The organism is Clostridium sp. JNZ J1-5, from assembly GCF_053901425.1.
The window spans coordinates 2,206,372-2,321,714 of record NZ_CM132773.1 but is presented as its reverse complement, the minus strand read 5'-3'; the positions used below and the strand labels follow the sequence as shown (position 1 = coordinate 2,321,714).

Genomic DNA, 115,343 nt, shown 5'->3' with positions numbered 1-115,343 from the left:
TTGAAATGTGGGGAGGTGCAACATTCGATGTATCTTATAGATTCCTGAAAGAATCTCCATGGGTTCGTCTTCAAGAATTAAGAAAGAGAATACCTAACGTTCTCTTCCAAATGCTTATAAGAGGAGCAAATGGTGTTGGATATAAAAATTATCCTGATAATGTAATAAGAGAATTCATAAATGAATCAGCTGACTCTGGTATTGACGTATTTAGAATATTTGATTCATTAAATTGGTTAAAAGGTATGGAAGTTGCAATAGATGAAGTTCTTAAAAAAGATAAGATTGCCGAAGCTTGCGTATGTTATACAGGAGATATATTAAACTCTACAAAAGATAAATATTCATTGGAATACTATGTTAAAAAAGCTAAAGAAATAGAAAAGATGGGTGCTCATATCTTAGGTATTAAAGATATGTCTGCACTATTAAAACCTTATGCCGCATATAAACTCATTAAAGCACTTAAACAAGAAATTTCAATACCAATACACCTTCACACTCACGATACTACTGGTAATGGTGTAGCTACTGTCATTATGGCAGCTGAAGCTGGAGTTGATATAGTTGATACAGCTCTTAATAGTATGTCTGGACTTACAAGCCAGCCAGCTCTAAACTCAGTAGTAGCAGCTCTTGAAAATACAAAGAGAGCAACTGGTATAGAGGTTGATGGAATTCAACAACTTTCAGATTACTGGGGTGCAGTAAGACCTGTCTATGCGAAATTTGAATCCGGACTAAAATCTGGATCTACAGAAATATATAGATATGAAATACCTGGAGGTCAATACTCTAACTTAAAACCTCAAGTTGAAAGTTTTGGACTTGGCCATAGATTTGATGAAGTAAAAGAAATGTACAAAAAAGTTAATACTATGCTTGGAGATATAGTAAAAGTTACCCCTTCTTCTAAAATGGTTGGAGATCTTGCAATTTTTATGGTTCAAAATAGTTTAAGTCCAGAAAGCATTTTAGAAAAAGGAAAAGACATGGCATTCCCAGATTCTGTAGTAGCATATTTCAAAGGAATGATGGGCCAGCCTGAAGGCGGATTCCCTGAAGATCTTCAAAAGATTGTATTAAAGGGCGAAGAACCTATAACTTGCAGACCAGGAGAACTTCTTCCTCCAGAAGACTTTGATTATATTGCCACTGGATTAAAGAAATACTTTGGAATTGATCCAACTAAGAAAGATTTATTAAGTTACGCACTATATCCAGATGTATTTGAAGACTACTTAAAATACATTAAGGAAAACGGAGACCTTAGTAGAATGGGCAGTGACATATACTTCCACGGCTTACGTGAAGGAGAAACTTGCGAAATTGAAATTGAAGAAGGAAAAACTATGATAATAAAACTTCTTGAAATAAGCAAGATAGACAGTGAAGGAAATAGAACCCTTGATTTTGAAGTTAATGGAAACAGACGTGAAATAAAAGTTAAAGATAAAACTAGTTTAGTAGCAGCTACTCAATCAGCTGCAATACAAATGGCTGATGCTGAAAACCCTCTTGAAGTTGGTTCAAGTATACCTGGTACAGTATTGAAAATACTTGTAAACGAGGGAGATACAGTTAAAGAAAATGATAGCTTAATTGTAATTGAAGCTATGAAGATGGAGACAAATATTACATCTTCAGCTAGTGGAACAGTTGATTCTATAATAGTTAAAGAAGGTCAACAGGTTAAATCTGGGGAACTTTTAATAAAACTTAAGCAGTAAACCAAAATTTCAATTTTCAGTGAATCACTTACTCCTCTGAAGAAATGAAGAGGAGTTTCAAAAGGAAGATCATACAAAATAAAAATACTACAATAACTTTTAAGAGTAACCTTATAGTTATTGTAGTATTTTTTATATAGGCTCTGTTTTAAAGATTGTTGAGTTCATTATAAATCTCTTAACTCATTTATTCAAAGTTTTTGCATTCATTATCCATAGTACTATCTATGTTCTTAAATTTTTCTTTTGAACTATACAAAAATTTCAAGCTTATTATTGCCACTATAAACATTATACCTTCTGTTATAAATATACTAGGGTTAAAAGCAGCAATATAATCTACAAGAGTATGTATTAGTATTGCATTTATTAGATATTTATTATTTTTTTTAATTACTCCTTCTAATACTATAATAGATAAAGCTATTTGAAATACTATAACAAACAACCTTTCAATTCCACCTAGTAAAAACATATATGAAGGTGTATCTATAAGCGTACTTTTCAAAGTAAGTGCTTGAGCCTCTGGCATCTTTTTAAGAACTAGGTCATAACTGCCTAAGTTTATTACCAAACTAAACAATATATTATTCACCATAGCTGTTCCCACTAGAAGAATTGCCTCTATTCCACCGTGACCAATACCAAGTGCAATACCATTTTTCCATTGCAATTTATTCTTTAGAGCATATTTAAATCCTATATATTTTCCTACCTCTTCAAAAACTCCAGCTGTTATGGCTAAAAATGATACATAAGCTATCCTATTAGACTTAATTAAATCTACAAATAACGGATTAGTATTTAAATAATTTATTAGTGGAATTCTACTAGACATTTGGAAAATCATAAACACTAAAACTCCTACAGCTACTGCTGTTAGAGATATTTTTTCTTTTCTTCGAAAATAGATAATTGTGAACAATGGAATAAGAAAACATATACCAGCACTTATACCCATAAATATCATAGACTGCCTACTAACCATAATTTTTCTCCTTACATCTGCTTTTAATTATAAGTATAAATTAATTTACTCTTTTTATAAAGAGTATTCTTGACTTCAAATATAATTTCCTCTTCATTTAAAGGTTATCAATAAAATTCTTATAGTTTTATTTTCATAGTAACATTCGTTACCGTCTTTATATGTTTTTTAATGTAGACTAATATATATAAAGTATTAAACAATCTATAACCTAGTATTAATACACAGTAGCATGATAATACTATAACCGTACATGCTAATCTGCATTTAAAAATTTTTATATGAGGTGATTTAAAATGAGTAAATTTTTAGCTCCAATACATACATGGTTATTCAATAAAATAAAGCTTTATGAAAGTCTTGAAACAGATATAATTAATAACTTTAACAGTTCTGATGCTAATATTAAAGATATATTAGATGATATAGGCAAAAATTTTCAATCTCCGCTAGATGATAGGCCTATAGAAGATATAATTGATGTAACCAACATACATGGATGGCTACAAAATAGAATAAGAGTAGCTGAAACTAGGCAGGCTTATCTTATAACTAAAATAATAGATAGATTTGATAATAAAGGCTTCAGTATTATAGAAGAATGTTATATGAATCAAGGAAAGATTGCCGGCAAGGATGCCTCTGAAAAATATCCCGTGTCTACACCACAGGATTTATTTACAGCTTTAAATAATTATATATTAGAAGGTATGCCTTGCGATAATGCAAATAGCATATCGAGAAATGAAGCAGATATTGTGGAATGGAGAACAGTTGCAGATTTACACAAGGACTACTGGGAGGCTGTAGATGGGAATCCTGAAGTTTTTTATGAACTACGTAAGGGTTGGATATCCTCATTTATAGAAGCTGCTAATCCTAAATATAAATACTCTTTTGAAGTTAAATATCTAAATGAAGTTAAAGAATATTTAAGTAATATAACTAAAAAATAACTCTAAAAAATAGCGGTTTTTGAAAAGCCGCTATTTTTTATAAGTCTTTTTATTTATTTTATAGATTTTAAAACTTCAAGTAAGTAATTGTACATTCTATCAGTTGAAGAAATGCTAAGTTTTTCATCTGGAGTATGGACATCAAACATATTTGGTCCAAAAGAGATCATATCCAATTCTCCAAGTATATCTGTTAATATTCCACATTCAAGTCCAGCATGAATAGCTGTTATTTTCGGGTCTTTTCCGTACATATTCTTATAAACATTTCTAAAAACATCTCTAATATATGAATCTTCCTTGTATTCCCAAGCCGGATAATCTGCTTCTAATTCCATTATAGCACCAACTAGCTTTGATATAGTTTCAATTTCTTCTACAATGCTATACTTTAAAGTTTTAACAGAACTTCTTACAGCACTTTCAAAAGTAACCTCATCTTCTGTAGTAGTGACAACACCAAGATTTGTAGAACTTTGAACTAACCCCTGAATATCCATACTCATGGTTTGAATTCCTTGAGGGATTAACACTAATAGGTTAATTATTTTATCAGTTAAAGCTCTTGAAAATATTCCATGCCCTTTTTTATCTACCTCTTCTGCTTCTAATGTTACTCCTGAGTCTGAAGCTCTTAATTCATTTTTAAAAGTTCTATCCCATTCTCCAACTATATCCAATAGTGTATTTTTATTTTCTTCCTTTACAAAAATTACAGCTTCCGCTTCTCTTGGAATAGCGTTTGACTTTGCTCCTCCATTTATCTCTGAAATAAACATTTCAAGTTTGGAATTTATGTCATTCAGTACACGTCCTATAAGTTTGTTTGAGTTTCCTCTCCCCTTATCTATATCCATCCCTGAATGTCCACCCTTTAATCCTCTAATACTAAGTTTATAAGCACTAAATCCTTCTTTTTTACCTTCTAACTCTATTGTAAGCCTAATTTTATTCCTAATACCTCCAGCACAAGAAGCTAAAAGTTCTCCTTCTTCTTCTGAATCTATATTTATTAAAATTTTTCCCGAAAGATTTTCTGGCTTTACGCTAGAAGCTCCTCCCATGCCTGTTTCTTCCTCAGTAGTAATTAATATCTCCAAAGCAGGGTGTTCAATATCATTACTAGCTAAAATCGCTAAGCAATATGCTACTGCTATTCCATTATCGGCACCTAAAGTAGTTCCTGTAGCTTTTACAAAATCATCTTCTACTCTTAATTTAATAGGATCTTTTTGAAAATCATGCTCTGTCCCTTTATTTTTTTCGCAAACCATATCCATATGCCCTTGTAAAATTACAGTTGGGGCATTCTCATAACCCTTGGTAGCCGCCTTTTTAATTATTATATTTAAAGCATCATCTTGTATAACCTCTAAATTATTCCCTTTTGCAAAATTTAATAAATAATCACTTATTCTTTTTTCATGTCCTGAACATCTTGGAATTCCGCTAATTTCCTCAAAATACTTAAAAACTAAATTTGGAGATAATCCACTTAATATATTATCCAAGCTTATCATCCTTTCTCTTTTAACTCATATATTATATACTTAGTCAAATTTATACTTCTAATTCTAGCATACACATATATTTTAATATATCAATTAAAAATTTGCCTTTAAAAATAGTTTTTTATTATTATCTACTAAACCTAATCATATTTATTCTATATTTTATGCTTCTAACTACAAATTGTACAAAATTTATAACATGAAATAAGTTATATACTCCAAATTAATTAAGGTGGAGTTTTCACTCCACCTTAATATTATCACGTTCTATATTCTCCATTAATTTCTACATATTTATAAGTAAGATCGCAGCCCCAAGCTTTAGCACTATATTTTCCGTCATTTAAATTAATGAAAAGCTCTATATTCTCATCCTTTAAAATATTACTAGCTTTAACTTCATCAAAATCTACATTAATTCCATTTTTAAATACCTGTATCTCTCCCAAAGAGCTCTTAAACGATAAATCTACTTTATTAGGATCAAAATCTCCTCCTGAATATCCAATAGCACATATTATTCTTCCCCAATTTGGATCACTTCCGAATAAAGCAGCCTTAACTAAATTAGATGAAACTACAGCCATAGCACACAACTTTGCACACTCTTCACTTACTGCATTTATAACTTGAGTCTCTATAAGCTTAGTAGCTCCCTCTCCATCTCTAGCTATTTTTTTAGAAAGCTCTGTATTAACAAAATCCATGGCATCTTTAAATATCTTATAGTCCTCATCTTCTTTATCTATAAGTTTATTCTCTGCTGCCCCATTAGCCATAGCTAGAACCATATCATTTGTACTTACATCTCCATCCACAGAAATCATGTTATAAGAGTCTTTTATACTATCCTTTATTGCTTTATTTAACATGTCCTTGCTTATATTGGCATCCGTTACCACAAAACTTAGCATAGTTGCCATTTTAGGGTTTATCATTCCTGAGCCCTTAGCAGCACCACTTATTAAAACTTTTTTACCATCAAGCACAACTTCTACAGTAATATATTTTGGTTTAGTGTCAGTAGTCATTATAGCATTTGCAGCATCATTTCCTCCTTCATAGGAGAGCTCTTTTGTAATTTTGTTTATCCCCTCTTCCATAATATCCATAGGAATTGGTACCCCTATTACGCCTGTAGAAGCCTGTAATACCTCTTCCGCTTTTAATTCCAGCTGATTTGCAGTAATCTCCGCTATTTTTTTTGCATCCTGAAGTCCCTTTTCTCCAGTACAAGCATTAGCATGACCACTATTTACTATAATAACTTGGGTATTGCTATTTTTTATATTTTCCATATTTAAAAGCACACAGGCAGCCTTAACTTTATTTGTAGTAAAAACCCCAGCAGAAACAGCCTTTTTTTCACTATATATAATAGCTAGATCTTTTTTACAACTCTTTTTAAGTCCTGCTGCAATTCCTGCCGCTTTAAAACCTTTAACTCCTTGTAAAAAATCACCTTCTAATATTTTCATCTTATTTCCTCCTTATTTTATATAATGACTACCATCCGTAATATTCCAACTTATAAGATGAGAGAGAAGGAATACTAAGTCCCAATACTCCAATATACTTTAGTCTAGCTATTAAATTTGCATAGGCAGGATATCAATTCCCATCTCTTCTCTAAATCCAAACATTACATTCATATTTTGAACTGCCTGCCCTGCTGCACCTTTTATCAAATTGTCTATAGCTGAAATTACAATCACTCTGTTAGTTCTCTTATCCACCCTCAACCCTATATCGCATAAGTTACTTCCTCTAACATTCCTAGTCTCGGGAATATCATTAACAACTCTTATAAAATATTCATCTCTATAAAACTCTTTATATATATTTTTTAATGATTCTTCGGCTATATTATCCTTAAGCTTTCCATAACAAGTAGAGAGAATCCCCCTATTCATAGGAACTAGATGCGGTGTAAATACTAAGGTTATATCTTCATCTGCCGCCTTTGATAATTCTTGCTCGATTTCTGGTGTATGCCTATGATTTGACACTCCATAGGCTTTAATTGATTCATTGCATTCTGTATATAATGATTGTATTTTTAGAGATCTTCCAGCTCCAGAAACTCCTGATTTTGCATCTATTATTATTGAATCTGTATGGATTAATTTTTCCTTTACTAGTGGATATAAGGCTAATATGCTGGCTGTAGTATAACATCCTGGATTAGCAATAAGATTTGACTTTTTTATTTCATTCCTATTGATTTCCACAAGTCCATACACTGAATCTTTTAATAAACTATCCGCTTCATGCTTTACACCATACCACTCTTCATAAACTTCTGATGAATCTAGTCTGAAATCCCCGCCTAAATCTATAACCTTCACTCCTTTAGATAGCGCCTTTTTAGTTATATCAAAAGATTTTCCATGAGGAAGTGCTATAAATAGCACATCTATATCTGATAGCTTTTCTTCAGCCTTTTGCATGTTTATACAGCGTTGTCGTATAAATTTATTATAACTTGGATAAACTTCCGAAAATTCAACATCTGCATAATTATGAGAAGATATAAATTCCACACTTACTTCTGAATGATTATGCAAAAACCATATAAGTTGTTGTCCAGCATAGCCTGTAGCACCAACTATTCCCCCTTTAATCATATTATCACCCCTTAAAATTATATAGAAATTATACATAACATTTCATAATTATTCAATACTTTTATTTATTCTATCACATTTTTTTAATTTATCTATTGAGAACTTATAATTATTTTTCTAAAAATTTCTAAAAATTGTTGAATATTTATAAAGCCAGTGGTATAATTATTCAAAGATTACTTTAATACTTAAAAGGCTGGTGCATTTAATATGGAAACTATAAAATATTTAAAAAATTTTAAAGGAAAAACTTTTGTAATTAAATATGGCGGAAGTACCATGGAAAATAAATCTGCTCAAAAGGCATTTTTTGAAGATATATTGAAGTTAAAACTTGCTGGTATAAATATAGTTATAGTTCATGGCGGCGGTCCTGAAATATCTAAATGGCTAAAAAGAATAGGTATTAAAAGCAGCTTCATCAACGGCCTTAGAGTAACTGATAAGGACACTATAGAAATAGTTGAAATGGTTCTTTCAGGAAAAATAAATAAAAGTATTGCAGCCTCTCTTACTAACGAAGGTCTAAAGGCAGTTGGAATTAGTGGAAGTGATAGTAATCTTATAATTGCAAAAAAGAAATACCTAAACATTGATAATAAAAAAGTAGATATTGGCTTTGTTGGTCAAGTTGATTTTATAAATGTGGATTTACTTTTAAATTTACTAAACAAAGATTATGTTCCTGTTATATCACCTGTTGGTTGCGATAAAGATGGCAACAAATATAACATAAATGCCGATTATGCTGCCTCTTTTATTAGCTCAGCCTTAAAAGCAGAAAAACTTATAATTCTTACTGATGTAGAAGGAGTGTATAGAGATATCAATGATCCTTCTTCTATAATAAACTCTATTACAGTTAGTAAAGTTAAAGATTATATAAAATCTGGAATTATAAATGGGGGAATGATTCCCAAAATGGAATGCTGTATTGAAGCCTTAGAAAATGGTAGTAAAAGCGTTCACTTAATTGATGGAAGAAAAGAGCATTGCTTAATTAACGATATTTTTTCTAATTGTGGAACTACAATTAGTTTGAAAGGTGAGATTGAAAAATGTCAAAAAGCTATATAATGAATACCTATGGAAGATTTGATGTAAGTTTTGAAAGTGGAATTGGAACAAAGCTATATGATACAGATGGAAATGAATATTTAGATTTTGTTTCAGGTATTGCTACTAATTGTCTTGGTCACTCAAATCCTGCTATAGTTAAGGCTATAACTGAACAGAGCTCTAAATTAATGCATATTTCAAATTATTATTGGAATCCTATGTCTTTAAAACTCGCAGAAAAGTTATGTGAAAATAGTGATCACACACAGGTTTTTTTCTGCAATAGCGGTACTGAGGCTATTGAAGCAGCCCTTAAACTAGCAAGAAAATACGGAAGAATGAATGGTTCTGCATATAAAAATAAAATAATTTACATGAGTAATTCTTTTCACGGAAGAACTATGGGAGCTCTATCAGTTACAGGTCAGAATAAATATCAAGAAATGTTTAAACCATTAATCGGTAATGTTGAAGCTGTAGACTTTAATAATGTAGAATCTATAAAAAATGCTTTTGATGAAAATGTATGCGGTGTAATCTTAGAACCTATACAGGGTGAAGGTGGAATTATACCTGCAAATAGCGAATTTTTGAAAGAAGTTAGAAATCTTTGTGATGAATTTAATGCTCTTTTAATATTTGATGAGGTACAATGCGGCATAGGCAGAACCGGAAGCCTTTTTGCATATAAAAAATTTGATATAGTTCCAGATATAATATGCATGGCTAAAGCCTTAGGTGGAGGATTCCCTATAGGAGCTACTATGGCAAATAATAAGTGCAGCTCTGCTTTTGTTCCTGGCGACCACGGTACTACTTTTGGTGGAAATCCACTGGCATGCGCTGTATCATATGCTGTACTTACTGAACTTGTAGATGGCGGAATAGTATCATCTGTAGATAATAAAAGTAAGTATCTGATGGAAAAATTAAATATATTAAAAAATAATTATTCAATAATAGATGATATAAGGGGAATGGGGCTTTTGATTGGTATAGCAGTAGCCATTGACCCTAAAGACTTAGTAACTGAATGCTTTAAAGAAGGTCTTCTAGTTGTTAGTGCCGGAAAAAATGTAATAAGATTACTCCCTCCACTAAACGTTTCTTTAGAAGAAATTGATTCAGCTCTAAGTATTTTTGAAAAAGTTTTATCTAAATTATGCTAGCTTCTTTTTAATTTGATATTCCCCTGTAAGAGGCCTCCGACTTCGGAGGCCTCTTCTCTTAATTTTTTATTAATTATTTATAAATTTATCTTAAAATTTATAAAATCTTCATCCTTTAATGATATAATACTTCTTGTATGTAAATTGTTTACAATACTTTTTTATGCAATTATATCTTTTGTACTTTACCGTACTAAGGGGTACATTTAAAGATAAAATTCAACTTTTTTCTAAATATTTAACAGTTTTAGTCGAAAGATTATGTTTGTATATTTTTATATAAACTATATAATATATATTGGTGCTAAAATATATATTCAAACAATCTTTAGTGATTATTATTACATACTGTTAATTTAGTATATTTTTGCATGAGCATTTATAAATTTCGAATAGATTATGTTATTCTATCTGTATAAATGTTTAATTTCAAGCAAAAATAAATGAAGGTGGTATATATGTTTAAGAAGGAATCCTTAAATGGAAAATTTCCCAAAAAACTTTTTATATTATTTGAAATTCTCTTTACGGCAATAACAGCTCCTTTTATGCTTTATTATGGCCCTTTTGAGAATGTTAAAGCTACTGTAGTTGGTTCTGCTATGACAACCTCAACTCACCAATGGATAGCTACAACATTTTTGTCTAGAAAGAGTATAGATGAAATATTAAGTAGAAATAAAATTAATAATATAGTGCAATCTGATATAAATCAATTAAGAAAAGAAATTAAAACTGGTGCACAAGATAATAATGAAATTGAAAAATACGTTATCGATGGAGATAAATTTAAAGGACATCTTTTAGTAATTAAAAATCCTAAAAAAATACGAGTTGGATATAGTGAAAAACTAGATGGAAGTGGCGAAACTACTAGTACTATTGCTAAAAGATATAATGCTAGTGCAGCAATAAATGCTGGTGGATTTATTGCTAATGCTGGCAAATCAGGATCCAGCAAAGATCTAGGCACTCCAGGTGGAATAATTATATCTAACGGTAAAGTAATACATAATAGTTTAAAAAATGATGAAAAAATATGTATTGCTGGTATAACTAAAGATGGTGTTTTACTTATAGGTAATTATAGCCTAGAAGAAATGGAAAAATTACAAGTTAGTGAAGCTGTTTCCTTTGGACCTTCTCTAATAGTAAATGGAGAAAAGACAATAACTTCTGGTGACGGTGGTTGGGGAACTGCTCCTAGAACTGCCATAGGTCAAAGAAAAGACGGAAGTATTTTATTTCTAGTTGTAGATGGTAAATATATAGGTAGACTCGCAGTAACATTAAGAGAATTACAAGACATCTTATACGAATATGGAGCATATAATGCTATAAACTTAGACGGTGGCTCTTCCTCTACCATGTATTACAATGGTGAAGTTATAAGTAATCCATACAAGTCTTCTGGGGAAAGACCAATTCATTCTATATTTTATGTAGAACCTTAGAATTTGGATATATTTTTAAAAATTGTTCATGACCTATAATTTCAAACATAGCTTAAAATTTAAAGAACTAGTCATAGCTAATAGCTAAGGCTAGTTCTTTAAATTTTTTATTTTCATTTTTATGTTAGCATTTCTATTTATTGCATAGTAAAATAATACTAAAAATATATTGATTTATTAGGGGGTTATCTTTATGAACGGACCTGGCTTTGGGGGCTTCTTCGGAGGCATGCCACCATTTTTTATGGTGTTTTTCTTTATTATATTATGTTTTATAGTATTTACTATAGTTTCTATGATTAAAAGTTATCATAGAAATGCTACATCTCCTATTCTAACTGAGCATGCAAAAGTTATTGCTAAACGCACAGAAGTAAGTCACCATCACTATAATACTGCGGATAATCATTCTCATAGCAGTTCTCATACTCGCTATTATGTTACCTTTGAAACTGATGCAGGTCAAAGGATGGAACTTACTCTGAGTGGTAAAGAATTTGGCCTTATAGCTGAAGGTGATATAGGTAATGTAACTTACCAAGGAGAATGGTATAAGACTTTTAAAAGAGATGTTTTATAAAAATAAATAACCTTATACCTAAATGACTTTATTATAAATTTTGTGATAAATATCCTCTTGAAATAATATTATAATAGCGGTATATATTTCAGAGGAGAGATATTATGTTATCTAATAAGGAGTTTGTAAAACAATCACTTGAATTAAATTTATTCTTTATGAGAATAGCGAAGGAACATTCAATATTCATGGAAGCAGCTTTTATGAAGCCTAATAGCGATCTCATCTACCAGGCAGAAATGCTAAAAAACATATTTACCAGCCTTTTAAGAGAAACTCTGCACCTATCCTATGGTAATATAAGTCATGAGGTTGCAACATCAGGAGAGCTTGTTACTGACTTAACTTTTAATGCTGAAAGAGAAACAGAATATTACACTGGTATAGATATTGATAGCAGCATTACTAATGCTGAATTGCACTTAGCCTGCAGTGACATGTCAAACATTACCCCTGCTTTAGTACGTCAAGTAGAGCTTTTAAATTATAAAGCAGTAGCTGCTACTAATCAGATTATATGCTTTAAAACAAAAGTCCTACAAGATGTTCTTAAATGTAAAATTTTCACTACTAATTATCCATTACTACTTGATCATATTTTAAGAGAAGCTCATTTTTACCTAAGAATGCTTCATAAACTTCAAAATCGACAAGAACCAAATATGGTAGAAGAAATTGTTTATCAAGAAACCTTTTGGAATAGAATAATGGCAGAACACGCAAAATTCATAAGAGGCTTATTAGATCCAACTGAAGTAAAATTGTTTGACACTGCAAATAATTTTGGACATGAATTTGATAAACTTACACTAGAAGCACAAAGACTAGCAAAAAATTTAAAACTTATACCAGAAGTAACTGAGGAAACTTTGAAGACTACTGTGGGAATAAGAGATTTTAAAAAGCAAGGTACCGAAGGCTTAATAAACTGCAGTATTAAATCAATAGCATTTCCTTTGCTAGGCGACCACGTTGTAAGAGAGGCTAATCATTATATAAGATTATTAAAAAATTTCAAATCTTAATTCTATAAATATAATTTTTCATATTAAATAAAAAATAGCGGTCCTCTTTTACCCTATTTACATAGGAATAAAGGCCGCTATTTTATCACACTATATTTTTATCTGATAACTACCGTCCGTAATACTCCCACTTCTAAAGTGGGAGATAACGGCTGCTACATCCTTAGAAGCCTCTTTATCTGTATTTAGCAAGCATTTCACTGATATTTGCAGAGTTATCTCCTTCTCCTATAGCTGCAAACTTCCATTCTGAGCCATGTCTATAGATCTCAGCTACAAATAGAGCTGTCTTGTTTGAGTAATCATCTGTTAAATTAAAGCGAACCATTTCTTGATTGTTACCCATATTTACAATTCTTATAAAGGCATTTCTTATCATGCCAAAATGTTGCCTACGTTTTATACAATCATAGATATTTACAACAAACACTAGCTTAGATATATCTTGAGGTACACTTGAAAGGTTAACCATTACTTGTTCGTCGTCTCCGTCTCCATCTCCAGTAAGATTATCTCCCATGTGTTGGACACTTCCACTTCTGTGTTTTAGATTTCCGAAGTAAATAACATCTTCTTTTCCTCTTACTTTTCCATTTCCATCTAACATAAAAACTGAAGAATCACAATCTATATTAGGAGCACTACTTCCAAATAAGCTTCCTAATAGACCTTTTCCACTATTTTGAGCTACTGGATCCCAACCTAGTCCAACCATTATCTTAGAAAGTCCCGCATTATCTTTTGTTAAACTTATTCTCTGACCCTTTTGTAAATTTACAGCCATGTTTTTATCCTCCTAAATATGTAATCGCTCTACAGCAATTGATTTTCAAAATGAAAATGTTTATAACTTATACATCTAATCCGTAATTTTTACATAGTGCAGCAAGCCCACCTTGGAATCCACTTCCTATAGCGCTGAACTTCCATTCTCCGTTATGACGATATAATTCGCAGAATACTAATGCAGTTTCTATTGAAAAGTCTTCTGATAAATCATAACGCAGAACTTCTTCTCCAGTTTCTTTATTAGTTATTCTTACAAATGCATTTGATACTTGTCCGAAATTTTGTCCTCTTTGTGGTGCATCATAGATTGTTACTGTAATAGCTACTTTAGAAATATTTTCTGGAACTTTAGAAAAGTCAATAATGATTTGTTCATCATCACCTTCCCCTTCTCCTGTTCTATTATCTCCAGTATGGGTAACTGATCCACTTGGATCAGTTAAATTATTATAAAATACAAAATCTAAGTCATTATTTACTTTGCCATTATCTCCAACTAAAAATGCAGAAGCATCTAAGTCAAAATCATATCCGCCATCATATTGCTTTGTATCCCAGCCAAGGCCTATTATTGCTTCTTTTAAGCCTGGTGCTTCTTTTGTTAAACTAATTTTTTGTCCTTTGGATAAATTTATTGCCATTTTAACTCCCTCCAGTAGTTATTAATTTTTCTATCCTATGTTTATTCCAAAGTTATTGCAAAGTGCTCCAAGTCCGCCTTGGAAACCGCTTCCTATAGCATTAAACTTCCATTCTCCGCTGTGGCGATATAATTCTGCAACAACTACTGCTGTCTCTATACTATAGTCTTCACTTAAATCATATCTTATTAATTCTTCATTAGTATCTTCATTTACTATTCTTATGAAGGCATTTGAAACCTGTCCAAAGTTTTGTCCTCTAGCTTGTGCTTCATGTATAGTTACTGTAAAGTCAATTTTTTCAACATTGCTAGGAACTTTATTTAACTCTATTCTGATTTGCTCATCATCGCCTTCACCTTCACCTGTACGATTATCTCCAAGGTGGCTAACTGATCCTGAAGGATCATTTAAATTGTTATAGAAAACAAAGTCACTATCAGATGTTACTTTGCCATTTCCACCAAGCAAAAAAGCAGCAGTATCTAAATCAAAGTCATTTCCTCCATCATACTTATTAGTATCCCATCCAAGTCCAACTATTATTTTTGTTAAGCCTGGGTTTGTTTTTGTTAAATCCACTTTTTGACCTTTTGTTAAGCTAACTGCCATTCAAATTACCTTCCTTCTTTTAAATTTTTATAGTTTTAAGCTTTCCTCTAATATTTTTTTACTAGTAAGAAAGTAATGCTCTGCAATTTCTTGATTAATTAATTTTTAACAATATATAACATAGTACTTCTATTATATATTTTGTTATTTTAAAAATCAAATATTGTAATTATGCTAACTTTTCCACCATCTCTAATATTTCCTCAGAGGCAGCTATTCCAATTTTATTAGTCATTGTGATGTGCCTTTTTTCTAATCCTTTATCCTCAATTAGAATTTTTAATTCACCATGAGATGGGCATATAGCATGGTCTGCATTGATTAGTATAGGATAATCTAGATAAGAGTCTCCTGCTGAAACAACCCTAGATTTTTTTTCTCTGTTTTTTATATATAATACTGCATCCCACTTATTTACTGGTTGTGGTACGATATACAATTTTGTGCTTTGTAATGATATCCTCCATCCATTTTCTTCTGCCCATTTCTTAAATTCTTCCAAATGCTCTAGTTTTAATAAGCTTTTATCTTCAAAATGAACACTATAAAATAAATTATCCCTTAAAATCATTTTTTTAATCCATGATTTATCAACAAAGTACTCTAAAAATTTTTGTTTTACAATTTCATGATTTGTTACTTTGTCTATTGCACTCTTTATAATGTTTTGCCAAGTCGTATCTACTTCTCCGTTTATAAGTATATTTCCTCCATTACTTACTACAGCATATAGAGGCTTTATTTCATTTTGCATTATGAATATTCTTTTATATTGATCTATGGTTCTAGTAGTTACAGGTATAAATAGTGCTTTATTTTTTATATTTTTTAAGCTTTCTATAGCTTTTTTTCTCATAAAGCTGAGTTCTTTATCATTATATCTCTCTACTAACAATATATCCTTGTCCTGATCATCTATTAATTTTCTTGTATAGATCAATGTACGATCTAAATCAGAGGCAAAAATCATTATACACTCTCCTTCAATTTTGATTTTATAAGTCCACAGCAGGAATAGCTCATATTTTTGTATACTTCTATAGGAACATTTTTGTCTTTAGCCAAAACTAGAATATGCTTTAGATTTGAATTTTCTACATCGTTTACTAGTATCTTCCACGGAACACGCCTTAGTAAAACCCTAGTTGTTTCCCCTATTCCTGGCTTAATAAGATTTATGTTACTTATATTGTACTTTTCCTTTATTTCGTTAACTTCTTTAATTCCCTTGTCATATATGTGCTTGTCTAATTTATCTATGTCTTCTTTATCTATTTCAATATTCTTGAAACATTTCGTTATTGTATCTATGAATATGTTAGATAAATCTTTATCCATCCATTCTCTATAGTACTTCGCCCCGTGAAAATCGTATTTTCCTATAATATCATCTCTTAAAACGGTTCTACTTACTAGTCCAGACACAGTTGAATTTAAACAGGCCGATGGAATTAAAAAATCCTCCCGTGTGCCATACATCTCCACACAATGAGCTGGATCAGCTAATACAGCAAGTTTGCTGCTTATTTTTATACAATTTTTATTATAAAAGTCCATAGTTGACTCATTTAGCACCTTATTTATTGCGCCTTTGCCTGTCCACCCATCTACAAATTGAATTCCTTCAGCTTTATGATGATTCAAAATATATTTTAACGCATTTTCATCTATTCCCTTCCCTCTTATTATAGATATACTATAATGAGGAAAATTCTTATCATACTTAAATTTAAGGTATCTTTTTATTAAAACTCCCATAGGTGTACCTGCTCTTGCCAAAGAGACTATAACAGTATCATTTCCTTTTTCTCTGTATATTTGTTCCGCCACTACCGCTACTGCTCTAGCCACCTTTTTTTTCGTGTCTTCTAAAGTATTATAAAATATATTCATATATTCATCTGTTGGGAAATATTCTATAGGAAGCATTTCTGAATAATGCCCTCCATTTTGCATAACTTCTTCTCTCTCTTCATTTCCCTGTTCTTGTATCATTTCAGATATGTCTTTTAAAAGAAATTTTACGTCGTCTTTAGAGTAGCTGCCTATGTTATCTGGTTCTTTTATGTTTTTAAATTTCATTAGAACACCTCTTCATCAGTTTCTTAGGAAACAAACAAAATTTATCTTACCAATATTCAATGCTGTAAACAGTCTAATTAATTCGTCTTTACTCTCTTTATCAACTTCCCTTTCTGTAATAAACAGCACTTCTTTGTAAGTTCCTTTTTTTATATTATAAACATAATTAGTTACCCCTTTATCAAAAGGATTTCTAAAAATAGCTGCGCATTGAACACCATATTCATCTCCATGGCTAGTATAAATTGGGCTTCTTGTAGTTGATTGGTACATAGCTCCTGGTATCTTAGATGCAATTAACATAGGTATATACATGAACTCCTCTGTACCAAGTACAAGAGTTTCACTATGGAAGGTTCCTAAAATATCTATTGTATTATCCACATATCTTTCAATGCAATTCATTTCCTCTGGTGTTAATCCAAATCTTCCACTAAAATTCAAATAATTATAATTCTTTAATTTACCATCAGATAAATTTCTAGTAAAATTTCTATACTGCTGCCAATGAATTAGATGGTTTTTTACTAAAACCTGATTATCACTTTTCTCCTGTCCTTTATATTTACAGTCTGCTTTGTATAAATTTCCGTTTTCATAATATTCTTCATATACATTTTTATTATATAAAGCACCCTCATTGTTTTGATACTGTATTTCTATATCTTTTATAGAAGGACTATTGCATGTAGCCTCTCCATCTAATAGACATACTTCATGGATTTTAACCTCTAATTCTTTCTCCAAGCTCTTATACTCTTCAATATGCTTATTTCTTCTCCAGTCTAGTATAGAAACTACTATATATTCTTTTCCAGGATATTTATTATTTATTGCTTTTATAAGATTCAAAGCGGTTTTTCCTGTAGTAATTTCATCATCTACCAGTACAATTCTTTTATAATTTTTTAATAACTCTCCTTTAAGAGGATAGCAAAAATGGCTGGTTGCATGGGAATGTTCTTCTTCAAAATTAAATACAGAAGTACACTCTATTAAATCATCTCTTGTAGTGTGTATATAAAATATATCCTCTCCATAAAACTGTGAAAAAACACTATTCCCTAAAGCTGTAGCTGTTTCAGCAAAACCTATAAATAATGTAGGTTCATGAAGAGTAATCAAATTTTCTTTAGCATAATCTAAAGCACTATCAATATATTTGCCATACTTTAAAGCTTGTGCAAGTAAACTAATGTTGTAGACCCGTCCCCCAAGTTTAATCTTTTCATTTATTAGAAATCCAAGCAATCTACCTGTTAAAATAGCCTTCTTAGGATTTACAGGTATATGTTTGCCAAGAAGCTTACTTACAAATAAAAAAGCTCTTTTGGTATTATTTCTAGCTGCCACTAGAAATAAATCTTGTAATTCAAAATTAAATGGATTTTCTGAAACTTCAACATCTACAGCAACTTGCTCTAAAACTGTTAATGTCTTTTTCATATTGCCCTCCTTCTAGAACAAATCAATACAGTTTAAATCCTCATTAAATACACCATATACATGAGCTCTTTTCAAAATTTTATTAGCCCAATTAAAATGCGGGTTTGCTTCATTCATCTTATTGTTATACCTGCTCTTATAAGCCCCTCTCTTATCAGGTTCTATAATAGCTAATGCATCTTCATATTCTTCCTTTGTAACCACATATAAAGCATTTACTACAGAAATATGTGTTGGATGGATTATAGTCTTTCCAATAAGCCCATTAGCCTTGTCCAAAACTACTTCTTTAATAAGACCATCAATACATTTTTCTAGGTAATACTCTCTCTTTTTAAGCCCACCCTTGCCTAGGTGTTCAACAAAAGGACTCTGCCTTAATTGAGGTTTTAATATTCTGTTTCCTGGATTACTATTAAAGTACTCCCAAACAGGTCCAGATATTATATATTCACTTTCAGCTCTACTAAACATATTTATAATATCTGAAATGCAGTCTTTTATTACTCCTATATCATATATGCTATTATCCATCTGCCGTCTTATAGAATAAAGCCCTAAAAGATCAGTACCACCTATACGTACATTTAAAATCATATCCTTATGCGAATCAAGAATTTGTTTAATTCTTATCAATTCTTCCATTCTTGTTTCTTTATAAACAATTCCTTCACTTTCTAATATAGGCATTCCATATAATATAGAAGGAGCATCTTTATTAAACTTACTTAAAATGTTTAAATACTCTTGTCCATTATCTGAATTGAATTTAGGAAAACAAAATCCAGCTACAGGATTAAAAAGTTCTCTTTTACTAAGAAAATTCTTAAACTGATTTTCATCTCTAACTCTAACAAAAATTAATGGGAACTCTTCCTCATTACATTTTTTTTCTTCTATACAGGTATTAATTTCGCCTAAAACTTTAAATAGATTTTTTTCTGCTTCTTCCACTTTGTCTTCGGGTATTGAATCTTCAAGACAGATCACTAGAGAAGTTAATTGTTTATACTTATTGTTCAATATTATATCTTTTATATCATCCTTTAATGCGGGCATATAAAGTGTAGCTCCTAATGCAAAAGATAAATAATCTCTAGAAGTACTTTTAGTTATATCTGATGGTTCTTTATAAAAAATTCTTTTTTTATCTTTTACTGATAAATTGTTAAAAAATCTCATTTTCCCCTCCATACTGTCATCCTTAGGAAATGACTATATTTAATCTTAATAACCAATAATATATCTATAATTATATAATATCAGATAGACTACCGATTATTAACTAATTTTAAATTTTATGCATAACTTTGTTATGATTTTGTTGACAACATAGCAGTATAGTAGTATATTAAAAGTTAACCAAATAGGTATACTTTATATTTATAGGAGAATAAAAATGAGAATTACCCAAGAAGCTGATTACGCTCTAAGAGTTGTTCTGTACTTATGTAAGCTGGGATATGGTGAGAAAATAGAAGCTAAGCATATAGCTGAACATGAACACGTTCCAATTAGATTTCTATTAAAATTACTTAGAAAGCTAAAACAAGCTGGTATAGTAGATTCTTATAGAGGAGTTAACGGTGGATATACACTTAATAAATATCCAGAAGATATTACTTTTAAAGACGTAATAGTTGCAGTAGATGGACCTATATATATGAATAGGTGTATTTATGACCCTAAACACTGCAACGCAAAACGCACTAATCGATGCGAAGTGCATAATGCTCTAGTTTCTACACAAAATAAATTAGTTTCACAACTAGAATCTATTAACTTTAAAGATTTAATTAAGTAATATGCTTACAAATATATCGGGGAAACCCGATATATTTCGGAGCTAAAGTATACTAATTTAGTATACCTTAGCTCCGAAATATACCAAGTTAGTATACTTTAAGGAGGTATAATAATGTCAAACCGTTTAAATTGTACAACTTGTCAATCAGCGGATAAAGTACTTCAAGACTTTATCTCAGGATTAGAATTTGAAACCTCTCATCACAGAGTAAATTCACAAGCCATAAAATGCGGCTTTGGTCTTCAAGGAGTTTGCTGTAGACTTTGCGCTAACGGCCCATGCAGAATAACTCCAAAATCCCCAAGAGGAATATGTGGTGCAGATGCAGATACAATGGTTGCAAGGAACTTTCTTCGCGCAGTTGCTGCTGGATCTGGATGCTATATACATGTAGCAGAAAGTGCTGCTTGGAATTTAAAATCCACTGGAGAAAATAAAGGAGAAATTAAAGGAGAAGCAGCATTAAATAGACTTGGTGAAATTTTTGAAATAACTGAAGATAATCTACATAAAAAAGCAGTTCTTGTTGCCAATAAAATACTTGATGACTTATATAAGCCAAGATTTAAAAAAATGAAATTAGTAGAAAAACTGGCTTATCCCCCACGTTATGAAAACTGGAAATCTTTAAATATACTTCCCGGCGGAGCTAAATCAGAAGTTTTTGACGGAACAGTTAAAAGCTCCACTAACTTAAATAGTGACCCTGTTAATATGCTTCTAAATTGTTTAACTCTCGGAATTTCAACCGGTCTTTATGGACTTACTTTAACTAATCTTTTAAATGATGTAATACTTGGAGAACCAAAAATAAGAACTGCAAAGGTTGGATTTAAAGTAGTTGATCCTGACTATATAAATATAATAATAACTGGACATCAACATTCTATGATAGGCCATCTTCAAGATAGCCTTATAGATGAAAATATAATAAAAAAAGCTAATAGCGTTGGAGCTAAAGGCTTTAGGATTGTAGGTTCTACTTGTGTAGGTCAGGATTTGCAATTAAGGGGTGAACATTACCAGGAAGTGTTCTCAGGACACTCTGGAAATAATTTCACAAGTGAAGCCTTAATTGCTACAGGAGCTGTTGATTTAATAGTTTCTGAATTTAATTGCACTCTTCCTGGAATAGAACCTATCGCTAAGGAATTAAATGTAAAAATGATATGCATAGATGACGTAGCTAAAAAATCAAATGCAGAATATATTGAGTATTCTTATGATAAAAGAGAAAGTATTACAAGTTACATAATAGATGAAGCTATAAAAAGCTACTTTAATAGAAGAAATAATGTAAAAATTAATATTCCTAAAAATCATGGTAATGACGACTCTATTACAGGAGTTAGTGAAATATCTTTAAAAGAACTCTTAGGTGGAAGCTGGAAACCTCTCATAGATCTCATAGTTTCTGGGAAAATTAAAGGTGTAGCCGAAGTAGTTGGTTGCTCCAGCCTTGTTTCTGGTGGACATGATGTATTTACTGTTGGGCTTACAAAAGAACTTATAAAAAGAGATATTATAGTTCTAACAGCAGGATGTTCTAGCGGCGGGCTTGAAAATGTAGGACTTATGTCACCTAGTGCAGCTTCTCTTGCCGGAAACAGTTTAAGATCAGTGTGTGAGACTTTAGGAATTCCACCTGTATTAAACTTCGGACCATGTCTTGCTATTGGAAGACTTGAGACAGTATCCACTGAACTTGCTAAGTACTTGGGGGTAGACCTGCCACAATTACCTCTAGTATTATCCTCTCCTCAATGGCTTGAAGAACAAGCTTTAGCTGATAGTGCTTTTGAACTTGCTTTAGGACTATCCCTTCACCTTGCAAAGCCACCATATATTACAGGAAGCAAGATTGTAACTAAAATATTAACTGAAGACCTTGTTAATTTAACAGGAGGACAGCTTATTTTAGAGGATGATGTAATAAAAGCTGCTGATAGACTTGAACAAATTATTATAAACAAAAGAAAAGCCCTAGGTTTAAATTAAGTTATGGGGGATGCTTTATTATGATAAGAGTAATGATAGATAAAGATTTATGCATAGGTTGTCTTAATTGCACTCTAGCCTGTATGTGTACACATAACTCTAAAGGTAACTCTATATATGATTTAGATCTTGAAGATATATCAAATGAAAGCAGAAATCATATAGAACTAGATTCAAACAATCATCCAAGCCCTATCTTATGCCGTCATTGTACAGAACCAGAATGCGTTCTAACCTGTATGAGCGGGGCTATGACAAAAGATCCTAAAACAGGCATTGTAAATTATGATGAAAAAAAATGTGTTTCTTGTTTTATGTGTGTTATGTCCTGCCCTTACGGAGTATTAAAACCTGATGAGGTAAATAAAAAGATAGTTATAAAATGTGATATGTGTGCTGAGCAGACAACCCCAAGCTGTGTTAAAAATTGCCCAACGGAAGCAATTTATATAATGGAGGTGGATGAATAATGCGTTACGTTATATTGGGTGCCAGTGCTGCTGGAATAAATGCTGCTATAACAATAAGAACTCTTGATAAAGACGCCAAAATATTAATAGTCTCTAAAGATGACAAAGTATACTCAAGATGTATGCTTCATCATATAATAGGCAAAAAGAAAAGAGTCGAAGAAACATCATTTATTGAAGAAGCTTTCTTTGAAAAACATCATATTGAATGGTTAAAAGGTAAAACTGTCATAAATATAAATACAAATAAGAAACAAGTGGTTTTTGGAGATGGCTGCCCAATTAATTATGATAAATTATTAATTGCAACTGGTGCTTCAGCTTCAATACCTCCTATTAAGAATCTAAAGGAATCTAGAGGAGTATTTACTTTAAGAAATATAGAAGATGCCATTGGAATAGATAAGAGAGTGGAAAATACTGAATCAGTTGTAATTATTGGTGCTGGTCTTGTAGGAATTGATGCTGCTGTAGGTCTTTTAGAAAGAGGCTTAAAGGTTAGCATAGTAGAAATGTCCGATAGAATACTTCAACTTCAACTTGATAAGAGAGCATCTTCTCGCTATGAAAAACTTTTAAAAGAACATGGAGTTACTATATACACTAAAACCTCTGTCAGTGAAGCTGTAATTGGAGATGACGGGTTCATTAAAGCTTTAAAATTAAACAACGGCTTAGAAATTCCTTGTAGTATGACCATAGTAGCCACTGGCGTTAAGCCAAACATTAGTTTTTTAACCAATACAGGTATACAATTCGAAACAGGAATAATTATAAATGATAAATGTGAGACTTCAATTAAAGACATATACGCTGCTGGGGATGTATGTGGAAGAATTGGAATTTGGCCACTTGCTGTTAAACAAGGTATTACTGCTGCTTACAATATGACAGGAAATAAAAGAATACTAGATGATAATTTCGGATTTAAAAATACAATGAATTTTTTTGGGCTTGAAACTGTATCTCTTGGTGTAACTTATGCTCCAGATAGTTCATATCAAGTTCGTATAATAGAAAGTGACAAAGTATACAAGAAAATAATTCATAAAAATGGAATTATATATGGAGCTGTACTTCAAGGAGATATATCTTACTGTGGAGTTTTAGCTCAACTAATAAAAACTAAGATAGATGTATCCTCAATAAATAAAGATATATTCCATATAAGCTATGCTGACTTTTTTGTTGTAGCTGAAAATGGAGAATATAAATATAATGCCTAATCATTATTCAGAAAAGTGTAGGACTGTCCCTACACTTTTCTGCTAAACTCTTATATAAAAAATTTCAATATAAATAATGCTCCTATTATATAAGTAGGTATTGTAACCTCTTTAGCTTTTCCAGTTAATGCTTTCAAGAATACATAAGAAACTATTCCAAACACTATCCCTTCAGATATGCTATAAGAAAGAGGCATCATTATTATTGTAAAGAAAGCTGGTATAGCTTCTGTAAAATCAACTAATTCTATTTCTTTAATTGGTTCCATCATAAATAGTCCTACTAAAACTAATGCTGGAGCAGTGGCAGCTGATGGTATTATTGCAAATATAGGTGAAAAGAATAAAGCTATAGCAAACATTGCCGCTGAAGATATAGCTGAAAGTCCTGTTCTTCCCCCTTCTGCAACACCAGATGCACTCTCAACAAATGTAATTACTGTACTAGTTCCAAGACACGCACCTGCTGTAGTACCTACTGCATCTGCAAGTAATGCTTTTTTTATATTTGGAACTTTTCCATTTTCATCTAACATTTTTGCTTTTGTAGCAACTCCAACAAGAGTTCCTACCGTATCAAATATATTCATAAAAAGTAATGTAAATAGTGCAATAGCCATATCTACAGTAAATATATTATTCCATTGGAATTTAAAGAATACAGGACTTAATGATGGTGGTGCACTTACTATGGCTTTTGGAAGATCAGTTATTCCCATTGGAATTCCTATGATTGTAGTAGCTACAATACCTATCAATAGTGCTCCTCTTACATTTTTAGCAAGTAAAAATCCAGTAATTAATATTCCTATAATCGCAAGTAGTGCTGTACCTGAGGTAACATTTCCTAGAGCTACAATTGTACTGTTATTTTCAGGATGAATTATAATCCCTGCATTATTTAGCCCTATAAAAGCTATAAAAAGACCTATTCCAACTGATATAGATTTTTTTATGTTATTTGGTATAGAATCAACTATGGCTTCCCGTACATTAAAAATTGTAAGAAATATAAATATAATTCCTTCTAATAAAACTGCTGTTAAAGCAAATTCAAAACTATATCCCATCTGCTTAACAATAGTAAAAGCAAAGAATGCATTTAATCCCATACCTGGTGCTAAGGCGAATGGAAGTTTTGCATATAATCCCATTACCACTGTTGCAATTATAGCTGATAAAGCAGTTGCAGTAAATACTGCACCTTGGTCCATGCCAGCTGCTGATAATATAGATGGATTTACAATAAGTATATATGCCATTGTCATAAATGTAGTTATTCCAGCTAGCACTTCTGTCTTTACATCTGTGTTATTTTCTTTTAAAGCAAAAAATTTCTCCATGAAACTTCTCCTTCTTCTTTCGTTATAAAGATATTATGTTCATTTTTTGACACTTGTACATAGTAACAGAAGGATATATCAAAGTCAATAATTTTGACGAACATTTAATTATTTTTTTCTTATATATTTTGCCACGTGTTGTAAGCCTAACACTTTTATACCTATTTTAAAATCTTAATGTTCGTATTTTTATCTCATTAATATAAACCTAAATGGTAACTATGTTTATTTATCTGATGACTACCAGCCGTAATACTCCCACTTCTAAAGTGGGAGATAACGGCTGCTACGTCCCTAGATAAGGGCTTACCCTAAAGGATAACGACTTCTAAGGAGTAAAACTCCTAAGAATTCTGTTAATAACCTTCAGTTGGAGAAAAAAACTCCATCTGAAGCAAAGAATCCTCTTTATATTATTTTCACTCTTTCAAAATTGTTGTTTAAAATAAATTCTGATTAACACTGTACTAAAATTTGTAATTAAGCCTTAAAAAAATTAGCACATTCTTTTCCAAAAATTAGCACACCTTTTTAATAAATATTCTAAAAAACTATTAAAAAATCACTATTTAAATAATGGAATGGTACTTGCTTATATATAAATCTAAGACAAATATGAAAATACTTTTCATATCTGTCACATAAAAAACAAATTATTAATTTGAAAGGAGATTTTATAATGGAATACCTTGTAGAAAGAAGGTTTAAAAATCCTCTAGTTAGTGGATTAGTTGCATCTATTCTTGTCCTTATCTTTGCTAGCATAACTTGGCCAATATGGGCTCTTATCGCAAAAGCTATTATCAGTAATTTAGCTAGTGTAGGATTATCACAAGCTGACCCTGCTGCAGGAAGCCAATATATTAAGGATGTTACGGAAGGTACTTTCTTCTGGATGTCTATCAACTCATGGGTTTGGTTTACTCTAGTATTTGGAAATTACGGTAAGTATTCGAAAACAAAAAAACAACCTATTGCTGGATTTCGGTACGCAGTTTTAGCTTTTCTCTCAGGAGTAGTGGGAATGATTATCCTTGTTGGCCTTATTGGAGTTTGGTGGAAGCCATTTAACTTAGCAGTTATGTTAATGCCTAAAACCGCTGAAGAAATAAAGCTTGCCACAGAAGGATGGGCTGCAGCAAACTTCTATGCAGTGCCTGTACTTATTTGCCAAATTTCTTATGTAGCACTATTCGGCAAATGGCCATTTGCAGGAAGAATAGATCCTCCTTGGGATGGTTTTGGCGCTATGATGACAAGTACTGTTTTTGCAATAATTGTATGGGTAGCAATGTTTGTACCTAGCTTTTTAAAATTTCAATTAGGTGGAGTGGCAGCAGTTTCTCAACCTATGGGATCTTTCCCATCAGTATTAGCTTGGTGCCAGTGCTTTATATTCCTTTTCCTTTTCCAGGCCATTGGCGGAGAGGGTTATCCTTATAAATTATTTGCTAAATCACAACCTGCTAGAGGATTTGTTGGTCTTATTATATCTTTAGTAATGGCATTTGTAATAAGAGGCGCTTTGAGAATAATTCTTGAACCTATGGATCTTCTTAAAGGAGCACCTGTAGATTTAGTAATTACTTCATTAGTTTTATCTATTATTACTACAGCTCTATTATGGCATCATCAATTTTTCGATTATCCTGGAGAAGATAGGGTTAAGAGTCCAGGAACAAGAGTACTGATAAGACTTGCAATTGTAATAATACTTGGAACTATATTAGGATTAATATGGATGAAAACATATAAAATGCTACCATTTGGAGATAATAACATGGGCCTTGGATATCCTACTTTAGGATTAATTGGCGGACAATTCTTATTCATGATGCCATTCTTGTACTTAAATACTTTCTTTGATAAATGGCCTTTAATGAAACAAACTGCAAATAAATCTGTTAGCACAAATCAACATAAAGCATAAATTGAAATCAAAAACCTCCTTGTGGATGGAAGCCTTCGGGCAGCCATTCACAAGGAGGTTTTATATTGTAGGTTTTATATTTTGGTAAAGTAAAATTCTATATTTCCATAACCTTAACATCATTATGAACTATTAAATCAGCTTCAGTACACTTTACAACTTCATCAACAGATAATCCTGGAGCTACTTCTTTTAATACAAGTCCCTCATCAGTAACTTCCATGACAGCCTTATCAGTTATAATAATATCTACAACTTTTGCAGCTGAAAGTGGTAAAGTACATTTTTTCAATACCTTTGAATTGCCCTTCTTGTCTGTATGTGCTAAAGATGCTACAACCTTTTTCGCTCCTACTAAAAGATCCATAGCTCCACCCATTCCAGGTACAAAAGCTCCAGGTATCTTCCAGTTAGCAATATTTCCTTCTTGGTCAACTTCAAGAGCACCTAGCACAGTCATATCCACATGTCCACCTCTTATAATTGCAAAAGATGTAGCTAAGTCAAAAGTAGATGAACCTGGTAACATTGTAATTGGCTCTGCTCCTGCATTTCCTAAATCCGGATCTGATTCTCCCCTCTTAGGACTAGGACCAAAACTCAAAGCTCCGTTTTCCGATTGCAAAATTACTTCCATACCTTTTGGAAGATAATTTGCTGATTGTGTAGGCATACCAAAACCAAGGTTTACCACCATTCCTGATTTAAATTCTTTAGCAATTCTACGTGCTATTATTTCTCTACTATCCATTTTCCGTCCCTCCTATAATAATTTTTCTATACTATTTTTTTAGCTTTTATCCACAATTCTTCAAAATACTGTTGTCTTTCTTCAAGTGTATTACCTTGAACAACTATATCTACAAAGATGCCAGGTGTTCCAACATTGTCGTATGGTATTTCACCAATCTCAACTATTTCATCTACTTCTGCTATAACTATATTTGCAGCAGTTGCCATGATAGGATTTATTCCCTTTGATGTACCTCTATACTCAATGTTTCCAGCTTTATCAGCTCTAAATCCTTTTATTAAAGCTACATCAGCTTTTAATGGTGGATAAAGTAAATATTCTTTTCCGTCTATTACTATTTTTTCTCTTCCCTCTTCAATTTCAGTACCTAATCCAGTAGGAGTAACAATAGCTCCAAGTCCAGCTCCGCCCGCTCTAATTCTTTCAGCTAAAGTTCCCATAGGATTAAATTCAACTTCTAGTGTTCCTTCATTATATTGCTTTCCAATTTCAGGATCAGTTCCTATGTGTGCTCCTATAAACTTTTTAACTTGTCTATTTGCTGTAAGCTTTCCTACATCATGATTTCCACCTGGATATGATGCTACAGGTTGTATAAGTGTTAAGTTTTCAACTCCCGAACTTGCTAGTTCCTCCAACATATTAAGAGGAGAACCAACTCCTAAAAATCCTCCCACCATTATAGACATTCCATCTTTAATATTCTTTATTGCTTCTTGTGCTGTTTGAATAGAAACCATTATTACATACACCTCCAAAAATATTTGTATATTTATGCTTAATGTAAATCCTTTTTAAATCAGCTAGACTCCCCCCCTTTAAAATCCACTAACTTTTGATAAACTAGTTTTTGTGTAATTATTTTCATTGGTTTTCATTCTGATTAACTAATATGCACTTTACGTGCCAACTTTCTAATAAATCTTAGAATTTAGTATTATCAGTAATTTAAATAAAATTTCCCTTTTAGGTAATTAATAAAAACTGTTCTAATTTTTGAAAGAGTGTGTTAATTTTTGGATTTCAAAATTAAATTTTATATAAAAAATATCTAGAATTATTGATTATTTAAATAATCAATAATTCTAGATACTTTAATTTAAATATTATATTTTTTCATTTTATAATATAGATTACTCCTAGATATCCCTAACGATTTAGCTACTTTTATTTTATTGCCTCCCAAGCTTTCCATAGCCTTTATTATTTTATTTTTTTCAACTTCATCTGTTAATGACTTCAAGTCGTTATCTGCGTTGCTATCCTCAATGTCAACACCATTCATAGATAAATACTCCTTCATTACCTTATCTGTTAAAATTCCATCTGAAAAGCTTACCGCCATTTGTAGTACATTCAATAGTTCTCTAATGTTTCCAGACCATTCATAGGCCATAAGAGATTTTATGAATGATATATCCACTATAGGCTTTTCAATTCCCATTTCATCTGAAATTTTATTAATAAAATAGTCTACCAGAAGATGTATATCTTCTTTATGATGGCGAAGAGGCGGCACATTTATCGGAATAACATTTAATCTATAGAATAAATCTTTTCTAAACTTATTTTCTTTTACAAGCTCTATTAAATTAGCATGAGTTGCTGCAACTATTCTAACATCTATAGGTATGGGATAAGAGGCTCCAATCCTTTCAATTTCCCTTTCTTGAAGAACTCTTAGGATTTTAGCTTGAAGGAAAAGTGGCATATCACCTATCTCATCAAGAAAAATTGTCCCCCTATTAGCTTGAAGAAACTTACCTTTACTTCCTCCTTTTAATGCACCAGTGAATGCACCTTCTTCATAACCAAATAATTCTGATTCAAGTAGGTTTTCTGGAATTGCAGCACAGTTTATCCTTATAAATGGCTGATGACGCCTACTGCTTAAACTAGTTATTGCGTGAGCTACAAGCTCCTTACCAGTTCCTGTCTCACCCATAATTAAAACTGTAGCAGTTGTTTTTGCAGCCGCTAATATTCTTTTCTTCAGAAGAAGAATCGGTTTGCTTTCCCCTATATAATTATCAATAGTATACTTTGTAATATACTTAAGACTTGTTTTGCTATTTTGCATATATGGTATCTTTTCTAAATTCTCACTATCTATATTGCTTATTATGCTTTTTAAATTTATATATCCTACTGCATTATTATTTCTATCAATTACAGGCACTATACTTAGATTGATTTTAGCGTTTTTTAGATGATATATATCTTCATTTTCTAGAACGGCTTTTATAGGTATTATTAATTTATCTAAGCTTACTTTTTTATTAGCGAGTAAATTCTGCAATACAGTTGATGCTTTTATAATACCTTTATATTTTCCGTTACTGTCAGTAGCTATTACAAAAGACCTATTATTTAAACTTATCTTTTCAGCAACTATATCAAATGTGTCTTCAGGGGGGCATACTTCAAAAGAAGTATTCATAATTTCTTTTAGCTTCAATATAAACACCACCTTGATAAATCATAATTGACATAGTTTTACTGTGACTTCTTCACATCATCAATTTTAAATATGTTAACCTGATTGTCCAATTCTAAAGCAATATCATCAAGAATATCTCCAGAAGATGATATATTATTTAGCAATAACTTTAACTTTTCAACTTCAACTTTTAAGTTATCAATCCTATCTTCATATGAAATTGACTGATTTACTAACTCTTCTTCAGAATCAGTGTCATCTTCTTGTCCACAGTTTAACACAACATTTTCAACTTCACTAAGCTGAAGTTTTAGGTTTTCAAGCTCTTCATATTGTTGATTTATTATAATGTTCTCAATTTCAAGCCTTAATTCATTAATCCATTGAAGCATACATTCAATATAATATTCTCTTATATTTATGCTGCTCACCTTATTAGAATCTTCAACCAAAGTTAACTGCTTATAATTACTTAAACTTTCAACTCCATTTTCAATTCCTTTTAATGCATCTGCAGACTGAGTAATATCTAACTTAAGTCTTTTAGATGCTTCCTTTAAATTATCTGAGTTAAAAAGTATTCTCCCAACTAGAATAGAAATATTACTCAACATATTATTGAAAGTATTATTAAGGACTCCAAATTCATCATTATACACATAATTTAGTTTTCCAGATAAATCTCCATCCTGTGTTTCTTTCATGACCCCCATAAGTTCCATTATCGGTTTAGAAAAAGATCTCGATAATACATAGGCTATGAAAAGAGCTACTCCTATAACAGTTAATAAAGCAAAGAGAATAATTTTATAAAGCTTATCTCTAGTACTAAACAGTTCATGCTCATTGCCACCAGTTATTATATACCAGTCCCACGGTTCATAATATGTATAATAAGCTATCTTTTTCTGCCCATTAAAATCATATCTTATCTTTCCTTCTTTATTTTTAATAATTTCTTTTACCCAGGGATAATCCATAATATTCTGACCATTCATATAAGGGTGAATAATAGCATTTCCATTAGAATCTGTAATAAAAACATAACCGCTTTCACCAATAGAAATTTTCTTTATAGCATCAATCATCTCGTATTCTTTTTCTCTTCTTCCAAGAACAAAGGCTCCAATTAGCTTGCCTTCCTTGTCCAATATAGGCTTATATATAGTTGCCTGCCATATTCCTTCAACGTTTGCTCTACCGTGGAACTGCTGTCCATTTATTATCTTATTGTAAACTGGTCCTGAATTAATCAAGGTACCTACTATTCTTGAACCATCGTTTTTTCTTACATTTGTACTTACTCTTACAAATTCATTTTTATGAAGCATGAATATGGTTGCTTGAAGATTTTCCTCACCTATCAATTCATCAACTAAAGTATGATCATTTGTTATTACTTGCTTACCTATGTACCATGTAGGCATACGATGCCCTGCTAAGTCAACCATCTTTCCGTAATCAAAGTTACTTTCTCCAAGAGATGAAAGCTTGTAAGAAAAAGATGCAGCTGCACTATCCAACCATAGGGATAAAACCTTTTGCTGAGTATCTACCATATTTTTAATCCCGTTATTAACACTTGTAACTTTTTCTTCTGTTTGTCTTGATATTTCACTTGAAATAAAGTAGTAACTTATGCCCCCAATTAAAAGCAGAGGTATTACTGAAACCACTAAAAACCAAGTAAACAGACGAGTTTTAATAGTCAATCTCATACATTTTCCTCCTTCGTCTTATTTTATTTTATTGTATTTTATTAGTAAATATGTGATATATAATATTATATATCAGTTCTCATAAATTAAAAACAGCGGCTACTTCCTTATTTAACCAAAAATGGATTAAAATCAAGTTGAAATTTTAATCCATACAAGCTTTTTAAGTTTAAAAAATTTATTCAGCTTCAATACCATAGTTATCGCATAAGGCTTTAAGGCCACCTATAAATCCATTTCCTATGGGATTTATCTTCCATTCATCTTTATATCTATAAATCTCCGCAACTACTATGGCAGTTTCAAATTTTAAACCTTCATTAAAATTATATTTAAAAAGTTCGATTCTGCTTTGGGCATCCAAAACTCTAAAGTATGCATTAGTAACTTGCCCAAAATTTTGTCTCCTTTTATCTCCTTCATACACTGTAACAGTTACAGCTAATTTTTCTATACTAGATGGAATTAAATTTAAATCTAGTTGTATAACCTGATCATATGCCCTCTTTAAACCTGAGTTATGGTCTTTATCAATTATAACTCCTCCATCTTTACTTCTAGGGTTTCCATAAAACACAAAGTTTTCTTCTGAAGTATTCTCATTTTTATCTACTAAAAACAATGATGTATCCAGTTCAAACTCTGTATTTACTATATTTTTTATATCCCAGTCTAAAGCTATTAAAAGTTTTGATAGATTTTGTGTTTTTGAATTTACACTTACCTTCTGTCCCCTCATAAGCTTAGTCGTAAGGTTTGTATTTATACTATTTTTTATACTAGCATCCTTACTCGGCTTAATTACAGCATTCGATTGGGATACTGCTTGAGAACTACCAGGAATACTTGGGGACGGTTCTACAGTTTTATCTGTTCTTGTAGCTTTTGATACTCCATTTGCCGGGGACAGTCCTTGATTATTTTGTATTTTATTTATAGGCATAGTTAAGTCTATAATTCCCTTAGCCTCTCTTACAGTAGTGTCTATTAATAAGCTTCCGTATTTTCTTTGCTGGGTTCTTCGAATATTTGTACTTTCATTATTAATGTTTAAACTCATACTAAAATCTCCCCTCCTTTATCCCATAGCTATGCTAGTCTATTCCTATATGTACTCCACCGCCTCTTTCCGCTGGTTGAACTATAACAATATCTCCATAACTATTAAATTCAAGGAAGTAAGATTCTCCTGAGGTTTGTCCTATAAATGTCTTCCAACTTACATCTGTTCTAAAACTTGGATCAGGGCCTGTCCAACATATAACTGCATCTGGGTCAACTACACAAGGTGTTTCAAGTATTATTGGGTTTCCATTAGTAGTTATTGCAACTTGAGCATTAGGTCCCATTCCAGTAAGGTTAGATGTAAACATACCCTTCTGAGATATTACACCACTGCCTATAAACCTAACTCCATACTTACAATCTTCGGTGAAAGCAAGAAGGTTTTCTCCCTCAACTCCTATGCTTTGTCCCTGCTGAAGCTTTATTACGCTAATATGTTCAGCTCCGTGAGCCATATAATATGTACCTTTTCCATTAACCTTCATTATAGGTATATTTTCACCAGTTAATTTTCTTGCTGCTAAATTCATAACTGAATTTAAAATACTTCTATTTTGATTAGGATCTAATAGTACTTTCTCTGCAGTAAAATTGCCCTGATATGCTACCATTGCGCCTACTCTAGCAAAAAAATGTCCCTCTCCTTCTGCTGCGCATGTCAGCTCTTGATGAACTCTAAAATTAAACATCAACTCATCCCCTTTGTAAAAATTCATTAAGCTAATTAATGCTAGTATATCACAGAAAAAGTTTTGCTCAAGCAAAATATCCCTTAATCTAGAAAAAGTTTCATATTCTTTACAGAGGATTTGCTGGATAGTATAATTATGTAAATAGATAAAGTATAATACCTTACTAAAATGTTATATTAAAAATTTGTATATAAATATAAAAAATCTACTAAATCAATATTTAAAGGAGTTGCAACTATGTTAAATGCTCTAAGCTTTATAATTATTGGACTTATAGCAGGAACTTTAAGCGGATTATTTGGAATAGGAGGCGCAATTATTATAATACCTGCTCTAGTATTCTTTAAGCACTTTCCCCAATTAAGAGCTCAAGGAACATCTATTGTAGCTATGCTTCCTCCCGTTGGAATTTTAGCATTTCTTCAGTATTATAAAAAAGGTAATGTAGATATAAAAGCTGGAATAATCATTTGTCTTGCCATGCTTATTGGAGCAAAATTTGGAGCTCAAATAGCAAATATACTATCAATAGAGATAATGAAAAAAGCTTTTGGATTATTTATAATTATTGTTGGAGTCAAAATGCTTTTAGGGAAATAGATTTAACTATCTCCCTAAAACTTCTTTATTATAAATTCTCAACAATTTTATTTTAATTGCATTAATCTTCTCTTCTAATATTCCTTTTTCTTTATTCAATCTGTTAACTATATCTTCAACATTACTCATCAAATTTTCAGCATTATTTAAAGCTTTCTTTATGCTTGATTGAACATACCAATCAATAAGAAATCCATCAAAGAAAAAATCTGCAAAATTTCTTTTATTTTCTTGTTTAAATTGTCAAAGATACCATTTCTCATTCACTAATCATTTAGATATCTTACTCTTTAACTAAAACATTTAGTCGATAACATTTTTTAACATAACTGTTTAACTTATCTTTAGAATAGTCGATATTATTTAATAGTATTTATATTTATTATAATAATATCAAATACTGTATTAAATTAACACATAATAAGGAGATATAAGATGTTTAAATCAAAATCCAACAAAAAAAATGAACAAGAAAAACTGAAACAATTTAAAGAGTTAATCCCTCTTATATATAAGGACTTATATAAATTTATATTCTTGATTGTCAAAAACAAAAACTTATCTGAAGATATACTGCAAGAAACTTTAATACAAGCCTATGAGAACTTTCATTCTCTAAAGGATATAGACAAATTTAAACCTTGGATATTTACAATTGCAAGGAGAAAAGCTCTAGAGGTAATAAAAAAATACAAGAGAGAAATTCCATCTGAAGCTCCTATATTAGAATTGTTAGATGATGATGAATATACTCTCCCAGAAGATACAATAATCACCAAGGAACTTACAGATGTTATGGTTAATGGAATTAACTCATTAAAATCAGATCAACGGGACATTATTCACTTAAGATACTATCTAGGAATGTCATTTGATGAAATAGCTTGCACCTTAAATATTAACCATAATACTGTAAGAGTTAAACATATGAGAGCCAAAAAATACTTATTTAAATATCTTATGAATTCTTATTTTAAAAATACTGAGCTTCACAGTAATTTGGAAAGGAAGATGAAATAATGCGAAAAGATAAATTAGATGAACTTATAGAATATGCCTATGAAACTAATAAAGAAAATATAAGTGACATTGATAATATTGAAATACCCAAGCTTGATAAAATACTTAATAGATTTGAGGTTTCTGTAAATGAAAAATCTACAGAAAAAACTAGAAATAAAACTTTCATTTTAAGAAAAACTTTAGGGTTTACAGCTGTATTGTTAGTGGTTTTATTCTCTGCTACATTGCTTTCTGAGGTTCCACAAGTGAGAGCTTTTAAATTTAATCTAGTAAAATCCTATATAGAATTTAAAAATGATACAAAAAGCGTAAGTTTTTCTAATAGTGATATCCAAAAAAATTCTTCTAATACTCCTAATAAAAATTATTCTGGCAAAACAGGTGATTTAATTGAAATGAATCTATCCTTAGATGAAGCTCAAAAAAAAGTAAATTTCAATATATTAAAACCTATTTATGTTCCAAAGGGCTACAATATTAAAAGTGTAAAGTTATATATTGATCCAGCTGATCATAAAAAAATAGAACAGATATATTCTAAAAGTGAAACCGAAATACTAATTATAACTCAAAGCGAAATTGCACCTAAGTTAAGTGAAAAGATGTATGTTAATGATAATGCAATAATTAAAGATATTACTTTAAACAATGAACATATAAAACTTGTAACAGACAATAGCAGTTTTACCTTAGCTGTTTGGTTTAATGATCGATTTAAGTTTAACATTGATTCTATAGGTAGCCTTAATGAAGAAGAAATAATAAATATAATTAAACAATTAAAATAAGCCCTGTATGTAGGGCTTATTTTATTATTTTATTCTACAAATATATATTCAGATTCACTAACTTTTGTAGTTTTTACCCCATTTTCTATAACATAGTGTGTCCCTCTAACTCTATAGTAAGCATTTTTCTCAACATACTTGCTATAGCTTGTAGTTACTCTAAGATTATCTTTTGAATAGTTTGAATAAGAACTAACACTTACCCAATCATATCCATACCATCTTTCTAATACAAGACTATATCCTATTTCATCCACTAAACTGTTAGCTTGTGTTAGTCCAGTAACAAGTACCTGTCCACTGGATATCTCTGCAATAGCACAATACCAATTAATAATGCTTCCTGCTCCTACTACTGACTCTATTTCAAAGTCTACATCATTCATATCTTTTGATTTTTCAGAAGCATTTACTGATTTTGCTGGAGTGCCGCTAGTAGGAACTTTAGAGTATTCCTTTTTATCTTTAGCAAAAGCAGTTACTGTAAAAATACTTAATAACAAGGTTAAAGTAAATAAAAGCGAAACAATTTTCTTCATTAATTATACCTCCTAAATATTTTATATAATATTAGAGGTAAAAAAACAGTAAAATGTTTCATTATAAATTAAACTATAATATTTAAAGAAGTTTATTCTGTTGATAGTTATCATCTTTATTCTGTATAATATTGTTATGGTCAGTGAAAATTCAGACTGTGCTTTTATAAATATAGATTAATTTTAATCTATCTATATTAAAGTTCACTTTATTTGAAAGTAGGCATGATTATAAATGATTAATATAAGGAAATTTATAAATTCTTCTCTTAAAAATTCAAATGACATATTTAGTGATATAAAAACACCACTAAATAAAAGAATTGGATTTATAAATGGAACTAGCCCTATTGTACCAGTTTATATTTATAGACTTATAGGTATAGAAAACGATATCCCTAGTTACTATAAAAAGCTAAATAGTTTAGATAAAGAGCTATCTGATTTTAAGGATCTTTATTTAAAATTTATATCTGAAATTCCATTTAAAAATAATCCTATGCTAGTAGATAAAATCCAGTTTGTATGGAATAGAAGTAATCTAGAACCATTTAATAATACCAAGGTAGAAGCTTTAATTACTCTATTTAAGGGTAATGGATCTTTACCTGAAGTCAATCATTCCTTACTTAACTCCTCTATTGAGGAAAGTTTTAGCTATACGTTAAATTTATATTTAAAAAAAGAACCAAATGTAAATCTAACTAAAATTAAAAACTTTACCCTAAAGCTGCTCTATTGGATAAATGAATTTGTTCCAAACTTAGTAAAAAACTTTAATATTAAAGATAGCAGCAATGAAACTATTATAAATCCAAAAGTAATTTATTTCGGAGATATAAAAAAGCATGAAGTATATTTTTTAATTTTCTTATCCAGAATTGGTTGTGATGTTTTATACATAAATTCACCTGATGATGGTGAATTCAGCTTAATAGATAAGGAAGCTCATCACTCTAAAATACTTGTTATGCCTAAAAAATCAAGTTTAGATTTTAATAGTTTACCACGCAATCTAAAAGCAGCACCTGATTCGGGTATTAGTAATACAACAAATGGTATTAGCCATGCAACAAACAATCCACCAATAACGCCTTTTAATATAGATAAATATAAAAATTCTATAAGTGCTATATGTAAGACTTCTACAGATATTTTTAAAGATTTTGTAGCTCCTTTAAATAAACGAAGCGGCTTTATTGGGAAACCTATGCCTTTAGTTCCTATTTACTTTTATAGATATATAGGTATTAAAAATTCTCATGATGAATACTATAACGATCTCTATAAACTTAATCAGCAGTTACAAAGATATGGTTCATCATATTTAAAATTTACAAGTGATCTTCCAGTAGAAACTAATACAGAACTTGTGAGTAAAACTTCTAACATTTGGAGGACTGTCCCCTCAAATAGAGACCTTCTAATGCAGATGTTAGTGGAATGTAAAGCCTTCCATGATTTAAGAGAAGAAATAATAAACTCCTCTATAATAAAGAACTTTAGCACAGTTTTAAATCTGTACTTAACTAAAGAACCAGGAATAAATAATGCTAAGATTAAAAACTTTGTCTTAAAGCTACTTATATGGATATATAAATATATGCCAAATTTATTTAAAAAGTTTGATTATCTAAAAAACTCCACTGGCGAGATATTTAATCCAAAAGTTCTCTATTACGGAGATATAAAAAAGCATGAAGCATATTTTTTAATTTTCCTTTCTTTAATGGGATGTGACATTCTATATGTAAACTCTAAAGAGGATACTCTATTTACAGAAATTGATAGTGAAGAAAATTTCTCAAGGGTTATTATATTATCTGAAACAAGTGATTTAAAAGACTTCCCTGAGGAAGAGATTATAATAAGACAGGAAACTGCTGCTTTTAAAGCTTCCATGGAAATAGGCAATGTGCTTTACAATGAAGATGATGGACTATATAGATCTTGGCAATTTGAAGGCTACAAAACTCATCCAGTTACCCTTAAAACAACTTACGATGAGTTAAAGATATTATGGAAAGAAGAAGCCAGAATGCGCCCTGGCTTCAAAATAGAAGCTGGCACTGTCTATATTCCTAATATTTTTGCTAAAATAAGTGGAGTTCACAGTGACTTGAATACTTACTGGAATGAATTTAAAGAACTTAAAGAGCTAGATAATCTGTTATTTATATCAAAAGTACCTTATATTAATGATAATTACTCAAGATATGATTTGTATAGCCTAGAGTACTGTTTTAAAGATGGTATAGTTGATAAAGAAAATGTACTTAATCATAGACTTTATAAGTTTTCTTATTTAAAAACGCCTCTTCAAAATGGTATAATAGATAAGATAAATCAATTGCTAAGATTTCCTATATTTAAAAATTCTATGAATACTGAATTTAGACTTAAAATACTTATGACTATATTATCTTTAGATGCAAACGTATTAGAGCTAATTCAAAAATTTGATTACCCATTTAAAATACCTAAGCTTCTAATCTATGATAGTACTAAGGATATATTCAGCGAAGAAGATTCTATCATTTTAGCCTTTTTAAACCTAATGGGATTCGACATAGCTATATTTACACCAACAAGCTATAACAATATTGAGCAAAGAATTCAAGAAAACTACTATGATACACACAAATTAGAAGATGTTAAGTTTGATCTTCAAATACCAAATTTAAATTCTATTCGTAAAAACAAAGAAAAGCCCGGTTCATTCTGGTCTAATCTTTTTAAATAAGAGGAGGAACTTTTATGTTAAACAATACAAACTCAATGAATGAGTTGCAGTACGAGGGTGTTAATTTAGAAAAAGAAACTAATGAAATAGCACTAAAAATTAAAAACTCCCCAGAAGTTGTTGCACTTGCAAAACAACTTGACGTATCTAATGTTGATTCAGTTATGACTTTTGGTCAGGATACAGCAACAGAAATATCAAGCTTTGCAGATCAAATACTACACACAATAGAAACAACCTTCGTTGAAGATTCAGGAGTATTATTAACACAACTTAATAAAATAATGGACAAATTTGACGTAAAGGATTTTGAAGAAAAGAAACAGGGATTCTTTTCTAAATTTATGAAGAAAGCTAAAGATTCTATAGAAGCTCTATTCCAAAAGTATCACACTATGGGTGGTGAAATAGATAAGGTTTACGTTCAACTAAAAAAATATGAATCAGAAATAAATGTTTCAAATAATAATCTAGAAGAAATGTTCCATAAAAATATGGATTATTATGAATTACTAGAAAAACATATCTGTGCTGGTAACATGGTAATTGAAAACTTTAAAACTAATATACTTCCACAGCTTCAAAATAAAGCTGCAACTTCTACAGAACAGATAGATCAAATAAATCTATCTAACGCTATGCAAGTGCTAGAAATGCTTGAACAAAGAGTTTATGATCTAGAATTAGCTAAGAATGTAGCTCTTCAAACAATGCCTCAAATAAAATTAATACAAAAGGGAAACTACAATTTAGTTAGAAAAATAAACTCAGCATTTATTGTAACTATTCCTATATTTAAACAATGTTTAACTCAAGCTATAACATTAAAAAGGCAGGCAGTTCAAGCTAAGGCTATGGCAGCTTTAGATGAAAAAACAAATGAGTTATTACTTAGAAATGCACAAAATACTGCTCTTCAATCTAAATTAACAGCTCAGCTTGCATCAGGAAGTTCAATACAAATTGAAACTCTAGAAAAAACTTGGCAAACCATTGTTCAAGGTATTGAAGAAACAAAACAAATAGAAAATGAAGCAAGACAAAAACGTGAAGATGGTACAAGAAGATTACATGCAATACAAAAGGATTTTGAAAGCAGAATAAGAAAGTAATTGCATTCATAAGTAATATGAATTTAAAATAAATTAAAGTAACTTATAAAAATAGTAGAAAACTAATTATTTTTATAAGTTACTTTTTTTCATAACAAAATTCATTCATTGAATTTTTATAGTGAATCCGGAATTGAATCTTCTGAATGCTTAAATTCTAATATTTTTATTCCTTTGTTTGTATTTATAAGAGTTACTGTTTCTATTCCGTAAGGTGGCTTATGATTACTTTCAAAAGTCTTTATTTGCACTGTAATTTTGAAATAAAAAGACTCCTCTTCTGCTCTTTCTAAGCTTAAAATTTTAGCATTATAAAGATCAAATTGTTTTGGCGCTCCATAATATTGCTTTACAGCTTGCATAACATATGGTGATACTAATGCAATTACAAAATCTTTATATAATTTATCATTTTCACCTTCTGTACTGGCAAAGACTGTAGGTGAGCAAGTAGTTAATATTATAAAAATACTTATACATATAGCGGATACTTTTTTCATTTGTTACACCACCTAACTAACCCTATAAACTTATCCTATATAATTTTAGTATCATAAAATTTCAGCTCTATACAACAAAAGCAAATTATTAAGTTACTAATTCCGGGTTAAAATTAGTATGTGGATAAACTCTTATAAATATATTATTATATTTTAAATTATATTAGCTTTTATTACTTGCTCAAATTTATTTAAATCCTCTTCTATCTTAGATAAGTTTGTATGTCTGGATACTAAGATAATATAATAACACTTTTTAAATGGAGTATTTACCTCTTCTCTTCCTATAGAAAACACTAAATCCTTTACCTTAATATTTTTTGATTTAAAATATCTAACTATTTCCTCATTTAAATCCATTTTATTGTAATATTCGATTTCTATAGTTACAGTATTTATCTTCTCAAAAAAGTCTGCTTCAAATCTCTTCATACAAACCACCACTATTAGAACTCCTATAGCTGAAGCAAAGCTTAAAAAATAATATCCCATACCAATGGCAAGTCCAATACATGCCGTTATCCAGATGCTTGCCGCTGTAGTCAATCCTTTTACAGATCCTTTATCATGAATAATAGTTCCTACTCCTAAAAATCCTATACCCGATATTACCTGGGCTCCAAGTCTTCCCATATCTCCTTTTAATGCATCAGCTAATTCTGGATTACTTATTATCATCTTTGATGTGTCATCAATAATTTTTACCTGTATCATAGATACAACTGCTGCTCCAACGCAAACTAAAATGTGAGTTCTAAAGCCTGCTGGCCTATTTTTAAATTCTCTTTCATAACCTAAAATCCCGCCTATTAAAATAGCAACTCCAATCCTTAATAATATTTCATAGTTGCTCATAAAAAATCAACAACCCCTCTTCATTTACTATTTTAAAATGATTGTCTTTTATAATATTCCCTATAGATTAAGATGTTAATTCTATATTTAATATTTTTGCAGTATTTAATTTATTTTCTATACGAATAATAGAGCTAAAATTACCAAGACTATATAGTAAATAAATTAAGAAAGGGAAAATGTGTATATGTTAGGAAAAATTTTAGAAATGAATAAAATAGAAGCTTTAGTAGCATTTAAGGGAGGGTCTATCACAAATGTAAACTTATCCCAAATTCCTCCTTATGCAAATATAGGAGATACTGTAGATATTAATTTAAATTCTCCTACAGGATCAATGACCAACAATAGAATGAATGATTTTTTTATTTAGAGATTTTACATCTAATTATATAATAATGTTAGCAGCATTATTTTAATAGATTAAAATAATAGGTAGTTTACTCTCTTTAAGAGTAAACTACCTATTTATTTCTACTTATTACCTAACTTTTTCATAAAATTATTGAAAAATTCATCGTATTCTTCTGAATTCTTTATGAAATCTTCCATCTGTCCTTTTTCTAAACTTTCAACCATATCAAGATTTATTGGCATCTCTGCAAGAAGTGGTGCTCCTAGGTATTCAGCATGTTCTTCAGCAGGCTTTTTACTAAATACTCTAATCTTTTCTCCACAGCTTCCACATTTAATGTAGGACATATTTTCTACTACTCCTAGTAATTCTATATCCATTTTTTCTATCATAACTACAACTTTTTTAACTATCATAGATACCATGTCTTGAGGAGTTGATACTACAACCATTCCCGTTAAAGGCATAGTTTGCATAATTGTTAAAGCTATATCTCCTGTTCCTGGAGGCATATCTATAAGCAAATAATCAAGCTCTCCCCATATTGTATCACCATACATTTGGTTTAGAACTCCTGTAACTAACGGTCCTCTCCATATAACTGGCTGATCCTCATTCTCTATTAATAAGTTCAGTGAAATAACCTTAATGCCGCTGGCAGTTTCTACAGGTACAAACCTTGGCTCATTTTCACTGCCTTCAATTTGAATCATTTGAGCTCTTTTTTCGCTTATTCCTAAAATTCTTGGCATAGATGGCCCAGTTATATCTGCATCTAATACTCCAACTTTAAATCCCTTTTTTGAAAGTTCAGCTGCAAGTATTCCTGTAACTGTTGATTTTCCAACTCCACCTTTACCACTTATAACTCCAATTATATTCTTAATGTTGCCATACTTAGGAATCATCTTTGAACATCCTTCTTCAGAATTGCATGTTCCTTTACTTGGACAACTATCACAATTACTCATGTACATTCCTCCTATGCAAAAATCATTTTATAGTTAATATTAACATTATAGCACTAAATTATTTTAATAAATAGAATCTGTAGAAAGTTCTACAGATTTAAAAATTTTCTGGTTCCTTATCCTTTGTGAAGCTAAATTTCCATGAATTAATTTGATACTTATTTACAAAATAATATTTTGTTTCTTTTTTAGCGGCTTTGTCATAGAATGTAATAATACATTTGTAAATATCAGTTTTATAACCTTGAGTTTCTATATCCATAGTCACATCATATTTATTTCTATCATAGTTTTTAACCAATTCCGTATTACTACTTAAATTTTCTTTGAAATCTTCTAAGTCCATTGTAAGAATAAATTTTGCCACTTCTTCATCATCAATGTCTATACCAATTTTTTTCTCACTACCTATGCTTTTTCTATAGTCTTCTACAGCCTTAAGCATTGAACCATAATATACATTTTTAAATTCTTTAGGTGTTCTTATATTCCAAAAGTTTTTAATAATATCGTCGTCTAATCTTTTAGATACTATATATATTTTGTCATCACTGTATAAATTACCAGCATCTTTTTTGTCTAGTCCTGCTACATAGTTGAACTTATGTACATTATTTATACCTTCATGAAACTCTAGTGTATAATCAGGTTCTAAGGTTATTTTATTTTTAACTTCCTTTGCACCGGACATTATATCATAAAGATCTTTTATTGCATTTTTATCCGTAACTATAAAAGTAAATCCTTTATCTCTTCTATTTTGTATTACTACTTTATTTATTCTACCTTCATTTATGTATTCAAAATCTTTATTTTTCATTCCAAACCTTAATTTAGCATCATCTAAAGTTGTACATCCTGTAAGAGTGCTGCTTAAAGTAATTATAAAAATAATGAATATCAGCTGTATCCTTTTAAACACAAGTTTACCTCCTAGGTTTTATTACTTTAAATTATAACATACATAAAAAATAATATCTCACCTTTTCTTCCTCTGTACATCATACCATAATAAAAAGTTATTTTATGAAAAACTAACCAATAGATAATATAAAATAACAAAAGAAGCACTAGGCTTCTTTTCACTTTTATATTAAAAATTATAATACTTTCATATATGTAAATCAATTATATAAATTTTAATATTTATTCTAAAGATACTGTTTTTAAGATACTATCATATAATGTTGCAATATCTTCTTTAAAGTCCTTATTCTTCATAAAAAATGAAAATCTTATAAACCCTTTGTTATATTTTATAAAATATTCATATGCTACAAAATCAACATCTTTTGATTTCATTATATATTTTACTAAATAGCCTTTCTTGTCCCCAATTTTAAAATCACTAATTTTGTAATTCTTAATTTTATTTTGTTTTTTAGAAGCTTCTTTGCTGATATCTAAAAAATTTTTTAAGTCATCTTCTTCATTCCATACTTGAACAAATCCGCTTATGCTTAAATCTTTAGAAATAAATTCATTATGATATATTATCTGATTCCCAGGGAAGTCCTTTATACTAGTAGTCCATTCAGATGGTAACTTATAGCTGAACTTTCCATCTAATACTTCATAAGTTTTTAAGGATTTTATATTGTTCTGCATGAAACTCACTGCTTTTAAGTGTCCTTTTACCATTTCACCTGCTGCAAATAGAATTCCCATCAATATAATTAACGTTATGAATACTTCTAGCTTCCTTTTGTTCATTATTATTATTTTCATATTACTCCCCCATATTTTAAATTTAGCCTAGTATAATATATGAAGATTGTTCAAAAAATATCTCAACTAACTGCTTTTACTAAAGCAGTTAGTTGAGTTGTTATCTTTTTACTGGAACAACAATTCTTGAATTTTTAAAGTCGTAGAACATCAACCAATATCCAACACTGTCTTCTCTATTTTCTCCATAATCTCTGCATACCCATGTTACAAAACCAGTGGAACCACCAAACGGCTGGTCATGTACTGCCTTTGTACCTGGTATTGCATATACTAGATATTTCACATCTCCAGTTGAATTGCATTTATATCCCATTAAATAATGTCCATATTTTTGTATATAAGGATAATAACTGATCATTGGATAATATACTATTGTGTATTTATTAAAATCCATATTAGGTGTTATATTTTTTAAATCTTTATATTTAACTTTATGCCATTTGCATTTTCCAACCTCTGGGCATACACCTTTTACTTCCTCTAATCCATATGCTAATGCATTAAAGAAATCTGATAAAATTCCTGTTGAATAATCAGCTTTTTCTTCACATTTATACTGTTCTTTGTGTTCTTTATGTTCCTTACAATATTCTTCCTCTTCCTTATCTTTTTTGTGATCATGTCTTCTCTCTGATTTTACGTCTTCCGATTTTTCAAGTTCTTTTGTATTTTCTTTAATACTTTCTGCTTCTTTTTCATAATCTCTATTTTCTTCTAAATTATCTTCCTCTAAACTATCTTTATGCTCTTCTTCCACATTTCTGCTCTCTTTTGAATCATTTAAATTACTATTTGCTTCTACTTCTTGTTTAAATTCTATATTTTCATTCTCGTCTTTATTTTCTTCAACGGAAGTTACTTTACTTTCTTCAATGATTTTTGCTTTATCATCATTTTTATTTTCTTCAAGCACTTCTTCATTATTACTATTTCTATTCTCTTTAATGTTTATGTTCTTGGAATTTTCTATGTTCTTTTCATATTCGTCAAATATATTATTTTCCTCTTTCTTTTCACTCTCTTCTCTTTTAACTATAATTTCTTCCTGATTAACTTTTTCTTTCTTATTTTCTTCTGCTTTCTCTTCTTGTACAGGGGCTGATTGTTCATTTTCTATAGTCTGATCTTCCTTACTATCTTCAATCCTTTCTTTATTCTCAATTACTGCATAGCTTTTCCAATCATTTAGCTTAGTTCCACTTACAAATCCAGTTAATATTCCATATACAGTGGAACCATCTAATCTTACTATAGATGCACCCTTTATATTTTCCATTGGTATACTGCTATTTGCCACATTTTCAACACTATATTCATAAGAAACTTCTGCTCTTCCATAATCGTCTATGTTAATAGGACCTAATTTTACTAATCTTTTATCGGTTTTTCTATCACAGATAAGCATCATGTAATAAGGATCTTTGCTTTTCTTTAGATTTTGAACATAATATGATATCTTACACTTGTCATTTTTTCTTTCAACTTTTGCATATCCAGTAGGAAACTTATTATTATCTGTTGAATAGCCTTTTTCATCTTCCTGTAATATAATGAAGTATCTACTATAATTTCTTTTAGATGCCACCGATTTTCCCCCCATACAACTTATTCAATTTATTTGTTGAATTTATTCATTATTATAATATATATGTTATATTTTCAAAAAATGAACAAAAACTTTAAAACAAATAAAAAGAAGTTTAGCAGGTTAATAAAAATAACCTGCTAAACTTCTTTTATTTTATATATACTATCAGCTAAAGTTGCAAATTCTTCAATGGATAGCGTCTCTCCTCTTCTCTGAGGATCTATATTGGCTAATTGAAAAGCTTCTTCTATTTTATCGGAATCAATTATACCCAAACTCTTTACTGCATTTCTAAGTGTCTTTCTTCTCATATTAAAAGACTGTCTTGCTACTTTAAAAAATAATTCCTCATCTTTAACATCTACTCTTGGTTTATTTAGTCTATCTAATCTTATAACTATGGAATCAACCTTAGGCTGAGGTATAAAAGATTTAGGAGAAACCTTTCTTATAATCTTTGTATCGCAATAATATTGAACTAAAACAGATAGTGAGCCGTAATCTTTTCCACCTGGTTCTGCATCAATTCTCTCAGCAACTTCCTTTTGAATCATTATTGTAAGTGAATGAAACTTATAATTTTCTTTTAAAAGCCTTGCTATAATAGGAGTTGTTACATAATATGGTAGGTTTGCTACTACTTTAACGCTTTTTTCTTCTCCGATTATTTCATCGAAGTTAATTTTTAATGCGTCCTTATGTATAAGCTGAAAATTATCAAATTCTTTAAGCTCTTCCTCTAAAATAGGAATCAAGTCTGAATCTAATTCTATAGAGCACACTTTTTTAGACTTCTTTAATAACTCCCTAGTTAATGTTCCTACCCCTGGCCCTATTTCTATTATGAAATCATCTTTAGATACTTCTGCACCTTCTACTATATCTTCTAGCACAGTATCATCTATCAAAAAGTTTTGTCCTAAGTTTTTATTAAACTTAAAATTATATTTTTTTACAACATCTTTAGTTGTGACTCTCTCCATTACCTATCTCCTTATTAACCTTATTTAGTGCTCTAATAAATTCATCCTTTTTAATGCCGTAATTATTTAGCCTAGTTATAAATTGTGCAGAATTGCAATATCCTATTCCAAGCTCTTTTCCTAGAGCTTCTCTTCTTTGTTTTGCTTCACTGCTTCCTGTAAGTTTAAAGAAAAATAAATCTTCTGAGCTAAATTCATTTCTTTTTTCCTTTACTTCGCATTTAGCATGTTCTAGTGCTTTTATTATGGTTTCAGGAGATGCATTTTCTACTCCAATATCATCATCCTTAAGGCCCTCTTGCTTTGTTATATAAGCATGCTTTATTCCTTTTACTCTTTTAGATATAATTCTTCTTATCTTCTCTCCTGCAAAATCTGGATCAGTGAATACAATTACTCCCTGCCTTTTTTGTGCTTCTTTTATTCTCTCTATAACTTCTGCATTAATTCCAAAACCACCTACTGCTATTATCTCAGCATCTACTGCCCTTTTAACAGCTGTTACATCATCTCTACCTTCAACAACAATAACTTCTTTTATCATCATAACAATAAAAAGCCTCCACTTTAATTAAGTTATATTATACTAATAGCTAGTTTCCAGGCTTTTAATTCACACTATGTTCTAAAAGAATATATCTTTCTGTAAACATAGCTAAACCTAACAATTGAAATAACTACCATACATAATATTTTTAACTATATATATTATTATGTCAAGTGTGAAAAATAAACTAAAGGCTAAGTTTTAAGAGATTGTTGATTTCGTATAATATCGAAAATAAAAAAATAGAGCGCAAGCGCTCTAATCAACAATATAAACATCTACATACTTTACTCCCCACCTGTAAACATGGTTATCACTATTAAAGTATAAGTCTATCTTATTTCCCTTAATAGCTCCACCAGTATCCTCGGCAATAGCATAGCCGTATCCAGGTATATACAACTTTGTACCAAGTGGGATTATTCTTGGGTCCACAGCAACTGTGCTGTATCCTTCTGTGTTTCTTCTAACTCTTGTCCCAGATGCAGTAATTCCAAAGCCTTTATCCCCAGGCCTCTTGCCTGTATCCTTATAACTTTCTGTATAGGCAGTAGCTCTCATTCTATATTTCTTAGAATAATTGATTTCTCCTCCACGGGAAAGCTTCATAGTTTTTAAAGTTCCCATGGCAACTACTTTATTTGTAGGCTTTTTAATTACTTTTTCTTCTACTACTTCTCTTGATATTTCTTTTCCGTTTTTATAGACAACTTTTATGTTTACTTCTTTTTGTCCAGTTGTTCCTTCTTGTACAACTTTCTTATGTCCTTCTTTTAGATCATGGTCTTTCTTTACTTCTGTGGCAAATTCGATTGATTCAACCTTCTTTTCAATCTTAGTATTCATTCTAGTAACTACTATTTTTAGACCATTTTTAATCTTCTCACCTTTAGCAGGTAAAATCTTATCTTCTTCTCCTAATTGTATTCTTTCTTCAGCTAACATTTGATCAACACTATCTGCATTTGTTAATACAGTCTTAGTTTGGCCATCAATTTCTAATTGAACATTAACAGCTTTCTCTATTTTTATAGTGTCTCCCGATTTTATCTTGCTTTTTAGGTCTGGTTCTACTATATCCTTAGGACCTAGTGCTATATTATTCTTTTTTAATATGTCTTCTACGCTGCTTCTATATGTCATTACACTCATTTCTTGTCCGTCTACCATGATGTTTACGCTTTTCTCCATGTTCAGTAAGCCTACTGCGCCACACACAAATACTAACACAGTTATGAAAAACGCCACCTTAGGTCCACTAGAGAAGTAGGTTCTTATGTTGCCTTTTAATTTTTGTAACATACATAAACCTCCTTGACAAAAGTGCCTTAACCATTATAACCTCTAGAGTTCTTTTCGTCAAATTCAGTATCTTTTGTCCACTTAATAAGTAAATAAAATGCACCATTTGCATAGTTTTCCTCTATCAGTTAGTATCCGTACATTGATATTTTATGAAAATAAAAATGCACTTATGTTAAATGATTTCCACATTTTAACTTTTTATTCATGTTACTTAACCATTCAATGGTAATTTTATTTCCCTATTTTAGAAAAAGTTTTAAGTATATTTTACACTAGTAATTTATTTTTAGCAAGTTTTTAGTATTTTTTATGGTTTTATTTTCCATTTGTTCTATGGATAAGCCCTTTATTTCAGCCACTTTTTCTATTATAAATTTTATATATTCAGATCTATTTCTTTTGCCTCTATATGGTGTTGGCGCCATATAAGGACAATCTGTTTCAACTAAAAGTCTATCTAGCGGAACTTCTTTTGCTACCTCTAACACTTTTTTTGCATTCTTGAAAGTTACAACCCCAGTGAAACCTATGTAATAGCCAAGCTTTAAACATTCACGGGCAAACTCTACACTACCTGAAAAACAATGAAGTACTCCTTTAACCTCTGGAAACTCCTTCATTATTTCTAAAGTATCACCATGAGCTTCTCTATCATGAATTATGACAGGTAGATTTAATTCTTTAGCGAGCTGCATCTGTTTTCTAAAAACTTCTTTTTGAACGTCTTTTGGAGGATTCTCATCCCAATAATAATCTAATCCTATTTCCCCAATGGCCCTTACCTTTGAATTCTTAGTCATTTGTTTTATCTCTCCAAATGCTTCATCTGTAAGTTCATATGCATTTTCAGGATGAATACCCACTGCAGCATAAAAAAAATCATACTTCTCCGCAAGCTTTAATGAATCTCTTGCACCTTTAAGTGATGCTCCACAGTTTAAAACCCCTATTATTTCGTTCTCTTTTAACTCTTTTATGACCTGTTCTCTATCTGCATCAAAACTCTCATCATCATAATGTGCATGTGAATCAAATATCATTTTAACTCCTCCAGCATATTTTTATTATTTATCAAATTTACTTTCGTATTTATACCAGCTATATAGCCTGTAAAGTGCTGGTATGATGCATATTAGTATAACAATTACTCTAGCCTTATTATCTTGAGCTCCTCCAAATAATGAAAATAAAACTCCCATAACAAAAATTATTCCAGATAGTATTGTCCATCTAGGCGTATTTATAGGTTTTCCTAAAGTTATAGATTTAGCTGTTTTATTCTTTCTTAACAGATTAACATAGCATTTTCCATGATAAGCATTAACACTAGTTGATTTTGTAGCTACAAGTAGCTCATCTTTACTTTCTATTTCTTTTCCACATTCCTTACAGATTACCTTCATTAATTTACCCCTCTCATATCTTTTATAACAATTTACTACAACATATTATTCCTTATATAGGTTAAATAAATTAAAAATAGATTACTATAAACATTATACTACATGATGTGATTCTCATATAGAAGGTTTTAAAGCCGCCCTTATTATTTTGTTCTATAATATTATTTTGATTAATATTTAAAATAATAAAACTCCAGCTAATTTTTATTTAGGCGGAGTTTTCTATTAATTAATAACTTATATAAATTTTACTAGGACTGTCCCCGTAAATTCTCTATAAATCCATATATAAATTTTCTAAAACTTGCAAAATTTGCAGGGACTGTCCCTATGATATTCATAATATTAATGAACTGTCCCTCCAATTATTACATATCCTTCTAGTGTAGTTATACTGGCAACTTGTCCATTTTTATGATACCATAATACTTCTGTTCCATTATCTAAGTAAGTAAGATTGTAATATTCCCATCCATATTTTGATAAAATATAATCATAGTCTTCCATAAAGCTTTCTGGAAGATCTTCAATTAAATAATAATACAATACAGAATATCCTTGATCATCTATGGTATAGTCTTCATATTCACCATAAAGTTCAGGCAAAGTGTTCATTAACGGAAAGTAAGTTACATAGGTTTTGGCACTGACAACACTGCTAGGTGTTGACTCAATTTCATTCTTTACTGATGTAACTTTATAATAGATAGTTGTCTCAGGATATAAATACTGAGTATGCAATGAATATTCCGTATTCCATTGGAATAAGCTTTCCGATGTGTAATCATCTACAACCTTTTCCCACTTAACACCATCATAGCTTATATAAACATAGTATCCATCTATATTGCTCACTTGACTCCATTGAAGCCTTATTTCATTATTTGAAGCTGTCCATGCTTTTACTCCTGTTGGAGCTTGAGGCTTAGTTGATGACGATGATATGCCATTTACATCACTTAGGCTCTTAGGATTAAAGTTAGATAAAAATAGCTTTACTTCGTTTATAGGTATTACAAATCCTAAATCTCCTGAGCTTTCGAACCCTGCATAGGTTATTCCAACCACCTGTCCTAACTTATTAAACAGTGCTCCTCCACTAGAACCATGGGTTATACTTGCTGTAGTTTGTATATCTTTATACCCTCTACTTCCAGTTCTATTCAATCCACTAATTATCCCAGGTGAAATAGTATTACTATATCCTTCTGGACTTCCAATGGCTATTACATCATCTGCAAGTTCTACTTTATCTGAATCTCCTAATATAACCACTGGTAGATTACTTGTATTCTTTAACTTCAAAATAGCTATATCTTGCTTCTCATTGTAATTTAATACACTCTCCATCTCATATTTAGTTCCATCCTGCATAGTTACTTTTCCATATGCTGCTCCCTTAATTACATGAAAATTAGTTACAACTGTCCCGTTAGAATTTACTATAAATCCACTTCCAGTTCCTATTGGAATATGATTTTTATCTTCTATTTCTACATAAACAACTGCTTTACCATATTTGCTTACTATTTCCTTTGTAGTAAGTTCTTTATTAGCATCTTCTTTTATACTGTAATTAAATATAATTTCTTCTTTTAAACTTTTATTGTCTTTTGATTGCATCTTATTGCCAATCTTCAAAGTATATTTTTTCCCCGCTTCATATCCATTAGCTGGAGGGTTAACTATAACGCTCTTATTATCCCCTCCTAATTTAAGTTCCACATTTATCTTGTTATTACTAGTATCTGTTACTAAAATATTTTCCTTGGTTAAACTATCTAATTGTACTTCCTTGTTAAACTTTATAGTCCAAGTTTTATTTTTGTCTACAATTTGATTGTCTTTGATATCAATAGCTTGTGCCAAATAACTAGGCATAAATATAATAATAGATAAAAAAATAAAAATTGCTAACGAATGTCTAGTCCTTATAACCACTTAATATACCCCCTTTTAATATAAGCTAATATACACATCTTAGTACAAAAATGCATAGCAAGAAAGTTTTTACTATATTTCTATATTATCGTATGAATTAAAAAAAACGTAAGGCTTTAAAAGTCTTACGTTTTATAACGCTGCAATAACCGAAGATACAAGGCCCATAATGAATCCAAGTAGAGCTCCAAGCCATGTTATAGCACTTAATTCTTTACTTGAAATTTCAAGAATAATTTGCTCAGCAAAGGATACTTCAAAAGAGTTTATCCTATCTTCAACTATTTTACTTATATCAAAAGCTTTAATGAATTCTCCTGCTCTGTTTGTTAGGAATCTCTCGAATATCTCTTCTGCTAATTTAGACGTTACTTTTGATATTTTATCCTCATTATCCTTTGAAACATTACATAAGTTTATCTTCATTATATCATCAACAAATGTGTCCACATACTCCCCTATTTTACATTCAATTTCCTTGTTTTCAGTAATATAGTTAAGCTTATCAGTGATAAAATTCTTTAAAATCACTTCTGCATCAATATTATTATTTTTAAGTAACTCTTCTATAGTTCCGCTGTTTTTTAATTTATTTTCTGTAGCTGTAAATATTTCATTAATTAATTTAGTGTCTATTACTTTATCTACTATTATATTGCCTAATGCTCTAGCATTTTTCTCTTTTCCTTCATCTGAAAGACTTAACAGTATATCTGATAACTTATTTTGTAAAAGCTTATCAATTAAGTCATTTATAAAAAGGGCAATCTCCTTTTGGTTATCTTCCTTGTTTAAATAACCTTCTATAGCCGGTGATAATTTATTAAAAATAGTATCTGGATTTAGAAACATAGCTACTAGAGAATTTACATTACTGCTTATCATCTCTGATAGTGCCTTTTTAATCTTTTCTTGTACGCTATCATCTTTCATTATATTTTTAATAGCCATGGCAATGTCATGATTCCTGCTATATACATACACTTTAATTGTGCTTACAAACCCAATTGGAATAACTTCCTCCAATGTTTTATCCAAATTTTCTAATTCTGATATTTTTCCATCTATAATATTTTGCAATATTTGTTTAAACTCATTTGAATTTTTATACTCTTCAGCCTTTTTCAATAAGTTATTTCTTATATCTTTATAATAGACATTTTCTAATATAATCTCCGGATTTTTAGAAAGTTCTTTTTTTATTTCTTTTAAAATTAAATTTTCAACTTCTTCTTTAAATTTATCTTTTCTTATAGTTCTCAATATAAAACTTGCTATTTTAAGCTTTATATAACCCATAGAAGAATTAAATTTCTCCCCTAATACTTCTTTTAGTTGTTCTCCTATGGAGATATTACTTCTTATTATATTTAATACTTTATTTTCTACCCAGATTTTAAACTTTTCATCCATTCCATTATTTCTTAAAGCTTCTACCATAGTTTCACTAGTCAAAAGATGCTTTCCTACAGCTTCCCCTGTACTTTTGGCAATCCTATCTTGTTCCTTTGGAATAAGTCCTGGTGTAAAAGGTACTTTTATACCAAAAATTCTCTTTTCTGTATGCGGACGAAATAACATCTTTATTGCTAACCAGTTGGTTATATAACCTATAATTGCACCTATTATGGCTGAAAATAAAAATTTTGTATAGGGCATAACTTGCACACTCCCCTTTTATTCTGATATTTGGCTAAATTTTAAATTAGCATTTATATTAGGAAACTAGTTTAAAACTTTTACCATCTATGAACTAGTATTACCAACTAATTTAATCATACCTGTCATTTCAATATATTACAATCTTAGTGGAATTTCAACAATAGTAATTTTACTACACCTGGGTTTAAATTTAAATATGCAAATTAAATTTTCATACAAATATTACATAATATATAGGTAATATTTCATAACCGTCCCCTTTTTGTAACTTTTCTGTAGCTAAAACTTAATTATTTTCAAATAAGAATAAAGTAAACTTATTAGCAAGAGAATAAACTATATATGTATAAGGAGGAACTTATAATGAAACAAATAGCATACCTGAGCATAGCAGCAGCTATAGCAGCTTCTACATCACCTTTTGTAACAACTTCAAACCAAAACTTTGATTCAATTCCTTCCAAAGGCTATGTTAATACACAATCCATTGCTTCTAAAAATTCTTCTATAAACATTACATCAAAGGTCGTAAACACAAAAGATGAATTAACTGAAATAGATTTAAAAATCCCTGTAGTTAGCGGCTTAAAAGATTTAAAGCTTCAGAAAAAAATTAATTCTATGTTTGAAAAAGACGCCATAAGTTTTAAAAATGAAATTGAAGAAATGGCAAAAGAATACTTTGAAGAATGTAAAAAATACGATATTTCAATGCCTAACTATTCCGCTGTTGTTAACTATAAAATTTTATCAAAGGATAATAATTTGTTAAGTATGTACATTGATTATTACCAATATACTGGTGGAGCTCACGGAAGTACTACAAGAAAGTCTTATAATATAGATCTTAATACAGGAAAAGTATTAGATTTAAAAGATATATTTAAAGGCAAATTAGACTATAAGGGCATAATTGATAAAACAATAAAAAATGAGATAATCAGGAATCCTAATCTTTATTTCTCAGAAGATTTTAAAGGTATGTCAGACAATCCATGCTTTGTAATTGAAAATAGCAATTTAATTATATATTTTCAACAATATGAAATAGCTCCTTATTCATCAGGTATTCCTCAATTCAATATTCCACTATCTAAATTTAAAACTAATTGATATTTATACAATTAAGGGCTGCCTACATTTATCTTTGTAAGCAGCCTAATTTATAAGAAATATAATCTTATCTAACTACGCTTCCTGTTGGAAGTTCACCTGGATCTACTGCAAATAATTTATCTTTATCATCTGAAGCTGCAAGTATCATACCTTGTGATAATTCCCCTCTTAATTTAACTGGTTTTAGATTAGCAACTAACACAACATACTTTCCTATTAATTCTTCTGGTTTATAATATTTTGCAATTCCAGATATAACCTGTCTTTCTTCTCCGCCTAAATCAACCTTTAACTTAAGAAGTTTATCTGCTTTTTTAACTGGTTCACAGGCTATTACTTTAACTACTCTTAAATCAATTTTTTCAAAGTCTTCTATTGTAATTTCTGGTTTCATAGGTGCTATTTCTGGAGCTTTTGCTGCTTCTGATGCATTTTTTTGTTCTTCTTGTAATTTTGCAAGCTCTTCTAATTTCTTTTCCACATCTATTCTTGGGAATATAACTTCTCCCTCTCCTACCTTTGCTCCTGCTTTTGTGCCGTCAAAGGAAGCTAAACTATCCCAAGTTGTAAGATCTACATTTAATTGTTTATTAATCTTTTCACTTGTTTCTGGTAAGAAAGGCGAAACCATTACGGAGACCATTCTTAAACTTTCAACTAAGTTATATAGCACTGTCCCTAATCTTTCCTTTTTATCTTCATCTTTAGCAAGTACCCAAGGCATAGTTTCATCTATATATTTATTACTTCTTCTTACAACTGTCCAAATTTCGTCTAATGCTTCTGGAAGCTTTAATGCATCCATTCTTCCTTCTACCTTAGATGGTGCTTCAAGAGCAATTCTAATTAATTCTTCATCTATTGCTTCTTTAGCAGTAGGTGCTGGAATTACTCCCTCAAAATATTTGTTTATCATTGCAATTGTTCTGTTTACAAGATTTCCTAGATCATTAGCAAGATCTGAATTTGTCTTTTTTATAAAGATTTCACTTGTATACAATCCATCTTGACCAAAAGGTATTTCATGAAGAAGATAGTATCTTACAGCGTCAGTTCCAAAATGTTTAACTAATGTTACTGGATCTACTACATTTCCTTTTGATTTTGACATTTTGCCACCGTCAACTAATAACCATCCATGACCAAATACTTGTTTTGGAAGTGGTTGACCTAAAGCCATTAGCATAATTGGCCAATAAATTGTATGAAATCTTAAAATATCTTTTCCAACTAGATGAACATTTGCAGGCCAATATTTTTGATATAATTCATCATTTTGTTGGTCATATCCAAGGGCAGTTATATAATTTGCAAGTGCATCTATCCATACATATATAACGTGTTTATCATCAAATGTTACTGGTATTCCCCAGTTAAAGGAAGTTCTTGATACACATAAGTCTTGAAGACCTGGTCTTAAAAAGTTATTTAACATTTCATTTTTTCTTGATTCAGGTTGTATAAACTCTGGATGAGTTTCTATATACTCAATAAGCTTATCTGCATACTTTGACATTTTGAAGAAATAAGCTTCTTCTTTTGTCTTTTCAACTGGTCTTCCACAATCTGGGCAATTACCATCTACAAGCTGTGTTTCTGTCCAGAAAGACTCACATGGAGTACAGTATAGTCCTTCATATTCACTCTTATATATGTCACCTTGGTCATATAATTGCTTAAATATTTTCTGAACTGTTTCTATATGATAGTCTTCTGTAGTTCTTATAAACTTGTCATAACTTACATTCATTATTTTCCATAATTCTTTTATACCTGCTACTATTTCATCTACATATTCAATAGGTGTAATTCCTTTTCCCTCTGCAAGCCTTTGAATTTTTTGTCCGTGTTCATCTGTCCCAGTTAAAAAGAATGTATCATATCCTGTAAGTCTTTTAAATCTAGCTATAGCATCTGCTGCAACAGTTGTATAAGTATTTCCTATGTGTAGATTTGCTGATGGGTAGTAAATAGGGGTAGTAATGTAATAAGTCTTTTTATTCATGTTAATTCCTCCTTTTTCTTAAGTTGAGAAGATTCCATGTATACTCAACTATATATGCTAATAAAAAAAACCTCTAAGCAAGTATACTTGCTTAGAGGCATAATTTACGCGTTACCACTCTATTTCGTTTTTGCCTCACGACAAAAACCTCTATAAGTGACTCCTCAATCTAGCTAGACCGATTTTATCACCTTGCATTATAACGGTTGCACCCGTACTATCCTAAAATTTTCAGATAGAATGCTCCAAGGCCATCTTCGCAAACTTCCATGCCACCAGTTTTCACCTTTCCTGGCTCTCTTTTAAGCACTTTCATTTACTACTCTTCTCTTCAACGCATTTGTTTTATAAAGAGGATTCTTGGCTTTAGGTGGAGTTTTTTTCTCCAACTGAAGGTTATTAACAGAATTCTTAGGAGTTTTACTCCTTAGAAGTCGTTATCCTTTAGGTAAGCCCTTATCTAGGGACGTAACAGCCGTTATCTCCCACTTTAGAAGTTGGAGTATTACGGATGGTAGTCATCAGATAAATCCTTATTTAAAATATTATGATAGATTACTCAATATGTCAATATTATTATCATCTATCAAAGTAATTATTCCATTTTTCTCTTTCTCTCTGTGTTTTGTATTTTTCATGTATTAAAATTGTTCCTAGAGAAATAGCTATTGAACCTGCCACACCCATAGCAGCTATAACTCTTGAAGTTACATGTCTAGATTTTTGAAGCTGACTTTCTCTATGTATGTTATTTAGTTGACTGAGCACTCTGTATATATCTTTTCTTTCTTCCTGAGAAATATCTTCTCTTTTTAGAACTCCACCTAAAATTTCAGTTACTTTATCTAAAGATTCGTTATTTCTTATGTGTATCTCTTTTTCATTGTCTAAAGCTGTCATTAAATGCTTAACTTCTTCATGGACACAAAATCCACCTAATGCAGCTTCTTCATGAGTTACAAATGCATCTATAAACCTATTTAAGACCTGAGTTAGAGATTCCCCTGCATTAGTAGGTATGTTTCTTTTAAAATTTCTCAATACACTCAATCTTTTCTCAGCCATTTTTACACCTCTTTATTAAAATCTTTTAATAAAATTACCTATATTTCAATTATTGACTCTTACTGGTATTTTAATCTATTATATTATCTTATCATTAATATTACAATATAATTAAAGATATTTTGCTTTAAAGTTATAACAATAAAATTAACCCTTATGTTACTTTTTATAACATTTGATGCGGTATAATATATTATATGACTTAAATTTTATTAGTTTATTTGTATTACGGGGGTACATTAATGAATAACAAAGTACTAGTTGTTGAAGATCAAGAATCTATAAGAAAATTTATAAAGTTAGCTTTAGAAAAGCAAAACTTTGAAGTTATACAAGCCTCTTCCGGAGAAGAAGGAATAGAAAAAGTAATACTTGAAAATCCAATAGTAGTAGTTTTAGATATTATGCTTCCTGGAATCAATGGATTTAAAGTATGTGAGATATTAAGAAAAGACCATCCTAACATAGGGATAATAATGCTGACTGCTTTAGGACAAGATATAGACAAAATAAAAGGTCTAGAATTCGGTGCAGATGATTACATGGTTAAACCCTTTAACCCACTAGAATTATCCGCAAGAATTAATTCTATAGTTAGACGTATGACTTTCTCTAAGGATGAACCTTCAAACATTTTAGTTTCTGGTCCATTTAAAGTTGATCTTAGTTCTAAAATTGCCTATAAAAATGATACAAAACTTAATTTGACTCCAAAAGAATTTTTACTTTTAAAGGTTTTTATAGAAAATACAAATAAAGCCTTAAGTAGGGATAAGCTTTTAGATTTAGTATGGGGATATAATTTTGTTGGAGACCCTAAAATAGTAGATGTAAATGTACGTAGACTTCGTAATAAGTTAGAGGATTCCCCTTCCTCTCCTAACTATTTAGAAACTGTATGGGGCATGGGATATAGGTGGAAGGAGGATTAATTTGAAATCCATAAAAACAAGATTAACAGCCAGTTACTTTTTAATAATAATCTTAACTGTAATTATATGTGAGATAGTATTAATAACTTCTATTAAAAACTATTTTTACAATAATGCTAAAGACCTGTTGTCAAATCAGATAAGGTTATCAACTGAATTTTACAATACTTATTTATCTTCTACAGGACTTAAAGAAAACGTATCTGACGATATAGATGTGTTTTGGAAAAATACTTCTGCTGAAGTTCAAATTTTGGATACTTCAGGTAATATACTTATGGATTCAATAGGCTATTTCAGCTTTGAACCTATCACATCTAATGACTTCACTAAAGCTGTAGCTGGAGAATTAGGCACCACTGTCTACCATCTCCCAAATACAAATGAAACTATGATGTCAGTAGCACTTCCATTAAAAAAGGGAGATCATATTGAAGGAGTCCTTAGGTTTATTACTTCATTAAAAAATGTGGATGAAAGCATACATTTAATTTCTTTTTTTCTAATATTAATAGGTATTACAGTAATTATACTTTCTAGTATAATTAGTATATTTGTTGCTGGTAAAATTATGAAACCTATAAAAGAGATTACCTTAGGCGCTGAGAAAATGGCTTCTGGTAATTTCAATGAAAAAATCGAAAAAACTTCTGACGATGAGTTAGGTAAACTAACAGATACTTTAAACTACATGTCAGAAGAAATACTTAAAAATGAAAATTTAAAAAATGAATTTATTGCTTCAGTGTCTCATGAATTAAGAACCCCATTAACCTCCATAAAAGGCTGGGCTATAGCATTGAATTTATGCGGTCCTGAAGATAAAGAAGAGTTTAAAGACGGTTTAAACATAATTGAAGAGGAGTCAGATAGATTGAGTCTATTAGTGGACGAGCTTCTTGATTTTTCTAAACTTATATCCGGAAAAATTGTAGTAAAAAAAGATTGTATTGATTTAAAAGATCTATTAAATCATACTGAAAAGCAACTGTCCCCTAGAGCTGAACGTGATAATATCAAGCTATTAGTTATTTACAAAGATTCTATTCCAAATATATCTGCAGATAAGAATAGGCTCAAACAACTATTTATGAATATATTAGATAATTCTTTTAAATTTACTTCTTCTGGAGGTTCAATAACCATAAATGTATCTCTCAAAGAAAATAATATATTAATTAGCATTAAAGATACTGGTTGTGGTATATCAAAGGAAGATTTACCTAAAGTTACGGAAAAATTTTATAAAGGTAAAAACAGTAAATCTAAAAATGGTATAGGCCTTTCAATTTGCAAAGAAATAGTTTCACTGCATAATGGTACTTTAGAAATTCTAAGTGAGGAAAATAAGGGTACAGAAGTTTTAGTAACATTGCCTATAGATAATTAAATAAACTTGTATCATAATTTTAATTATTTTGTTACCTTTTGTAACTTTTAAACTTGTAATATGTTATAGGAGGATTTAATTAATGCATTATATTAAAAGGCCTTTACTTTTTATTGTAATTTTTACACTGTTTTTATCTCTATTTGGTTGTAGCAGAAAAGAAATTCCAAATACCGCTAAAATAGTACCACCAACTGATTATAAAATGGCCATTAGTGGGAAATGGCTTGTTGAAAAATACTATAATGTCAATAACGACTCCTTAGGAGATAATACGGCAAAAAGTCAGATAGGTAAAACTGTCTATATTAATAAAAATAAATTAGTTTTATTAGATAAGGTATGTGATTCTCCAGAATTTAAAATAAAAACTGTTGATAGCAGAAGCTTTTTAGTAAGTAAATATGAAATAAACCCTGAATCTCTAGAAATTAATCAACCAGAAGTTCAGGTTATAACAGCAACTTACAATGATAACTATTTTGCATCCTTTATAATGACTGATAATAACACTATATTAACTTCAATTGATGGTATTTTCTACGTCTTAACTAGAAAAGAAAAAGAGAGTGCAAAGCCTAATAAAGCAGATATGCCTTTCAACCCTGAAGTTCATGATAAAGTTATAAACAGCAAAAAAGTTTTACACGCTTCTGAAGTTATGAAACAATTTAATTCTGGATTATTACTTGGTTTAAAATCTTATAGACCAGTGGAAATTAAAGATTCCTCTAATCAAAAAAACAGCAATATAAAGATACCTACTTATAGAACTCTTTGGATTAATTTTGATAATCGTTCAGTGAAACCTACCATATCTGAGCTGCCATATTTACTTGTTCCTAGGAAAAGCGGTTTTTGGTTTATTGATTCAAAACATCTGGTAAGCAACAATAGCATAAACAGCCAAATAATGGTTCATCCTCTTAATAAAAATATTGCACAAAAATCTAAAGAAAGTGATATAATTATTGATGGTCAAACCTATACTAATGGTGTAGATATTCTTTTTGTAGGAGATGACTATATCTCATTGGAATTAGATGGTGATTCATATTACAATAAGGATACAGGCCATAAACATAAATTACTAAGGCTTTATGCTTTAGATACAATAAATAATAAAAATAGTCACCCCATTTTAATATCAAATTTGGTAGGTGAACAAGGTATAAAATCGCTGAAACAAGGAGCTGCAGCTTATCTAAATTCATTAGACTTTAATGATAGGCAAAAATTTGAACAAGCTCCTGGGTATGCTGACTTTGGAATTGTTCGTAAAACCGGTAAATGGATACTTAGAGGTCGCTTAGATTCAGTTACTCAAACTTCTAAAGAGTCTTTTGGAGACTTTGATATACCTCTAATTCCTTCAAGAGATATTGTTGGTTATGATTCACTATTTCCTAGTTGGAGTATAATAAAGCAACGAGTTCCAGAAGCATTGGATGCCTATTCCTCTCCCAATAAAAACTTTGTTGTAGTTATAACAAAAGACAAGCTTCTCATATATACTATTATTAATAATAATTTGGGAGCTAATCCATTAGAAGTAATAAATTTAAATGATAGTGAAACAGCTGTAATGTCTCAATGGGCTACCGGAAATTATGTTAAAGCATGGGATGAACAAATGAAAAAACTACAAAAATAATATGTCAAGGGATGGGATAGCGTTGAGAAGTTTACGAAAAAAAAGGAATACAAGAAGAATTCTTGTTATAGTTCTAAGCTTTATGTTTTTATTTTCTATAGGCTTTGCTGTAGGAAATAAATTTTTAAATAAATCTGACAAAGCTGCATCTGATAAGAAATTAGAAGATAATAAAACTCTTCAAGGTAATAAAGATAAAGTAGAGGATACAAATAAAAATACAACTAATGTGGACTCTAAAACAAATGAGCCTAATGCAACAAATAAAGATAATAATACAAGCAATGACCCAAATAAATCTACTACAGATGCTACTAATAAGCCTGCTGATAAACCTGCAGATAATACTAAAACAAATCCAACAAAAAAAGAAGTTTTTTTAACTTTTGATGATGGTCCAACAAAAAATATAACTCCTAGAGTTTTAAAGGTTTTAGATGATTACAATGTAAAAGCTACATTCTTTGTAATTGGAAAAAATGCAGAAAGATATCCCGATTTAATTAAAGAAGAAGCTGCTAAAGGCCATATGATTGCTAATCATACTTATTCTCATGAATATAATCAAATATATAGTTCATCAGCTAACTTTTTAAAGGAATTTGAAAAAACTAACCAAGTTCTAACTTCTATATTAGGAAACTTTGACAGCAAGGTAATTCGTTTTCCTGGAGGATCTTATGGTAAAAAAAGAGCTCCTTTTAAAGCAGTAGCAAAAAATGCTGGTTACATCTATGTAGACTGGAATGCTTTAAACGGAGATGCTGAAAGACTCAATGTGCCAGCTGCTACACTTATAGAAAACGTAAAAAAATCTGTTGGAAAACAGCATCAAGTTGTTATATTAATGCATGATGCTGCAACTAAAGCTACTACTGCAGATTCTCTGCCTAAAGTAATAGAATATTTGAAAAGCCAAGGTTATGAATTTAAAACTCTAAAAGATTACAAACCTGCAAAATAAAAATACTTTAATATATTTTAATTAAAAGCCTTAGTGTTGAAGCATTCAACGCTAAGGCTTTTAAAATACACCCTTATCCTTATTTATATCTTCCCTTATATTTTCTACTACATTCTCAAACTTTTCCATAGACTTATTATTAAATTCTACTTCAATGTTTCTCTCACAATTCTCTTTTTCTTGAAACTTCACTATTAAATCATCTATAAATTTTTCATATTGTATTAATGTTTCTTTTAATTTTTTAACTGAACTAGCTGCTATCTTATTGTTTTCAATACTCTTGTCTATTAATTCTATTAAAATTCCATTAAGTCCTTTTAATATTTCTTCATGATAATCTTTTTCTATTAAATATTCTATTTTCCCTTGCAAACTTACTAATTTTTCATTTATTTCTGGATCTAATAGGCTGCCATTATTATATATTACTTCTCTGAATTTATCTCTTGTCTCAATTAAGTCTTTTTCTAATATAGTTTTTTTCTTTTTTGTTATAAATCTAACTATTTTTTCTATCAAATATATCATCCTCTTAAAAATAATTATAAATTTTTATATTTATTGTATCTATTGGCATTACTTATTTTAAGATTTTGTATTAAATACTAAATTATTATAGTGGTCAGATGAATATAAAATTTCTTATTTAAACAAATAATTCCCTAATTTCATCTTCAGTCATGTGAGAAATTAAGCTATTGTTTTCCTCTTTATTTATAACATTATCAATCATCATTTTCTTCTTTTGTTGTAAGTTATATATTTTTTCCTCTATACTTCCTCTAGTAATAAGTTTTATAACTTCAACGGTATTCTTTTGGCCTATTCTATGGGCTCTATCTGTTGCCTGTTCTTCTACAGCTGGATTCCACCATGGGTCGAAATGAATTACAGTATCTGCACCTGTAAGATTTAGCCCTGTCCCTCCAGCTTTTAAGGATATTAAAAATATCTGTCCTTTTCCGCCATTAAAGCTATTAACTAAACCTACTCTATCTTCCATTTGTGTATTTCCATCTAGATACATATATTCAATTTTATTTTTAATTAGTCTTTTTTCAATATTTTTTAGTACAGATGTAAATTGTGAAAACAGGAGTATTCTATGTCCTGAACTTAAACTATCCTCTAGCAAATCATCTAATGCTTCCATTTTTCCATTATCTCCTTTATAATTTTCTATAAAAATAGAAGGATCATCACAAATTTGCCTTAGTCTTGTTAACATAGATAAAATTTTAAGTTTGCTCTTCTTAAATCCTTTTTCTTTTATTTCTTTAGCCATATCTTCCTTAAATTGAGTTAAATAGGCTGCATATAGTTTTTTTTGCTCTTTAGTCATTTCTATTAGAATTTTATGTTCTATTTTAGGTGGAAGTTCTTGTATAACATCTTTTTTCATTCTTCTCAATATGAAAGGTTTTATATGTCTATTTAGCTCTTCTAATACATTTTGATTGCCACTTTTGATTATAGGTATTTCATACTTTTGCAAGAATTTACTATGACTCATAAGATATCCAGGCATAATGAAATCAAATATAGACCAAAGCTCTGTAAGTGAATTTTCTACTGGAGTTCCTGTAAGAGCAAAATAAGCTTTAGCTTTTAATTCCTTTACTGATCTTGCATTTATAGAATTGGGATTCTTAATATACTGTGCTTCATCCAAAAAACAATATTTGAACACTATATCACTATATTCTTCTACATCTCTCCTTATAAGTGGGTAAGATGTGATTATAACTTGGTACTCTTCTACTCTTTTTAATTTTTGTCTTCTTTCTCTTTTGTCTCCTGATATTATTAATGTTTTAATATTAGGTGCAAATTTTTCTATTTCATCTTTCCAGTTATAAACAAGTGAGGTTGGTGCTATAACTAGACTAGGCTCATTCTCTTTTTCTACTTCTGATTCTATAAATGCTATAGCTTGAAGTGTTTTACCAAGTCCCATTTCATCTGCTAATATTCCTCCGAACCCACAGCTAGCTAAAGTTTTAAGCCACTTAAATCCAAACTTTTGGTATTGCCTCATTATTCCATTTAACTTTTCGCTTGGTTCATATGCTAAATCCTTCACTTCTTTAATATTATTTATTAAATTTTCAAAAGCTTTGTCTTTATTTATATTTAATCCGTCTTCTCCTGATACCTCATCTATATATAGTGCATTATATGGGGATAAAAGCATCTTTTCCTTTTGAAAATCCGAATCTTTTATATTTAAGTATTCAATCATATTAGAAAAGTTTTCAAGCTCTTTTGATTCTATAGGGATAAATCCTCCCTTTTTAAGCTTATAATATTTCTTTTTTTCCTTTATGGAATTAAATATATCTCTAAGTTCCTCTCTATCCAATCCTTCAGTGTCAAACTGAAATTCTAGTAAGTTATTATTATCAATTCTTATGCTAGAATTTATCTTAGGAGTGCTGTATACTTTTATATCTTTAAACTCTTCAGAATAATATACTTCACCCAGATTACAAAGCTCTTCTATCTGGTTACTTATAAAATTTATTACTTTGTCTTCTTCTCTTAATATAAATTTTCCTCTGTGTTTTTCAAAGCCCAGTTTTAATAGTCCTTTAATTATTCTAGTTTCTTCAATTATGTCTCTAATCAAGAAACCTTCTCCAGATTTTATTTGTTTACTAGTTAGAGGATTTATGTCTAAATTGCCATAACTAAACTTAACTTCTGTACTAATACCTTCCCTATATTTATCTAAATAAAATCTAACATTTAAAGGTTTCTCATAAAAATCCTTTGATATCATAGGATCTACGTTAATATCAGAACTAATTTTTTTTATTGTAGGTAATATGTATGAAGCTAAAGCCTCTTTATCCTCCAAATTAAACTTTATCATACTATCTTCATTACTGTTATACAGATTATAAATAGCCTCAAATATCATCATCTGTTCCTTTGAGGGATTATAAATCTTTTTATTATAATAAACATATTCCATATCTTTAGTCAAAAAAATCGGGGACGGTCCTTTCTGTTTTAAAAAAATATGTTCATTATCCATATACATGCTGAATTCTAATGGGATATCTTTTTCTAGTACTAATGTATTAATTGATTCATATTGATTTGATTTAAATGTTATATTTCTTCCTTTTAAGTTATTTAAAATTCTCTTTGTATGGCTATCAGTAATATAAGCTTTTTTTCCCTTAAAAAAAGTGTTCATCTGTGAGATTTTTCCCATGGCTTTTAGACTTTTATCTATTTCATAAATTTCTTTAAGAGTTTCTATTATCTCCCTATCCTCTTCTTTAAACTCATGAATTTTAGGATTAAAAGTAAAATTTATTCCAAAGGAAATAACTCTATCTTTATTTATGATAGCTTCTATAAACTCTTTTATATCTTTAACAATGTATAAATTGTTTTCTCCTACTTTAAGCTCCAAGGATGATAATCCAGAGTTAAAGCTTTTATGTTCATATATAAAATTCAAATCAAGTTCCTTCTTTGCATCATTACTAGATATTACACCAATGCCTAATCTATTAATGAGTCTTTGTATATCCTTTGAACCCTTTGCAGTAATAATCTTATCTTTTTCTTTTACATACTTTAAAAGTATAGCTACTACGTGCTTGCACATGCCTACTGACGGAAAATAGTTCATAAATGCTTGACAATCACAATTTACATTTGTAATTCCACCATACATTGTTATAGAAACACTAGAATCGTATATTTTATTGCTATTATCCGATTTAACTTTACCTTTAATGGAAAGCACCTCAAAACCACTATCATTATCTTTAACCGTTTTAACATCTATCTTTAAAACGTTCCCTTGTAAATAATAGTCTTCTCCTCTTTCATAAATACCTTTACTGGTTAGGTTCCTTATGGATCTTTCATTGATTGAAATCAAAGTAGTCACCTCTATTTAAAGTTTACATATTAAATATTTAATATTAATTACCATGGTTATATATTAACTATTTTAGTGCAAAACATTGGAAAAAGAAACATTAATTAAAATAAAAATGCACTAGGTACAATCCTAATTTATCTTACAGTTTTGCTATTCGTTTATTATATTAATTAAAGAATCTTAAGGGAAAGAATCTTAAGGGACTGTCCCTTAAGATTCCTTAAGATTTCTTCTCTTTTTAATTTATTTTTTAATCATAATTATGTATGCATACTAATTACTATTATTTAATTTCCTCATATTTCTTCTTTATTTCTTTTAAATCCTCCCAAAATAAAGGCTTTTTACTCTCATCTCTAAGTAATGCTGCAGGATGAAATATAGGCATTATGTATACTCCTTTTCGCTCTATCCACTTACCCCTGTCCCTTGTAACTTTGAATTCTTGGCCAATTATATATTTAGTTGGTATTGCTCCAAGGCAAACTATAATCTTAGGCTTAATAAGAGCTACTTGGTTTCTAAGGTATTGCAGACATGCTTCTGCTTCATCATCATGTGGATTTCTATTATTTGCCGGTCTGCATTTACATATATTTGCTATATAATAATCTCTTTCTCTTTGCAAATCTAAATTTCTAAGTGCCTTTTCTAATAGCTGTCCTGCTTTTCCAACAAAGGGTCTTCCCGTTCTATCTTCGTCTGCTCCTGGTGCTTCTCCAACAAACATCAGCTTAGCTCTAGGATTTCCTTCACCAAAAACCATATTAGTTCTACTAGTGCCTAATCTACACATATTACACTTACTGCATTCTTCATATAATTCTTTCCACTGAAGCATACAAACCACCCTCTAGCATATCTTAATTCATACATTTCCTCTTATATGATATCATAAAATCTCGGGGACAGTCCCTTAATTTTTTAAATTTTACAAGATAAAATTCAGGAAAAATTTAAGGACAGTCCTTTACAATTTCGAGGACTGTCCCTGAGATTTCTGAAATTTTTATATTTTAAATATATTTATTGCTTCAGATAATTCTTGTACCATTGAATTTAATTTTCCTATAGATCCAGCTAACTCCTGCATTGCAGCTGCCTGTTCTTCAGTAGCTGCTGAAACCTCTTCAGATGAAGCTGCTGTTTCTTCTGAAACTGCAGAAACATTTTGAATGTCTTGAATAACTGTTTCTTTATCATTATTCATATTACCTAGAGATTTACTTACATTTTCTATCATACTAGCGATACTCTCAATATTTTTTGATATATTTTCAAAAGTTTCCCCTGTCTCATTAACAGAATCATTTTGCTCTTTAACAGTTTTTCTAACATTTGAAACAATATCTACAGCATTATTTGTTTTATCTTGAATATTAATTACTATTCCTTCTATCTGTTTTGCTGAATCTGCCGATTGCTCTGCTAGTTTTCTTACTTCTTCAGCCACCACTGCAAAGCCTTTCCCTGCTTCTCCAGCTCTTGCTGCTTCTATAGCTGCATTTAACGCAAGAAGATTTGTTTGCTCTGCTATACTGCTTATGGCTTCTATTATAGATCCTATATTTGATGAGCTAACCTTAAGCTCATCTATAATTAATGATACTTTTTCAACAGCTTTATCATTTTCATTTGTTTTATCAAATAGAGTTTTTACTATGTTTTGAGAATTTAAATTTATGTTTACTATATCCTCAGCACTAGATTTCATTTTTTCTGAGTACTCATTTAGCTTCTCTATTTCACTTCCTACCTTAGACATTTTGTCTACTACACCCTCAACGTCCTCAGACTGATGTGATGAACCTTGTGCTATTTGTTGCACTGTTTTTGCGACTTCATCAATTGATAATGATGTATTTTCAGAAGTATCTACTAATGTATCTGCCGTAGATGAGACAGTATTAATTGATGAGTCTATCTTTTGAACAAGTTCTCTTATCTTCTCTGTCATAGAATTAAAGCTAGTTGACAAAAGTCCTAGTTCATCTTTTGATTTTACATTGCTCCTTACAGTTAAATCACCTTCTGCAGCTTGTCCCATAAGTCCAACTAACTTATTAATAGGCAAGGTTATACTTCTAGAAATCAAAATTCCTATCATTACAGAAGCAATTATAGCTAGTATAGTTACTATTAACACAACTTTTAGCATATTTGTTACTGCTTCCTTCATATCACTAATATTACGCGTTGCAGATAATACCCAATTTACCTCAGGTACAACAATATAAGATTGTATTTTTTGTTCTCCCTTATATAAGTATTCTTTCACATCACTTTCAACTTTTTCGCCTTTTTTGATGCTTGCTACTATACCTTGGATAACTTGACTTTCGGCAGGCTTTGTTATAAGTTCCTTATTTGGATGAGATAACATCATACCAGCTGAATCAACTAAATAGATATATCCTGTCTTACCTACTTTAATTTTACTAAGATGCTTACTGAAGTAATCTACGTATACTGAATTTACCATTACACTTATTACCTTACCAGTTTCATCTTTTACAGGAGCTGCAAATATTACTATGGCTCTACCATCTACCTTTGATACTATAGTATCACTAATATTTACCTGTCCCTGCATTGCTTTTTTAAAATATTCTCTTTCTTTTATACTTATTTTTAATGTTTTAGGATTGCTATCCGCAAATATAATTCCATTGGAGTCTGCCACAAATAGGTGTTCATGTAATTCTATTTTATCATACCTTTGTTTTAATAAATTATTTGCTCCAATACTTTGAGGATATCCCTTTGTAAAAAATCCTTCTCCTGGATCCGTTTGCCTTAATTTAGATGCTTCAATTACCTGATTACTAGAAGCCAATAGTTCTGCTTGTGTTTTCTCAGCAGAAATTAATGAATATATAGTTTCAGATTCTTGTGAAACTATAGTTAATAGACTCTGCCTGCTCTGGTCAGTAATCGTTTTCGAAGCAAAAAAATAGGCCAACCCACTTGTAACTGCAAGAGATATTATTACTAATATTGCAATCATAGTAGGTAATTTTCTCTTAATAGTCATATGTTATACCCCCCGACATAAATACTTTTAACTAAATGTAAGCCATTAAGTTTTTTTCAAAGTTTTAACATTTGCATGTTTTTTATTATTACTTTATCGTATTATTTTCAATAAACTTTAGCAATCCTTAAACTATAATATTCACTTTTGTGAAACATTTGTATTAAAATCTAAGTAATTACATAAATCTTCGTTAAATTTCTACATTTTTAGCAAATCATTACCAAAATTAACATTTTTTAAAAATTTAGTCGAATTTCCATCTAATTTTGAATTTCATTTTTAAAACTTACATAGTAGCTAATCCTTGTCTAATATTTACTATTCTATTAATATAGATAATGAATATTTTTGTTATAAGCTAATATTTAAAGGAGTATGGGTTATGTTCAATAAAAGAATAGTTACTAATGTTTTGAAGCTAGCACTACCTGCCGTTGGTGAAATGACCTTATATATGGCTATATGGGTTTTTGATACTATGATGGTTGGTAAATATGGCGGTCAAACTGCTGTAAGCGCCGTTGGCTTAGGTTCAGAGGTTGTATATACGTTTATAAATATACTTATCTCTGCGGGTATATCTGTTGGTATTACATCGCTTGTGGCTAGGAGATTTGGCTCTAAGCAATATACCTCTGCTGAAGAATATGCTTCTGTAGGATTTTTTATAGGTTCCATAATAGCTTTAATTTTATCTATTATAATGTTTACATTTTCTAGGCAAATCCTTATTTTAGGTGGTGCACAATCCAATGTAGTTAGCTTAGGCATGATGTATATGCGCATAGTTTCTCTTGGACTATTTTTTAACATGATAACAAGTATGTTAAACGGAGTCTTGCGTGGATATGGAAATACAAAAACACCTTTGTTTATTTCATTTCTTGTAAATATAATAAACATTAGTCTTGACTGGATCTTGATTTTTGGAAAATTGGGATTTCCAGAACTAGGGATAAAAGGAGCCGCTATTGCTACATCTATAGCTCATATATCTGGCTTTGTATTTGCTGTAATATATATGGTTAATAAATCAAGATTGAAAATAAGATTAGATTATATAAAGTCTTTAAACTTAAACAAGCTAAAAAGCCTTTTACTTTTAGCACTTCCATCTTCTATGCAAGAAGGAGCTTTCAGTATGAGTAGACTTTTAAGCACATTTATAATAATGCGTATCGGTGAAACCGCATTTGCAGCAAATCAGATCACTACAACAATTGAATCTATATCTTTCATGCCTGGGTGGGGGTTTGGCGTTGCTGCAACTACATTGGTAGGACATAAAATTGGCGAGAAAAATTTTAAAGAAGCAAAAGAATATGCCTATACTTGTGCAGCATTAGGTGCTATTTTTATGGGTATATGTTCAATTACATTCCTAAGTTTTCCAAGTACACTTATAAAATTGTTTATTAAAGAAACGGAGCAAGAAGTTATTAGATTAGGTAGTCTTTGCCTTATGGTAGCAGCAGTTGAGCAAATTCCTATGGCTATATCTTTAATATTAGGTGGTTCATTAAAAGGTGCTGGTGATACTAAAACTCCTTTTGTAATCTCACTTATTTCTAGCTGGTTCATAAGGATACCACTTATGCTCCTATTTGTTTATATACTTAAAGTTTCTGTTGTGTATGTTTGGTGGATTACCGCTATCCAATGGATTTTTGAAGGCATAGCTATGTCAATTTTATTTAGGCATAAGTTCAAAAAGATAAAACTAAGTATGGCTAATAAATAAAAGAATATGGGACTGTCCCTTATTCTTTTATTTTTTCTATCTAAATATTTGAGTACCCTTAAAATCAGGTTTTAATAAATGAACTTCCCACTTATCTTGAAGTTCGTTTAAAAAACTTTTCATATTATCATAAAATTCCTCATTCTTGCAATCAACTAAAGCTATAAGTGTAGACCCTGACCCGCTTATAAACTCAGCTAAAGAACCGTACTTTTGAGCTGCTACAAATATATCATCTACGTTTCTTATTAAACTTTTTCTATAATCTTGATGAATTTTATCCTGAGTACTTATCCTCAATTTGCTAAGCTCTCCGTTATTCATAGCATTTACAAGCATTGCTGCCCTTGAAATATTAAATACGCATTCTTCTCTTGTGTAGTTTTTAGGAAGTACTTGTCTAGCCGCTTCTGTGCTTAATTTAAAATCAGGTATCATTATAAACATCCTTAAATTATTTGGCACGTTTACTTTAGAATATATAACTTTTTCTTCACTCACTAAGGATACAACCATTCCTCCGACTACTGCAGGGACAATATTATCGGGGTGTCCCTCTATTTTTACTGCTTCGTTTATTATATCTTCTTCACTTAAAATTCCGCCCATAACAGCATTTGCAGCAAAAATACCTGCAACTATACATGTTGCGCTGCTTCCAAGTCCTCTTGAAATAGGTACATTACATTGAATTAAATTTATTCTAAATCCATCAAGATTGTATCCATACTTTTTTAGAGTGTTAATAAAACTTATATATATCAAATTTTCATTTAAAGGTATTTGTGATGGTTGTCCACCTTGCAAAAACTCTATTCCACTATCAATTTTTTCTAAACATATTTCATTATAAAGATTTAATGCCATACCAAAGCTGTCAAATCCAGGTCCAATATTAGCAGTAGTTGCTGGCACCTTAATTTTTATCATATTTCCTACACTCCCCTTTTAGCAATATATTAGTCCACCTTAATTTTTATTTATACTAATGCTTTTTATTTTATGTATAGCTTAACATTTTTTTCACTTTGTGTATTCATATAGCGTACATTTGTTTTTATTCTTAGGATTTTCATAATAATAACATACTATTTCTCTATTTTCAACAAAATTTATAGCAGAATTTCTTATAGCATTTATCTAAAAGTTGAGTATTAAAATAAGATAGGAGCTTAAGATAAATCAACTTATCTTTCAGCTCCTTCTTTCATTAATTATGAAGTAATTTCAATTTATATTGTACTTCTAATACAAGGGATAATATAAGGGACAGTCCTTTAATCTACTTTAATCTAGTCCTTTAATTTTCTTACTTGCTCTGATTAATTGTTAAACATAATTTTAGCTATTGTTACTGCAGCTACAACTGCTGTTAGGTCTGCCATTATAGCTGCCCATAATGTATGCCTTATCTTTTTTATATTAATAGCTCCAAAATAAACTGTAAGCGTATAAAAAATAGTCTCTGTAGATCCTATTATAATTGATGCTACAAGTCCTATATATGTATCTGCTCCATAACGATTTAAGATGTCCATAAAAATTCCTTGTGCACCACTTCCTGATAATGGCTTAACCATCACAAGAGGTACAACTTCTGGAGGAAGTCCAATAAATCTAACTACTGGTTTCACAATGTTTATAAAATATCCTAATGCTCCTGATTCTCTAAACACCCCTACCGCTATAAGCATAGCTAATAAATAAGGATATATGTTGAAACATACTTTAAGGCCATCTTTAGCTCCTTCAATGAAACACTCATAAACTTTCACTTTTTTAACCATACCATAAACCACTATTGAACCTATCAATATGGGAATTATGGATTCAATAAAATACTTCAAGCTAGTCCCTCCTAATTACATTTTAAAGGTTAAATTTTAAAATTGTCATAGCAGTAACACCTAGAAAAATCTCTGGAAAATCTTGCAGTATATTACTCCCATTATAGCTGCAAATCCGGTAGTTAGTATGGCTGGTATAATCACAACTCCAGGATTATTTGATCCACAAGCCGCCCTCATGGAAATTATAGATGTAGGAATAAGTTGGATACATGCCGCATTAAGCACTAGAAAAAGCGCCATATCATCACTTGCAGTATCTTTATCTGGATTTATTTTTTGGAGTTCTTCCATAGCTTTTATTCCAAATGGTGTAGCAGCATTAGATAAACCAAACATATTAGATGTTAAATTTAATATTATACTTCCCATAGCCTCTTTATTCTTTTGTGCATCCTTAAACAGCAACTTTAATATTGGGCTTAACATTCTAGAAAACTTGTCCGTTATACCACTCCTCTGAGCAATTTTCATAACTCCACTCCAAAGACACATCATCCCTATAAGTCCTATTATTAGTTTCATTGAAGCTTCTGTTGACCCAATTATAGACTTTGAAATTACTTCCCCCTTACCAGTAATAAGACCAAATACTATTCCAAAAGCTAATAATAGAAACCAAATAATATTTATCAAATATATCACCTCGCCACAAAAGTAAACTTCAATAATCTATGTATATGTGGACTATCCCCTATGTATGTGTGAACCGTCCCCTATGTATCCCCAGCGTATTATGCATGTCAATAAAAATGAAGGCATATTTTCATTTACCAAACTTTAAGAAAATTCCAGGGACAGAGACACACCCTTCCAACTCAAATGATTAAATTTTAATTTTTGGTCAATAATTAATAAAAAATTTAAAGGCGGTGTATTTTATGCCGAGAATGGCTAGAATTAAATCAAATTCTTGTATTTATCACGTTATGATGAGAAGTATTAGTGACGTTAAACTTTTTAAAAATTATAAAGATAAAGATAAATTTCTAGAAATATTGAAAAAATATAAAGCAGCTTTTCTATTTCAAATATATGGGTACTGTCTTATGGATACTCATATTCATCTTATTATAAATCCTAATGGAGCTGATATTAGTAAGTTTATGCACAATATTAATCAGTGCTATGCTCAATACTACAACAAAACATACAATAGAACTGGTCATGTATTCGGCGATAGATTTAAAAGCACTATAGCTACAAATGATATTTCAGTTATGTGTATGTCTGCCTATGTACATAACAACCCAAAAGATATTAATGGATATAAAAATTGTGTTGAAAACTATGAATATTCAAGTTTTGGTATTTTCATCGGGAAAAAACTAGATAAATATAACTTAGTAGATGAAAGCTTTATTCTTAGTTACTTTCATAAGGATCCTATATTAGCTAGAAAACGTTACTATGAATTTGTTAAATCTAGAATGAACTTGGAAATTACTGAGATAGATATTAATCACGCTCTAATTATTTCTAAATTAAGTATTTCTAAAGATGTTTATAATAAACCTGTTATTAGAAATGCTAAACCTGAACAAGTTATAAATTATCTAATTGAAAATGCAGGTTATAAAAATTCAGATATATATTCAAAATTTAAGCGTAGTGCTTCTGAATTTAGGTCTATCTGTGCATTTCTTATGCGCATTTTTTGTAATTATAATTATAAACAGATACAATCTATCTTTAGCAACATATCCTTGTCATCAGTCTCAATCTTATGCAACAAAGGATATCTAATTATTCAGCACAACCCTAAATATACAAATATAGTTTCAGATTTCATGAACTATCATTATAGTATGATAATTTAAATCTTCCTATTTAAGCTATAAAAAATAACCCCTTATCTAAACAAGATAAAGAGTTATTTTGCTATGGACAACCTTTAGAATTGTCTTAATAAATTAGCCATTTCAATAGCTGTAACACCTGCTTCGTAGCCTTTATTACCAGCTTTTGTTCCTGCTCTTTCAATGGCTTGTTCTATAGTGTCTGTTGTAAGCACTCCAAATATAATAGGCACTTCTGTATCAAGGGACATATTTGCAATTCCTTTTGAAACTTCACTAGATACATAATCAAAGTGAGCTGTAGCACCTTTTATAACAGCACCTAAGCATATAACTGCATCATATTTATTAGTTTTAGCCATCTTTTTAGCTACTAGAGGGATTTCAAAAGCACCTGGTGCCCAAGAAATTTCTATTTCATCTTCTTTAACACCATGACGTGTTAAAGCATCTAAAGAACCTGATAATAACTTAGATCCTATAAATTCATTAAATCTTCCAACTACTATTCCAAATTTTAACCCTTGTGCAACTAAATTTCCTTCGTATACTTTCATATTATTCTACCTCCGTTAATTCCTTATTAGAATTTTTTACTTTATTAAAATTTAAAATATGTCCCATTCTTTCTTTCTTAGTTTTTAGATAAAATTCATTTTTTGTATTGCATTCTATTTCAATAGGCACTCTTTCAACTATTTCTATACCATATCCTGAAATTCCAGATATTTTTTTAGGATTGTTTGTCATTAGTCTTACCTTTTTAACACCTAAGTCTTTTAATATTTGAGCCCCTATCCCATAATCTCTTAAATCTTCTGGGAAACCTAGCGCTAAATTAGCTTCAACTGTATCCATTCCTTTATCTTGAAGGTGATATGCTTTAATCTTATTAATAAGGCCTATTCCACGGCCTTCCTGTCTCATATAAAGAAGTATTCCTCTTCCTTCTTTATTTATTGCCTTTAATGCTGCCGCTAATTGATCTCCGCAATCACATCTTAATGAACCTAATACATCTCCAGTTAAGCACTCAGAATGGACCCTAATAAGTACAGGTTCTCCATCTGATACATCTCCTTTAACTAGTGCAATATGTTCCTTACCTGTTAATTTATCTGTATATCCTATAATTTCAAATTCGCCATACTTTGTAGGCATCTTTGCACTTCCACTTTTCTCAACCAAAGATTCATTTTGTCTTCTGTATGCAATTAAATCTGCTATAGTTATTATTTTTAAATTATGTGCTTTAACATATTCCATTAATTGAGGAACTCTAGCCATAGTTCCATCTTCATTCATTATTTCACATATAACACCTGCTGGGGACAGACCCGCAAGCTTTGCCAAATCCACTGCCGCTTCTGTATGTCCGGCTCTTTTTAAAACCCCTCCTTCACGTGCTTGGAGTGGGAATATATGACCAGGTCTTTGGAAATCTTCAGGTTTAGATTTTGAATCTACTGCTTTTAAGACAGTCATTGCTCTTTCATATGCTGAAATACCTGTTGTAGTTTCAACTGAATCTATTGATACTGTAAAAGCTGTCCCTTTAGAGTCGGTGTTTTTAGATACCATTTGACCAAGATCCAACTGCATAAGTCTCTCTTCAGTCATAGGCATACATATAAGTCCTCTTGCATATTTTGCCATAAAATTTATTGATTCCGGTGTTACTTTCTCTGCAGCCATTAATAAGTCGCCTTCATTCTCTCTTTCTTCATCATCAACAACTACAACCATCTTGCCATCTCTAATATCTTTTATTGCCTCTTCAATTGTATTAAATTTAAAATTTTCCATGTTTATTTACCCCTTTCTATAAGAAACCATTCTCTTTTAGAAATTCTATATCAACTGATTTTTTATCTTTATTATTTGCCTGAGCTTCTTTTTCATATATAAATTTTTCTATATATTTTCCAATCATGTCACACTCTAAATTTACTTTCTCTCCTGTAGATTTTTTTGTAAGAGTAGTTTCATCTTGAGTATGAGGTATAATAGAAACCTTGAATACTTTATTATCAACATAAGCTACTGTAAGACTAACTCCATCAATAGCTATAGATCCTTTTAGAACTATATACCTTAATACATCTGGAGATGTCTCTATGGTTATCCATATGGCATTATCTTCTTGTTGTAAGTTCTTGATTGTTCCTGTTCCATCTATATGTCCACTAACTAAATGTCCCCCTAATCTATCCCCTACAGCTAAAGCTCTTTCTAAATTTACTTTGTCACCTTTCTTTAAACTTCCAAGGCCACTTCTTCTCATCGTTTCAGCCATAACATCTACTGTAAAACTTTTACTGCTGAATTCTGTTACCGTTAAACAAACTCCATTAGTGCTTATACTGTCTCCAAGCTTTACATCTTGTAATACTTTTTTCGCATTAATTTTTATTCTTGCAGAATCACTTCCCAAAAGAATAGATTCAATAACTCCTATTTCTTCTACTATTCCTGTAAACATTTAGACCACCTTTCCCTTTATGTAGCCTTCTATAACTATGTCTTCTTCAAATCTTGATACTTTAATATTTTCAAGCATTATCGCATTTTTTATACTATGCTTCCCCTCTCCTCCAACTGGTGTTTTAGCATCTGTCCCCCCAATTATCTTAGGTGATATAAAAGAAATTACTTTATCCACAATCCCCTCTTCTAGAGCTGAATAGTTTAGAGTAGATCCTCCCTCTAACAAAACACTATCTATATTCATTTTTCCTAGCTCTCTCATAAGATAACTTAAATCTACTCCTTTATTTTTAATGGGAGTTATTATTATTTCTGCTCCTTTTTCTTTTAAAGCCTGAATTTTATTTTTACTTGCTAATTCTGTTGTAGCAATTATTGTCTTAGCGTCTGAATCTAAATTCAAAACTTTAGCTTCTAATGGTATTCTTGCTCTAGTATCTACGATTATTCTAGAACTGTCCCTTCCTTTTTTATCTTTCAATCTAGTAGTTAAACTTGGATCGTCTTGTATAACTGTCCCTATACCAACCATTATTCCAGCTACTCTATGTCTTATTTCATGCACATATTGTCTTGAGATCTCATTGCTGATCCATTGAGAGTCCCCAGTAACAGTTGATATCTTTCCATCTAGAGTCATGGCCGTTTTAAGGATACAGAATGGCAGCTTTGAAGTTATATATTTTATAAATATTTCATTTAAATTTCTTATTTCTTCTTCACATACACCTAAAGTTACTTTTATACCATTTTGTTTTAATATCTCTATACCTCTTCCTGATACTAATTCATTAGGATCTTTCATGCCAATAACTACTTCCTTAATGCCATTTCTAACTATAGCTTCAGCACATGGTGGAGTCTTTCCATAATGTGAACAAGGTTCTAGCGTTACGTACATTGTTGCACCTTTAACATCTTCTATAGCATTTTTAAATGCATTAATTTCAGCATGAGGTCCTCCATAAAAAGCATGATATCCCTCTCCTATGATTTTGCCATTCTTAATAATAACAGCTCCTACTAAAGGGTTTGGATATGTGTATCCTATTCCAAGCTTTGATAACTCTATGGCTCTTTTCATATACTTATAATCCACACAATCACCTCCAATTAAGCAAGGCTTAATTTTAGACATGCTAAATAAGTCTTGTGAAGTTAATTAAATTTTAATTTTCTACCTAAAGGGATTCTTTTAACAGAGAGAATAATTAAAGATTACTTAAAGATGGGCATCTATTAATATAGGATTAAGTTTAATAGCAATTTTTATGCTAAATATTTAACTTATGTTTATTATTTAATAAAATATGGCCCTGAAAATTAAATACATAATTTTCAGGGCCAGTTTATTCTTTATCTTTAATAATGCATATAAAACATATGCAAACAAAATAGTTCACAATGTTATCACTCTATGCAATCAATCCTATTCTCTCATCCAGACTTTACTGTCGGTTCCGGAGTTTCACCAGATCTGCAATAATAAGCTAAAATATTTTAACTTAATTATCGCTCGCGGACTATACCGCCGGTCGGGAATTTCACCCTGCCCTGAAGGATTAAACTTTGTCTTTATTAAGTTATCACATGTAAAGGTTAACACTATTTTATTGACATGTCAATATATATTTTTAATGATTATAATGTAATATTTTCTATATTGTTCCTCATGTTAAATACACTTTTCATAGTATCTATTTTAATAAAACTATGTAAATTGCTATGACAAATTTATAGGACTGTCCCCTATTATTTCATTGAAATTATATTTTTAAAGTGATACCATTAAATATGTTCGTTTATTTTATAAAATCGGAGGAAAGAGATGGTACTACGCGATATAATGAAGTATATTGAAAGTGAATATGACATTATTAATTCCACTCCTTGTGACGTTTGCGGTGGTTCATATATAGCTGAAGACTTAGAAATTCATATTATAGATGATATTCCATATGATGTATGTACATGCACTTGTTCAGAATGTGGTCACGAAAAAGCATTTTCATTTTGTGCACCATTTATAGATGATGAATTGCTAAAAGTAGCTAAAAGATCCATGCAATAACAAACTTAATTATATAACCAAATAATATATTACTATAATCTTTAAATCTTATAGGAAGATTTGGTTATATAGAAATGAGTTCAAAGTAATGTGGCACATATTTTTAAGTATGTGCCACATTATTTTTGTTGTAATTTATAATTATATTAATAAACTTTAATTCATAAATTATAATATTTACTCTCTATATAACGGATATTATGATGGACTATTATACGAAATCTCCCCATGTTATCCTGAATAAATTTATAAGAAAGATTTTTAAGAGACATTAAGGGACAGTCCCTTTATTCTCTTCCATTAAAATTTCTTATCCTCTAGAATAAATATCTACAATTTTAAGTATTACTTCAACTGCTTTTTCCATGGCAAAAGTAGGTACGTATTCATATCTTCCGTGGAAATTATGTCCTCCAGCAAATAAGTTTGGTGTTGGGAGTCCCATAAATGAAAGCCTTGCACCATCAGTACCACCTCTGATTGGTACTACCTTTGGTACTACTCCAACCTCTTCCATTGCCTTAAAAGCATTGTCTACAATGTGCTTTACTGGTTCAACTTTCTCTTTCATATTATAGTATTGATCCTTAATTTCAAGTAGAACCGTCCCCTCACCGTACTTATTGTTTAGGGTGTTTACTATGCCTTGCATCACATTTTTTCTTTCTTCAAATTTAGCTCTATCAAAATCTCTTATTATATATTGGAGTTTAGTCTCTTCAACCTCTCCATTAAAACTTGTAAGATGGTAAAATCCTTCATATCCTTGAGTTCTTTCTGGAGTTTCATTCATTGGAAGCATTCCAATAAGGTCATTTGCAATAAATATTGAATTAATCATTTTACCAGTAGCATATCCTGGGTGCACATTTCTTCCTTTTACTGTTATCTTAGCACCAGCTGCATTAAAGTTTTCGTATTCAAGTTCTCCTATAGGGCCTCCATCTACAGTATATGCGAAGTCAGCTCCAAACTTTTTCACATCAAAATAATCTGCTCCTTGGCCAACTTCTTCATCTGGTGTAAACCCTACTTTAATAGTTCCATGCTTTATTTCTGGATGGTTTACTAAGTATTCTACAGCTGTCATTATCTCTGCAACTCCAGCCTTATCATCTGCTCCTAAAAGAGTTGTTCCATCTGTTGTTATCAAAGTTTTTCCTACATACTGCTTTATTTCTGGAAAATCCGCAACTTTTAATACTATATTTTCCTTCTCATTAAGTACAATATCATTGCCATCGTAGTTTTCTATTATTTGTGGATTTACTCCGCTTCCACTCATATCTGGAGATGTGTCCATATGAGCTATAAACCCAATTGTAGGCACATTACTGCCTATATTTGATGGAAGTGTAGCCATTACATATGCCTTCTCATCTACTGATACATCTTTCATTCCCATTTCTTCTAACTCTCGTGCCAATTCCTTTGCCAATACCATTTGTCCATCTGAACTTGGATTAGTACCTGATTGCTCATCTGACTTAGTATCATATTTAACATATTTTAAGAACCTTTCTACTGCAGTTTTCATTTATCTATCTCCTCCTTTTGTTTACTAATTATTTAAATTAAATTATTAAGCTCTGCTTTAAAAATTGTTGAGTTCATAGCCAATTATTTAAAATATTCCCCCAATTATTATAGTTAATTTCTATACAAAGTCTAAACTAAACCTAATTTCTCTGATGATTACCCAATTTAATACATCTGTACTAGTCTATATGACCCTCTACTAAATGAACTTACATCAATTCTTAGTTTGAAGTTTTTTACCTTCCTAAATTTTAATTAAATTTATCCACGTAATGGTTAATATATAAACAAGCTCTAATATATATTATAATTAACATTTCTATATTTACAACTTTCTAGTTATTGTCTTAATACATTTACTACTGTTTTTTCCTTTACACTAATAGGGAAAATTTGCGCCCCCACATTAGGATCCTCAGAATATAGCCTCATCTTTCCAGAATAATCGCTTTCAAGTTCAGAACGCTTTATCAAACCTGTTTTCTCATTTAAAGTTATGGTACCCTTTTGAGTGCCGTCTATATCCTCATAATTAACTTTGATATTTTCTACTACTACAGGTTCAGCATTTTCTTTTGTTTTAATCTTAGATTCTACTAAAACTTCCGATGTACCTTGATCACTTTCTTTTAAATTATATTGATTTTCTGCTTCTACAGGTAATTTATCTGATACTGGAACTTTAGTCTTCCATACTTCTCCTACTTTTACTGCCTTATTTGGATACACTGAAGTTATCCTCTCTATTCTTTTAGTAATAGCCTCTTCTCCGAATTCCTCTTTCATAATCTTTTTAATACCTTCTTTTTCACTTTCATCTTTTATATTTAATTCTGTAAATATGCTGTTTACTACATCATCCATGCCTATTACTTGTTTTACTTTTCCATACTCTCCTATTTTCACTCTAAAACTTTTACCAATAAGTGAACTATATATTTTAGAAGCTTTATCTATTCCTTGAGACATAGCCTTTTGGTCATTACTATTAGCCGTTTGTCCAGTATCTGTTTTGTTCTTCATATCTATGGAATCAAAAGTAACTTTTATGTCCGCATTTTTATTATCATCTATGTTTGATACATGGCATAAATAACTTATTCTCGACTTAGATTCTACATCAGTTTTTTGTCCTTTTATATTTTGAGTAACCTTTTCATTTCTATCTATTTCTAATTTATATGCATCTCCTTTTTTTAACTTTAGAGAAACATTTACAGACTTTTTCATACATCCACTAAATATAATAGTAAAACATATTAAAAATAGTGAAAATGTTACTTTTTTCTTCACAAAATTACCTCCTAACATATTGGCTTATAATATATTATTCCATAAATTTAAACTTTTTATTGATGCACATCTAATTATTAAATAAATTGTTGAAATACCACGAGTCCAATGTTAGAATTATTTTAACCTTATGTACGTTACATTTTAATCTACCATCTAAAAAATACGGAGATAACTATTACTATGACTAAAACTTATAATCAAATGAAATATATATTTATCCTTTTATTGTTCTGTCTTCTTATTTCTCTTTATAAAACTAATTCTTTTGCAACAGAATCCCATGAGAAACACGTTCTCATTCTTAACTCATATCATAAAGATGTACAATGGTCTGATGATATTGTAGAAGGTATAACTTCAGTGATAAAAAATGGAGAAAAAAATATTAATATTCATATAGAATATATGGATACGAAAAACTTTCATGATAACGGATATATTGATAGTTTGTATAACTTTTATAAAACTAAATATAAGAACAAAAAATTTGACGTCATTATTTCCACTGATAATAGTGCCTTTGATTTTTTATCTAAATATAGTGATGCTTTATTTCAAGATACTCCTATCGTGTTTTGCGGCGTAAATTATTTTCAAGATTCAATGATAAAAAACCGTTCAAATATTACCGGTGTTGTAGAAGATATTTCACTTAAAGAAACCTTAGATATTGCACTTAAACTTAATAGCAATATACAAAATGTAATTGTAATTAGCTCTAATTCTTCCACTGGTACTGCTGTAAAAAAATCACTAGATCAGATTATTCCTAATTATAAAAAACAAAATTTAAACTTTATTTTTATGGATGATACAAATTTTTTTAATAGTAAAGCAAAAATTGATGAACTATCTAAGAACAGTATAGCTTTAATGCTTTCGGGCTATACATCATATTATAAAGATCATATTCATATAGAAGATGGTGCTGGCTTAGTATTAACTGATTACTCCATCCCAGTGTATGCATCTTGGGATTGCTTTCTAAATTATGGGGTTGTTGGTGGAAAAGTTATCTCTGGTAAAAATACGGGTGAAATTGCCGGAAAACTAGCATACCGAGTATTACATGGTGAAAAACCTTCAAATATTGAAATTATTAAAAAAAATGATTCAAAATATATTTTTGACTATAAGCAGCTAAAAAGGTTTAATATTTCTCCAACTGCCTTACCTTATGATAGTACAATCATTAATCTTCCAATAGCTTCCTATGTGATTCCAAAAAAATTTATATTTGTATTTATCATTTTTGTAATGGTGTTATTTTATTTCTTAGCATTAAGCATACGTAAAAGACATGAAGCTAAAGCTGCTCTCAGCGAAAGTGAACAAAGACTTCGTACCTTAATAAACTCTTCTCCTGCATTAATCTGCTTAAAGGATCAACATGGTAGATGGCTGGAAACTAATAAATCCACTCTGGAATTTTTTAATATAGACCCGAATGAATGGAGAGGAAAGACTGATGCAGAGCTTTTAGCTATGGATAACGTTTATAAAGAAGGATTACTAAAATGTAAAAATTTTGATAATTTAGCCTTTAAAAAAGGCGAAATAGTAAGTTATACAGAGCGCTTTGATAAAGAAAATGAAGAATTCCGTGTTTATGATTTTATAAAAGTGCCAATAGTAAATCCTAATAGTAATATTAAAAGTTTAGTAACTATTGGTCAAAATATAACAAGTCATATAAAAGCTCAGGAAGACAAAAAACTATTAAATGAATTAGTAGAGTATGATAACTTAAGAACAGAATTTTTTGCAAATTTATCTCACGAGCTTAGAACTCCTCTTAATGTAATCCTAAGTGCATTACAGTATATTGAAGTAATGCACGAAAAGGACATGCTTAAATATGAAAGTATAAACAGCTTTGATAAATATTCTTCTATAATGAAACAAAATTGTTATAGGCTACTTAGAATTGTAAATAACTTAATAGATATGACCAAGATAGACGCTGGTTACTTTGAATTAAACCTAGAAAATTATAATATAATAGACGTAGTTGAAGAAATATCCATGTCTGTAGCTTCCTATGCAGAAGATAATGGGTTAAGCTTAACTTTTGATACAGAATTAGAAGAGAAAATAATAGCCTGTGATGCTAACATAATTGAAAGGATTCTACTAAACCTTATATCTAACGCTATTAAGTTTACAAATCCAGGGGGACAGATCTTTATCAATATATATGATAAGGGGGAGTCTGTTCAAATCTCTGTTAAAGATACTGGTATTGGCATTTCGAAAAGTAAGCAAAAGTTAATTTTTGAAAGATTTGTACAAGTAGACAAGTCATTATCTAGAAATCATGAAGGAAGTGGTATAGGACTGTCCCTAGTAAAATCTCTTGTAGAAATGCATGGAGGATCTATTGATATTATCAGTGAACCTAAAAAAGGAAGTGAATTTATTATAACTTTGCCAGTATATACTATACCAGATAAAGAAATTAAACTCTATTCCGATTCATTTAGCTATTTATCCAATGATGAAAGAGTAAATGTAGAGTTCTCTGATATATACCTATAAGCGAACATAAAAATAAACACCATATACTCTTTGCAAATAAAAAATGCACTGGTAATTGGTGTTTTAATTTTTAGTATTCGCTTTTTGTTAAAAATATGCTTTCTATTTTGTATATATCCTGTCCAAGAACGGAAGCAAGTATTTTGATGTAAGTCCTATAAAGAACCCTGTCCCTAAGGCTGCAACAATAAGCACCGGCAAATAAGCAACAATCATTGCATTTTCGATAACTAAAGCTGCAACTGCTATTTGTCCAATATTATGGAAAACTGCTCCTATAATACTTATTCCTATAATGCTTATATTGTCTTTTCCTACCTTTTTTATAAAATACATTGCAAAAAAACTTAAAAGTCCTCCTGCTATACTATATAAAAATGATGAGAGTGTACCTCCAAATAATGTAGATAGTATTATCCTCAATATAATTATTAATAATACATCCTTAAAGCTAAACATATATAACGCAATTACGGTTATAATATTGCTAAGTCCAAGTTTTGCCCCTGGTGTTATAAAAGGTACCGGAAGCATTCTCTCAACCATATATAAAATTAGTCCTTGAGCTACAAACAAAGCTATAAAAGTTAACTTTTGAGTTTTTTTCATCTATTTACACCTCATTGAGATACTTCATCTACCACATTTTCTCCCTTTTCACCTTTTATTTGAATAACGACTTTATGTGGTAAACATACAATTACACTTCCTGGTTTATCTTTAAATCCATCTTTAACACAGACCTTATCTGGACAATCCGCATCTATAATTCTAACTCCACCATTCTCTATTTCAATAACGTTATCTCCTAAATCTGTTTTTATATTTAAAACTTCTTTTGAATTTTTTTTATCAAGTTCAACCTTTTTATAGAACTCTCCCTTTACATAAATTTCAGCATATTTTTTATTATAATTCCTATTGGAATTTATTTTCATTCCAACACCTAAAGCTATTGCTAACACAACAAAAAAAACTATAATAATTTTATCTAGTTTCTTCATTCATCCCTCTCCTTTCTAAAGAGAAGTTAATTTAAATATACTATAATATTAACATCTATAAAGAACATATTCAAATGGTAGTTTTGTACACAGTAAAATTGACTTTTAGATAATCAAATAGTAAAATGAGGAATACAAATTATTATATTAAAAAAACTATTTATATGCGGAGGAGTATAATGTTTAAGCTTAAAAAAAATATTATTCCATTAATGTTAATTCTTATTTTAACCTTTACATATGCAGGCTGTTCTAAAAAGCAATCAAGCCAAACTTCGGTGGAACCTATCTCTAAAGAAGGCCTTCTTCTTGGAACCTTCTGCAAAATAACTATATACGATAATAGTTCTAGAGATGTTCTGGAAAAAGCTTTTAATAGAATAAGTGATATAGAAGATAAAATGACTATAAATAAAGAAACCAGTGAAGTTATAAATATAAACTCCAAAGCTGGAATAGACTTTGTAAAAGTATCCGATGATACCTTTGATGTTATTAAGAAGAGTTTATATTACTCTCAATTATCTAATGGTAAATTTGATATTTCAATAGGGCCTATTGTAAAGCTCTGGAATATTGGTACTGATAAAGCAAGAGTCCCATCACAGCAAGAAATAAACTCAAAATTACCTTTAGTAGATTATAAGAATATAATATTAGATGAAAAGAATAAAAGAATAATGCTTAAGAAGAAAGGTATGGTAATTGACCTTGGAGCAATTGCAAAAGGATATGCCGCAGACCAAGTAGAAAAAGTTTTATTAGAAAATGGAGTAAAGCATGCCATCATAAATCTTGGTGGAAACATAATGGCATTGGGAGACAAACCTGATAATACAAAATGGAAGCTAGGAATCCAAGACCCTGCCAGCACTAGAGGAGAATACCTAGGTATTGTAGAGGTGGAAAATAAATCAGTGGTAACCTCTGGCGTATATGAAAGATACTTCGAACAAAATGGCAAAAGATATCACCATATATTAGATACTAAGACAGGATATCCTGTTAATAACTCTCTTTTAGGAGTATCAATTGTTGCTGATAAATCAGTTGATGCGGATGGTCTTTCTACAACAGTTTTTTCATTGGGATTGGATGAAGGATTAAAACTAATAGAATCTCTAAAAAACGTAGATGCTGTTTTTATTACATCTGATTCAAATGTTTATACTTCCTCTGGATTAAAAGATAATTTTAAAATAACAAACAATAAATATAAGCTAAAAAATTAATAGTGTATTCTGGCTGTATATACCCTAAAGCATATTGACTATATGTTTTAGGGTTTTTATATTGAAGTCATATGGTAAATAATGTATATTAAGATATATAGTAAATATTTCCCAAAGGCCCCCGCTTTTCTTATGAATATATTTCGGCCTTTATTAATAATATTTATTAAGAGGATTCTTTGCTTTAGATGGAGTTTTTTTCTCCAATTGAAGGTTAGAAGCCCTTATCTAGGGACGTAGCAGCCGTTATCTCCCACTTTAAAAGTGGGAGTATTACGGATTGTAGTCATCAAATAAAGAAGTTTCATTATAAAATAATTGGTGGTGAAGCAAATGCTAAAGAAAGAAATACTAGCTATGATATTGGCAGGTGGACAAGGTACCCGGCTTAAAATTTTAACTATGAACAATGCAAAACCAGCTGTACCTTTTGGAGGAAAGTACAGAATTATCGACTTTACCTTAAGTAATTGCTCTAATTCTGGTATAGATACTATAGGCGTTCTAACCCAGTATCAGCCACATATTCTTAACTCTCATATAGGGATAGGAAGCCCTTGGGATCTTGACAGAAACAGCGGAGGTGTTACAATTCTTCCTCCTCATATAAGAAATGACGGAGGCAACTGGTATATGGGAACTGCGGATGCTATATATCAAAATATAAGCTTTATAGATAGATATGAACCTGAATTTATCCTTGTATTATCTGGCGATCATATATATAAAATGGACTACTCCCAAATGTTAAAGTTCCATAAAGAAAATAATTCTGATGCTACTATAGCAGTAATTGAAGTTCCCTTAGAAGAAGCTAGCAGATTTGGTATTATGAATACTGACAAAAGCAATAAAATCTTTGAATTCGATGAAAAGCCAGACTGTCCTAAAAATAATAAAGCTTCTATGGGAGTGTATATCTTTGATTGGAAGATTCTAAAAAAATTTCTTATTGAAGATTCTAAAGATAAAAATTCTAGTCACGATTTTGGTAAAGACATAATTCCTAAATTATTAAACTCAGGCTATAACTTATATGCCTATCCATTTAGTGGTTACTGGAAAGATGTAGGTACAATTCAAAGTTTGTGGGAAGCGAATATGGATTTATTGAATCCAGAAAATCAACTGAACATTTATGACACAGACTGGAAGATATATTCTGTAACCCCAGCTAAGCCTCCTCAATATATAGGGCCTAACGTAAAGATACATAACTCTCTAATCGTTGAAGGTTGTACTATTTTTGGAACTATAACTAATTCAGTTGTATTTCCTGGGGTTCATATAGGTAAAAATACAATAATCGAAGATTCTGTAATAATGTCCAACACCAAGATAGGTGACAATGTAATAATAAGAAAATGCATTATTGGTACAGAAACTATTATAAGAAAGAACAGCGTAATAGGTAATAGTGAAGAAATTACAGTCATTGGAGATTATGAAGATATTAAAATGAATTCTATTATTAAATAATTTAGGAGGAAATACTATGCTGAAAGACTATATGGGCATTATAAGTCTAAACGAAGACGATTCGCATATAAAGAGCTTAACAAGCAGCAGACCTTTGGCTGCAATCCCTATCGGAGGAAGATATAGAATAATAGATTTTGTATTATCAAACATGGTAAACTCAGGTATAACTAATATAGGCATATATACTCAGGACAAATCTAGATCCCTATTACATCATCTTGAATCGGGCAAGCCTTGGGACTTAGATAGAAAAATCAATGGATTATTTGTATTTAACTTTAATTTCTCTGATTCTAAAACTAATGATATATACCTACTAAAAGATAATATAGATTATTTATATAGAAGCAAACAAAATAATGTTATCTTTTCATCATCTAACATGATTTGCAACATAGATTATACAGAAGCTATAGAATACCATGAAAATGAAGGTGCAGATATAACTGTACTATATAAGGATGTAGATGGTTCATATATCAATTTTCCAAATTGTAACGTTCTTAATCTAGATTCTAATAAAAAAGTTATAAGTGTTGGAAAAAATATAGGTGTAGATCCTATTAGCAATATATCTATGGACATGTTTATAATGAAAAAGGATATACTCTTAAATATTATAAATAGATGTGTATCCACTGGCTATTACAAATCCATAAAAGATTGCATCTACTCCAATAACTTAAAACTGAACATTAAAGGATATGAATTTAAAGGATATTTATCTTGTATAAATTCAACTAACGCTTATTATAAATTTAATATGGATATGCTTAATCCTAAAATTAATAAAGAACTATTTTTGGGAACAAGCCCTATTTATACTAAGGTAAAAGATGCTCCCCCTACTAAATATGCTAACGGCTCAAATGTATCTAATTCATTAGTGGCCAATGGATGTATTATAGAAGGGTCAGTAAAAAATAGCATAATATCAAGAAGAGTCATAATTCGTAAAGGAGCTCAATTAGATGGCTGTATAATACTTCAAAACTGCGAAATTAAAGAAAATGCTAAGCTTACAAGAGTAATAATAGATAAAAACGTTATTATCGAGAGAGATAAAGAATTAAAGGGAGATATCCAGTTTCCTGTAGTCATAGAAAAAAATCGTTACTCTCCTCCATTAATAAAACAGGCCTAGTTTTAAAGAAATCCTATCATGGATTTCTTTTTTTATTTTACAATTTCATCACAATTACACCACAGTTTAATCAAAATAAAATATTAATATTATATCAATACATATTAAATAGTGAGGTGTAATTAAAATGAAAAATAAATCTAGATGGATAATATCAATAATATTTCTAATTTTAGCCCCATTCTTTGCAATAATGCATCAAATAAAAGGCGGCGGCCCCGACGGTTCTCCTTCAGTAGATGCACTTTGTCCTTTTGGAGGATTGGAGACATTACCAACTCTTTTAAAGTCCGGTGAATACATGAATAGAATAACTCCTTCCTCTTTTATATTCCTTATAGCAATAATAATCTTAACTATAATTATTGGTAAAGCCTTTTGTGGTTATATATGCCCCCTTGGAACTGTACAAAGCTTAATAAATAAACTAGCTAGAAAACTTCACATAAAACAAATTCAAGTTCCATCATCTATAGACAAACCTTTAAGATTTGTAAAATATATCACATTATTTGTTGTACTCTTTGTAACTTATAAAGCTGGAGAACTTATTTTAAGACCTTATGATCCTTGGGCAGCATTTATGCATCTAAATACTGGTGCAGAGATATTTGAAGAATTTTTAATAGGATTCATTATATTAATAATTATTTTTGTGGTATCACTATTTATTGAAAGAGCTTGGTGCAGATATCTATGTCCTCTCGGTGCAGCTTTATCTATAACTTCTAAGTTTAGAATTTTTAAAATAAAAAGAAATGGCAATACATGTATCAATTGTAAGGCTTGTACTAGAAATTGCCCTATGGGACTTGACGTTCACTCTTCTGAATCAGTATCAAGTTCAGAATGTATATCTTGCGGAGATTGTATTTCAAGCTGTCCTGTAAGCAATACTCTAGAAACTAAAGGTGGCAAGTTTAACTTATCTCCAATTAAGACTTCCATTATAGTTGTTGCAGTTCTAGCCATTGTAATAGGCACTAACATAGCAACTGAAACTTTTAAAACTTCTTTGTCAAATGTAGAAGCTCTATCTGAAAATGGAGTATTAAATCCAGATAATATTAAAGGTTACATGACTCTTAATGATGTATCTAAAGATTTTAATATACCTATAGCTACTATATTAGAAAAATGTAAGTTACCTAATGACACTGATCTAAATAAACCTATTAAAGATCTAAAAACTGATTTGAGTGAAAAGGGTATAGAATTTGACCCTTCTACTCTAAGAGAAGTTATAAAAGAAATCATAAAGTAAGGAAACATTTCTATATAATTAAAGGATTTAATGCAGAACACCAAATAAAGTTCTACACTAAATCCTATTTTTTTAATTTAAAATAGATTGTCCAATTATACTTAATGCTAAAATCCTAAATAGAATAAGTACAGACCAAGTATTAAAACTAAAATTCCTAGTATAATCTTTAATACTTTCCCAACAACCGTAGTTTTAGAAGATAAACTTAACTGTTGTACAAATCCCACTGATGTACCTGCAAGAAGTACCAATAGAGAATGTCCAATAGAATAGAATAAAAGCATCAATGCTCCTAAAGCAATATTACCCTTTTGTGCTACAAATGCTAAAATTGCTGCTAGAACTGGAGTAGAACATGGAGAAGATAGTGCCCCTCCAAGTATTCCTAGAAAAAATGCTCCAAGAAATCCTCTTCTTCTATTTGGCACCTTACACATATCTGATTTATTAGCACTACCTATTACTCCTATAAGCTGTAGCCCAACAAAGAGCATTATAGCTCCTAGTATAAGATACCACCAGTTACCTGTTAAGCTCATAAATTGCCCAATAGCTGCAAAAATTACGCCTAATATTGTAAAGGTCACTATTACTCCTATAGAGAAAAATACGGAATATTTAAAAGCAGTTTTCTTATCTTTCACCCCTGCCTCTCCTACGTATCCCACAACAAGAGGTATAGTAGACAGAACACATGGACTAAAAGAGGCAACTATGCCCGCTATAAAGGAAATAATTAAAGCTAAATATGCATTGTTTGAAATTAAGCTGGAGAAGTTATTTATTAAATTCCCCATTACTTCACTCCTATCTGATTTAGTATATTTATTATTTGCTCTTCACTCATGGTACCTTCATGTCTTATAACCTGCTGTCCATATTCGTCTAGAAAAACCATAGTTGGAACAACTCTAACTGAATATTTTTTAGCAAAATCCATTGCCTTTTCCTGAATTCTCTTATCATCTAAATATATTACACCAACAACCGCCTTATCACCATATTTCTTATTTACACTTTCCATAATAGGATACATTTCTCTACAGTTAGGGCATGTTGTTGTAGCTAACTCCATAACTACCGGCTTATTAATTTTTCCATCCTGTATCTTTATTATTTCGTCTATATTATTAGTAATAGCACTTCCTCTTTCTGCGCCTTTTTTACCATATATATTCTTTCCATAGTAAATACCTGCCACAGCTAAAATTAGTACTAAAATTATACCTATTTTAATAGAATTTTTCATGTACCTACCTCCAATTTTCATTTAATATATAATTCTGTTTTAAATAAATGTTGGTTTTGCATTTATTTAAAACCTTCCATTAGTAGTTAAGGCTGTTTTAAAGATTGTTGAGTTCATTATAATAAGAAATTATAATTCTTATTTAGTATAACAATTGTAGCGTTAAGAACTTTCATTTGTCTGAGCTATGCGAGTTAATGAAAGTTTAGATACAATTGTTATACTAAATTTAGAATTATTTTCGATATTGTACGAAATCAACAATCTCTTAAAACATAGCCTAATATATTTATATATTCGAATATTACAATATATTATAACATAAAACATATTTATAACAATTAAACAAAATTTAACAATTAATGAACTTTACCCTTATATAGCCTCCTTCGGAAATATAATTTTAAATGTAGTTCCTGTCCCCACTTCACTTTCCACTTCTATCCTTCCTCCATGGGCTTCAACCAGTGCCTTTGTAATTGTAAGTCCAATACCTGTTCCTCCAGTTTCTCTATTTCTAGATCTGTCAGTTCTATAGAATCTTTCAAATATATATGGTAGTTCTTCCTTAGATATTCCTATTCCATTGTCTTCTACGATTATAACTAAGTCCTTGCTATTTTTTTTAGCTTCAATTTTTACTGTACCTTTATCATTAGAGTACCTATAGGCATTGGAAAGCAGATTATAAAGAATCTGTTTTACCTTATCCTTATCCATAAATATATTTAAATCTCCATCTATATCTGTAATAATCTTTAGATCCTTCTTAGCGTATAACGGCTTAAACACTTCCACAATCTTTTCTATCTGGTCACCTAAATCAAAGCTTGATTTGCTTAAGGAAAGATTTGCCTGCTCTAACTTAGCAATATCCTGTAGTTTTCCTACAAGTTTTGTTATCCTCAATATTTCCTCATAACAACTTTCAAATCTTTTTACTGTTGGTTCCCATACTCCATCCATAAACCCCTCAATATAATTTTGAAGAATAGTAAGAGGTGTTCTTATTTCATGAGCCATGTCTGATGTAAGCCTTTTTCTTAAAACTTCTTGTTTTTCAAGACTTTCAGCTAAATAATTCATAGATTGTGAAAGTTCATTAATCTCTAAAGTACTTGTACTTACATCTGATCTTATTTTAAAATTACCTTTTTTCATTTCATTTGCTACTTTATTTATACGAATTAAAGGTGTGGTTAATTGCTTTGATAAAATTAAACTTATTATAAATCCAAATATAATAGATAATATTACAGAATGAAAAAAAGCTTCATTTAGCGTTTTTCTAAATTCAATATCCTGCAGTGTTAAATTGTAGCTTCCCAAATATCCTATAGTGATTTTCCCTATTTTATTATTATTCTTTATAAGATCATGTCCCTCTTCTACATAAGAACCTGAATCCAAATTAGAACTTTTCCCCATCATTTGGCGGCCCATCATATTGTTCATCATATGTTTATGAGCTAAATAATCTTTACTTGAGGAATAAATAACTTTTTCATTAGAATCCTGCACCTTTATATAAAAGCCTTCTGCTTCAGCATATCCATTTAACTTCTCCTTATCTAAATTCATACTGCCTGTTTTTTCATCATAAGCACTTTCTACTAAGTTCACTAGTTTTTCAATTCTAGCTTTTAGCTGTCCTTCTAAATAATTGTTAAATCTTCTGTCTATCATATGATTAGCCATAAGACCTGTTATAAGAATAGACCCTACTACTACAATAAAAAAACTTAGCACTAGCTTTTTTGTAATAGGTACGTTCTTCATTTTTTACCTCCAAACTTATAACCTACCCCATACACACTAACTATATATTTACAGTCCTTAGGATTATTTTCTATCTTATGCCTTATATTTTTAATATGAGTATCTACAGTTCTATCAAAGCCCTCAAAATCAATTCCAAAAGCCTTTTCTAAAAGTTGGTCTCTAGTAAATACCTGACCTGGATTTGTTAACAAAACATTTAATATTTTAAATTCATTAGGTGTAAGATTTATGGTTTCACCTTTTTTTCTAACTTCAAACTTTTTAATATCAACTTCCAAATCACCATCATTAAATATCAAATAGTCCGCTAAAGGCCTCTCTCCCCTATAACTTCTTCTAATTAACGCATTTACTCTTCCTACAAGCTCCCTAGCACTAAAAGGCTTAGTTAAATAGTCATCAGCTCCAATAGCTAGCCCTTGTATTTTATCCTCTTCATCTGACTTAGCCGTAAGCATTATAATAGGTACATCAGAAGTTGCTCTTATTCTGCTGCAAACTTCTTCTCCTGATAATTTAGGAAGCATTAAATCTAGCACCATTACATGAATTAAATTATTTTTAAATATATCTAATGCCTCTTCTCCATCTTTTGCTGCGAAAACTCGGAATCCTTCTTTATTTAGATATGCTTCAACTATTTCTAGTATCTTTTTCTCATCGTCTACAACTAAAATACTTTTTTTATTCATATTAAAAATCACCCTTTTCTTTGAATAGAGTAAAAGCATGCAGATTTTGTATTCTGCATGCTAATATAATATATTATACAATAACTATACTATTTTAGTAATGTTTCTTTTCTCTTTATATATTCTTCTTCACTAATTTCTCCATTAGCTAATTTTACATTCAATAAGTTTATAAATTCTCTATCTTTATTTTTACCTTTTTTAGATAACTTTATAATTAGCATTACTATCAATATTAAAAATGCCATGCAGAGAATTCCCATAAAAGCAAAGCCCGGCCACATCTGACTTCCTCTTTCTAATCCATAATATCCTCCGCATCCTCCAAATCCAAACATAGATTGCACATCCTCTCTAAATAATATATCTAACTAATCATTTATTAGTTTCTTTTTAAGCGCATATTCATTTTCGTCTATTTCTCCATTTATAAATTTCTTATTTAAGATCTGTATAGCTAAATTTTCATTACCATTTGAAGAAACTTTATCTTCTTTTAAAAGATACCAAATTAGAACTATGAATAATAGCATCATCATTTGAATCCCTCCTTACTACACTTATTGTACTTAACAAATGTGAAGGAATTTTGTAGAATACTTAAACTTATAAACAAAGTTCTTGGCTTCAGAGGAAGTTTTTACTCCCACTTTGAAGAAAAGCAGAGAGTCCAAATCTTTGATTTGGTGTGAATCGCTTTCACAGAGTGCGACTGGAGTATTAGAGCGGGTAGTCATCGGATAAAAATATGTGAAAGTAAAAAGAGACCTGAAAAATTCAGATCCCTTTTTATATATTTATGTTAATGTGTGGTGGTAACAAAATTATTATTTTCTATTTTTTCCAGCTTCGTTTGAGTTTCCTCTATTTTGTTGTGCCTTTTCTGGCTTTTCCTTAACTTCTTTCTTAACTTCTTCAGCATTTTTTACTTCTTCTTTAGATTTTTCTTGTTTCACTTCTTCTTTTACTTCTTTTGTTTCTTCTGTTTCTTTAATTTCTTTATTCTCTTCTGATTTAACTTCTTCTTTTTTATCTTTAGCTTTTTTGTTTATTGCTCCATTTCCATTGTTTGTTTTACTTGCTTTTATAGCTTCTTTAGCTTCTTCTTTTGTTATGTTTCCTTCTTTAACTTCCTTATGAAGAGTTTTTACTAAATCACTATTTAACTTTTTAGTTTCTTTGTTTACAACTTTATTAACTTTAAAAGCTTCTTTAAAATCTGTCTTTGATTCAATATATTTTGCTTTACTAGCTTTTAGTGCTTCTTCAGCAGCTTTTACAGCTTCTTCATTTCCACTCTTTTTAGCTTCTTCTAGCTTAGTCATAGCATCTTTCACTTCTTGCTTAGTTGTAGTTAGAACTTCTCTCTTTTCAACCATTTGAGCTATTGCTTCTTTTTTTGCAGTTTGCATTTCTATTACTGCTGCAATAGTTTCCTTTGCACTATCTGAAACCTTATCTTGTATAGCTTTTAATACTTCTATAGCTTTTTGTTGTCTTGCAATTATTGCAGCTTCTAATTCTTTTACATCTTTATTTTTATCTTCATCTATTTTTACATCTTCTTCATCAACTTTATTTTCATCAGTAGTTTGTCCTTCAGTAACTGTAGTTCCTTCTGTTTTAGTTTCTTCTAGATTTGTTTTATTTTCTTCAGTAGTTGTAGTTGTGTTTTGATCATTAGCACTTTGTTCTGTAGTAGTGCTATTATCTTCATTTCCTGCAAGAGCTACTTCTTCCCCTTCAGTATCTTTAATTATTCCTTGAAGAAGTTCATTGGCTTCTTGCATATCTTTACTATATTCATCAATAGCAGTTTTAGCTAAATCTTCTTGTCCTTCTTTAACCATAACCTCTGATTCTCCAAGTCTTTCTTCTGCTACATCAGCTATAGTTTCTACTTTTTTCTCATCGCTAAATGACAATGCCACTTTTGCACTATCTAATGCTTTATCTACACCATATAATATACTATCTGGAGTAATTCCAGCAGCATCACTAAATGACACACTTCCCTCTGCAAAGGCCGCTCCACTTATATTTGCTAAAACAACCAAACTAGCTACAAAAACTCTTAATTTTTTCATGTAAATTCCCTCCCATGACTTTCGTTTTCCCTTTTCGCCTATATGTACGCTGAGGTTTTTTAATTTTAGGGGGGTCTTTTTAAAAAAACTTAGGCTATGTTTTAAAGATTGTAAAAATCAACATTCATTTAAAACAGAACCTCAAGATAACTCTTCTTTAATAAATGGAAATATTTTATCATTGCAGACCCCTGCTAAAAATACGATAAAATACGTATATATTAATGAAACTTAAAGAGGTGATGCAATGAATGCAATGGAACTTATTTCCAAGGATAGGGATAAGTTTATACTAGAACATAAAAACTTTATATACGGCATTGCGCATAAAGTATGTAAGAAGAACTTAGACTGGAACAACGATGATGAACTTAGCATTGCACTTATTGCTTTCAATAATGCTTGCGATAGTTATAGTGCAGAAAAAGGTAATTTTTTTGGGTATACATCTGTAATAATAAAAAATGCTCTCATAGATTTTTTTAGGAAAGCAAAAAATACTCCTTATTTAGTTTTTGATAATGTAAGCAATGAAGTAGATGGAGAAGATTACATAGACTATAAAGCTTCTTTAAATAAGTATGAAATAGATCTTGAAAACCAGAAAAGAGCTGAGGAAATTGCTCTTTTCTCAAAAGAGCTTTCTAAATATAAATTAAATTTCATGGAACTTGTGCAATCTTCCCCTTCACATATAGATACAAGAAATACTTTATTAAATGTAGCTTTAGCCTGCTCAAAAAATGAGGATATATTAGAATATATTAAGAAAAAAAAGTTGCTTCCAGTGAGTCAAATAGTACTATTTACAAATACAAAGAAAAAATATATAGAAAAATGGCGTAGATACCTACTGACATTAATTCTTATACTTTCTACAAAAGAATACCCATACATAAAGTCTTATCTAAATATAAAGGTAGGTGAAAATAATGGCTAACAAAACAGGTATAGTTATGGAAATCAAAAACAAAAAAGCATGCATCATGACTGCTGACGGTGAGTTTGCAGAAGTCAAAATTGCAGGGGACAGTCCCTCAATTGGAAGCTCTTATACAGGAATTACAGTTACTAAAATTCCATTTTTTAGATACGCATCTGCAGTGGCTTGTTTGCTCCTATTTACATCAATAGGTGGAGTTGCCTACGGCTACTATAAACCAATTACATCTATAGTATTAGATCTTAATCCTTCTTTAGAACTTAAAGCAAATAAATGGAATAGAATCATTAAAACTTTACCACTAAATAATGATGGTGAGAAATTACTAGCTTCTTTAAATGTAAAAAATAAATCCATTGATGAAGCTCTAAGTATGATACTAAACGAAGCGGAAAATGAACATTTTATAGATACTAAAAAAGACAAAGTTTCTCAAATGATTTCATTAAATATTACTTCATTAGGGGACAGTTCTATAAATATTTCAAATTTAAATAAATTTAAAAGTGCTGTTAAAGAAAAAAACCTAGACGTAAAAGTTACCTACAACAAAAATGGCAATACAAATATACCAAAAACTGATATAATAGAAGATAATGAAGATAGGACTAATAACACTAATAAAAACAGTAATATTAATTCTAAAGGAAATATCACTAATCCTAATTCTTCTATACCTGAAATCAAAAAGAATGAAAATAATTCTAAGCATAATTCTTCCACTAACATAAAGCAAGATAACAGCTCAAAAAATGACAAAGGTTCCTCTAAAACAAATAATAGCAAAGTTAATTCTAATAAAAATAATAAATCTAATTCTAATAATAAAACTTTAAATAATGATAAAAACAAAGAAGAGAAGTCTAAAGAAACTGGAAAACCTAATAATGGTAATCCAGTTTCTAGGGGTTCCAATATGAATTTAAATAGTGGTAAAAAAAATGTTGAGAATTCTAATGGTGGATATAAAACTAAGTAGGTGACTCTATGATATGAAAAGAAAAACTGGTGTGGTAGTAAAAGTAGACAAAGACTATGTTTGCGTAAGAACTGTAAAAGGTGAATTTTTTAATTTAAAGCGCCAAAGTTATACTCCAAATATTGGAGATATATATTCCGGTGCTCTTTTAACTCCAAAAGCTACTGTTGTTAGACGAATTATAGGACTAGCTATAATAGGACTTATAATCCTATTTGGAAGTAACATCTACTATTTTTTTACACCCTCGGCTTCAGTTGTGTTAACTATACCTCCAACTATTCAACTTAAAGTGAATAAGTGGAATAAGATAGTAAGTATTAAGCCTACAAGCACTTCTGCTAGAAACCTAGTAGCACCAATAAAATTAAAAAACAAGTCTATCGATAAAGGATTAGAACTTATAGTTGAGGAAGCTAAGAAACAAAATATAATAAATAAAAACTATATAGATAGCGAAAATATGCTTACTATCTATATTGCTGCTAATGATGATGAAGCCATCCAATTGATAAACTTTAAAAGCTATTTAAAAGATAGAAAGATAAATTATCGCATAAACAACAATGGCTCAGAGCATCTAGTTGATTAAGTAAAGTGCGGTAAAATGGCGGCCTTGGTAACTACAGAATAAGGTGCTAAAAATCGAAGGTATATAATTCAACAGAGAATCTTCGCTACGTTGAATTATATACCTTCTTGCTTTTAGTACCTTAAATTAAGTAAATCAAGGACGCTATTACTCAAATAAAACGTATGTTAAGAACTGTAGTAGTTACTATTTAGAATATAGCTAATTTATTGGTCTTGTAAGTATTATATAAAGAGGATTCTCGGATTCAGATGGAGTTTTTCTTCCAGTTGAAGCTTAGAAGCCCTTATCTAGGGACGTAGCAGCCGTTATCTCTCACTTTAGAAGTGAGAGTGTTACGGATGGTAGTCATCAGATTAATTGACTTATTAGAAAAGCTCAGAGCGCTCAACCCGATTAGGGTGTCAGGGATTTAGGCATAGCCTGTTGAAGTTATAGCAGGTAAAAAAACTTGCTAGTCATTGATTAAAAGATATGTTATTTTATTATGATGCTTTGTTTACAGATTGTTTTGAAAAATATTCACATGCTATCGCATTTATTTATAGTAATTCTTTAAATTGTACTCAATAATACTTACTTAGTAACTTTACAGTGTGGCTACGCCATGCAAAATTATCATTTTGCTTTTTGAAGTCCTTTTAGTATTTACTATAGTAATTATTAGTTTCAACTAATTAAGGCATGTAAGATTACTGGCTAGCATATATGTATCAATTTGAGAAACTTTGAAGAAATAATTAGTAGTACTTAAGGTTTCTCAATGATACATATATGCGTTAGCCTAGTAAGCTTACATGCCGTCATTTTATTGCACTTTATTTTATTAAAGCTTGTACATTATTTAAACTTAGGAACATCAAAAACTACTTGTGCACCTTCACACTGATTCATTAAACTTTCAATTCTAGATATTTGTGCACGACTCCAGTTAACGTCTGTAGCATATTGATGCCATGTAACTTGCATATTCCATCTCATCTTATAAAGTGTATTTTGCATATACTTAGCACTATTTATATAACCTTCGCTTACAAATTTAGCTCCTCCTAGTATAGCAGCATCTACACTGAACCAACCTTGAGTATATGCATATTCTGAACCATACTTTAATGGGTTACTATCAATAGCACGTATACCAAACATATTATAAGTTTTCTTTGGTTCTACTGCTTTTCCATCAACTGAACTTACGAGAACTCCGCTAGCTAATTGGGATGTTCCATTGCCAGTCTCATGTAGTGCATGAGCAACTAAATAAATAGGATTTATATTGGCATCCTTAGAAGCTTTCAAAAATACTGCTCCTTTTCCATCTAGGACGCCTTTCCCTTCTAATATGCTGTTTAGATTATCTTCAGTAATTCCGTCTATATAGTTCAAGTTTAAAAATTGATATTTACCATAATTATCCAAAAAATTATTTGGATTCATATAGTACTTCACTAATTCTTTACTTGGTGTTAACCATTTACCATTTACTTCTTGATAAGTAGGATTTCCTTTTAATTGTTCTAAAGCTGCTTCTTCTAAAGTTTTATCATAGTTACTATAAATAATGCTAGCTCCTGCAGGCTTGTCTACAGTTATATTATTAGCAATAACTCTAAAGTATGAGCTGTAATAATTATCAAAGTCTGTATTTAAATCTTTACTTTCTCCTGCTCTACCTTTTGCTTTTATATAAACTACAAGTTTATACTTTCCGCTAGCAAATCCTTCTGATTTTTTAAATATGTATGGTGAATTTCCGCTTAGAGCACTTGTATATCCCTTAGTAAGCTCTATATATGGTTCATTTGGATATACGTTTGGATTATCATATGTCTCTTTTGGATATTTAAATAAAAATACTCTATATTGAACTTCTCCAGAATAATTTGGATTAATTCTAAAACTTGCACTTTTATTTTCTAAAATCGGTCCTTCCAAAATATCTATAGTTTTAATGCTTGGTAAAGCTTCATAGTAAGTCGTATCCTCATATTGATTTGATGTTGTGAAACTCATTTTAGTAGGCTTGGCTAAATTTTTTCCACTAGTACTTTTAACATTGGTACTAAGTTCTAAAGAATATGTTGTTGCCGGAAAATACCCTCCCACTTGTGGATAAACCATTATAGATTTGTTATCTTTTCCCGGATATACCGTTGCCTTTACTGCATTTCCTTTGTTATCCTTAACTTTTATATTTTCGCTGTTAATTGTATTCTTGTCCAAATCCAAGTTAAGTTTTACAGTCCATGGTTTAGTTGTACTTACTCCCGTTTTTGAAGGTAGCTCAGTGAAACCAGTTGTTGCTGCGAAGGCTATAGTAGACGTTAATGTAAATAAAGCTGCCATTAGTAGAATCTTGATTAAATTCAATTTTTTTCTCATCTGCACACCTCTCTTCTAAACTTAATATTTATTTAGTTACATATCTATTATCCTATATTTAAATTAATTTTCAAGACCAAATTTCATATTTTTTACAAATATTTATATAACTCTAGTAAATTTAGTTTATTGATGTAAACAAAAACATTTTTTCATGTTATTATTATAATAAATATACAACTTTATTTCTTTACTTACGAAAGGAGATCTTAAATGTTTTTGCTTCAAAATACTATAATGATGTTAACTGGACTCGGAATTATATTTTTTGCATATGAAATTGGTATTAAGAAAAGAATTTTTTTAATTACAGGGTACTCAAAAAAAGTTAAAAATGTAGATAAACTTAGTAATTCCCTTGGTGCTGCCTTACTCATATTAGGTTTGGCTAATGTATTTGCACCTTGGTTAATAGATTCTATAGGTGATAAAGGTTGGTGGATATATTCAATAATAGTATTTTTAACAGCTATTTATGCTGTTGTAGTATATATAAAAGAAGCATAAATAGGGTACTTACCTTTAGCTATAATCTTACAATATAATCCTTTAATGAAATCTTAATGAAATTTTAATACTTTACATATCTTTTTCTTAAATTATTCCATATAAAATTAATTAGTATAAAGAGGATTCTTGGCTTCAGGTGGAGTTTTTTTCTCCACCTGAAGCTTAGAAGCCCTTATCTAGGGACGTAGCAGCCGTTATCTCCCACTTTAGAAGTGGGAGTATTACGGATGGTAGTCATCAGATAAACACATTATTTTATATAAAATTTTGGAGGATTAGATATGAAAATATTATTAACTACTGACGCATTTTATCCTATGATAAATGGTGTAGTAATATCCACCCATAACTTGTATAAAGAATTAAAGTTAATGGGACATGATGTTAAGATTTTAACTTTGTCTGAAGATGGAAGAGAACGAATTGATGGAGATATATATTATTTGAAGTCTTTTAACCTTAGGATTTATCCTGGTGCTAAAGTAAAGAAGCTTTTCAGTAAAGAAATAGTAGACAAACTATTAGCCTGGAAACCTGATATTATACATTCACAAACTGAGTTCTCAACTATGGTAGATGCAAAACTTATTGCTTGGAAGTTAAAAATACCTCACTTGCACACATATCATACAATGTATGAGGACTATCTTTACTATATACTTAATGGTAAGGTAATAAGTCCAAAGACAATGGGCTTGTGTCTTAAATTACTGCTAAATAGTTTAAACGAAATAGTAGCACCTACTGAAAAAGTAAAAGAAGCTCTTATAAGTTATGGAGTTAAAACTAACATTAATATAATACCTACAGGTATAGATCTTAGTAAATTTCAAAGAGACATAACTGAAGAAGAGAAAAATAGCCTTAAGCTCCAATATGGTTTAAATTCTAAAGATAAAATTCTTTTGTATTTAGGAAGAATAGCTCAAGAAAAGAATATTGATTCTATTATAAATATGTTTGATAATATCCAGGATGAAATGAAGGATTTAAAGCTTTTAATCGTAGGCAGCGGTCCTTATCTAGATAATCTGAAAAACCTTGTAGAAACTAAAGGATTAAACAATAAAATCTTTTTTACAGGTATGGTAGAGCCGGAAAATGTATATAAATATTATAAAATTGCTGATGCCTTCGTAACCTCATCAACTAGTGAAACTCAAGGACTTACATATATAGAAGCACTATCTACTGGTCTTCCAGTAATCTGTAAGTATGACCCTTGTATAGAAGGTGTAATTGAAAATGGAAAGAACGGTTTGGTTTTTGATAATGAAATTGAATTCTCAAATTCTATAAAATCTATATTCTCAGATGAAAACTATAGAAAAATGTTATCTAAACATGCTGAAAGCACAGCAGATAAATACTCATCATCAAACTTTGCCAAAACTGTTTTCCAATTGTATGAAACTACTATTGAAAACTATAATACATTATTAAATCAAAATTATGCTTAATTCATTATACCGATTTATTAAACTTAAATTTTACGAACTAATAAGCCACTGAAACAGTTTAAATTAAAACCGTTCCAGTGGCTTACTACATTTTAATATCATAACTTATTTAAATCTATTTACATCTAAAAGCTATTTAACTATCTTCATCAAGTTTTTTACAGATTCTACTGCTTTATCTCTAGGCCTTACTTCTAGAATATAAATTATGTCCCTATCCTTCATTTTATTAAAATGCCAGTTGAAGTCTACATTTCCCTCTCCAACAACCTGATGATCACTCTTTCCATTATTATCATGGACATGACATGTTCTTATTCTGTCTATATGCCTTAAAAAGAACTCTACTTCATTATACTTATTTTCATAAGAATGTCCTATATCCCAGGTTAAAAATAAATCTTCTTCCTTGACTAAAAGCTCATCCAAGGTTTCCTGTACTAATTTAGCCGGAAATCTTCCTGAATTCTCAATACAAAGTTTAATCTTTCCCTTAGAGTAATTCACAAGTTCTATAATACTTTCTCTTAATACATCTTTAAATTCATGGTAATACAATTCATCCATATAGGTTTTTCTATCTGTTAGTGTAAAGCAAACAGCTGGTCCAACGTGCATTGTAAGTCTACTAGCCCCTATATCATATCCAAAATCTATAACTTCCTTAATTCTAGCTATTCCAGCATCTCTAACACCCTTTTGAAGTTGAAGAAGTGAAATATCCTCAGGAGCATGAAAAGTAAGTTCTACTCCCTTTTCTTCGCTATACTCCCTTATCCTTTTTCTATCTTCATTATTAAATCCTTCGGGAAAAAATATAGGCATATTTATATTAAGCTCTACAGCCTTTAAATTATTTTTATATGCATAATCTATGGTATCAAATATATCCTTTTCCCCTGCTGATGCCGCATATCCTATTTTCATATTTAGCACCTCCCTAATGACTAAAATTATTTAATGATTAAAGTACTGTTGTCTTTGCTTGGATTATATTATCCAAAGCTTCAAACTTTTTAAGAGATTCCTTTGATACCTCACTATCTACATTTAAAACCATTAAAGCCAGATGACCTTTTGTCTTTCTACCAACCTGCATTGTGGCAACATTTATATTTTCAGAGCCTATAATTGTACCAACTTGACCAATTACACCTGGTACATCCTTGTTTTGTACAAACAACATATATTGGCTTGGTTTTACATCTACTTCATAACCTTGTATTTCAACGAGTTTTCCTTCTTGCTTATTTGAAACTGTTCCTGAAATAGTAAACTCCTCCATATTGTTGTTGGTTATTTTGATTGTAATTAAGTTTGAATAATTGTTATAGTGTTCTTCCATTCTCTCTTGTCTTATACCTATACCGCTTTGCTCTGCTAGTACCCTGGCATTAATATAGTTTACTCTATCATTACTTATAGGTTGTAATAATCCTTTCAAGAATGCTATTTCAAATACATCTGTATCAAAATTTATTAAATCTCCCCAATAAACTATGTCTACACTCTTTACAGGTTCAGTATTTAATTGATAATATAGTTTTCCTAAGCTCTCCATAAGTGCAATGTATGGCTTAATTTCTTTAAATTCATCTCTATTGATACCTGGAAGATTTACAGCATTAGGAACTATACCACCCTTTATTCCATTTATAACTTGTTGAGCTATAGTAACACCTACATTTTCCTGAGCTTCAAAAGTAGTTGCCCCTATATGAGGAGTCACTGTAACATTTTTAAATTCATATAGTGCAGCTGAATACCTTGGTTCCTCTTCATGTACATCTAACCCAACACTCTTTATCTTTCCACTTTTTAAACCTTCATATAGGGCAGCCTCCTCCATGAGTTTTCCTCTAGCTGCATTTACAACTCTTACTCCATCTTTCATTAAGTCAACTTCACGTTTTCCTATAATTCCTATAGTCTCCTTTGTTCTTGGAGTATGAATTGTTATAATATCTGCTTCTTTTAATAAATCGTCTAATTTTTCTTTTTTCTCTACTCCATATCTTGTAAATCTATCATCAGATATATATGGATCATAGGCTATAAGCTTTACCCCAAAAGCTTTCATACGTGTAGCAACTAAGGCTCCAATTCTTCCAAGTCCAATAATTCCAAGGGTTTTACCATAAATCTCATTACCCATGAATAACTCTCTTCCCCATTTACCAGACTTTAAATATTCATCCGCAAAAGTGAAATTTCTTGATCCTGCTAATATATGAGCTATAGCAAGTTCACAAGCTGATATAGAGTTACTGTCTGGAGTGTTTGCAACTATAATACCCCTTCTAGTTGCTTCCTCCACATCTATATTGTCAACCCCATTTCCTGCTCTACCAACTATTTTAAGCTTAACTGCTTTTTCCATAAGCTCCTTATCAACTTTATTATCACTTCTTATAATTAGTCCTTCATAATCATGTATCTTTTCTAAAAGCTCTTTTCTTGGTATATCTATGCAGACATCAACTTCTACTTCCCTTTTTAATAATTCTATACCTGCATCATCAATTCTTTCTGCTATTAATACTTTGCCCTTTTCCATTTTTATATAGCCCCCTTTTAATTATTAATTGATAAACTTTAATTCATAATCTCTATTCTCTAGTCGCTAATCTCTAATCCCCAGTCTCCAGTATTCTAGTATCTACTGGCGATTGGGGGACTGGTGATTAGCGATTTCTTTTAACCTTCCTAGTGCCTGTTACCTGCTTTCCTGCTCCTACAGGCATTTTCCAAGTGCATCTAGCGTTCTGTCTATCATTTCATCGTTCACACATCCCATGTGTCCAACTCGTATCATTTTCCCCTTTAAGTTGCCCTGTCCCCCTGCTATAACTATATTAAATTCCTGTTCCATTCTTTTCTTTATTCTTGATGCTTCCCCATCTTCTTCAATCAAGAATCCTGTAACAGTGTCGGATAAATAATTTTTATCCGTATACACTTTAAGTCCCATATTCTCTGTTCTATTTCTAAATTTATCAGCTAAATCATGATGCCTTTTATAAACATTGTATAATCCTTCTTCTTCTATCATCTTTAAAGCTTCATTTACTGCAGAAATTAATGATACAGCAGGTGTATAAGGATTCTCAGGAAGGGGCTTATCTAAAAATTTTCTTGCCCTTAAAAAATCCCAATAATATTTAGGATTATTAGACTTTTTAGCTGCCTCCCAGCCCTTATCACTTATCCCTACAAAAGCTAATCCTGGTGGAGACATAAGTGCCTTTTGTGAGGCCGTTATTAAGACATCTATGCCCCATTCATCCATTTTAGCTTCAAGTCCACCTATGGAACTTACTCCATCTACTATGAAAAGCTGTTTTTTACCTTTCATAAACTCTCCAATTTCCCTTATATGATTAGTTACTGTTGTAGATGTTTCATTATGAGTTACAATAAGCCCCTTATGCTCATCCTTAAGCTGTTCCCTTATCCTATCAACAGTTACTCCTCTTCCCCAAGGAACCGCAATAGTATCAACATCTAATCCATAGATTTTTGCTATTTCTATAAATCTGTCTCCAAATACCCCTGTAGATACCGCTAGTATCTTATCTCCTCTTGAAAACATATTTACTATTGAAGCTTCAAGCCCCCCTGTTCCTGCTGCTGGAAAAGTTAAAACTGGATTTTTTGTCTGAAAAACATATTTAATTCTCTCATTCATTTCTGCAAATAATCTTCCATATTCCGCTGTCCTATGATGAATCACAGCCTCTGACATTTTATTTAGTACTCTCTGTGGAACATTAGTAGGCCCTGGCGTCATAAGTAACTTTTCTTCCATATCAAAATCCCCCTTTTTAAATGCACTCCCATTTCAATTTTAAAATCAATACAGATCTTGCCCCAATTATAAGCTCATAATTTTTACTAAATATTTTTAAAATTAATTTTTTAATAACAGCTTCTTTCATTACAAGTCAAGTCTTTATCTTATCAATAAATAAGAAAATAAAAAAGTCCTCATCCAAGACAAAGTCAAGGACGAAGACATACTATCTACGTGGTACCACCTTATTTCACTGCTGCTGCAGTCTCTTTACTTTAACGGGTAATTCCGGTATAGGTTGCTACCCCTATACAGCTTCAGGTCGGATTCAATAACTTTCACTGCAGATTTTCACCAACCATCCACTCTCTGAAAATGAAATATTATTTACTACTACCTTGCATAGCTTCTGCTTTTGTATAATTATAATAAACTAAAAATAATAATGCAATAGATATTTTAAATTTTATTATTTTTGAAACCGATTGCATAAATAATTATTATTCATATATATCAGCAAACTCAATATGTATCCGCTCAACTTTATTATCATTAAATATTTCATTTGCTTCTGCCTCTTCCTCTGTCAACACCTTTACTGGAAGCTGAATTATAAACTCACTTCCTTCCCCAAGACTACTTCTAATATCTATAGTTCCATCGTGCATTTCTATGAGGGATTTAACAAGAGATAAACCTATTCCGCTTCCTTCGTGGTTTCTCTTCATACTTTTATTAACCTGCCCAAACCTTTCAAATATTACTTTAAGTTTATCCTCGGGGATTCCTATTCCACTGTCTTTTACTGATATAACAATACTATTTCCCTTATCTATCATAGTAACCCATATTTCATCTCCAGGATTAGTGAATTTTACAGAGTTAGAAAGAAGGTTTAGAATAATCCTTTCTATTTTATCTGGGTCACAGGCTAGTATTTTTTCTTCTACGTCAGTATCAAATATTAGATTAACTCCTTTATTTTCCACATACTCTACAACTGATAAGGTTATTTCCTCTACGATGTTTACAATATTATAATTATGTAGGTTAAGATTGTAAAATCCAGAGTCTATTTTAGATATATCTATAAAATTATTGATTAATCTTAATATTCTATAGCAATTTTGCCTCATTATTTTTAGATATTTCTCATTTTTAGCATAATTAGTGGATATACAATCGTTTTCATTATACAAATCAAGAACTTGCACTGATCCAAGTATCACATTTAGTGGTGTTTTCATTTCATGAGATATATTACCTAAAAATTCAGTTATAATCCTATTAACTTCTAATGTCTCATTTAACCTCTCTTCACTGGCTTTTACATCATTCTTTAACTTTTCTATCTCTTTATCCTTAGTTATGTTTCTAATTAAACATAATACAGCTGGTTCATTTTTATAATTAAGATACCTTTCCTTAACCTCTATATCTATAATTCCATTATCCGTAGAAATTTGAGTTTCATAAAATTCTCTAACTAAATCTTTACTATATTCTTTTTTATCAAAGTCACGAACTATACCTTCACTCTTATTATATAGCAGCTCTACTAAAGACTTTCCAATAATCTCTTCCTTACTAGCATCTCCAATTAAACTAGCTGCTAACTCATTTACAAATATTACTTTACCTCCGCTATGTATAGCTATAGCTTCTTGGGCATTTTGAATGAGCAAGTCATAACATTCTTGATTTTCTATAAGTATTTCTTCCATACGCATTCGCTGGTAGCTTTCTTCATTAAGTTTTCTGCTGGTGTATCCTAATTGAAAATCTTTTTTCTTTAAATCCTTAGCTAAAAGCCTATATGGATTTCTTAAGCCTACTTCTACTACGGATTTGTAAGTGAAATAGAATGAAATTGTTTTAAAAATATGGCCTAATATATTCTCAATTCCATAAATATCATTATAAAGTGTTAGACTAAGCTCAGATAAAATTGTAAAAATCAAAGAAAGTTCAAGGAATACCCAAGTCTGATGATCTATATTTTTTTTACCTTTAAACATTATGATAGCAACAAAAAATACAAAAAAAGAAATTAAATACTCACTAAGTATCTTAAAATTAGTAAGCTTTGAACTGTCTATTAAACATTCTGGAAAAGTATGCCATTGAAATATAGATAAAATTAAAAAACCTGAAATGATAGCATAGATCCATAAGATCTGATTAAATTTAATACTTTTATAGTTCTTATAGAATAATATACCTACAATAAGAAGAGTTATTGACTCTATGTATCTAGCTGAAATCCACAATTGAGTACATATATTGCTTAAAGATGGTACTTTGGCAAATATGCCCATACCCTCATATGTCAGAACATGTAGTAAATCAAATATCATTACAAAACCATATCCTATTCCAAGTATTGAAAAAAAATTATTTTTTAAATCCTTGTAAGAATTTAATGTAACAATGAATATGGTAGAAGCTATTAGCACACTAAATAACTCTAAAATGCTATGAAAAAGAAGATAATTTTGAAACCCTAGGTACATTAAACTAATAATTAGTAACGTCCAAATAATTACAGTTATAATTATTTTATATACTATTCCCTCTACATTAGATTCAATATAATTTTCATTAGTGCCTTTACTCCAGGACATTTGTTAACCCTCCCCCTCATGTAAAATTATTTTGAAAAGGAAAATTTTCACGCAATAGTAAAAACTTAATGTGCTTTCCCTTAATGATAAAATTTAGAAATAATGTTATATAATATCTCTTCTACAAACCTTTGTAGAATCCTGCTAAACTATAAAATAATTCAATAAATTATTTTATAGTACATTATTCAATACACTTTCCTGTGATATACTATATTAAAAATGGGCTATGTTAAGAGGTTATTGATTTTTTATTATGATAAACTCAACAATCTTTAAAATAGCCTTAGCCTACTAACGGAAAGTTTAATATATATTATAAAAGGATGGTTGATTTATGAAAGGGAAAATCCTAATTGTAGAAGATGAAAAAAAGCTAGCTGATGTAATGACATTATATCTAAAAAAGGAAGATTACGATGTTACTTTAGCTCATGATGGTCTATCCGCCGAAGAACTAATATTAAATAATGAATTTGATTTAATTATATTGGACGTAATGATGCCCCATAAGGATGGTTGGTCCTTGCTTAGGAAAATAAAGTCTAATAACAATACTCCTGTTATCATGACCACCGCCCGTGGTGAAGAGGAAGATAGAATTTTTGGCCTGGAACTAGGAGCAGATGACTATATGGTAAAACCACTAAGCATGAGAGAACTTGTACTTAGGGTTAATCTTAGAATTAATTCTAAATCAATTATTAAAGATAACAGTATGGTTTTAGGCTCTATGAAAATAAATGAGCAAAAGAGAGAAGTATTAGAAAAGTCTATTCCTGTTCTTTTAACTCCAAAAGAATTTGATCTTTTACTTTTTTTCTGCAAAAATCCAAATCAGGTTTTTAAAAGAGATCAACTTTTAGATAAAGTATGGGGATATGACTTTTTCGGAGACACAAGGACTGTAGATACTCACGTTAAAAACCTTAGAGAAAAGCTAGCCTTCTGCAGTAGCAGATTAAAGACCATTTGGGGTGTAGGATATAAATTAGAACTATAGTGAAGAGGGGTACTAAATGAACAAAGAATTTATCAAATTTGATAAGATAACTTGGAAACTTATAAAATATTTTATTTATATAATAAGTATAGCCATATTAATCTGTTTTATAGGCAGCAGTTTGTTTCTATCTAAATTCTATATGAAAAATCAATATAAGGATTTAAAAACCTCCTCTGAAGAGATATACCTGTCTTTAAAAGAAGGCCGTCCTTACGAAAATATTTTTGGAAATGCCATAATCATAAATAATAATTTCATACAACCTATTGGTGGGAAAAGAATGGGGTTAATGAATAATTTAAAAAATGTAGACTTTAAGTCTCTTCCAGAACAAGGCAGCTTTGAAAATGCTGTAGGAGAACACTTTATATATTATAAGTTATCCACAGAGCTTGGAGATATTGTAGTATTTCAAAGCAGCAGAGATATCTCTGAATACTTAAAGGTAATTTACATAGTACTTATTTTTATATTTTTATTAGCTCTCTTTCTTTGTATACCTTTTATATCATATCTCGGGAAAAAATTTACAATGCCTATACTAAAACTCCAAAGGGCATCTCAAGAAATTGCTAATGGAAATTTTAATGCCAATATACCTATAACTACAGGTGATGAAATTGAAGATTTATCCCATAGTTTGCAGTCTATGGCCCATAGTTTGGATAAAAAAAATGAGCTGCAAAGAAACTTTATCTCTAACGTATCCCATGATTTCAAAACTCCATTAAGTGTAATACGAAGTTATAGTGAAGCTATAAAAGATGGATTAGTAGATGCCTCTGAAACTAAAGAATATTCACAAGAAATTATAGAAGAGGTTGATAGATTAAATAATCTTGTAATGGCTATTATGGAATTATCTAAACTTCAAAACGGTAAGCTTAAGCTTAATAAAAGTCACTTTAACATAAAGCCTCTTCTACAAGAATGCATAGACAAACTTAGTACTATTGCTAAACAAAAAAACATAACAATATCTTTAGAAGGTGCTGATATAGAAGTATATGCTGATGAAGCCTATCTTTTTAGAGTAATATATAACTTCTTAGACAACGCAATAAAGTTCAGTCCTAATAACGGATCAGTAACTCTTTGTATTTCTCCTGTGGATAAATCAACCAAAATTTCTATAATTGATCATGGTATAGGAATCGAAAGTGATAAGCTTAATACTATATGGACTAGATATTATAAACACGACAATCGAGGAGGAATGGGCCTAGGGCTTGCTATTTGTGCAGAAATTCTAAAACTTCATGATTTTGATTATGGTGCTGAAAGTACTCCAAATAAGATAACAGAATTTTATTTTATAATACCTAAAACAGACAAATAAGTGATAAATAGAACAAGTTATGCACATTATCCACAGGCAATTGTGCATAACTTGTTAATTTTATGTTAGCGTCGTGTTAATATATTTTGTTATTAATTTCAACTAATTTCCATTTATATTTGCAATATGAATTTTTTGTAATTCACATTATCCCTTGAATCTTATTATCAATTAGATATATAAGTTATACACATTATCCACAGTCTTCCTGTGACTAAGTTGTTCATTTTATGTTGATTCCTAATATATTGTAGTATATTCCTATATTTTTTATAAAAATTAACCGAAAATTCAGCAATATTCTATATTTGTTATCCACATTATCCACACAATTGTGTACAACCTGTGCATAACATGTCTTTTTTATTAAAAACTTTAATCCATATTATAAATTATTATTATGTAAATTTAAATTAACAATATGTTGCCTCAGTTAATATACTATATTGTAAACCTAATTATCACAGTTCATTTTACTTATCCTTTTTTTATAATTAAGTGCATTATATATTCAATTAATGCACTTAATTATAACCAATTTTTAATGAAATATACATAAATATTTTTTCTAAATTTTCAGTATATTTACTGTGTTTGTGGTATAATAAATCTATAAAAACCTATATAGACAAAGGGGGCCAATGTTATGGAAAAGAAGGTCATATACGTTGATTTTAAAGCTGCCTCTAGAAAATATAAACATAAAAATGACTCTAAAGTTGACCAAGTAAAAATTATAAAACAACAGAAATCTTATGTTCAACTTCTGATATTTAAACTAAAAAAAATACTTAGTATTTTTTCTAAACATAAATCTAATAATAATGAAGATCCTAGATACAAGCACTGGTTATAAAAAAGCACCCTGGTGCTTTTTTTGTTTGGACTTCAATACAACAACATAGATGTTGTTTAAATACCCACATGCTAACGCATTTATTTATAGCGACTCTTCAAGTTATACTCAACAATACTTACTTAGTAACTTTACAGTGTGGCTACGCCATGCAAAACTATCATTTTCCTTTTTGAAGTCCTTTTAGTATTTACTATAGTAATTACTAGTTGCAGCTAATTAAGGCATGTAAGATTACTGGCTAGCATATATGCATCAATTGAAGAAACTTTGAAGAAATAACTAGTAGTACTAAAGGTTTCTCAATGATACATATATGCGTTAGCCAAGTAATCTTACATGCCGCCATTTTCTAGCACTTTACTTCACATTACTAATGGAAGTATTTAAATTTACTAATTGATATTACTTAGATTATTTTATTATAATAATATGTGAACTAAAAATATCCTAGGAGGTTTTAAAATGCGCATAGGTATGGGCTATGATGTACATAGATTAACTGAAAACAGAAAACTTATTATTGGTGGAGTTGATATTCCTTATTCTAAAGGGCTTCTTGGTCACTCCGATGCTGATGTACTACTTCATGCTATAATGGATAGCTTGCTTGGTGCTGCTGCTCTTGGAGATATTGGAAGGCATTTTCCCGATACAGATCCTAAATTTAAGGGAATATCCAGCATTGATCTTTTGAAAGAAGTAAGAAATCTACTGGACAAGGAAGGATATGAAATAGTTAATATTGACGCTACTATAATTGCTCAAAAGCCT

The 115,343-nt window shown here is 30.3% G+C and carries 102 protein-coding genes, 1 riboswitch and 2 other annotated features (2 of these 105 only partly in view); of the genes, 40 read left to right on the top strand and 62 right to left on the bottom strand.

All coding sequences use genetic code 11. From position 1 onward, the window contains the following. Window positions 1–1,730 carry the 3' portion of a pyruvate carboxylase gene (locus ACWW38_RS11305; protein WP_456257656.1) on the top strand. Its footprint begins 1,708 nt before the window's first position, so only the last 1,730 of its 3,438 coding nucleotides appear in the window; its start codon lies beyond the left edge, outside the window; the stop codon is at window positions 1,728–1,730. A 187-nt stretch (window positions 1,731–1,917) separates the two neighbouring features. Here ACWW38_RS11305 and ACWW38_RS11300 read toward each other — a convergent pair whose 3' ends face one another. Beyond that, a complete protein-coding gene (locus ACWW38_RS11300; protein ID WP_456257655.1) occupies window positions 1,918–2,718 on the bottom strand; it encodes a YhfC family intramembrane metalloprotease in 801 nt (266 codons plus the stop codon). Between the two features lie 296 nt (window positions 2,719–3,014). Between ACWW38_RS11300 and ACWW38_RS11295 the strand changes: the two genes are divergently transcribed. Next, window positions 3,015–3,674, top strand: a complete 660-nt coding sequence (locus ACWW38_RS11295) for a hypothetical protein (RefSeq protein ID WP_456257654.1) — start codon at window positions 3,015–3,017, stop codon at window positions 3,672–3,674. 53 nt (window positions 3,675–3,727) lie between these two features. On the opposite strand, the gene ACWW38_RS11290 is transcribed toward ACWW38_RS11295, so the two are convergent. The 3 genes from ACWW38_RS11290 to argC all read right to left on the bottom strand — a co-directional run bounded on the left by ACWW38_RS11290 (window position 3,728) and on the right by argC (window position 7,812). Continuing rightward, window positions 3,728–5,194, bottom strand: a complete 1,467-nt coding sequence (locus tag ACWW38_RS11290) for an aminoacyl-histidine dipeptidase (protein ID WP_456257653.1) — start codon at window positions 5,192–5,194, stop codon at window positions 3,728–3,730. A 251-nt stretch (window positions 5,195–5,445) separates the two neighbouring features. Further along, window positions 5,446–6,663 carry a bifunctional glutamate N-acetyltransferase/amino-acid acetyltransferase ArgJ gene (gene argJ, locus ACWW38_RS11285; RefSeq protein ID WP_456257652.1) on the bottom strand — a complete coding sequence of 406 codons (1,218 nt, stop codon included), beginning with the start codon at window positions 6,661–6,663 and terminating at the stop codon, window positions 5,446–5,448. 111 nt (window positions 6,664–6,774) lie between these two features. Beyond that, window positions 6,775–7,812, bottom strand: a complete 1,038-nt coding sequence (gene argC / locus ACWW38_RS11280) for an N-acetyl-gamma-glutamyl-phosphate reductase (protein WP_456257651.1) — start codon at window positions 7,810–7,812, stop codon at window positions 6,775–6,777. Window positions 7,813–8,022: 210 nt separating this feature from the next. Here argC and argB point away from each other — a divergent pair, with 210 nt between their 5' ends. From argB to ACWW38_RS11255, 5 genes are all read left to right on the top strand, one after another. Beyond that, window positions 8,023–8,889: an acetylglutamate kinase gene (argB, locus tag ACWW38_RS11275; RefSeq protein ID WP_456257650.1), complete on the top strand. Its 867-nt coding sequence runs from the start codon at window positions 8,023–8,025 to the stop codon at window positions 8,887–8,889. Beyond that, window positions 8,871–10,040, top strand: a complete 1,170-nt coding sequence (locus tag ACWW38_RS11270; protein WP_456257649.1) for an acetylornithine/succinylornithine family transaminase — start codon at window positions 8,871–8,873, stop codon at window positions 10,038–10,040. The genes argB and ACWW38_RS11270 overlap by 19 nt, the downstream gene beginning before the upstream one ends. 458 nt (window positions 10,041–10,498) lie before the next feature. Further along, the gene (locus ACWW38_RS11265; protein WP_456257648.1) at window positions 10,499–11,494 is read left to right on the top strand and encodes a phosphodiester glycosidase family protein; all 996 of its coding nucleotides are present in this window, start codon (window positions 10,499–10,501) and stop codon (window positions 11,492–11,494) included. Window positions 11,495–11,687: 193 nt separating this feature from the next. Next, window positions 11,688–12,074 carry a DUF2500 domain-containing protein gene (locus ACWW38_RS11260; RefSeq protein WP_456257647.1) on the top strand — a complete coding sequence of 129 codons (387 nt, stop codon included), beginning with the start codon at window positions 11,688–11,690 and terminating at the stop codon, window positions 12,072–12,074. A 104-nt stretch (window positions 12,075–12,178) separates the two neighbouring features. Beyond that, window positions 12,179–13,099 carry a DUF2935 domain-containing protein gene (locus ACWW38_RS11255; RefSeq protein ID WP_456257646.1) on the top strand — a complete coding sequence of 307 codons (921 nt, stop codon included), beginning with the start codon at window positions 12,179–12,181 and terminating at the stop codon, window positions 13,097–13,099. A 175-nt stretch (window positions 13,100–13,274) separates the two neighbouring features. Here the strand turns inward: ACWW38_RS11255 and ACWW38_RS11250 are convergent, their stop codons facing one another. From ACWW38_RS11250 to ACWW38_RS11220, 7 genes are all read right to left on the bottom strand, one after another. Then, window positions 13,275–13,883: a TerD family protein gene (locus ACWW38_RS11250; RefSeq protein WP_456257645.1), complete on the bottom strand. Its 609-nt coding sequence runs from the start codon at window positions 13,881–13,883 to the stop codon at window positions 13,275–13,277. Between the two features lie 67 nt (window positions 13,884–13,950). Continuing rightward, window positions 13,951–14,529, bottom strand: a complete 579-nt coding sequence (locus ACWW38_RS11245) for a TerD family protein (RefSeq protein ID WP_456257644.1) — start codon at window positions 14,527–14,529, stop codon at window positions 13,951–13,953. A 30-nt stretch (window positions 14,530–14,559) separates the two neighbouring features. Beyond that, window positions 14,560–15,141, bottom strand: a complete 582-nt coding sequence (locus tag ACWW38_RS11240) for a TerD family protein (RefSeq protein ID WP_456257643.1) — start codon at window positions 15,139–15,141, stop codon at window positions 14,560–14,562. 169 nt (window positions 15,142–15,310) lie between these two features. Further along, a complete protein-coding gene (locus ACWW38_RS11235) occupies window positions 15,311–16,111 on the bottom strand; it encodes an HAD family hydrolase (protein ID WP_456257642.1) in 801 nt (266 codons plus the stop codon). Further along, window positions 16,111–17,223 (bottom strand): cysteine protease StiP family protein, encoded by a 1,113-nt coding sequence (locus ACWW38_RS11230; RefSeq protein ID WP_456257641.1) that lies wholly within the window; start codon window positions 17,221–17,223, stop codon window positions 16,111–16,113. The genes ACWW38_RS11235 and ACWW38_RS11230 overlap by 1 nt, the downstream gene beginning before the upstream one ends. A 15-nt stretch (window positions 17,224–17,238) precedes the next feature. Continuing rightward, window positions 17,239–18,669, bottom strand: a complete 1,431-nt coding sequence (locus ACWW38_RS11225; RefSeq protein WP_456257640.1) for a phosphoribosyltransferase family protein — start codon at window positions 18,667–18,669, stop codon at window positions 17,239–17,241. A gap of 12 nt (window positions 18,670–18,681) precedes the next feature. Next, window positions 18,682–19,851 carry an HpcH/HpaI aldolase/citrate lyase family protein gene (locus tag ACWW38_RS11220; protein WP_456257639.1) on the bottom strand — a complete coding sequence of 390 codons (1,170 nt, stop codon included), beginning with the start codon at window positions 19,849–19,851 and terminating at the stop codon, window positions 18,682–18,684. Window positions 19,852–20,068: 217 nt separating this feature from the next. On the opposite strand from ACWW38_RS11220, the gene ACWW38_RS11215 reads away from it, so the two are divergent. The 4 genes from ACWW38_RS11215 (at window position 20,069) to ACWW38_RS11200 (ending at window position 24,170) form a co-directional block, all read left to right on the top strand. Next, the gene (locus ACWW38_RS11215; RefSeq protein WP_456257638.1) at window positions 20,069–20,473 is read left to right on the top strand and encodes an RrF2 family transcriptional regulator; all 405 of its coding nucleotides are present in this window, start codon (window positions 20,069–20,071) and stop codon (window positions 20,471–20,473) included. 114 nt (window positions 20,474–20,587) lie between these two features. After that, on the top strand, window positions 20,588–22,474 hold the full coding sequence (gene cooS, locus ACWW38_RS11210) for an anaerobic carbon-monoxide dehydrogenase catalytic subunit (protein WP_456257637.1): 1,887 nt from the start codon (window positions 20,588–20,590) through the stop codon (window positions 22,472–22,474). A gap of 20 nt (window positions 22,475–22,494) precedes the next feature. Beyond that, window positions 22,495–22,944, top strand: coding sequence for a 4Fe-4S dicluster domain-containing protein (locus ACWW38_RS11205; RefSeq protein ID WP_456257636.1), 450 nt, complete (start codon window positions 22,495–22,497; stop codon window positions 22,942–22,944). Then, on the top strand, window positions 22,944–24,170 hold the full coding sequence (locus tag ACWW38_RS11200) for an NAD(P)/FAD-dependent oxidoreductase (RefSeq protein ID WP_456257635.1): 1,227 nt from the start codon (window positions 22,944–22,946) through the stop codon (window positions 24,168–24,170). The genes ACWW38_RS11205 and ACWW38_RS11200 overlap by 1 nt, the downstream gene beginning before the upstream one ends. Window positions 24,171–24,220: 50 nt before the next feature. Here the strand turns inward: ACWW38_RS11200 and ACWW38_RS11195 are convergent, their stop codons facing one another. Beyond that, window positions 24,221–25,513: an NCS2 family permease gene (locus tag ACWW38_RS11195; protein ID WP_456257634.1), complete on the bottom strand. Its 1,293-nt coding sequence runs from the start codon at window positions 25,511–25,513 to the stop codon at window positions 24,221–24,223. A gap of 679 nt (window positions 25,514–26,192) precedes the next feature. Here ACWW38_RS11195 and ACWW38_RS11190 point away from each other — a divergent pair. Continuing rightward, window positions 26,193–27,443, top strand: a complete 1,251-nt coding sequence (locus tag ACWW38_RS11190) for a hypothetical protein (RefSeq protein WP_456257633.1) — start codon at window positions 26,193–26,195, stop codon at window positions 27,441–27,443. A 97-nt stretch (window positions 27,444–27,540) separates the two neighbouring features. On the opposite strand, the gene ACWW38_RS11185 is transcribed toward ACWW38_RS11190, so the two are convergent. The 6 genes from ACWW38_RS11185 to ACWW38_RS11160 form a co-directional block, all read right to left on the bottom strand. Beyond that, window positions 27,541–28,194 (bottom strand): 3-oxoacid CoA-transferase subunit B, encoded by a 654-nt coding sequence (locus tag ACWW38_RS11185; RefSeq protein ID WP_456257632.1) that lies wholly within the window; start codon window positions 28,192–28,194, stop codon window positions 27,541–27,543. Window positions 28,195–28,220: 26 nt separating this feature from the next. Continuing rightward, window positions 28,221–28,937: a CoA transferase subunit A gene (locus ACWW38_RS11180; RefSeq protein WP_456257631.1), complete on the bottom strand. Its 717-nt coding sequence runs from the start codon at window positions 28,935–28,937 to the stop codon at window positions 28,221–28,223. Between the two features lie 359 nt (window positions 28,938–29,296). After that, window positions 29,297–30,655, bottom strand: a complete 1,359-nt coding sequence (locus ACWW38_RS11175; protein WP_456257630.1) for a sigma 54-interacting transcriptional regulator — start codon at window positions 30,653–30,655, stop codon at window positions 29,297–29,299. Between the two features lie 38 nt (window positions 30,656–30,693). Then, a complete protein-coding gene (locus tag ACWW38_RS11170; RefSeq protein WP_456257629.1) occupies window positions 30,694–32,355 on the bottom strand; it encodes a Cache 3/Cache 2 fusion domain-containing protein in 1,662 nt (553 codons plus the stop codon). Window positions 32,356–32,533: 178 nt separating this feature from the next. Next, window positions 32,534–33,415 carry a TerD family protein gene (locus ACWW38_RS11165; RefSeq protein ID WP_456257628.1) on the bottom strand — a complete coding sequence of 294 codons (882 nt, stop codon included), beginning with the start codon at window positions 33,413–33,415 and terminating at the stop codon, window positions 32,534–32,536. Window positions 33,416–33,449: 34 nt separating this feature from the next. Further along, on the bottom strand, window positions 33,450–34,109 hold the full coding sequence (locus ACWW38_RS11160; RefSeq protein ID WP_456257627.1) for an AIM24 family protein: 660 nt from the start codon (window positions 34,107–34,109) through the stop codon (window positions 33,450–33,452). A gap of 240 nt (window positions 34,110–34,349) precedes the next feature. Here ACWW38_RS11160 and ACWW38_RS11155 point away from each other — a divergent pair, with 240 nt between their 5' ends. Continuing rightward, window positions 34,350–34,712, top strand: coding sequence for a TSUP family transporter (locus tag ACWW38_RS11155; RefSeq protein ID WP_456257626.1), 363 nt, complete (start codon window positions 34,350–34,352; stop codon window positions 34,710–34,712). A gap of 6 nt (window positions 34,713–34,718) precedes the next feature. Here the strand turns inward: ACWW38_RS11155 and ACWW38_RS11150 are convergent, their stop codons facing one another. Further along, window positions 34,719–34,841, bottom strand: coding sequence for a hypothetical protein (locus ACWW38_RS11150; protein ID WP_456257625.1), 123 nt, complete (start codon window positions 34,839–34,841; stop codon window positions 34,719–34,721). 306 nt (window positions 34,842–35,147) lie between these two features. On the opposite strand from ACWW38_RS11150, the gene ACWW38_RS11145 reads away from it, so the two are divergent. Both ACWW38_RS11145 and ACWW38_RS11140 read left to right on the top strand, forming a co-directional pair. Further along, window positions 35,148–35,732: an RNA polymerase sigma factor gene (locus ACWW38_RS11145; RefSeq protein ID WP_456257624.1), complete on the top strand. Its 585-nt coding sequence runs from the start codon at window positions 35,148–35,150 to the stop codon at window positions 35,730–35,732. Continuing rightward, window positions 35,732–36,523 (top strand): DUF4367 domain-containing protein, encoded by a 792-nt coding sequence (locus ACWW38_RS11140; protein WP_456257623.1) that lies wholly within the window; start codon window positions 35,732–35,734, stop codon window positions 36,521–36,523. The genes ACWW38_RS11145 and ACWW38_RS11140 overlap by 1 nt, the downstream gene beginning before the upstream one ends. A gap of 29 nt (window positions 36,524–36,552) precedes the next feature. Here the strand turns inward: ACWW38_RS11140 and ACWW38_RS11135 are convergent, their stop codons facing one another. After that, the gene (locus ACWW38_RS11135) at window positions 36,553–37,062 is read right to left on the bottom strand and encodes a hypothetical protein (RefSeq protein ID WP_456257622.1); all 510 of its coding nucleotides are present in this window, start codon (window positions 37,060–37,062) and stop codon (window positions 36,553–36,555) included. A 235-nt stretch (window positions 37,063–37,297) separates the two neighbouring features. On the opposite strand from ACWW38_RS11135, the gene ACWW38_RS11130 reads away from it, so the two are divergent. Continuing rightward, window positions 37,298–39,805 (top strand): YceG family protein, encoded by a 2,508-nt coding sequence (locus tag ACWW38_RS11130; RefSeq protein WP_456257621.1) that lies wholly within the window; start codon window positions 37,298–37,300, stop codon window positions 39,803–39,805. 14 nt (window positions 39,806–39,819) lie between these two features. Then, window positions 39,820–40,917 (top strand): toxic anion resistance protein, encoded by a 1,098-nt coding sequence (locus ACWW38_RS11125; RefSeq protein ID WP_456257620.1) that lies wholly within the window; start codon window positions 39,820–39,822, stop codon window positions 40,915–40,917. A 116-nt stretch (window positions 40,918–41,033) separates the two neighbouring features. On the opposite strand, the gene ACWW38_RS11120 is transcribed toward ACWW38_RS11125, so the two are convergent. Both ACWW38_RS11120 and ACWW38_RS11115 read right to left on the bottom strand, forming a co-directional pair. After that, complete coding sequence (locus ACWW38_RS11120) at window positions 41,034–41,417, bottom strand: DUF3888 domain-containing protein (RefSeq protein WP_456257619.1); 384 nt, start codon at window positions 41,415–41,417, stop codon at window positions 41,034–41,036. A gap of 153 nt (window positions 41,418–41,570) precedes the next feature. Next, on the bottom strand, window positions 41,571–42,272 hold the full coding sequence (locus ACWW38_RS11115; protein ID WP_456257618.1) for an MgtC/SapB family protein: 702 nt from the start codon (window positions 42,270–42,272) through the stop codon (window positions 41,571–41,573). A 187-nt stretch (window positions 42,273–42,459) separates the two neighbouring features. Here ACWW38_RS11115 and ACWW38_RS11110 point away from each other — a divergent pair, with 187 nt between their 5' ends. Then, window positions 42,460–42,645, top strand: coding sequence for a hypothetical protein (locus ACWW38_RS11110; protein ID WP_456257617.1), 186 nt, complete (start codon window positions 42,460–42,462; stop codon window positions 42,643–42,645). Window positions 42,646–42,746: 101 nt separating this feature from the next. Here ACWW38_RS11110 and ACWW38_RS11105 read toward each other — a convergent pair whose 3' ends face one another. From ACWW38_RS11105 to ACWW38_RS11055, 11 genes are all read right to left on the bottom strand, one after another. Then, window positions 42,747–43,598 carry an Mrp/NBP35 family ATP-binding protein gene (locus ACWW38_RS11105; RefSeq protein WP_456257616.1) on the bottom strand — a complete coding sequence of 284 codons (852 nt, stop codon included), beginning with the start codon at window positions 43,596–43,598 and terminating at the stop codon, window positions 42,747–42,749. Between the two features lie 97 nt (window positions 43,599–43,695). Continuing rightward, on the bottom strand, window positions 43,696–44,520 hold the full coding sequence (locus ACWW38_RS11100) for a hypothetical protein (protein WP_456257615.1): 825 nt from the start codon (window positions 44,518–44,520) through the stop codon (window positions 43,696–43,698). A 224-nt stretch (window positions 44,521–44,744) separates the two neighbouring features. After that, window positions 44,745–45,326 (bottom strand): hypothetical protein, encoded by a 582-nt coding sequence (locus tag ACWW38_RS11095; protein ID WP_456257614.1) that lies wholly within the window; start codon window positions 45,324–45,326, stop codon window positions 44,745–44,747. A 100-nt stretch (window positions 45,327–45,426) separates the two neighbouring features. Next, window positions 45,427–46,914, bottom strand: a complete 1,488-nt coding sequence (locus ACWW38_RS11090) for a DUF7922 domain-containing protein (protein ID WP_456257613.1) — start codon at window positions 46,912–46,914, stop codon at window positions 45,427–45,429. A gap of 140 nt (window positions 46,915–47,054) precedes the next feature. Continuing rightward, the gene (rsmA, locus tag ACWW38_RS11085; RefSeq protein ID WP_456257612.1) at window positions 47,055–47,900 is read right to left on the bottom strand and encodes a 16S rRNA (adenine(1518)-N(6)/adenine(1519)-N(6))-dimethyltransferase RsmA; all 846 of its coding nucleotides are present in this window, start codon (window positions 47,898–47,900) and stop codon (window positions 47,055–47,057) included. Continuing rightward, a complete protein-coding gene (gene rnmV, locus ACWW38_RS11080; protein ID WP_456260454.1) occupies window positions 47,881–48,444 on the bottom strand; it encodes a ribonuclease M5 in 564 nt (187 codons plus the stop codon). Before rnmV ends, rsmA begins: the two co-directional genes overlap by 20 nt. Before the next feature lie 261 nt (window positions 48,445–48,705). After that, window positions 48,706–49,749 carry a ubiquitin-like domain-containing protein gene (locus tag ACWW38_RS11075; RefSeq protein WP_456257611.1) on the bottom strand — a complete coding sequence of 348 codons (1,044 nt, stop codon included), beginning with the start codon at window positions 49,747–49,749 and terminating at the stop codon, window positions 48,706–48,708. 275 nt (window positions 49,750–50,024) lie between these two features. Next, entirely contained in the window at window positions 50,025–50,792 is a 768-nt protein-coding gene (locus ACWW38_RS11070) for a TatD family hydrolase (RefSeq protein ID WP_456257610.1), read from the bottom strand. A gap of 24 nt (window positions 50,793–50,816) precedes the next feature. Next, window positions 50,817–51,155, bottom strand: a complete 339-nt coding sequence (locus ACWW38_RS11065) for a hypothetical protein (protein ID WP_456257609.1) — start codon at window positions 51,153–51,155, stop codon at window positions 50,817–50,819. Between the two features lie 345 nt (window positions 51,156–51,500). Then, window positions 51,501–53,096, bottom strand: coding sequence for a trypsin-like peptidase domain-containing protein (locus tag ACWW38_RS11060; protein WP_456257608.1), 1,596 nt, complete (start codon window positions 53,094–53,096; stop codon window positions 51,501–51,503). Window positions 53,097–53,228: 132 nt separating this feature from the next. After that, entirely contained in the window at window positions 53,229–54,755 is a 1,527-nt protein-coding gene (locus tag ACWW38_RS11055; protein ID WP_456257607.1) for a DUF445 family protein, read from the bottom strand. Window positions 54,756–55,121: 366 nt separating this feature from the next. On the opposite strand from ACWW38_RS11055, the gene ACWW38_RS11050 reads away from it, so the two are divergent. Further along, window positions 55,122–55,871 (top strand): DUF3298 and DUF4163 domain-containing protein, encoded by a 750-nt coding sequence (locus tag ACWW38_RS11050; RefSeq protein ID WP_456257606.1) that lies wholly within the window; start codon window positions 55,122–55,124, stop codon window positions 55,869–55,871. Between the two features lie 67 nt (window positions 55,872–55,938). Here ACWW38_RS11050 and metG read toward each other — a convergent pair whose 3' ends face one another. Continuing rightward, the gene (gene metG / locus ACWW38_RS11045; RefSeq protein ID WP_456257605.1) at window positions 55,939–57,879 is read right to left on the bottom strand and encodes a methionine--tRNA ligase; all 1,941 of its coding nucleotides are present in this window, start codon (window positions 57,877–57,879) and stop codon (window positions 55,939–55,941) included. A gap of 90 nt (window positions 57,880–57,969) precedes the next feature. Then, window positions 57,970–58,223: a binding site (T-box leader), on the bottom strand. A gap of 235 nt (window positions 58,224–58,458) precedes the next feature. Then, window positions 58,459–58,944: a hypothetical protein gene (locus ACWW38_RS11040; RefSeq protein ID WP_456257604.1), complete on the bottom strand. Its 486-nt coding sequence runs from the start codon at window positions 58,942–58,944 to the stop codon at window positions 58,459–58,461. Window positions 58,945–59,186: 242 nt separating this feature from the next. Between ACWW38_RS11040 and ACWW38_RS11035 the strand changes: the two genes are divergently transcribed. The 4 genes from ACWW38_RS11035 to ACWW38_RS11020 all read left to right on the top strand — a co-directional run bounded on the left by ACWW38_RS11035 (window position 59,187) and on the right by ACWW38_RS11020 (window position 63,884). Then, entirely contained in the window at window positions 59,187–59,876 is a 690-nt protein-coding gene (locus ACWW38_RS11035; RefSeq protein WP_456257603.1) for a response regulator transcription factor, read from the top strand. Then, window positions 59,872–61,266 carry a sensor histidine kinase gene (locus ACWW38_RS11030; RefSeq protein ID WP_456260453.1) on the top strand — a complete coding sequence of 465 codons (1,395 nt, stop codon included), beginning with the start codon at window positions 59,872–59,874 and terminating at the stop codon, window positions 61,264–61,266. Before ACWW38_RS11035 ends, ACWW38_RS11030 begins: the two co-directional genes overlap by 5 nt. Before the next feature lie 82 nt (window positions 61,267–61,348). After that, entirely contained in the window at window positions 61,349–62,920 is a 1,572-nt protein-coding gene (locus ACWW38_RS11025; RefSeq protein ID WP_456257602.1) for a hypothetical protein, read from the top strand. A gap of 22 nt (window positions 62,921–62,942) precedes the next feature. Further along, window positions 62,943–63,884 (top strand): polysaccharide deacetylase family protein, encoded by a 942-nt coding sequence (locus ACWW38_RS11020; RefSeq protein WP_456257601.1) that lies wholly within the window; start codon window positions 62,943–62,945, stop codon window positions 63,882–63,884. 60 nt (window positions 63,885–63,944) lie between these two features. Here ACWW38_RS11020 and ACWW38_RS11015 read toward each other — a convergent pair whose 3' ends face one another. From ACWW38_RS11015 to ACWW38_RS11000, 4 genes are all read right to left on the bottom strand, one after another. Next, window positions 63,945–64,406, bottom strand: a complete 462-nt coding sequence (locus tag ACWW38_RS11015; protein ID WP_456257600.1) for a hypothetical protein — start codon at window positions 64,404–64,406, stop codon at window positions 63,945–63,947. Window positions 64,407–64,533: 127 nt separating this feature from the next. After that, entirely contained in the window at window positions 64,534–67,800 is a 3,267-nt protein-coding gene (locus ACWW38_RS11010) for an SNF2 helicase associated domain-containing protein (RefSeq protein WP_456257599.1), read from the bottom strand. Between the two features lie 277 nt (window positions 67,801–68,077). Further along, window positions 68,078–68,635 (bottom strand): uracil-DNA glycosylase, encoded by a 558-nt coding sequence (locus ACWW38_RS11005; protein WP_456257598.1) that lies wholly within the window; start codon window positions 68,633–68,635, stop codon window positions 68,078–68,080. Between the two features lie 168 nt (window positions 68,636–68,803). Further along, window positions 68,804–70,828, bottom strand: coding sequence for a methyl-accepting chemotaxis protein (locus ACWW38_RS11000; protein WP_456257597.1), 2,025 nt, complete (start codon window positions 70,826–70,828; stop codon window positions 68,804–68,806). Between the two features lie 385 nt (window positions 70,829–71,213). Between ACWW38_RS11000 and ACWW38_RS10995 the strand changes: the two genes are divergently transcribed. After that, on the top strand, window positions 71,214–72,572 hold the full coding sequence (locus ACWW38_RS10995) for an MATE family efflux transporter (RefSeq protein ID WP_456257596.1): 1,359 nt from the start codon (window positions 71,214–71,216) through the stop codon (window positions 72,570–72,572). A 36-nt stretch (window positions 72,573–72,608) separates the two neighbouring features. Here ACWW38_RS10995 and thrB read toward each other — a convergent pair whose 3' ends face one another. The 3 genes from thrB to ACWW38_RS10980 all read right to left on the bottom strand — a co-directional run bounded on the left by thrB (window position 72,609) and on the right by ACWW38_RS10980 (window position 75,055). After that, a complete protein-coding gene (thrB, locus tag ACWW38_RS10990; RefSeq protein ID WP_456257595.1) occupies window positions 72,609–73,502 on the bottom strand; it encodes a homoserine kinase in 894 nt (297 codons plus the stop codon). Window positions 73,503–73,894: 392 nt separating this feature from the next. Continuing rightward, entirely contained in the window at window positions 73,895–74,419 is a 525-nt protein-coding gene (locus ACWW38_RS10985; RefSeq protein ID WP_456257594.1) for a spore maturation protein, read from the bottom strand. A 60-nt stretch (window positions 74,420–74,479) separates the two neighbouring features. Beyond that, window positions 74,480–75,055: a nucleoside recognition domain-containing protein gene (locus ACWW38_RS10980; RefSeq protein WP_456257593.1), complete on the bottom strand. Its 576-nt coding sequence runs from the start codon at window positions 75,053–75,055 to the stop codon at window positions 74,480–74,482. A 245-nt stretch (window positions 75,056–75,300) separates the two neighbouring features. On the opposite strand from ACWW38_RS10980, the gene ACWW38_RS10975 reads away from it, so the two are divergent. Further along, window positions 75,301–76,239 carry a transposase gene (locus ACWW38_RS10975; protein WP_456257592.1) on the top strand — a complete coding sequence of 313 codons (939 nt, stop codon included), beginning with the start codon at window positions 75,301–75,303 and terminating at the stop codon, window positions 76,237–76,239. 74 nt (window positions 76,240–76,313) lie between these two features. Here ACWW38_RS10975 and ribH read toward each other — a convergent pair whose 3' ends face one another. From ribH to ribD, 4 genes are read right to left on the bottom strand one after another with little or no spacing between them, the layout of a single operon-like run. Continuing rightward, window positions 76,314–76,775 (bottom strand): 6,7-dimethyl-8-ribityllumazine synthase, encoded by a 462-nt coding sequence (gene ribH, locus ACWW38_RS10970; RefSeq protein WP_456257591.1) that lies wholly within the window; start codon window positions 76,773–76,775, stop codon window positions 76,314–76,316. Between the two features lies 1 nt (window position 76,776). Then, entirely contained in the window at window positions 76,777–78,024 is a 1,248-nt protein-coding gene (locus tag ACWW38_RS10965; RefSeq protein WP_456257590.1) for a bifunctional 3,4-dihydroxy-2-butanone-4-phosphate synthase/GTP cyclohydrolase II, read from the bottom strand. Window positions 78,025–78,040: 16 nt separating this feature from the next. Further along, window positions 78,041–78,700 carry a riboflavin synthase gene (gene ribE, locus ACWW38_RS10960; protein ID WP_456257589.1) on the bottom strand — a complete coding sequence of 220 codons (660 nt, stop codon included), beginning with the start codon at window positions 78,698–78,700 and terminating at the stop codon, window positions 78,041–78,043. Beyond that, window positions 78,701–79,804 carry a bifunctional diaminohydroxyphosphoribosylaminopyrimidine deaminase/5-amino-6-(5-phosphoribosylamino)uracil reductase RibD gene (gene ribD, locus ACWW38_RS10955; RefSeq protein ID WP_456257588.1) on the bottom strand — a complete coding sequence of 368 codons (1,104 nt, stop codon included), beginning with the start codon at window positions 79,802–79,804 and terminating at the stop codon, window positions 78,701–78,703. 324 nt (window positions 79,805–80,128) lie between these two features. After that, window positions 80,129–80,271: riboswitch (FMN riboswitch) on the bottom strand. 262 nt (window positions 80,272–80,533) lie between these two features. On the opposite strand from ribD, the gene ACWW38_RS10950 reads away from it, so the two are divergent. Then, complete coding sequence (locus tag ACWW38_RS10950) at window positions 80,534–80,776, top strand: metal-binding protein (protein WP_456257587.1); 243 nt, start codon at window positions 80,534–80,536, stop codon at window positions 80,774–80,776. Window positions 80,777–81,086: 310 nt separating this feature from the next. Here the strand turns inward: ACWW38_RS10950 and pepT are convergent, their stop codons facing one another. Continuing rightward, on the bottom strand, window positions 81,087–82,313 hold the full coding sequence (gene pepT, locus ACWW38_RS10945; protein ID WP_456257586.1) for a peptidase T: 1,227 nt from the start codon (window positions 82,311–82,313) through the stop codon (window positions 81,087–81,089). Between the two features lie 341 nt (window positions 82,314–82,654). After that, complete coding sequence (locus ACWW38_RS10940) at window positions 82,655–83,608, bottom strand: DUF6263 family protein (RefSeq protein ID WP_456257585.1); 954 nt, start codon at window positions 83,606–83,608, stop codon at window positions 82,655–82,657. A gap of 183 nt (window positions 83,609–83,791) precedes the next feature. Here ACWW38_RS10940 and ACWW38_RS10935 point away from each other — a divergent pair, with 183 nt between their 5' ends. Beyond that, complete coding sequence (locus ACWW38_RS10935; protein WP_456257584.1) at window positions 83,792–86,149, top strand: ABC transporter substrate binding protein; 2,358 nt, start codon at window positions 83,792–83,794, stop codon at window positions 86,147–86,149. Window positions 86,150–86,251: 102 nt separating this feature from the next. Here ACWW38_RS10935 and ACWW38_RS10930 read toward each other — a convergent pair whose 3' ends face one another. Both ACWW38_RS10930 and ACWW38_RS10925 read right to left on the bottom strand, forming a co-directional pair. Next, on the bottom strand, window positions 86,252–86,758 hold the full coding sequence (locus tag ACWW38_RS10930) for a Gx transporter family protein (RefSeq protein WP_456257583.1): 507 nt from the start codon (window positions 86,756–86,758) through the stop codon (window positions 86,252–86,254). Window positions 86,759–86,769: 11 nt separating this feature from the next. Beyond that, entirely contained in the window at window positions 86,770–87,153 is a 384-nt protein-coding gene (locus ACWW38_RS10925) for a NusG domain II-containing protein (RefSeq protein ID WP_456257582.1), read from the bottom strand. Window positions 87,154–87,332: 179 nt separating this feature from the next. Between ACWW38_RS10925 and ACWW38_RS10920 the strand changes: the two genes are divergently transcribed. The 4 genes from ACWW38_RS10920 to ACWW38_RS10905 all read left to right on the top strand — a co-directional run bounded on the left by ACWW38_RS10920 (window position 87,333) and on the right by ACWW38_RS10905 (window position 92,275). Continuing rightward, the gene (locus ACWW38_RS10920) at window positions 87,333–88,385 is read left to right on the top strand and encodes an FAD:protein FMN transferase (protein WP_456257581.1); all 1,053 of its coding nucleotides are present in this window, start codon (window positions 87,333–87,335) and stop codon (window positions 88,383–88,385) included. Between the two features lie 333 nt (window positions 88,386–88,718). Beyond that, on the top strand, window positions 88,719–89,864 hold the full coding sequence (locus ACWW38_RS10915) for a glucose-1-phosphate adenylyltransferase (RefSeq protein WP_456257580.1): 1,146 nt from the start codon (window positions 88,719–88,721) through the stop codon (window positions 89,862–89,864). Window positions 89,865–89,880: 16 nt separating this feature from the next. Then, window positions 89,881–91,011, top strand: a complete 1,131-nt coding sequence (gene glgD / locus ACWW38_RS10910; protein WP_456257579.1) for a glucose-1-phosphate adenylyltransferase subunit GlgD — start codon at window positions 89,881–89,883, stop codon at window positions 91,009–91,011. 127 nt (window positions 91,012–91,138) lie between these two features. Next, window positions 91,139–92,275, top strand: coding sequence for a 4Fe-4S binding protein (locus tag ACWW38_RS10905; RefSeq protein ID WP_456257578.1), 1,137 nt, complete (start codon window positions 91,139–91,141; stop codon window positions 92,273–92,275). Window positions 92,276–92,382: 107 nt separating this feature from the next. Here ACWW38_RS10905 and ACWW38_RS10900 read toward each other — a convergent pair whose 3' ends face one another. The 7 genes from ACWW38_RS10900 to ACWW38_RS10870 all read right to left on the bottom strand — a co-directional run bounded on the left by ACWW38_RS10900 (window position 92,383) and on the right by ACWW38_RS10870 (window position 98,088). After that, the gene (locus tag ACWW38_RS10900) at window positions 92,383–93,075 is read right to left on the bottom strand and encodes a cytochrome c biogenesis CcdA family protein (RefSeq protein ID WP_456257577.1); all 693 of its coding nucleotides are present in this window, start codon (window positions 93,073–93,075) and stop codon (window positions 92,383–92,385) included. Then, complete coding sequence (locus tag ACWW38_RS10895) at window positions 93,075–93,527, bottom strand: thioredoxin family protein (protein WP_456257576.1); 453 nt, start codon at window positions 93,525–93,527, stop codon at window positions 93,075–93,077. The genes ACWW38_RS10900 and ACWW38_RS10895 overlap by 1 nt, the downstream gene beginning before the upstream one ends. 375 nt (window positions 93,528–93,902) lie before the next feature. Next, window positions 93,903–95,306, bottom strand: a complete 1,404-nt coding sequence (locus ACWW38_RS10890) for a sensor histidine kinase (protein ID WP_456257575.1) — start codon at window positions 95,304–95,306, stop codon at window positions 93,903–93,905. Then, window positions 95,303–96,001 (bottom strand): response regulator transcription factor, encoded by a 699-nt coding sequence (locus tag ACWW38_RS10885; RefSeq protein WP_456257574.1) that lies wholly within the window; start codon window positions 95,999–96,001, stop codon window positions 95,303–95,305. The genes ACWW38_RS10890 and ACWW38_RS10885 overlap by 4 nt, the downstream gene beginning before the upstream one ends. Before the next feature lie 89 nt (window positions 96,002–96,090). Beyond that, window positions 96,091–96,339 (bottom strand): SHOCT domain-containing protein, encoded by a 249-nt coding sequence (locus ACWW38_RS10880; RefSeq protein ID WP_456257573.1) that lies wholly within the window; start codon window positions 96,337–96,339, stop codon window positions 96,091–96,093. A gap of 33 nt (window positions 96,340–96,372) precedes the next feature. Continuing rightward, on the bottom strand, window positions 96,373–96,540 hold the full coding sequence (locus ACWW38_RS10875; protein WP_456257572.1) for a hypothetical protein: 168 nt from the start codon (window positions 96,538–96,540) through the stop codon (window positions 96,373–96,375). A gap of 288 nt (window positions 96,541–96,828) precedes the next feature. Next, a complete protein-coding gene (locus ACWW38_RS10870; protein ID WP_456257571.1) occupies window positions 96,829–98,088 on the bottom strand; it encodes a DUF5667 domain-containing protein in 1,260 nt (419 codons plus the stop codon). 247 nt (window positions 98,089–98,335) lie between these two features. Here ACWW38_RS10870 and ACWW38_RS10865 point away from each other — a divergent pair, with 247 nt between their 5' ends. The 3 genes from ACWW38_RS10865 to ACWW38_RS10855 are packed head-to-tail and all read left to right on the top strand — an operon-like array spanning window position 98,336 to window position 100,602. Beyond that, a complete protein-coding gene (locus tag ACWW38_RS10865; RefSeq protein WP_456257570.1) occupies window positions 98,336–99,028 on the top strand; it encodes a sigma factor in 693 nt (230 codons plus the stop codon). Beyond that, the gene (locus tag ACWW38_RS10860; RefSeq protein WP_456257569.1) at window positions 99,021–100,010 is read left to right on the top strand and encodes an anti-sigma factor domain-containing protein; all 990 of its coding nucleotides are present in this window, start codon (window positions 99,021–99,023) and stop codon (window positions 100,008–100,010) included. The genes ACWW38_RS10865 and ACWW38_RS10860 overlap by 8 nt, the downstream gene beginning before the upstream one ends. A 13-nt stretch (window positions 100,011–100,023) precedes the next feature. Beyond that, window positions 100,024–100,602 (top strand): anti-sigma-I factor RsgI family protein, encoded by a 579-nt coding sequence (locus tag ACWW38_RS10855; protein ID WP_456257568.1) that lies wholly within the window; start codon window positions 100,024–100,026, stop codon window positions 100,600–100,602. A gap of 840 nt (window positions 100,603–101,442) precedes the next feature. Here the strand turns inward: ACWW38_RS10855 and ACWW38_RS10850 are convergent. Continuing rightward, entirely contained in the window at window positions 101,443–102,981 is a 1,539-nt protein-coding gene (locus ACWW38_RS10850) for an N-acetylglucosaminidase (protein ID WP_456257567.1), read from the bottom strand. A gap of 213 nt (window positions 102,982–103,194) precedes the next feature. On the opposite strand from ACWW38_RS10850, the gene ACWW38_RS10845 reads away from it, so the two are divergent. Then, the gene (locus ACWW38_RS10845) at window positions 103,195–103,488 is read left to right on the top strand and encodes a hypothetical protein (protein ID WP_456257566.1); all 294 of its coding nucleotides are present in this window, start codon (window positions 103,195–103,197) and stop codon (window positions 103,486–103,488) included. A 284-nt stretch (window positions 103,489–103,772) separates the two neighbouring features. Next, the gene (locus tag ACWW38_RS10840; RefSeq protein ID WP_456257565.1) at window positions 103,773–104,951 is read left to right on the top strand and encodes a glycosyltransferase family 4 protein; all 1,179 of its coding nucleotides are present in this window, start codon (window positions 103,773–103,775) and stop codon (window positions 104,949–104,951) included. Window positions 104,952–105,083: 132 nt separating this feature from the next. On the opposite strand, the gene ACWW38_RS10835 is transcribed toward ACWW38_RS10840, so the two are convergent. From ACWW38_RS10835 to ACWW38_RS10820, 4 genes are all read right to left on the bottom strand, one after another. Then, the gene (locus ACWW38_RS10835; RefSeq protein WP_456257564.1) at window positions 105,084–105,878 is read right to left on the bottom strand and encodes a sugar phosphate isomerase/epimerase family protein; all 795 of its coding nucleotides are present in this window, start codon (window positions 105,876–105,878) and stop codon (window positions 105,084–105,086) included. Between the two features lie 37 nt (window positions 105,879–105,915). Further along, window positions 105,916–107,508: a phosphoglycerate dehydrogenase gene (serA, locus tag ACWW38_RS10830; RefSeq protein ID WP_456257563.1), complete on the bottom strand. Its 1,593-nt coding sequence runs from the start codon at window positions 107,506–107,508 to the stop codon at window positions 105,916–105,918. A gap of 177 nt (window positions 107,509–107,685) precedes the next feature. Continuing rightward, window positions 107,686–108,759, bottom strand: a complete 1,074-nt coding sequence (locus ACWW38_RS10825) for a pyridoxal-phosphate-dependent aminotransferase family protein (RefSeq protein WP_456257562.1) — start codon at window positions 108,757–108,759, stop codon at window positions 107,686–107,688. A gap of 193 nt (window positions 108,760–108,952) precedes the next feature. Then, window positions 108,953–109,157, bottom strand: a binding site (T-box leader). A gap of 87 nt (window positions 109,158–109,244) precedes the next feature. Next, window positions 109,245–111,368, bottom strand: coding sequence for an MASE3 domain-containing sensor histidine kinase (locus ACWW38_RS10820; protein WP_456257561.1), 2,124 nt, complete (start codon window positions 111,366–111,368; stop codon window positions 109,245–109,247). Window positions 111,369–111,705: 337 nt separating this feature from the next. Between ACWW38_RS10820 and ACWW38_RS10815 the strand changes: the two genes are divergently transcribed. From ACWW38_RS10815 to ispF, 4 genes are all read left to right on the top strand, one after another. Continuing rightward, window positions 111,706–112,371 (top strand): response regulator transcription factor, encoded by a 666-nt coding sequence (locus tag ACWW38_RS10815; protein ID WP_456257560.1) that lies wholly within the window; start codon window positions 111,706–111,708, stop codon window positions 112,369–112,371. Window positions 112,372–112,387: 16 nt separating this feature from the next. Continuing rightward, window positions 112,388–113,713 (top strand): sensor histidine kinase, encoded by a 1,326-nt coding sequence (locus tag ACWW38_RS10810; RefSeq protein ID WP_456257559.1) that lies wholly within the window; start codon window positions 112,388–112,390, stop codon window positions 113,711–113,713. A 646-nt stretch (window positions 113,714–114,359) separates the two neighbouring features. Continuing rightward, complete coding sequence (locus ACWW38_RS10805; RefSeq protein WP_456257558.1) at window positions 114,360–114,569, top strand: hypothetical protein; 210 nt, start codon at window positions 114,360–114,362, stop codon at window positions 114,567–114,569. A 465-nt stretch (window positions 114,570–115,034) separates the two neighbouring features. Next, a protein-coding gene (gene ispF, locus ACWW38_RS10800) for a 2-C-methyl-D-erythritol 2,4-cyclodiphosphate synthase (protein WP_456257557.1) crosses the window boundary here: on the top strand, window positions 115,035–115,343 show its 5' portion. It continues 165 nt past the right edge of the window; only the first 309 of its 474 coding nucleotides appear in the window; the start codon lies at window positions 115,035–115,037; its stop codon lies beyond the right edge, outside the window.

Bases quoted from the DNA above. Each gene is read 5' to 3' on its own strand.
- ACWW38_RS11075 (WP_456257611.1), bottom strand. From the start codon at position 49,749: ATGTTACAAAAATTAAAAGGCAACATAAGAACCTACTTCTCTAGTGGA.
- ACWW38_RS11215 (WP_456257638.1), top strand. From the start codon at position 20,069: ATGAGAATTACCCAAGAAGCTGATTACGCTCTAAGAGTTGTTCTGTAC.
- argJ (WP_456257652.1), bottom strand. From the start codon at position 6,663: ATGAAAATATTAGAAGGTGATTTTTTACAAGGAGTTAAAGGTTTTAAA.
- ACWW38_RS10805 (WP_456257558.1), top strand. From the start codon at position 114,360: ATGGAAAAGAAGGTCATATACGTTGATTTTAAAGCTGCCTCTAGAAAA.
- ACWW38_RS11070 (WP_456257610.1), bottom strand. From the start codon at position 50,792: ATGATATTTGATTCACATGCACATTATGATGATGAGAGTTTTGATGCA.
- pepT (WP_456257586.1), bottom strand. From the start codon at position 82,313: ATGAAAACTGCAGTAGAAAGGTTCTTAAAATATGTTAAATATGATACT.
- ACWW38_RS11195 (WP_456257634.1), bottom strand. From the start codon at position 25,513: ATGGAGAAATTTTTTGCTTTAAAAGAAAATAACACAGATGTAAAGACA.
- ACWW38_RS11185 (WP_456257632.1), bottom strand. From the start codon at position 28,194: ATGGATAGTAGAGAAATAATAGCACGTAGAATTGCTAAAGAATTTAAA.
- ACWW38_RS10885 (WP_456257574.1), bottom strand. From the start codon at position 96,001: ATGAATAAAAAAAGTATTTTAGTTGTAGACGATGAGAAAAAGATACTA.
- ACWW38_RS11265 (WP_456257648.1), top strand. From the start codon at position 10,499: ATGTTTAAGAAGGAATCCTTAAATGGAAAATTTCCCAAAAAACTTTTT.
- ACWW38_RS10930 (WP_456257583.1), bottom strand. From the start codon at position 86,758: ATGAAAAAAACTCAAAAGTTAACTTTTATAGCTTTGTTTGTAGCTCAA.
- ACWW38_RS11235 (WP_456257642.1), bottom strand. From the start codon at position 16,111: ATGATTTTTGCCTCTGATTTAGATCGTACATTGATCTATACAAGAAAA.
- ribE (WP_456257589.1), bottom strand. From the start codon at position 78,700: ATGTTTACAGGAATAGTAGAAGAAATAGGAGTTATTGAATCTATTCTT.
- ACWW38_RS11000 (WP_456257597.1), bottom strand. From the start codon at position 70,828: ATGACTATTAAGAGAAAATTACCTACTATGATTGCAATATTAGTAATA.
- ACWW38_RS10935 (WP_456257584.1), top strand. From the start codon at position 83,792: ATGACTAAAACTTATAATCAAATGAAATATATATTTATCCTTTTATTG.
- ACWW38_RS10880 (WP_456257573.1), bottom strand. From the start codon at position 96,339: ATGTTTGGATTTGGAGGATGCGGAGGATATTATGGATTAGAAAGAGGA.
- ACWW38_RS11105 (WP_456257616.1), bottom strand. From the start codon at position 43,598: ATGAGTAATTGTGATAGTTGTCCAAGTAAAGGAACATGCAATTCTGAA.
- ACWW38_RS11145 (WP_456257624.1), top strand. From the start codon at position 35,148: ATGTTTAAATCAAAATCCAACAAAAAAAATGAACAAGAAAAACTGAAA.
- ACWW38_RS10890 (WP_456257575.1), bottom strand. From the start codon at position 95,306: ATGAAGAACGTACCTATTACAAAAAAGCTAGTGCTAAGTTTTTTTATT.
- ACWW38_RS11230 (WP_456257641.1), bottom strand. From the start codon at position 17,223: ATGAAATTTAAAAACATAAAAGAACCAGATAACATAGGCAGCTACTCT.
- ACWW38_RS10900 (WP_456257577.1), bottom strand. From the start codon at position 93,075: ATGGGGAATTTAATAAATAACTTCTCCAGCTTAATTTCAAACAATGCA.
- ACWW38_RS10850 (WP_456257567.1), bottom strand. From the start codon at position 102,981: ATGAGAAAAAAATTGAATTTAATCAAGATTCTACTAATGGCAGCTTTA.
- ACWW38_RS10995 (WP_456257596.1), top strand. From the start codon at position 71,214: ATGTTCAATAAAAGAATAGTTACTAATGTTTTGAAGCTAGCACTACCT.
- ACWW38_RS11065 (WP_456257609.1), bottom strand. From the start codon at position 51,155: ATGAAGGTAATCTGTAAGGAATGTGGAAAAGAAATAGAAAGTAAAGAT.
- ACWW38_RS11160 (WP_456257627.1), bottom strand. From the start codon at position 34,109: ATGTTTAATTTTAGAGTTCATCAAGAGCTGACATGCGCAGCAGAAGGA.
- ACWW38_RS11170 (WP_456257629.1), bottom strand. From the start codon at position 32,355: ATGAGATTGACTATTAAAACTCGTCTGTTTACTTGGTTTTTAGTGGTT.
- ACWW38_RS11025 (WP_456257602.1), top strand. From the start codon at position 61,349: ATGCATTATATTAAAAGGCCTTTACTTTTTATTGTAATTTTTACACTG.
- ACWW38_RS10820 (WP_456257561.1), bottom strand. From the start codon at position 111,368: ATGTCCTGGAGTAAAGGCACTAATGAAAATTATATTGAATCTAATGTA.
- ACWW38_RS10925 (WP_456257582.1), bottom strand. From the start codon at position 87,153: ATGAAGAAACTAGATAAAATTATTATAGTTTTTTTTGTTGTGTTAGCA.
- ACWW38_RS11125 (WP_456257620.1), top strand. From the start codon at position 39,820: ATGTTAAACAATACAAACTCAATGAATGAGTTGCAGTACGAGGGTGTT.
- ACWW38_RS11300 (WP_456257655.1), bottom strand. From the start codon at position 2,718: ATGGTTAGTAGGCAGTCTATGATATTTATGGGTATAAGTGCTGGTATA.
- argC (WP_456257651.1), bottom strand. From the start codon at position 7,812: ATGATTAAAGGGGGAATAGTTGGTGCTACAGGCTATGCTGGACAACAA.
- ACWW38_RS11250 (WP_456257645.1), bottom strand. From the start codon at position 13,883: ATGGCTGTAAATTTACAAAAGGGTCAGAGAATAAGTTTAACAAAAGAT.
- ACWW38_RS10965 (WP_456257590.1), bottom strand. From the start codon at position 78,024: ATGGAAAATTTTAAATTTAATACAATTGAAGAGGCAATAAAAGATATT.
- ACWW38_RS11150 (WP_456257625.1), bottom strand. From the start codon at position 34,841: ATGAGTAATGTTGAAGATATAGTTAACAGATTGAATAAAGAAAAAGGA.
- ACWW38_RS11240 (WP_456257643.1), bottom strand. From the start codon at position 15,141: ATGGCAGTTAGCTTAACAAAAGGTCAAAAAGTGGATTTAACAAAAACA.
- ACWW38_RS11005 (WP_456257598.1), bottom strand. From the start codon at position 68,635: ATGCTTCAGTGGAAAGAATTATATGAAGAATGCAGTAAGTGTAATATG.
- ACWW38_RS11225 (WP_456257640.1), bottom strand. From the start codon at position 18,669: ATGAAAAAGACATTAACAGTTTTAGAGCAAGTTGCTGTAGATGTTGAA.
- metG (WP_456257605.1), bottom strand. From the start codon at position 57,879: ATGAATAAAAAGACTTATTACATTACTACCCCTATTTACTACCCATCA.
- ACWW38_RS11255 (WP_456257646.1), top strand. From the start codon at position 12,179: ATGTTATCTAATAAGGAGTTTGTAAAACAATCACTTGAATTAAATTTA.
- ACWW38_RS11270 (WP_456257649.1), top strand. From the start codon at position 8,871: ATGTCAAAAAGCTATATAATGAATACCTATGGAAGATTTGATGTAAGT.
- ACWW38_RS10815 (WP_456257560.1), top strand. From the start codon at position 111,706: ATGAAAGGGAAAATCCTAATTGTAGAAGATGAAAAAAAGCTAGCTGAT.
- ACWW38_RS11190 (WP_456257633.1), top strand. From the start codon at position 26,193: ATGGAATACCTTGTAGAAAGAAGGTTTAAAAATCCTCTAGTTAGTGGA.
- ACWW38_RS10915 (WP_456257580.1), top strand. From the start codon at position 88,719: ATGCTAAAGAAAGAAATACTAGCTATGATATTGGCAGGTGGACAAGGT.
- ACWW38_RS11040 (WP_456257604.1), bottom strand. From the start codon at position 58,944: ATGGCTGAGAAAAGATTGAGTGTATTGAGAAATTTTAAAAGAAACATA.
- ACWW38_RS11120 (WP_456257619.1), bottom strand. From the start codon at position 41,417: ATGAAAAAAGTATCCGCTATATGTATAAGTATTTTTATAATATTAACT.
- ACWW38_RS10895 (WP_456257576.1), bottom strand. From the start codon at position 93,527: ATGAAAAATTCTATTAAAATAGGTATAATTTTAGTACTAATTTTAGCT.
- ACWW38_RS11115 (WP_456257618.1), bottom strand. From the start codon at position 42,272: ATGAGCAACTATGAAATATTATTAAGGATTGGAGTTGCTATTTTAATA.
- ACWW38_RS10920 (WP_456257581.1), top strand. From the start codon at position 87,333: ATGTTTAAGCTTAAAAAAAATATTATTCCATTAATGTTAATTCTTATT.
- ACWW38_RS11220 (WP_456257639.1), bottom strand. From the start codon at position 19,851: ATGAGATTTTTTAACAATTTATCAGTAAAAGATAAAAAAAGAATTTTT.
- ACWW38_RS11155 (WP_456257626.1), top strand. From the start codon at position 34,350: ATGTTAAATGCTCTAAGCTTTATAATTATTGGACTTATAGCAGGAACT.
- ACWW38_RS11205 (WP_456257636.1), top strand. From the start codon at position 22,495: ATGATAAGAGTAATGATAGATAAAGATTTATGCATAGGTTGTCTTAAT.
- ACWW38_RS11295 (WP_456257654.1), top strand. From the start codon at position 3,015: ATGAGTAAATTTTTAGCTCCAATACATACATGGTTATTCAATAAAATA.
- glgD (WP_456257579.1), top strand. From the start codon at position 89,881: ATGCTGAAAGACTATATGGGCATTATAAGTCTAAACGAAGACGATTCG.
- ribH (WP_456257591.1), bottom strand. From the start codon at position 76,775: ATGAAAGTATACGAAGGAAATTTAGTTGCACAAGGGTTAAAATTTGGA.
- serA (WP_456257563.1), bottom strand. From the start codon at position 107,508: ATGGAAAAGGGCAAAGTATTAATAGCAGAAAGAATTGATGATGCAGGT.
- ACWW38_RS10865 (WP_456257570.1), top strand. From the start codon at position 98,336: ATGAATGCAATGGAACTTATTTCCAAGGATAGGGATAAGTTTATACTA.
- ACWW38_RS11180 (WP_456257631.1), bottom strand. From the start codon at position 28,937: ATGGTTTCTATTCAAACAGCACAAGAAGCAATAAAGAATATTAAAGAT.
- ACWW38_RS10845 (WP_456257566.1), top strand. From the start codon at position 103,195: ATGTTTTTGCTTCAAAATACTATAATGATGTTAACTGGACTCGGAATT.
- ACWW38_RS11055 (WP_456257607.1), bottom strand. From the start codon at position 54,755: ATGCCCTATACAAAATTTTTATTTTCAGCCATAATAGGTGCAATTATA.
- rsmA (WP_456257612.1), bottom strand. From the start codon at position 47,900: ATGGAGAGAGTCACAACTAAAGATGTTGTAAAAAAATATAATTTTAAG.
- ACWW38_RS10855 (WP_456257568.1), top strand. From the start codon at position 100,024: ATGAAAAGAAAAACTGGTGTGGTAGTAAAAGTAGACAAAGACTATGTT.
- ACWW38_RS11140 (WP_456257623.1), top strand. From the start codon at position 35,732: ATGCGAAAAGATAAATTAGATGAACTTATAGAATATGCCTATGAAACT.
- ACWW38_RS10975 (WP_456257592.1), top strand. From the start codon at position 75,301: ATGCCGAGAATGGCTAGAATTAAATCAAATTCTTGTATTTATCACGTT.
- ACWW38_RS11200 (WP_456257635.1), top strand. From the start codon at position 22,944: ATGCGTTACGTTATATTGGGTGCCAGTGCTGCTGGAATAAATGCTGCT.
- ACWW38_RS11095 (WP_456257614.1), bottom strand. From the start codon at position 45,326: ATGAAAATAATAATAATGAACAAAAGGAAGCTAGAAGTATTCATAACG.
- ACWW38_RS10950 (WP_456257587.1), top strand. From the start codon at position 80,534: ATGGTACTACGCGATATAATGAAGTATATTGAAAGTGAATATGACATT.
- argB (WP_456257650.1), top strand. From the start codon at position 8,023: ATGGAAACTATAAAATATTTAAAAAATTTTAAAGGAAAAACTTTTGTA.
- ACWW38_RS11050 (WP_456257606.1), top strand. From the start codon at position 55,122: ATGAAACAAATAGCATACCTGAGCATAGCAGCAGCTATAGCAGCTTCT.
- ACWW38_RS11290 (WP_456257653.1), bottom strand. From the start codon at position 5,194: ATGATAAGCTTGGATAATATATTAAGTGGATTATCTCCAAATTTAGTT.
- ACWW38_RS11245 (WP_456257644.1), bottom strand. From the start codon at position 14,529: ATGGCAATAAATTTATCCAAAGGACAAAAAATTAGTTTAACAAAAGAA.
- thrB (WP_456257595.1), bottom strand. From the start codon at position 73,502: ATGATAAAAATTAAGGTGCCAGCAACTACTGCTAATATTGGACCTGGA.
- ACWW38_RS11260 (WP_456257647.1), top strand. From the start codon at position 11,688: ATGAACGGACCTGGCTTTGGGGGCTTCTTCGGAGGCATGCCACCATTT.
- ACWW38_RS10875 (WP_456257572.1), bottom strand. From the start codon at position 96,540: ATGATGATGCTATTATTCATAGTTCTAATTTGGTATCTTTTAAAAGAA.
- ACWW38_RS10825 (WP_456257562.1), bottom strand. From the start codon at position 108,759: ATGGAAGAAAAGTTACTTATGACGCCAGGGCCTACTAATGTTCCACAG.
- ACWW38_RS11035 (WP_456257603.1), top strand. From the start codon at position 59,187: ATGAATAACAAAGTACTAGTTGTTGAAGATCAAGAATCTATAAGAAAA.
- ACWW38_RS10870 (WP_456257571.1), bottom strand. From the start codon at position 98,088: ATGAAAAAATTAAGAGTTTTTGTAGCTAGTTTGGTTGTTTTAGCAAAT.
- ACWW38_RS10905 (WP_456257578.1), top strand. From the start codon at position 91,139: ATGAAAAATAAATCTAGATGGATAATATCAATAATATTTCTAATTTTA.
- rnmV (WP_456260454.1), bottom strand. From the start codon at position 48,444: ATGATAAAAGAAGTTATTGTTGTTGAAGGTAGAGATGATGTAACAGCT.
- ACWW38_RS11135 (WP_456257622.1), bottom strand. From the start codon at position 37,062: ATGAAGAAAATTGTTTCGCTTTTATTTACTTTAACCTTGTTATTAAGT.
- ACWW38_RS10835 (WP_456257564.1), bottom strand. From the start codon at position 105,878: ATGAAAATAGGATATGCGGCATCAGCAGGGGAAAAGGATATATTTGAT.
- ACWW38_RS11130 (WP_456257621.1), top strand. From the start codon at position 37,298: ATGATTAATATAAGGAAATTTATAAATTCTTCTCTTAAAAATTCAAAT.
- cooS (WP_456257637.1), top strand. From the start codon at position 20,588: ATGTCAAACCGTTTAAATTGTACAACTTGTCAATCAGCGGATAAAGTA.
- ACWW38_RS11165 (WP_456257628.1), bottom strand. From the start codon at position 33,415: ATGAGTTTAAACATTAATAATGAAAGTACAAATATTCGAAGAACCCAG.
- ACWW38_RS10810 (WP_456257559.1), top strand. From the start codon at position 112,388: ATGAACAAAGAATTTATCAAATTTGATAAGATAACTTGGAAACTTATA.
- ACWW38_RS11110 (WP_456257617.1), top strand. From the start codon at position 42,460: ATGTTAGGAAAAATTTTAGAAATGAATAAAATAGAAGCTTTAGTAGCA.
- ACWW38_RS10860 (WP_456257569.1), top strand. From the start codon at position 99,021: ATGGCTAACAAAACAGGTATAGTTATGGAAATCAAAAACAAAAAAGCA.
- ACWW38_RS10840 (WP_456257565.1), top strand. From the start codon at position 103,773: ATGAAAATATTATTAACTACTGACGCATTTTATCCTATGATAAATGGT.